The 102,195-nt window shown below is 76.3% G+C and carries 88 protein-coding genes, 1 tRNA gene and 1 pseudogene; 23 read left to right on the forward strand and 67 right to left on the reverse strand.

Going from position 1 to position 102,195, the window contains the following annotated elements:
- Window positions 1-165: 165 nt before the first annotated feature.
- On the reverse strand, window positions 166-1,515 hold the full coding sequence (locus tag ACI781_RS11600) for an ABC transporter substrate-binding protein (protein WP_456566253.1): 1,350 nt from the start codon (window positions 1,513-1,515) through the stop codon (window positions 166-168).
- Window positions 1,516-1,699: 184 nt separating this feature from the next.
- Window positions 1,700-2,296 carry an ANTAR domain-containing response regulator gene (locus ACI781_RS11605; RefSeq protein WP_456566254.1) on the reverse strand — a complete coding sequence of 199 codons (597 nt, stop codon included), beginning with the start codon at window positions 2,294-2,296 and terminating at the stop codon, window positions 1,700-1,702.
- A gap of 84 nt (window positions 2,297-2,380) precedes the next feature.
- Here ACI781_RS11605 and ACI781_RS11610 point away from each other — a divergent pair.
- Both ACI781_RS11610 and ACI781_RS11615 read left to right on the forward strand, forming a co-directional pair.
- Window positions 2,381-2,454 (forward strand) — tRNA-Leu (locus ACI781_RS11610).
- A 109-nt stretch (window positions 2,455-2,563) separates the two neighbouring features.
- Complete coding sequence (locus ACI781_RS11615; RefSeq protein WP_456566255.1) at window positions 2,564-4,300, forward strand: pyridoxal phosphate-dependent decarboxylase family protein; 1,737 nt, start codon at window positions 2,564-2,566, stop codon at window positions 4,298-4,300.
- Window positions 4,301-4,346: 46 nt separating this feature from the next.
- Here ACI781_RS11615 and ACI781_RS11620 read toward each other — a convergent pair whose 3' ends face one another.
- The 17 genes from ACI781_RS11620 to ACI781_RS11700 all read right to left on the reverse strand — a co-directional run bounded on the left by ACI781_RS11620 (window position 4,347) and on the right by ACI781_RS11700 (window position 27,118).
- Entirely contained in the window at window positions 4,347-5,228 is an 882-nt protein-coding gene (locus tag ACI781_RS11620) for an acyl-CoA thioesterase (RefSeq protein ID WP_456566256.1), read from the reverse strand.
- On the reverse strand, window positions 5,225-6,640 hold the full coding sequence (gene pyk, locus ACI781_RS11625; RefSeq protein ID WP_456566257.1) for a pyruvate kinase: 1,416 nt from the start codon (window positions 6,638-6,640) through the stop codon (window positions 5,225-5,227). The genes ACI781_RS11620 and pyk overlap by 4 nt, the downstream gene beginning before the upstream one ends.
- A 107-nt stretch (window positions 6,641-6,747) precedes the next feature.
- On the reverse strand, window positions 6,748-8,238 hold the full coding sequence (locus tag ACI781_RS11630; protein WP_456566258.1) for a glutamate synthase subunit beta: 1,491 nt from the start codon (window positions 8,236-8,238) through the stop codon (window positions 6,748-6,750).
- A 110-nt stretch (window positions 8,239-8,348) separates the two neighbouring features.
- Complete coding sequence (gene gltB, locus ACI781_RS11635) at window positions 8,349-12,998, reverse strand: glutamate synthase large subunit (protein ID WP_456566259.1); 4,650 nt, start codon at window positions 12,996-12,998, stop codon at window positions 8,349-8,351.
- Between the two features lie 314 nt (window positions 12,999-13,312).
- Window positions 13,313-14,290, reverse strand: a complete 978-nt coding sequence (gene lgt / locus ACI781_RS11640) for a prolipoprotein diacylglyceryl transferase (RefSeq protein WP_456566260.1) — start codon at window positions 14,288-14,290, stop codon at window positions 13,313-13,315.
- Window positions 14,287-15,102 (reverse strand): tryptophan synthase subunit alpha, encoded by an 816-nt coding sequence (gene trpA, locus ACI781_RS11645; RefSeq protein ID WP_456566261.1) that lies wholly within the window; start codon window positions 15,100-15,102, stop codon window positions 14,287-14,289. Before trpA ends, lgt begins: the two co-directional genes overlap by 4 nt.
- Entirely contained in the window at window positions 15,099-16,448 is a 1,350-nt protein-coding gene (trpB, locus tag ACI781_RS11650) for a tryptophan synthase subunit beta (RefSeq protein WP_456566262.1), read from the reverse strand. Before trpB ends, trpA begins: the two co-directional genes overlap by 4 nt.
- A gap of 65 nt (window positions 16,449-16,513) precedes the next feature.
- A complete protein-coding gene (trpC, locus tag ACI781_RS11655) occupies window positions 16,514-17,323 on the reverse strand; it encodes an indole-3-glycerol phosphate synthase TrpC (protein WP_456566263.1) in 810 nt (269 codons plus the stop codon).
- Window positions 17,324-17,436: 113 nt separating this feature from the next.
- Window positions 17,437-18,120: a Trp biosynthesis-associated membrane protein gene (locus ACI781_RS11660; RefSeq protein ID WP_456566264.1), complete on the reverse strand. Its 684-nt coding sequence runs from the start codon at window positions 18,118-18,120 to the stop codon at window positions 17,437-17,439.
- On the reverse strand, window positions 18,117-19,622 hold the full coding sequence (locus ACI781_RS11665) for an anthranilate synthase component I (RefSeq protein WP_456566265.1): 1,506 nt from the start codon (window positions 19,620-19,622) through the stop codon (window positions 18,117-18,119). Before ACI781_RS11665 ends, ACI781_RS11660 begins: the two co-directional genes overlap by 4 nt.
- Complete coding sequence (gene hisI, locus ACI781_RS11670; protein WP_456566266.1) at window positions 19,619-19,993, reverse strand: phosphoribosyl-AMP cyclohydrolase; 375 nt, start codon at window positions 19,991-19,993, stop codon at window positions 19,619-19,621. The genes ACI781_RS11665 and hisI overlap by 4 nt, the downstream gene beginning before the upstream one ends.
- A gap of 44 nt (window positions 19,994-20,037) precedes the next feature.
- Window positions 20,038-20,742: a hypothetical protein gene (locus ACI781_RS11675; RefSeq protein WP_456566267.1), complete on the reverse strand. Its 705-nt coding sequence runs from the start codon at window positions 20,740-20,742 to the stop codon at window positions 20,038-20,040.
- The gene (locus ACI781_RS11680) at window positions 20,739-22,391 is read right to left on the reverse strand and encodes an FAD-binding dehydrogenase (protein WP_456566268.1); all 1,653 of its coding nucleotides are present in this window, start codon (window positions 22,389-22,391) and stop codon (window positions 20,739-20,741) included. Before ACI781_RS11680 ends, ACI781_RS11675 begins: the two co-directional genes overlap by 4 nt.
- Window positions 22,392-22,401: 10 nt before the next feature.
- Window positions 22,402-22,917: a hypothetical protein gene (locus ACI781_RS11685; protein ID WP_456566269.1), complete on the reverse strand. Its 516-nt coding sequence runs from the start codon at window positions 22,915-22,917 to the stop codon at window positions 22,402-22,404.
- Window positions 22,918-22,990: 73 nt separating this feature from the next.
- Window positions 22,991-23,452 (reverse strand): hypothetical protein, encoded by a 462-nt coding sequence (locus ACI781_RS11690; protein WP_456566270.1) that lies wholly within the window; start codon window positions 23,450-23,452, stop codon window positions 22,991-22,993.
- 70 nt (window positions 23,453-23,522) lie between these two features.
- Complete coding sequence (locus ACI781_RS11695; RefSeq protein WP_456566271.1) at window positions 23,523-25,346, reverse strand: ABC transporter ATP-binding protein; 1,824 nt, start codon at window positions 25,344-25,346, stop codon at window positions 23,523-23,525.
- Window positions 25,343-27,118: an ABC transporter ATP-binding protein gene (locus tag ACI781_RS11700; RefSeq protein WP_456566272.1), complete on the reverse strand. Its 1,776-nt coding sequence runs from the start codon at window positions 27,116-27,118 to the stop codon at window positions 25,343-25,345. The genes ACI781_RS11695 and ACI781_RS11700 overlap by 4 nt, the downstream gene beginning before the upstream one ends.
- Window positions 27,119-27,228: 110 nt before the next feature.
- On the opposite strand from ACI781_RS11700, the gene ACI781_RS11705 reads away from it, so the two are divergent.
- Window positions 27,229-27,831: a TIGR03085 family metal-binding protein gene (locus ACI781_RS11705; RefSeq protein WP_456566273.1), complete on the forward strand. Its 603-nt coding sequence runs from the start codon at window positions 27,229-27,231 to the stop codon at window positions 27,829-27,831.
- 29 nt (window positions 27,832-27,860) lie between these two features.
- On the opposite strand, the gene hisF is transcribed toward ACI781_RS11705, so the two are convergent.
- Genes hisF through priA form a run of 3 tightly spaced genes read right to left on the reverse strand, consistent with a single transcriptional unit; the run spans window position 27,861 to window position 29,766 of the window.
- Complete coding sequence (gene hisF / locus ACI781_RS11710) at window positions 27,861-28,655, reverse strand: imidazole glycerol phosphate synthase subunit HisF (protein WP_456566274.1); 795 nt, start codon at window positions 28,653-28,655, stop codon at window positions 27,861-27,863.
- Window positions 28,652-29,038, reverse strand: a complete 387-nt coding sequence (locus ACI781_RS11715) for a RidA family protein (protein WP_456566275.1) — start codon at window positions 29,036-29,038, stop codon at window positions 28,652-28,654. The genes hisF and ACI781_RS11715 overlap by 4 nt, the downstream gene beginning before the upstream one ends.
- Window positions 29,035-29,766, reverse strand: a complete 732-nt coding sequence (priA, locus tag ACI781_RS11720) for a bifunctional 1-(5-phosphoribosyl)-5-((5-phosphoribosylamino)methylideneamino)imidazole-4-carboxamide isomerase/phosphoribosylanthranilate isomerase PriA (protein WP_456566276.1) — start codon at window positions 29,764-29,766, stop codon at window positions 29,035-29,037. Before priA ends, ACI781_RS11715 begins: the two co-directional genes overlap by 4 nt.
- A 64-nt stretch (window positions 29,767-29,830) precedes the next feature.
- On the opposite strand from priA, the gene ACI781_RS11725 reads away from it, so the two are divergent.
- Complete coding sequence (locus ACI781_RS11725; RefSeq protein WP_456566277.1) at window positions 29,831-30,430, forward strand: nitroreductase family protein; 600 nt, start codon at window positions 29,831-29,833, stop codon at window positions 30,428-30,430.
- A gap of 15 nt (window positions 30,431-30,445) precedes the next feature.
- Here ACI781_RS11725 and hisH read toward each other — a convergent pair whose 3' ends face one another.
- The 5 genes from hisH to hisD all read right to left on the reverse strand — a co-directional run bounded on the left by hisH (window position 30,446) and on the right by hisD (window position 34,713).
- Window positions 30,446-31,081, reverse strand: coding sequence for an imidazole glycerol phosphate synthase subunit HisH (gene hisH / locus ACI781_RS11730; protein ID WP_456566278.1), 636 nt, complete (start codon window positions 31,079-31,081; stop codon window positions 30,446-30,448).
- Window positions 31,082-31,471: 390 nt separating this feature from the next.
- Window positions 31,472-31,648: a hypothetical protein gene (locus tag ACI781_RS11735; RefSeq protein WP_456566279.1), complete on the reverse strand. Its 177-nt coding sequence runs from the start codon at window positions 31,646-31,648 to the stop codon at window positions 31,472-31,474.
- A gap of 22 nt (window positions 31,649-31,670) precedes the next feature.
- Window positions 31,671-32,267 carry an imidazoleglycerol-phosphate dehydratase HisB gene (gene hisB, locus ACI781_RS11740; RefSeq protein ID WP_456566280.1) on the reverse strand — a complete coding sequence of 199 codons (597 nt, stop codon included), beginning with the start codon at window positions 32,265-32,267 and terminating at the stop codon, window positions 31,671-31,673.
- A gap of 5 nt (window positions 32,268-32,272) precedes the next feature.
- A complete protein-coding gene (locus ACI781_RS11745; protein WP_456566281.1) occupies window positions 32,273-33,412 on the reverse strand; it encodes a histidinol-phosphate transaminase in 1,140 nt (379 codons plus the stop codon).
- The gene (hisD, locus tag ACI781_RS11750; RefSeq protein ID WP_456566282.1) at window positions 33,409-34,713 is read right to left on the reverse strand and encodes a histidinol dehydrogenase; all 1,305 of its coding nucleotides are present in this window, start codon (window positions 34,711-34,713) and stop codon (window positions 33,409-33,411) included. Before hisD ends, ACI781_RS11745 begins: the two co-directional genes overlap by 4 nt.
- 113 nt (window positions 34,714-34,826) lie before the next feature.
- Between hisD and ACI781_RS11755 the strand changes: the two genes are divergently transcribed.
- On the forward strand, window positions 34,827-35,684 hold the full coding sequence (locus ACI781_RS11755; RefSeq protein ID WP_456566283.1) for an LON peptidase substrate-binding domain-containing protein: 858 nt from the start codon (window positions 34,827-34,829) through the stop codon (window positions 35,682-35,684).
- Here the strand turns inward: ACI781_RS11755 and ACI781_RS11760 are convergent.
- The 6 genes from ACI781_RS11760 to lspA all read right to left on the reverse strand — a co-directional run bounded on the left by ACI781_RS11760 (window position 35,677) and on the right by lspA (window position 43,014).
- Window positions 35,677-36,402 carry an LPXTG cell wall anchor domain-containing protein gene (locus tag ACI781_RS11760; protein WP_456566284.1) on the reverse strand — a complete coding sequence of 242 codons (726 nt, stop codon included), beginning with the start codon at window positions 36,400-36,402 and terminating at the stop codon, window positions 35,677-35,679. The genes ACI781_RS11755 and ACI781_RS11760 overlap by 8 nt on opposite strands.
- Window positions 36,403-36,469: 67 nt before the next feature.
- The gene (dnaE, locus tag ACI781_RS11765) at window positions 36,470-40,030 is read right to left on the reverse strand and encodes a DNA polymerase III subunit alpha (RefSeq protein WP_456566285.1); all 3,561 of its coding nucleotides are present in this window, start codon (window positions 40,028-40,030) and stop codon (window positions 36,470-36,472) included.
- Between the two features lie 192 nt (window positions 40,031-40,222).
- Window positions 40,223-40,702: a GNAT family N-acetyltransferase gene (locus ACI781_RS11770; RefSeq protein ID WP_456566286.1), complete on the reverse strand. Its 480-nt coding sequence runs from the start codon at window positions 40,700-40,702 to the stop codon at window positions 40,223-40,225.
- Complete coding sequence (locus ACI781_RS11775; RefSeq protein ID WP_456566287.1) at window positions 40,699-41,475, reverse strand: CPBP family intramembrane glutamic endopeptidase; 777 nt, start codon at window positions 41,473-41,475, stop codon at window positions 40,699-40,701. The genes ACI781_RS11770 and ACI781_RS11775 overlap by 4 nt, the downstream gene beginning before the upstream one ends.
- Window positions 41,476-41,481: 6 nt before the next feature.
- A complete protein-coding gene (locus tag ACI781_RS11780; protein WP_456566288.1) occupies window positions 41,482-42,414 on the reverse strand; it encodes an RluA family pseudouridine synthase in 933 nt (310 codons plus the stop codon).
- 51 nt (window positions 42,415-42,465) lie between these two features.
- Window positions 42,466-43,014 (reverse strand): signal peptidase II, encoded by a 549-nt coding sequence (gene lspA / locus ACI781_RS11785; RefSeq protein ID WP_456566289.1) that lies wholly within the window; start codon window positions 43,012-43,014, stop codon window positions 42,466-42,468.
- Between the two features lie 387 nt (window positions 43,015-43,401).
- On the opposite strand from lspA, the gene mqo reads away from it, so the two are divergent.
- Window positions 43,402-44,895 (forward strand): malate dehydrogenase (quinone), encoded by a 1,494-nt coding sequence (mqo, locus tag ACI781_RS11790; protein WP_456566290.1) that lies wholly within the window; start codon window positions 43,402-43,404, stop codon window positions 44,893-44,895.
- Window positions 44,896-44,902: 7 nt separating this feature from the next.
- On the opposite strand, the gene ACI781_RS11795 is transcribed toward mqo, so the two are convergent.
- Window positions 44,903-46,414, reverse strand: coding sequence for a potassium/proton antiporter (locus ACI781_RS11795; protein ID WP_456566291.1), 1,512 nt, complete (start codon window positions 46,412-46,414; stop codon window positions 44,903-44,905).
- Window positions 46,415-46,533: 119 nt separating this feature from the next.
- Between ACI781_RS11795 and ileS the strand changes: the two genes are divergently transcribed.
- A complete protein-coding gene (gene ileS / locus ACI781_RS11800; RefSeq protein WP_456566292.1) occupies window positions 46,534-49,728 on the forward strand; it encodes an isoleucine--tRNA ligase in 3,195 nt (1,064 codons plus the stop codon).
- Window positions 49,729-49,794: 66 nt separating this feature from the next.
- Here the strand turns inward: ileS and ACI781_RS11805 are convergent, their stop codons facing one another.
- The 18 genes from ACI781_RS11805 to mraZ all read right to left on the reverse strand — a co-directional run bounded on the left by ACI781_RS11805 (window position 49,795) and on the right by mraZ (window position 69,298).
- Window positions 49,795-50,451: a hypothetical protein gene (locus tag ACI781_RS11805; RefSeq protein WP_456566293.1), complete on the reverse strand. Its 657-nt coding sequence runs from the start codon at window positions 50,449-50,451 to the stop codon at window positions 49,795-49,797.
- 118 nt (window positions 50,452-50,569) lie between these two features.
- Entirely contained in the window at window positions 50,570-51,295 is a 726-nt protein-coding gene (locus ACI781_RS11810; RefSeq protein WP_456566294.1) for a DivIVA domain-containing protein, read from the reverse strand.
- A gap of 104 nt (window positions 51,296-51,399) precedes the next feature.
- Window positions 51,400-51,696 carry a YggT family protein gene (locus ACI781_RS11815; RefSeq protein WP_456566295.1) on the reverse strand — a complete coding sequence of 99 codons (297 nt, stop codon included), beginning with the start codon at window positions 51,694-51,696 and terminating at the stop codon, window positions 51,400-51,402.
- 66 nt (window positions 51,697-51,762) lie between these two features.
- Window positions 51,763-52,545, reverse strand: a complete 783-nt coding sequence (locus tag ACI781_RS11820; protein WP_456566296.1) for a cell division protein SepF — start codon at window positions 52,543-52,545, stop codon at window positions 51,763-51,765.
- Between the two features lie 13 nt (window positions 52,546-52,558).
- Window positions 52,559-53,317: a YggS family pyridoxal phosphate-dependent enzyme gene (locus ACI781_RS11825; RefSeq protein WP_456566297.1), complete on the reverse strand. Its 759-nt coding sequence runs from the start codon at window positions 53,315-53,317 to the stop codon at window positions 52,559-52,561.
- Window positions 53,318-53,399: 82 nt separating this feature from the next.
- Entirely contained in the window at window positions 53,400-54,131 is a 732-nt protein-coding gene (gene pgeF, locus ACI781_RS11830; protein ID WP_456566298.1) for a peptidoglycan editing factor PgeF, read from the reverse strand.
- A 23-nt stretch (window positions 54,132-54,154) separates the two neighbouring features.
- Entirely contained in the window at window positions 54,155-55,444 is a 1,290-nt protein-coding gene (gene ftsZ / locus ACI781_RS11835) for a cell division protein FtsZ (protein WP_456566299.1), read from the reverse strand.
- A gap of 420 nt (window positions 55,445-55,864) precedes the next feature.
- A complete protein-coding gene (locus ACI781_RS11840; RefSeq protein ID WP_456566300.1) occupies window positions 55,865-56,644 on the reverse strand; it encodes a cell division protein FtsQ/DivIB in 780 nt (259 codons plus the stop codon).
- Complete coding sequence (gene murC / locus ACI781_RS11845) at window positions 56,641-58,101, reverse strand: UDP-N-acetylmuramate--L-alanine ligase (protein ID WP_456566301.1); 1,461 nt, start codon at window positions 58,099-58,101, stop codon at window positions 56,641-56,643. The genes ACI781_RS11840 and murC overlap by 4 nt, the downstream gene beginning before the upstream one ends.
- Window positions 58,098-59,216 carry an undecaprenyldiphospho-muramoylpentapeptide beta-N-acetylglucosaminyltransferase gene (gene murG, locus ACI781_RS11850; protein ID WP_456566302.1) on the reverse strand — a complete coding sequence of 373 codons (1,119 nt, stop codon included), beginning with the start codon at window positions 59,214-59,216 and terminating at the stop codon, window positions 58,098-58,100. The genes murC and murG overlap by 4 nt, the downstream gene beginning before the upstream one ends.
- Window positions 59,213-60,700: a putative lipid II flippase FtsW gene (ftsW, locus tag ACI781_RS11855; protein ID WP_456566303.1), complete on the reverse strand. Its 1,488-nt coding sequence runs from the start codon at window positions 60,698-60,700 to the stop codon at window positions 59,213-59,215. The genes murG and ftsW overlap by 4 nt, the downstream gene beginning before the upstream one ends.
- Before the next feature lie 104 nt (window positions 60,701-60,804).
- Window positions 60,805-61,881, reverse strand: a complete 1,077-nt coding sequence (gene mraY, locus ACI781_RS11860; RefSeq protein ID WP_456566304.1) for a phospho-N-acetylmuramoyl-pentapeptide-transferase — start codon at window positions 61,879-61,881, stop codon at window positions 60,805-60,807.
- Window positions 61,878-63,272, reverse strand: a complete 1,395-nt coding sequence (locus tag ACI781_RS11865) for a UDP-N-acetylmuramoyl-tripeptide--D-alanyl-D-alanine ligase (RefSeq protein ID WP_456566305.1) — start codon at window positions 63,270-63,272, stop codon at window positions 61,878-61,880. The genes mraY and ACI781_RS11865 overlap by 4 nt, the downstream gene beginning before the upstream one ends.
- Complete coding sequence (locus ACI781_RS11870) at window positions 63,269-64,834, reverse strand: UDP-N-acetylmuramoyl-L-alanyl-D-glutamate--2,6-diaminopimelate ligase (RefSeq protein ID WP_456566306.1); 1,566 nt, start codon at window positions 64,832-64,834, stop codon at window positions 63,269-63,271. Before ACI781_RS11870 ends, ACI781_RS11865 begins: the two co-directional genes overlap by 4 nt.
- A gap of 83 nt (window positions 64,835-64,917) precedes the next feature.
- Window positions 64,918-66,810: a peptidoglycan D,D-transpeptidase FtsI family protein gene (locus ACI781_RS11875; protein WP_456566307.1), complete on the reverse strand. Its 1,893-nt coding sequence runs from the start codon at window positions 66,808-66,810 to the stop codon at window positions 64,918-64,920.
- 3 nt (window positions 66,811-66,813) lie between these two features.
- A complete protein-coding gene (locus ACI781_RS11880; protein ID WP_456566308.1) occupies window positions 66,814-67,539 on the reverse strand; it encodes a hypothetical protein in 726 nt (241 codons plus the stop codon).
- A complete protein-coding gene (gene rsmH, locus ACI781_RS11885) occupies window positions 67,536-68,540 on the reverse strand; it encodes a 16S rRNA (cytosine(1402)-N(4))-methyltransferase RsmH (RefSeq protein WP_456566309.1) in 1,005 nt (334 codons plus the stop codon). Before rsmH ends, ACI781_RS11880 begins: the two co-directional genes overlap by 4 nt.
- Window positions 68,541-68,863: 323 nt before the next feature.
- The gene (gene mraZ, locus ACI781_RS11890) at window positions 68,864-69,298 is read right to left on the reverse strand and encodes a division/cell wall cluster transcriptional repressor MraZ (RefSeq protein WP_456566310.1); all 435 of its coding nucleotides are present in this window, start codon (window positions 69,296-69,298) and stop codon (window positions 68,864-68,866) included.
- A 1,120-nt stretch (window positions 69,299-70,418) separates the two neighbouring features.
- Between mraZ and ACI781_RS11895 the strand changes: the two genes are divergently transcribed.
- The 3 genes from ACI781_RS11895 to ACI781_RS11905 are packed head-to-tail and all read left to right on the forward strand — an operon-like array spanning window position 70,419 to window position 75,114.
- Window positions 70,419-71,387 (forward strand): AAA family ATPase, encoded by a 969-nt coding sequence (locus ACI781_RS11895; RefSeq protein WP_456566311.1) that lies wholly within the window; start codon window positions 70,419-70,421, stop codon window positions 71,385-71,387.
- 2 nt (window positions 71,388-71,389) lie between these two features.
- Complete coding sequence (locus tag ACI781_RS11900; protein WP_456566312.1) at window positions 71,390-72,721, forward strand: DUF58 domain-containing protein; 1,332 nt, start codon at window positions 71,390-71,392, stop codon at window positions 72,719-72,721.
- A complete protein-coding gene (locus ACI781_RS11905) occupies window positions 72,718-75,114 on the forward strand; it encodes a transglutaminase family protein (protein WP_456566313.1) in 2,397 nt (798 codons plus the stop codon). Before ACI781_RS11900 ends, ACI781_RS11905 begins: the two co-directional genes overlap by 4 nt.
- A gap of 159 nt (window positions 75,115-75,273) precedes the next feature.
- On the opposite strand, the gene ACI781_RS11910 is transcribed toward ACI781_RS11905, so the two are convergent.
- Entirely contained in the window at window positions 75,274-75,672 is a 399-nt protein-coding gene (locus ACI781_RS11910; protein WP_456566314.1) for a DUF3040 domain-containing protein, read from the reverse strand.
- 218 nt (window positions 75,673-75,890) lie between these two features.
- Entirely contained in the window at window positions 75,891-77,153 is a 1,263-nt protein-coding gene (gene dinB / locus ACI781_RS11915) for a DNA polymerase IV (RefSeq protein ID WP_456566315.1), read from the reverse strand.
- A 233-nt stretch (window positions 77,154-77,386) separates the two neighbouring features.
- Between dinB and ACI781_RS11920 the strand changes: the two genes are divergently transcribed.
- From ACI781_RS11920 to ACI781_RS11930, 3 genes are read left to right on the forward strand one after another with little or no spacing between them, the layout of a single operon-like run.
- Window positions 77,387-77,689 carry a BatC protein gene (locus ACI781_RS11920; protein ID WP_456566316.1) on the forward strand — a complete coding sequence of 101 codons (303 nt, stop codon included), beginning with the start codon at window positions 77,387-77,389 and terminating at the stop codon, window positions 77,687-77,689.
- Window positions 77,690-77,706: 17 nt separating this feature from the next.
- Window positions 77,707-79,044, forward strand: a complete 1,338-nt coding sequence (locus tag ACI781_RS11925; protein WP_456566317.1) for a cupin domain-containing protein — start codon at window positions 77,707-77,709, stop codon at window positions 79,042-79,044.
- Entirely contained in the window at window positions 79,007-80,056 is a 1,050-nt protein-coding gene (locus ACI781_RS11930) for a sucrase ferredoxin (protein ID WP_456566318.1), read from the forward strand. Before ACI781_RS11925 ends, ACI781_RS11930 begins: the two co-directional genes overlap by 38 nt.
- On the opposite strand, the gene ACI781_RS11935 is transcribed toward ACI781_RS11930, so the two are convergent.
- From ACI781_RS11935 to ACI781_RS11970, 8 genes are all read right to left on the reverse strand, one after another.
- Window positions 80,053-80,517: a YdeI/OmpD-associated family protein gene (locus ACI781_RS11935; RefSeq protein WP_456566319.1), complete on the reverse strand. Its 465-nt coding sequence runs from the start codon at window positions 80,515-80,517 to the stop codon at window positions 80,053-80,055. The two genes, ACI781_RS11930 and ACI781_RS11935, sit on opposite strands and share 4 nt — an antisense overlap.
- Before the next feature lie 40 nt (window positions 80,518-80,557).
- On the reverse strand, window positions 80,558-81,733 hold the full coding sequence (locus tag ACI781_RS11940) for an alkaline phosphatase family protein (protein ID WP_456566320.1): 1,176 nt from the start codon (window positions 81,731-81,733) through the stop codon (window positions 80,558-80,560).
- Window positions 81,734-81,746: 13 nt separating this feature from the next.
- Complete coding sequence (locus ACI781_RS11945; protein ID WP_456566321.1) at window positions 81,747-82,520, reverse strand: class I SAM-dependent methyltransferase; 774 nt, start codon at window positions 82,518-82,520, stop codon at window positions 81,747-81,749.
- A gap of 40 nt (window positions 82,521-82,560) precedes the next feature.
- Window positions 82,561-83,043: a VOC family protein gene (locus tag ACI781_RS11950; RefSeq protein ID WP_456566322.1), complete on the reverse strand. Its 483-nt coding sequence runs from the start codon at window positions 83,041-83,043 to the stop codon at window positions 82,561-82,563.
- Between the two features lie 108 nt (window positions 83,044-83,151).
- The gene (locus ACI781_RS11955; RefSeq protein WP_456566323.1) at window positions 83,152-83,760 is read right to left on the reverse strand and encodes a GDSL-type esterase/lipase family protein; all 609 of its coding nucleotides are present in this window, start codon (window positions 83,758-83,760) and stop codon (window positions 83,152-83,154) included.
- A gap of 23 nt (window positions 83,761-83,783) precedes the next feature.
- Window positions 83,784-87,638, reverse strand: coding sequence for a DNA polymerase III subunit alpha (locus ACI781_RS11960; RefSeq protein ID WP_456566324.1), 3,855 nt, complete (start codon window positions 87,636-87,638; stop codon window positions 83,784-83,786).
- Window positions 87,635-88,162 carry an SAV_6107 family HEPN domain-containing protein gene (locus tag ACI781_RS11965; protein WP_456566325.1) on the reverse strand — a complete coding sequence of 176 codons (528 nt, stop codon included), beginning with the start codon at window positions 88,160-88,162 and terminating at the stop codon, window positions 87,635-87,637. The genes ACI781_RS11960 and ACI781_RS11965 overlap by 4 nt, the downstream gene beginning before the upstream one ends.
- Entirely contained in the window at window positions 88,162-88,482 is a 321-nt protein-coding gene (locus ACI781_RS11970) for a DUF6504 family protein (protein WP_456566326.1), read from the reverse strand. Before ACI781_RS11970 ends, ACI781_RS11965 begins: the two co-directional genes overlap by 1 nt.
- Before the next feature lie 275 nt (window positions 88,483-88,757).
- Here ACI781_RS11970 and ACI781_RS11975 point away from each other — a divergent pair, with 275 nt between their 5' ends.
- From ACI781_RS11975 to ACI781_RS11995, 5 genes are read left to right on the forward strand one after another with little or no spacing between them, the layout of a single operon-like run.
- On the forward strand, window positions 88,758-89,276 hold the full coding sequence (locus ACI781_RS11975) for a YbaK/EbsC family protein (protein ID WP_456566327.1): 519 nt from the start codon (window positions 88,758-88,760) through the stop codon (window positions 89,274-89,276).
- The gene (locus ACI781_RS11980; RefSeq protein WP_456566328.1) at window positions 89,273-89,890 is read left to right on the forward strand and encodes a GNAT family N-acetyltransferase; all 618 of its coding nucleotides are present in this window, start codon (window positions 89,273-89,275) and stop codon (window positions 89,888-89,890) included. The genes ACI781_RS11975 and ACI781_RS11980 overlap by 4 nt, the downstream gene beginning before the upstream one ends.
- Entirely contained in the window at window positions 89,887-91,563 is a 1,677-nt protein-coding gene (locus ACI781_RS11985) for a phytoene desaturase family protein (RefSeq protein WP_456566329.1), read from the forward strand. Before ACI781_RS11980 ends, ACI781_RS11985 begins: the two co-directional genes overlap by 4 nt.
- The gene (locus ACI781_RS11990; RefSeq protein ID WP_456566330.1) at window positions 91,560-92,372 is read left to right on the forward strand and encodes a carotenoid biosynthesis protein; all 813 of its coding nucleotides are present in this window, start codon (window positions 91,560-91,562) and stop codon (window positions 92,370-92,372) included. The genes ACI781_RS11985 and ACI781_RS11990 overlap by 4 nt, the downstream gene beginning before the upstream one ends.
- A complete protein-coding gene (locus ACI781_RS11995; RefSeq protein ID WP_456566331.1) occupies window positions 92,369-93,508 on the forward strand; it encodes a glycosyltransferase family 2 protein in 1,140 nt (379 codons plus the stop codon). Before ACI781_RS11990 ends, ACI781_RS11995 begins: the two co-directional genes overlap by 4 nt.
- Here ACI781_RS11995 and ACI781_RS12000 read toward each other — a convergent pair.
- A complete protein-coding gene (locus tag ACI781_RS12000) occupies window positions 93,484-93,828 on the reverse strand; it encodes a VOC family protein (protein WP_456566332.1) in 345 nt (114 codons plus the stop codon). The two genes, ACI781_RS11995 and ACI781_RS12000, sit on opposite strands and share 25 nt — an antisense overlap.
- A gap of 119 nt (window positions 93,829-93,947) precedes the next feature.
- Here ACI781_RS12000 and ACI781_RS12005 point away from each other — a divergent pair, with 119 nt between their 5' ends.
- Window positions 93,948-94,604 (forward strand): flavin reductase family protein, encoded by a 657-nt coding sequence (locus ACI781_RS12005; RefSeq protein ID WP_456566333.1) that lies wholly within the window; start codon window positions 93,948-93,950, stop codon window positions 94,602-94,604.
- An 18-nt stretch (window positions 94,605-94,622) separates the two neighbouring features.
- Here ACI781_RS12005 and ACI781_RS12010 read toward each other — a convergent pair whose 3' ends face one another.
- Window positions 94,623-95,600, reverse strand: coding sequence for a carbohydrate kinase family protein (locus ACI781_RS12010; protein ID WP_456566334.1), 978 nt, complete (start codon window positions 95,598-95,600; stop codon window positions 94,623-94,625).
- Window positions 95,601-95,666: 66 nt separating this feature from the next.
- Entirely contained in the window at window positions 95,667-96,329 is a 663-nt protein-coding gene (locus ACI781_RS12015) for a CDP-alcohol phosphatidyltransferase family protein (protein ID WP_456566335.1), read from the reverse strand.
- Between the two features lie 109 nt (window positions 96,330-96,438).
- Between ACI781_RS12015 and ACI781_RS12020 the strand changes: the two genes are divergently transcribed.
- Entirely contained in the window at window positions 96,439-97,077 is a 639-nt protein-coding gene (locus tag ACI781_RS12020) for a hypothetical protein (RefSeq protein WP_456566336.1), read from the forward strand.
- On the opposite strand, the gene metF is transcribed toward ACI781_RS12020, so the two are convergent.
- Window positions 97,070-97,975: a methylenetetrahydrofolate reductase [NAD(P)H] gene (gene metF, locus ACI781_RS12025; RefSeq protein WP_456566337.1), complete on the reverse strand. Its 906-nt coding sequence runs from the start codon at window positions 97,973-97,975 to the stop codon at window positions 97,070-97,072. The genes ACI781_RS12020 and metF overlap by 8 nt on opposite strands.
- Window positions 97,976-98,163: 188 nt before the next feature.
- On the opposite strand from metF, the gene ACI781_RS12030 reads away from it, so the two are divergent.
- Genes ACI781_RS12030 through ACI781_RS12040 form a run of 3 tightly spaced genes read left to right on the forward strand, consistent with a single transcriptional unit; the run spans window position 98,164 to window position 101,769 of the window.
- Window positions 98,164-99,309 carry a polyprenyl synthetase family protein gene (locus tag ACI781_RS12030; RefSeq protein WP_456566338.1) on the forward strand — a complete coding sequence of 382 codons (1,146 nt, stop codon included), beginning with the start codon at window positions 98,164-98,166 and terminating at the stop codon, window positions 99,307-99,309.
- Window position 99,310: 1 nt separating this feature from the next.
- Complete coding sequence (gene crtI, locus ACI781_RS12035) at window positions 99,311-100,819, forward strand: phytoene desaturase family protein (RefSeq protein ID WP_456566339.1); 1,509 nt, start codon at window positions 99,311-99,313, stop codon at window positions 100,817-100,819.
- Entirely contained in the window at window positions 100,816-101,769 is a 954-nt protein-coding gene (locus ACI781_RS12040; protein WP_456566340.1) for a phytoene/squalene synthase family protein, read from the forward strand. The genes crtI and ACI781_RS12040 overlap by 4 nt, the downstream gene beginning before the upstream one ends.
- Here the strand turns inward: ACI781_RS12040 and ACI781_RS12045 are convergent.
- Window positions 101,766-102,011 (reverse strand): annotated as a pseudogene (locus ACI781_RS12045) (hypothetical protein); the annotation flags it as partial. The gene ACI781_RS12040 and the pseudogene ACI781_RS12045 sit on opposite strands and share 4 nt — an antisense overlap.
- Window positions 102,012-102,195: the final 184 nt, after the last annotated feature.

Raw genomic sequence — 102,195 nt, forward strand, 5'->3', positions numbered from 1 at the left:
GCGGCGCGCCGGGGCGGGGGCGGCGGCGCCGCGGGGGCGGGGGGGGGGGGGGGGGGGGGGGGGGGGGGGGGGGGGGGGGGGGGGGGGGGGGGGGGGGGGGGGGGGGGGGGGGGGGGGGGGGGGGCCGCCCCCCCCCCCCCCCCCCCCCCCCCCGCGGCCGGGAGGTCACTCGCCCGCCGGGCCGATGCCCTGGGCGTTGAGCTCCTGGATGATGCGAGCCGACTCCTGGAACCCGATCACGATGATGCCGTCCGGGGCGAACTCCACCATCTGCCCGACCTCGGAGTCGTACGAGGAGGCGTTCGGGTCGTAGGTGATCTGCAGGATGTCGTCCTCGGCCAGCCCGCCCTCGACGAGGTTCTTCGACACGTTCTCGGCCAGGCCGGTGCCGTAGGCGTCGTTCAGGTTGAGGATCCCGACCCGGGAGTTGCCGTCGGCGAGCACGAGCTCCGCCAGCGGGACCGCCTGCAGCAGGTCCGGGGGCGCGGTGCGGAAGTACAGCCCCTGGTCGTTGTAGCCGGTGAACTGGTCGGACGTGTTGGCCGGCGAGATCTGCATGACGCCGGCGTTCACGATCTTGTCGATCACGTTCAGGCTCACCTGGGAGGACGCGGCGCCGACGATCGCGCTCACGTTCGCCGCCAGCATCCGGTCGACGCTGGTGTTCGCGGTGTCGGTGGACGCGTCGCCCGAGTCGGTCTGGATGAGCTGCACGGGCTGGCCGAAGACGCCCCCCGCCTCGTTGATGTCGCTGATGGCCAGGTTCGCCGCGGCGATCTCGGGCGGGCCGAGGTAGGCGAGGGAACCGGTCTGCGGCAGCAGCGTGCCGATGATCAGCGGGGCACCCCCGGTGACGGGGGCGACCGGGGCGGGGCCCGGGTCGCTGTCGGCGTTCGCCTCGTCCCCGGCGATCTGGAACTCGGTCAGCGAGTCGTCGATCTTGTTGTCCTCGCCGAAGGTCTGGATGCCGAAGCTCGCCACCGCCGGCTCACCGGGCGGGGCGAACTCCAGCGGCCCGGACGCTCCGTCGTAGTCGACGTCGCCGCCGTTGTTGAGGATCTCCAGGCACGCGGCGAAGTCGGTGCAGGTCTCGCCGCCGGAGGTGAGGGCGTTGACGTACGGCGCGAACGCCGTCGCCTCCGGGCTCCCGGCCGACTGCGCGGCCAGGGCGATGAGGACGACGGCGTCGTAGGTCTCACCGGCGTAGTTGTAGAGGTTCTCGAGGTTCGGGTCGACCTCGTCCAGTCGGGCCTTGAAGTCCCCGCTCAGGTCGGTCAGCGGGAGCGTCCCCTGCATGCCGGCGAGGTCGCCCGGGGTGTTGAACTGGTCGCCGAGCGAGGTGCCGGTGTTGCCGTCGGAGCCGTAGATGTTGACGCCGCCGCTGGAGGCGTTGTCGCCACCGCCGCTGCCGGAGTCGTTGCCGTCGTTGTCGTCGTCGCCACCGCCGCACGCGGCCAGCGCGATCAGGGCGACGCTGGCCACGGCGATGCCGCGGGCGTTCCTGCCGATGCCCATCGATGAACTCCCAGGGTCGTGCGTCGTACGTGAGGCCCGCGTGGACGGCACTCGTCCGCCCGGGGGCCGCTGAGTGGAGCGAACGTAACCGGTGTCACGTTCCAGCCCGAGAGTCGTCGACCGACCGTGATGAGGTCGTGATCTATCGTGTTGCGCCCGAGTGGCCGCCCCCCGGGCCCCCGCGTCAGGCCGGGGAGCCCTCGTCCACGGCCTCGTCGAGGATCCGCTGCGCGAGCGCCTTCATCGACGTCCGCTCGTTCATCGCCGTGCGCTGGATCGAGCGGAACGCCTCGGCCTCCGTGATGCCCTGCCGGGCCATGAGCACGCCCTTGGCCCGCTCCACGAGCTTGCGCGCCTCCAGCCGCTCCTCCAGCGTGCGGACCTCCCCGTCGAGGGCGGCGAGCTCGGCGAACCGGGCGCGGGCCACCTCGACGGCCGGGACCAGGTCGTTCTTCGAGAACGGCTTCACCAGGTAGGCCATGGCCCCCGCGTCCCGGGCCCGTTCCACGAGCTCGCGCTGGCTGAACGCCGTCAGCACGATCACCGGGGCCACGCGGTCGGCGGCGATCTGCTCGGCCGCGGACAGCCCGTCGAGCACCGGCATCTGGATGTCCAGGATGACCAGGTCGGGGGCCAGCTCGCGTGCGCGGTCGACGGCCTGCTGCCCGTCCCCCACCTCGGCCACGACGTGGTACCCCTCCTCCTCGAGCATCTCCTTGAGATCGAGGCGGATGAGGGCCTCGTCCTCGGCGATGAGGACGCGGATCGGCTCGCTGCTCACGGCCGCCGAGCCTAGCGATGCGGGGGCCTGCGGGCCTGCCCGTTAGGCTGCCGCTACCGCCGCCGTCCCTGTGGGCTCCGGCACGCCCCCGTACCCCAATCGGCAGAGGGAGCGGATTCAAAACCCGCGCAGTGTGCGTTCGAGTCGCACCGGGGGCACCCCGTGACCGGTCGGCCTCCGGCCGGCACCGCGGCCTCGTGCCGTCCCCGTGCTCGCGCCCGGTGGTGCCGCGCGGGGCGGGGCGGGCCGCGCGCATACGGTGGGGACGTGAGCGAGCCTGCGCCGGAGCCGACTGCCCCGCACATGACCCCCGAGGAGTTCCGGCGGCACGGCCACGAGGTGGTCGACTGGATCGCCGACTACTGGACCCGGCTCCCCGGCCTGCCGGTGCGCTCCCCCGCCGCCCCGGGTGACGTGCGCGCCGCGCTGCCCGACGCGCCGCCCGAGCGGGGCGGACCGGTGTCGGCCGTCCTCGCCGACCTGGACCGGGTCGTCGTCCCCGGGCTGACCCACTGGCAGCACCCCGGCTTCTTCGGGTACTTCCCGGCCAACACCTCGGGCCCCTCGGTCCTGGGCGACCTCGTGTCCGCCGGCCTGGGCGTGCAGGGCATGTCCTGGGTGACCAGCCCTGCGGCCACCGAGCTCGAGCAGCACGTCCTGGACTGGTTCGCCGAGCTGCTGGACCTGCCGGCGTCGTTCCGCTCGACCGGGACCGGCGGCGGCGTCGTGCAGGACTCCAGCTCCGGGGGCAACCTCGTGGCGCTGCTCGCCGCGCTGCACCGCGCCAGCGGCGGGGCGACCGTCCGGCACGGGGTCGTGCCCGAGGAGTACACCGTCTACGTCTCGGCCGAGACGCACTCCTCCATGGAGAAGGCCGTGCGGATCGCCGGCCTGGGCAGCGACGCCGTCCGGGTCGTCGAGGTCGACGAGGACCTCGCGATGCGCCCCGCGGCGCTGGCCGCCCGCCTCGAGCGCGACGTCGCGCGCGGGCTCACGCCGGTGCTCGTCTGCGCGACCGTGGGGACGACGTCCACCACGGCGATCGACCCGCTGGCCGAGCTCGGCCCGATCTGCCAGCGCTTCGGCGTGTGGCTGCACGTCGACGCCGCCTACGCCGGGGTCAGCGGCCTGGTGCCCGAGCTGCGCCCGCTGCAGGACGGCGTGGAGTGGGCCGACAGCTACACCACCGACGCGCACAAGTGGCTGCTCACCGGCTTCGACGCCACGCTCTTCTGGACCGCCGACCGCAGCGCCCTGACCGGCGCGCTGGCCATCCTCCCCGAGTACCTGCGCAACGCGGCCACCGACGCCGGTGCGGTGGTGGACTACCGCGACTGGCAGGTGCCGCTGGGCCGCCGGTTCCGGGCGCTGAAGCTGTGGTTCGTCCTCCGCTGGTACGGCGCCGAGGGGCTGCGGGCCCACATCCGGTCCGGCGTCGCCCTGGCGCAGGAGCTGGCCGCGCGCGCCGACGCCGACGAGCGGTTCGACGTCCTCACGCCGCACCCGCTGTCGCTGGTGTGCCTGCGGCCGCGGTGGGCCGACGACGTCGACGCCGACGTCGCCACGATAACCCTGCTCGAGCGGCTCAACGACGGCGGCGAGGTGTTCCTGACCCACACCACCGTGCGCGGGCGGGTGGTCCTGCGCGTCGCCGTGGGCGCACCGGCGACCACCCGCGCCCACGTCGAGCGGGCCTGGCAGCTGCTCGGCGAGAACCACGACTGGCTGGCGCGCGACTTCGCCGAACAGGCCGCCGAGCGGGCCCGCGTGGCCGCCGTGCAGCGCGCCGAGGCCGAGCGGCAGGCCGCCGAGCGCGCTGCCGAGCGGGAGCGGGCCGCCGAGCGGGAGCGCGCCGCCGAGCGGGAGCGCGCCGGCGACGACGCGGCCTCCGCCGCCGAGACCCCCGCCGCCGAGACCCCCGCCGCCGAGATCCCCGCCCCCGTCGAGACCCCCGCCGCCCAGGACGAGTCGGCCACCCAGGCCGCCGCGCAGGCCGCCGAGTGACCGCGGGGGTCCGCCGGTCACCGCCCGGCGGACCCCTCGGGACCGGCTACCGGCCCGTCGACCGGATGAGGCCCTCCTGGGCCACCGACGCCACGTGGGTGCCGTCGGCGGACCAGATGTGGCCGAAGTTCAGCCCCCGCGCTCCCGCGGCGACCGGGCTGTCGGTCTCGTAGAGGAACCACTCGTCCGCGCGGACCGGCGCGTGGAACCACACCGCGTGGTCCAGGCTCGCCCCGTGGAAACGGCGGTCGTCCCAGCCGCCCACGCGCGCCAGGGAGGCGCCCAGCAGCGGCAGGTCGGTCACGAACGTGAGCGCCGCGGCGTGCACCGCCGGGTCGTCGGGCAGCCGGCCCGCCACGCGGAACCACGAGAAGGAGCGGGTGTCCTCCCCCGTCTTGGGCACCCGGGCGAACGGGTCGTCCAGGGCGCGCTCGTCGATCGCCTGTCCGAGCAGCTCGACGTGGTCGGCGTCCAGCTTGTCGTTCCGGCGGGCGTACTCGGCCACCGTGGGGATCGCGTCCGGCGGCGGTACCTGGGGCATCGGCAGCGAGTGGGTGACCGCCGCCGGCTCCGGGACGTGGAAGTCCGCGGTCAGCGCGAAGATCGCGACGTCCTCCCCGCGGCGGCGCTGGTGCGCCAGCACCCGGCGGGTGGAGAACGAGCGCCCGTCGCGCAGCCGCTCGACGACGTAGCGGATCTCCTCGTTCGGGTCGCCGGGGCGCAGGAAGTAGGAGTGCAGCGAGTGGACCAGCCGCTCCCCCGAGGTGGTCTGCTCCGCGGCGAGCAGCGCCTGGCCGGCCACCTGGCCACCGAAGATCCGCTGGCGGGTGGTGCGCGGCGTCAGGCCCACGTACACGTCCGGCTCGCGCTCCTCCAGCGCCAGGACCTGCAGGAGCGCGGCGACGTCGTCCCGTTCCGGTGCGCTCACGAGTCCGTACCGACCTCGTGCACGCGGATCAGGTTCGTCGACCCCACCGTGTTCGGCGGGCTGCCCGCCACGACCACCACCCGGTCACCCTCCTTGAGTCTCCCGATCGCCAGCAGCGAGAAGTCGACCTGCCGGACCATGTCGTCGGTGTGCTGCACCGCGGGCACCAGGAAGGTCTCCACGCCCCACGACAGGGCCAGCTGGCTGCGCACCCGCGCGTCGACGGTGAAGGCCAGCAGCGGCTGGCGCGGGTGCAGCGCCGCGAGCCGCCGGGCGGTCTCGCCGGTCTGGGTGAACGTGGCCAGCGCCTTGACGCCGAGGGTCTCGCTGATGTCGCGGGCGGCGCGCACGATCGCCCCGGCCCGCGACCGGGAGACCCGCACGAGCTCCGGCGCGCGCACCGAGTCGCTCTCGACGGCGTCGATGATGCGGTCCATCGTGCGCACGGCGGCGATCGGGTGCCGGCCGACCGAGGTCTCACCCGACAGCATGACGGCGTCGGCGCCGTCGAGGACGGCGTTGGCCACGTCGGAGGCCTCGGCCCGGGTGGGCCGCGAGTTGGCGATCATCGACTCGAGCATCTGCGTGGCGACGATGACCGGCTTGTTGCGCTCCCGCGCCGCCTGCACCGCCCGCTTCTGCACCAGCGGGACCTGCTCAAGCGGCAGCTCCACGCCGAGGTCCCCGCGGGCGACCATGATCCCGTCGAAGGCCTCGACGATCGCCTCGAGGTCGGCGACCGCCTCGGGCTTCTCCAGCTTCGCGATGACGGGGACGTAGACGTCCTCCTGGCGCATGATGTCGCGCACCAGCTCGACGTCGGACGGCGAGCGGACGAACGACAGAGCGATGAAGTCGACCGACAGGTGCAGGGCGAAGCGCAGGTCCTCGGCGTCCTTCTCCGACAGCGCGGGCACGCTCACCGCGACGCCGGGCAGCGACAGCCCCTTGTTGTTGGAGACCTCGCCGCCCTCGACCACCAGGCACCAGACGTCGGGACCGTCGACCTCGACCACCGACAGGGCCAGCTTGCCGTCGTCGACCAGCAGCCGGTCCCCGACGCGGACGTCGGCGGCCAGGCCCTTGTAGGTGGTGGACACCCGCTCCGCGGTGCCCTCGACGTCCTCGACGGTGATGCAGATGCGGGCGCCGGTCGCCCACTGCGCCGTCCGGTCGGCGAAGGTGCCCAGCCGGATCTTCGGGCCCTGCAGGTCGGCCAGCACCGCCACGGCGTGACCGGTGCGGTCCGACGCCTCGCGCACGACCCGGTAGGCGGCCTCGTGGTCGGCGTGGGACCCGTGGCTGAAGTTGAGCCGGGCGACGTCCATCCCGGCCTCGACGAGGGCGGTGACCTGTTCGATGCTGCTGGTGGCTGGGCCCAGGGTGCAGACGATCTTGGCGCGGCGGGGCATGGACCGAACGCTAGTGCGCGCGCCCGCCGGTCGTGGGACCGGACCCCCGTGTCCGGGCCGCCGGGGACCCGCGCGCTCGCGGCGCGGGTCCCCGGACAGCGTCCCGCTCAGCGCAGGGCGACCGCCGTGGGCGTCACCGGGCGGGGCAGCTCCGACCCGCCGCCGGTGAGCCACGCGTCGACCGCGCCGGCCGCCGAGCGGCCCTCGGCGATGGCCCACACGATCAGCGACTGGCCGCGGCCCATGTCCCCGGCCACGAAGACGCCGGGGACCGAGGACATGAAGTCGCCGTCGCGGGCGACGTCCCCGCGGCCGGTGACCTCGACGCCGAGGCCGTCGACGAGACCCTCGCGCTGGGCCCCGGTGAAGCCCATGGCGAGGAACACCAGGTCGGCGGGCAGCTCGCGCTCGGTGCCCTCGACCTTCTGGAACCGGCCGTCGACCCGCTCCACGTCGTGCAGGACCAGCGCGCGGACGTTGCCGTCCTCGTCGCCCACGAAGCGCTCGGTGTTCACGCTGTACAGCCGGTCACCGCCCTCCTCGTGGGCGCTGGAGACCCGCATGACCATGGGGTAGGTCGGCCAGGGGTTGTCCTGGGCGCGGCTGCCGGGGGGCGCCGGCATGATCTCCAGCTGCGTCACCGAAGCCGCGCCCTGGCGGTGCGCCGTCCCCAGGCAGTCGGCGCCGGTGTCGCCGCCGCCGATGATCACGACGTGCTTGCCGTGCGCGTCGATCGGCGGGGAGTCCAGCTCGCCGAGCGCCTGCCGGTTGCCGAACGGCAGGTACTCCATGGCCAGGTGGATGCCGGCCAGCTCGCGGCCCGGCGCGGGCAGGTCGCGGCCGACGGTCGCGCCGCCGGCGAGGACGACGGCGTCGAAGTCCCCGCGCAGCTGCTCGACGGTCAGGTCGTCCGGTCCGCTGCCGCCGACGTCGACGCCGGTGACGAAGCGGGTGCCCTCGGCGCGCATCTGGTCCAGCCGCCGGTCCAGGACGGCCTTCTCCATCTTGAACTCGGGGATGCCGTAGCGGAGCAGCCCGCCGATGCGGTCGGCCCGCTCGAACACGGTCACCTCGTGCCCGGCGCGGGTCAGCTGCTGGGCGGCGGCCAGGCCCGCCGGCCCGGAGCCGACCACGGCGACCCGCTTGCCGGTGCGCTCCTGGGCCGGCTGCGGGACGACCAGGTCGCGCTGGAACGCCTGGTCGATGATCTCCCACTCGATCTGCTTGATCGTGACCGGCGACTCCTGCAGGTTCAGCACGCAGGAGCCCTCGCACGGCGCCGGGCACAGCTTCCCGGTGAACTCCGGGAAGTTGTTCGTGGCGTGCAGCCGCTCGATCGCCTCGCCCCAGTCGTCGCGGCGGGCCAGGTCGTTCCACTCGGGGATGAGGTTCCCCAGCGGGCAGCCGTGGTGGCAGAACGGGATGCCGCAGTCCATGCAGCGGGCCGCCTGCTGACGCAGCGCGGCGACCGGGAAGACCTCGTCCTCGCCCGACGCGCGGGAGAGGTAGACGTCCTTCCAGTCGAGGATGCGCACGTCGACGGGCCGGCGCGGCGGCAGGCTGCGGTCGTACTTGAGGAATCCCGTGGAGTCAGCCATGGGTGCTCTCCGTCCAGTCCGCGACGAGATCGGGGATCCGGTCGCCATGAGGAGCTGATGCCGCCGAGATCGCCGATCTCGGCGGGATGGGGAGGGAGGGACGGCGGGGGTCAGCCACGAGCCGCCTCCATGACCGCGCGGTCGACGTCGGTCCCGGCGGCCTCGGCGAGCCGGCGGGCGTCCAGGGCGCGCCGGTAGTCCCGCGGCATGATCACGCTGAACTGGCCCGACCAGCGACCCCAGTCGGCCAGCAGCGCGGCGGCCACCGGCGAGTGGGTGTGCGCCTGGTACCGGACCAGCACCTCGCGCAGCCACGCCGCCGACGCACCGTCCAGCGGGTCGACGTCGACCATGTCCGGGTTGACCCGGTGCCGGGCCAGGTCGAGCACGTAGGCGACGCCGCCGGACATGCCCGCGGCGACGTTGCGCCCGGTCGGGCCGAGGATGACCGCGGACCCGCCGGTCATGTACTCCAGCGCGTGGTCGCCGACCCCCTCGACCACGGCCAGCGCGCCTGAGTTGCGCACGCAGAACCGCTCGCCGACCCGGCCGCGCAGGAAGATCTCCCCCGCGGTCGCGCCGTAGCCGATGACGTTGCCGGCGATGACGTTGTCCTCGGCGGCGAAGGTCGCCTCCCGCGCGGGGCGGACGACGATGCGGCCACCGGACAGGCCCTTGCCGACGTAGTCGTTGGCGTCGCCCAGCAGCCGCATGGTGATGCCGCGGGGCACGAACGCGCCGAAGGACTGGCCGGCCGACCCGGTGAAGGTCAGGTCGATCGTGCCGTCGGGGAGCCCCTCGCCACCGAAGCGGCGGGTGACCATCGAGCCCAGCATCGTGCCGACGGTGCGGTTGACGTTGCGCACCGGCAGCTCCAGGCGCACCGGCCGCGCGTCGAGCAGCGCCCCCTCGCACAGCTGGACCAGCGTCTGGTCCAGCGCGACGTCCAGCCCGTGGTCCTGACCGCGGACCCGGCGCCGCGCCGCGCCCTCGGGCAGCTCCGGGACGGCGAGCAGCTTGGACAGGTCCAGGCCCTGCGCCTTCCAGTGGCCGACGGCCCTGCGGGTGTCGAGGACCTCGGCGTGCCCGATCGCCTCGTCGAGGCTGCGGAAGCCCAGCTCGGCCAGGTAGCGGCGCACCTCCTCGGCGATGAACTCGAAGAAGGTGACGACGAACTCCGGCCGCCCGGTGAACCGCTTGCGCAGCTCCGGGTTCTGGGTGGCGACGCCGACCGGGCAGGTGTCCAGGTGGCAGACGCGCATCATCACGCAGCCGGAGACGACCAGCGGCGCCGTCGCGAAGCCGAACTCCTCGGCCCCCAGCAGCGCGCCGATGACGACGTCGCGGCCGGTCTTCAGCTGGCCGTCGACCTGCACGGTGATCCGGTCGCGCAGCCCGTTGGCCAGCAGCGTCTGCTGGGTCTCGGCCAGCCCGAGCTCCCACGGGGAGCCGGCGTGCTTGAGCGAGGTCAGCGGCGCGGCGCCGGTGCCGCCGTCGTGCCCGGAGATGAGGACGACGTCCGAGTGCGCCTTGCTGACCCCGGCCGCGACCGTGCCGACCCCGACCTCGGCGACCAGCTTGACGTGGATCCGCGCCTGGTCGTTGGCGTTCTTGAGGTCGTGGATGAGCTGCTTGAGGTCCTCGATCGAGTAGATGTCGTGGTGCGGCGGCGGGCTGATCAGCCCGACGCCGGGCGTGGAGTGCCGGGTCCGCGCCACCCACGGGTACACCTTCTGGCCGGGCAGCTGCCCGCCCTCACCGGGCTTGGCGCCCTGGGCCATCTTGATCTGGATGTCGTCGGCGTTGACCAGGTACTCGCTGGTCACCCCGAAGCGGCCGCTGGCCACCTGCTTGATGGCCGAGCGGCGCAGGTCGCCGTTCGGGTCCGGGGTGAACCGGTCGGGGTCCTCGCCGCCCTCCCCGGTGTTGGACTTGCCGCCCAGCCGGTTCATGGCGATGGCGAGGGTCTCGTGCGCCTCCTGGGAGATGGAGCCGTAGCTCATCGCCCCGGTCTGGAAGCGCTTCACGATCTCGCTGACCGGCTCGACCTCCTCCAGCGGCACCGGCGGCCGGACGCCGGTGCGCAGCTCGAACAGCCCGCGCAGGGTCGCCGCGTCCCGGGAGAGCCGGTCGACCTGCTCGGTGTAGCGCTGGAAGACCTCGTACTGCCGCGAGCGGGTGGCGTGCTGGAGCAGGAACACCGTCTCGGGGTTGAACAGGTGCACCTCGCCCTCGCGGCGCCACTGGTACTCGCCGCCGGTCTCCAGCCGGCGGTGGGCCCGCTCGGCCGGGTTGCTCGGGTAGGCCCGCCGGTGCCGCATGGCGACCTCCTCGGCGAGCACGTCGAGGCCCACGCCGCCCAGCGGGCAGGAGGTGCCGGTGAAGTACTCGTCGACGAGGTCCTCGGCGAGGCCGACGGCCTCGAAGATCTGCGCCATCGTGTAGGAGCCGACGGTGCTGATGCCCATCTTGCTCATGACCTTGAGGACGCCCTTGCCGAGCGCCTTGACCATGTTGCGGTTGGCCTGGGCGGGCTCGATGCCGGTGAGCGAGCCGTCGCGGATCAGGTCCTCGATCGACTCGAACGCCAGGTAGGGGTTGACCGCGGCGGCGCCGTAGCCCAGCAGCAGCGCGACGTGGTGCACCTCGCGGCAGTCGCCGGACTCGACGACGAGACCGACCTCCATGCGGGTCCGCTCGCGCACCAGGTGGTGGTGCACGGCCGCGGTCATGAGCAGCGACGGGATGGGCGCACGCTTCTCGTCGCAGTCCCGGTCCGACAGCACGATGATCCGGGCACCGGCCGCGATCGCCTTGCTGGCCTTGGTGCGCAGCTCCTCGACCGCCTGCGCCAGCGCCGCCCCGCCGCCGTCGACGTCGAAGTGCCCGGTGATCCGCACGGCCGCGTAGCCGGGCAGGTCGCCGTCGTCGTCGATGTGCAGGATCTTGGCGAGCTCGTCGTTGTCGATCACCGGGAACGGCAGGAACACCTGCCGGCAGGACGCCGGGGTGGCCCGCAGCAGGTTCTGCTCCGGGCCGAAGGTGCGGCCCAGGCTGGTGACCAGCTCCTCGCGGATGGCGTCCAGCGGCGGGTTGGTCACCTGCGCGAACAGCTGGCCGAAGTAGTCGTAGAGCAGCCGGGAGCGGTCCGACAGCGCCGCCACCGGGGTGTCGGTGCCCATCGAGCCGATCGGCTCCGCGCCCGAGGACGCCATCGGGGTGAGCAGGACCCGCAGGTCCTCCTCGGTGTACCCGAACAGCTGCTGGCGGCGGACGACGGACTCGTGGCTGGGCCGCGCGCGCCGCCGCTCGGGCAGCTGCGGGAGGTGCACGAGGCCGGCGTGCAGCCAGTCGTCGTAGGGGTGCTCGGCGGCCAGGGCGCTCTTGACCTCCTCGTCGGAGACGATCCGCCCGGCGGCGGTGTCGACGAGGAACATGCGTCCCGGCTGCAGCCGGCCCTTGGCGACGACGTCGGCGTCGGGGATCTCCAGGACGCCGACCTCGCTGGCCAGGACCACCCAGTCGTCCTTGGTGTGCCACCAGCGGCCCGGGCGCAGGCCGTTGCGGTCGAGGACCGCCCCGATCAGCGTGCCGTCGGTGAAGGCGACCGCGGCCGGCCCGTCCCACGGCTCCATGATCGAGGAGTGGAACCGGTAGAAGGCCCGGCGGGCCGGGTCCATCTCGTCGTGCTTCTCCCACGCCTCCGGGATCATCATCAGCACCGCGTGCGGCAGGGACCGCCCCGACAGGTGCAGCAGCTCCAGCACCTCGTCGAAGGTGGCCGAGTCGCTGAAGTCGCTGCCGGTGAGCGGGAAGACCCGGTCCAGCCCGAGCTCGGCGGCCGGGCCGGCCGGGCCGTCGAAGACCTCGGTCTCGATCTTGGCCTCGCGGGCCCGCATCCGGTTGCGGTTGCCCTTGATCGTGTTGATCTCGCCGTTGTGGGCGATGAGCCGGAACGGGTGGGCCAGCGGCCAGCTCGGGAAGGTGTTGGTGGAGAACCGGCTGTGCACCAGCGCGATCGCCGACTCGTAGCGCTCGTCGCGCAGGTCGGGGAAGAACGCCGGCAGCTGGTCGGTGGTGAGCATGCCCTTGTAGGTGATGGTGCGCGCCGACAGCGACACCACGTACAGGCTGCTGCCGGCCTCCCGGGCCTCCCGCTCGGCGCGCTTGCGCAGCACGAACGCGCGCCGCTCCAGCCGGGTGACGCCGTGGTGGACGGCGTTGCCCCCGAAGGCGGTCGCGTCGGCCCGGGCCCCCATGGTCTCGGCGACGAACACCTGGGCGAAGTGCGGCATGACCGCGCGGGCCGTGGGGCCGAGGTCGGCCCCCTCGGGGTCGACCGGCACGTCGCGCCAGCCGAGGACGGTCAGGCCCTCCTCGGCGGCGATGCGGGCCACGTCCTCGACGCGGGCGGCGCGCTCGGCCGGGTCGACGGGCAGGAACGCGATGCCGACGGCGTACTCCCCGACCGGCGGCAGGTCGAAGCCGACGTCGGCCCGCAGCAGCCCGTCGGGCACCTGGGTGAGGATCCCGGCGCCGTCGCCGCTGTTGGGCTCGGAGCCGGCGGCCCCGCGGTGGTCGAGGTTGTGCAGCGCGGTGAGGCCCGCCGCGACGATCGCGCGGCTCCGCCGGCCGCGGACGTCGGCGACGAAGGCGACCCCGCAGGAGTCGGTGTCGTTCGCCGGGTCGTACAGCCCGGCGGCCGGCGGGACGGCCGAGAAGGGGACGGCGGTGGGGGTGGGTGGGGTGGACCCGGTCATGTCACTCCCGTCGTCGGCTGCTTCGCGCGCGCTCGCGGGAGGAGGCACGCAGCGGGGCGCGGTGGCCCGGCCGGTCGTGGTCAGGGGGGCGGTCAGCGGGGACTCTGCGGTCGAACGCGGCGCCGGGAGGACGGACCTGGACCGGGCTGCAGCTCGGGACTCCCGCGGATGGTGCCGCGGGACCGTCGTCCGCGGGGCGTCGCTGGCCCGGTCCGACACATGCCGCCCACCGGGATCACCGGTGGGCTCGGGGGAAGGGTACACAGCCGCAACACCCGGTGAAGCCCGGGAAACGGCGGGTGGGACGGGGTCGGTCAGGGGCGGTCGCGGCCGCGCCGGGGACCCTTCCGAGGACCGTCCGCGTGGGTCTCCTCGGCCGGGGTGTCCGTGCTGGTCACGGGCACGGCGGTGTCCTCCCGCGCCGCGCCGGTCTCCCCCCGTCCGCCGTCCGTGCCGCCGCCGCTGTCGCCGTCCCCGCCCCGGTCGATGACCTCCCGCGGGCGGCCGCGCAGCGCGACGATGTACGCCACGGCGGCCAGGCCCACCACCAGGCAGGTGAACACGTTGAGGCGGACGCCGAAGAAGTGGTTGGCCGGGTCGCTGCGCAGCAGCTCGACCCACAGCCGGCCGGCGCAGTAGAGCGCGACGTAGAGGGCGAACGCGCGGCCGTGGCCGAGCCGGAAGCGCCGGTCGGCCCAGACCACGACGGCCGCGGCGGCCAGGTTCCACAGCAGCTCGTAGAGGAACGTCGGGTGGAACGTGGCGACGTCCAGGTACTGCTCGGGCCGGTGCGCGAGGTCGATCTCCAGCCCCCACGGCAGGTCGGTCGGGCCGCCGAACAGCTCCTGGTTGAACCAGTTGCCCAGCCGGCCCACGGCCTGGGCCACGAGCAGGGCCGGTGCGATCGCGTCGCCGAACGCCGGCAGCGGGATGCCCATCCGCCGGCAGGCGATCCACGCGCCGACCCCGCCGAGGGCGATGGCACCCCAGATGCCCAGGCCGCCCTCCCAGATGGCGAACGCCCGCAGCGGGTCCCCGCCCTCGCCGAAGTAGGGCTGCGGCGTGGTGATCACGTGGTAGAGGCGGCCGCCGACGATGCCGAAGGGCACGGCGTACACGGCGATGTCGAGCACGTCGCCGGGGCGCCCGCCGCGGGCGACCCACCGGCGCTCGGCGATCCAGCAGGCCAGGGCGATGCCGGCGATGATGCACAGGGCGTACGCCCGCAGCGGCACCGGCCCGAGGTGCCAGACGCCCTGGGCGGGGCTGGGGATGCTGGCCAGCACGGTCACGCCGGCGCCCCCGCCCGCTGCCGCACGCCGCGCGCGAGGTCGGCCGACAGCCGCCGGACGCCGTCGGGTCCCTCGCCGTCCAGCAGGGTGCGGACGTACGCCGAGCCGACGATGACGCCGTCGGCGAAGGCGGCCACCTCGGCAGCCTGGTCGCCGTTGGACACCCCCAGGCCCACGCACACCGGCAGGCCGTCGGCGACCTCGGCGATCGCCTCGCGGGTGCGGGCGACCAGCCGCTCGGCCGCGTCCCCGACGGTGGCCCGGGTGCCGGTCACGCCCATGGTGGAGGCGGCGTAGACGAAGCCGCGGCAGGCGGCCACCGTGGCGCGCAGCCGCGCGTCGGTGGACGACGGCGCGACGAGGAACACCCGGTCCAGGCCCGCCGCGTCGGAGGCGGCCAGCCAGGCGCCGGCCTCGTCCGGGATCAGGTCGGGGGTGATCGCGCCCGCCCCGCCGGCGGCGGCCAGGTCGGTGGCGAACCGCTCGACGCCGTAGCGCTCGACCGGGTTCCAGTAGCTCATCACCACCGGGACGGCGCCCGCGGCCGCGACGGCCTCGACGGCGCGCAGCACGTCGCGCATGCCGACCCCGGCGCGGACGGCCACGTCGACCGCCTGCTGGATCACCGGCCCGTCCATGCCCGGGTCGCTGTAGGGGACGCCGATCTCGACGACGTCGGCCCCGCCCTCGACGGCGGCCACCATCGCGGCGATCGAGGCGTCGACGTCGGGGTGGCCGACGGGCAGGTAGGCGATGAGCGCGGCGCGGCCCTCGGCGCGCGCGGCGGCGATCCGCTGCTGCAGCGCGCTCATGCCTGCGACCCCGCCGCCCGGCCGGGCACCGCGGTGCCGTTGCTGACCGCGCCCTCGGTGGGCCGCTGGCCGGTGTCCAGCCCGGGCCCCGGGTCGACCTCCTCGGCGTCGCCCAGCCCGAACCAGCGCGACGCGGTCTCCACGTCCTTGTCCCCCCGGCCGGACAGGTTGACCAGCAGCAGCGCGCCCTCGCCCAGCTCGCGGCCCAGCCGCATGGCCCCGGCCAGGGCGTGCGCCGACTCGATCGCCGGGATGATGCCCTCGGTGCGGCACAGGAGCCCGAAGGCCTCCATCGCCTCGGCGTCGGTGACCGGCCGGTACTCGGCGCGGCCGATGTCGTGCAGGTGGGAGTGCTCCGGGCCGACGCCGGGGTAGTCCAGGCCGGCGCTGATCGAGTGGGACTCGATCGTCTGGCCGTTCTCGTCCTGCAGCAGGTAGGACCGGGCGCCGTGCAGCACGCCCGGCGTCCCGCCGGTGATGGTGGCGGCGTGCCGGCCGGTCTCCACGCCGTCGCCCGCGGCCTCGAGGCCGACGAGACGGACCTCCTCGTCGGGCACGAAGGCGGTGAAGATGCCGATGGCGTTGGAGCCGCCGCCGACGCAGGCGAGGACGGCGTCGGGCAGCCGGCCCTCCCGCTCCAGCAGCTGGGCACGCGCCTCGTCGCCGATGACCCGCTGGAAGTCGCGGACCATCGCCGGGAACGGGTGCGGCCCGGCGACGGTGCCGAACACGTAGTTGGTGGTCTCCACGTTGGTGACCCAGTCGCGGAAGGCCTCGTTGATCGCGTCCTTGAGGGTGCGCGAACCGGTGGTCACCGGGATGACCTCGGCGCCCAGCAGCCGCATGCGGGCCACGTTGAGCGCCTGCCGCCGGGTGTCCTCCTCGCCCATGTAGACGGTGCAGGACAGGCCCATCAGCGCCGCCGCGGTCGCCGTGGCGACGCCGTGCTGGCCGGCGCCGGTCTCGGCGATGACCCGGCTCTTGCCGATCCGCTTCGTGAGCAGCGCCTGACCGAGGACATTGTTGATCTTGTGCGAGCCGGTGTGGTTGAGGTCCTCGCGCTTGAGCAGCACGCGCGCGCCGCCGCAGTGCTCGGCGAACTTCGGCACCTCGGTGACCGGGCTGGGCCGGCCGGTGTAGTCGCGCTGCAGGGTGGCGAACTGCTCGATGAACACCGGGTCGACCCGCATCGCCTCGTAGGCCTCGGTGAGGTCGTCCAGGGCGGCGACCAGCGCCTCGGGGACGAAGCGGCCACCGAAGACCCCGAAGTGGCCCGTCGCGTCCGGCCAGGCCGGTGCCGCCGGCGCGAGTCGGGGCTCGGGCGGGGCGTCGGCGCGGGAGGTCATGCCACCAGTGTCGCGCGCCGGGGACCCCGGCCGGTGGAGGGGGTGCGCCGGAGCGGCGGGCGACCCTACCGGCTGGGGCGCGGGGTCGCCGGGTGGGAGCCGGCGGTGACCAGGTCCGCGACCGCCTGGCGGGCGTCGCCGGCGGTCACCAGGCCCTCGCCGACGAGGACGGCGTCCGCGCCGGCGCCTGCGTAGGAGATGAGGTCGTGCGGGCCGCGGACGCCGGACTCGGCGACCTTGACCACCGTGGAGGGCAGCCCGGGGGCGATCCGCTCGAACGTGGAGCGGTCCACCTGCAGCGTCGTGAGGTCGCGGGCGTTGACCCCGATGACGGAGGCCCCGGCGGCCAGCGCGCGGTCGGCCTCGGCCTCGGTGTGCACCTCCACCAGCGCGGTCATGCCCAGGGACTCGACCCGCTCGAGCAGCCCGATCAGCGCGTTCTGCTCCAGCGCGGCGACGATCAGCAGCACGACGTCGGCGCCGTGGGCACGGGCCTCGTGCACCTGGTAGCTGCTGACGACGAAGTCCTTGCACAGCACCGGGACGTCGACGGCCGCGCGCACGGCGGCGAGGTCGGCCTGGCTGCCGCCGAAGCGACGCCGCTCGGTGAGCACGCTGATCACCCGGGCGCCACCGGCGGCGTACTGGCCGGCGAGCACCGCGGGGTCGGGGATGTCGGCCAGCGCGCCCTTGGACGGGCTGGAGCGCTTGACCTCGGCGATGACGCCGACGCCGGGGGCGCGCAGCGCGGCCTGGGCGTCGAGGGCCGGGTGGGCATCGCGGGCGGCCGCCATCACCTCGGCGAGCGGGGTCGCCGCCTCGCGTGCGGCCAGGTCCTCCCGGACGCCGGCGACGATCTCGTCGAGGACGTTCACGACCCCTCCTCCGTGCTGATCGTCGCGGTGGCGACCCGTGCGTGAGACCGAGATCACGCGTGTCCGCCCTGGTCCGGGGTACAGCCGGCCGCTGCTCCCGTCCGCGGCCCACTCTAGAGGCGGGCTCCCTGGGCCCCGGCCGGGGGTGGGCCGGGATCGGCGTCCGGGCCGTCGGCGGGCGCCGGGGCGGGGCCCTCGCCGGCGGGGTCGGCCGTCGGGTCCTCGCCGCGGTCCAGCGCGCGCCAGGCGTCGAGCGCGCGGTCCTCGCGGGTGCCGGCGGCGGGGAGGGAGCCGGCCGGTGTCCGCTCGTACCGGCGGCCCATCGCGCTCCACCCGGGCCCGCGCAGGACGGCGAGGGCCCCCGCGGCGACGCCGAGGACGCCGGCGACGACGCACAGCACCGGCCAGGCCGCGGCCCGGCTCACCTCCAGCGCGGTCGCCCCGGCCGCGGTGGCGTCGGACAGGTCGGCCAGCCCCGGCTCGTCGACCAGCGCGCGCAGCCCCGACCACAGCAGCGTCCCGCCGCCGACGCAGGCGAGCAGGCCGACGAGCTGGCGGCCGCGGCCGCGCGCGGCGACGACGGCCACGGCGGCGGCCAGCAGGAGCAGCCCGCAGGCCGGCACCAGCGCCGCCAGCTGGCTGCCGGCCAGCTCCTCGGTGACCGGGGGCAGCGGCGGGCGGCGGGACACCGTGGCGGTGGCCCACGTCTGCCCGCCGGCGGTGAGCGCCAGGCCGCCGGCGACGGCGAGCCCGGCGATCGCGGCGGTCAGCTCGCGGCGCCCGGCGGACGCGGTCATGCCAGCTCCCGCATCCCCTCGGCCGCCGCGATCGCCGACAGCACCGCCCGGGCCTTGTGCCGGGTCTCGGCCTCCTCGGTCGCCGGGTCGCTGTCGGCCACGATCCCGGCGCCGGCCTGCACGTACGCCCGGCCCTGGTGGAGCACGGCGGTGCGGATGGCGATGGCCATGTCCAGGTCGCCGCTGGCGTCGACGTACCCGACCGTGCCCGCGTACAGCGCCCGCCGGGTCGGCTCCAGCGACTCGATGATCTCCATGGCGCTCGGCTTGGGCGCCCCGGACACGGTGCCGGCCGGGAAGGTGGCGTCGAACACGTCGAGGGCGTCCCACTCGGGCGCGACCTCGCCGGCCACGGTCGACACCAGGTGCATGACGTGGCTGTAGTGCTCGACCCGCATGAAGTCGGGCACCTCGACGGTGCCCGGCACGCACACCCGGCCCAGGTCGTTGCGGGCCAGGTCGACCAGCATCACGTGCTCGGCGCGCTCCTTGGGGTCGGCCAGCAGCCCCTCGGCCAGCCGGGCGTCCTCCTCCGGGGTCGCCCCGCGGGGGCGGGTGCCGGCCGGCGGGTGCACCACCGCGGAGCGGCCGGTCACCGTCACCAACGCCTCCGGCGAGGAGCCGACGACGTCGAACGGCGTCTCCCGGCCGGCGAAGCGCAGCAGGTACATGTACGGCGAGGGGTTCGTCGCCCGCAGCACCCGGTACAGGTCGAGGGCGTCGACGTCCGTGGCCACCTCGAACCGCTGGGCCAGCACGACCTGGAAGGCGTCGCCGGCGCGGATGTGCTCGCGCACCCGCTCCACGCCCTCCTCGTACACGCCGGGGGCCATGTTGCTGGTCACCGGCGGCGGGTCGGCGGGGGTGAACGCGGCGAGCCCGGCGGGCGTGGCCTTCGCCAGCGCCGCGGCCATGGCGTCGATGCGGGCGACGGCGTCGTCCCAGGCCGCGCCCGGGTCGGCCGAGCGGAAGGCGTTCGCGATGAGCAGCACGCTGCCGTCGGTGTGGTCGAGGACGGCCAGGTCGGTGACCAGCAGCATCGCCAGCTCGGGCATGCCCAGGTCGTCGGTGGCCAGCCGGGGCAGCCGCTCCAGCCGCCGCACGACGTCGTAGCCCAGGTAGCCCACCAGTCCGCCGGTCAGCGGCGGCAGGCCGGGCGTGCGCGGGGTGCGCAGCCGCCGCGCCAGGGTGCGGACGGCGGCCAGCGGGTCGGCCGGGAGGTCGTCGGTGAGCCCCGGGAGCGGGTCGCCGAGCCACTCGGTGGCGCCGTCCCGCTCGGTGAGCACCCCGGCGCTGCGCACGCCGACGAAGCTGTAGCGCGCCCACTGCCGGCCCTGCTCGGCGGACTCGAGCAGCACGGTGCCGGGCCGGTCGCCGGCCAGCGTGCGGTGGACGCCGACGGCGGTGAGCCCGTCGGCCAGCAGCCGGCGCACGACCGGGACCACCGGCCGGTCCAGCCCGGCGAACTCCTCCCGGCTCGGGGAGGTCTCCCCCAGCCTCATGCCGGCGCCCCGGCGGTGGTGGGCAGCGCGCGGTGGAAGCAGCTGCGCTCGCCGGTGTGGCAGGCCGGGCCCTCCTGGTCGACGAGCACCAGCAGGGCGTCGCCGTCGCAGTCCAGGCGCACGTCGCGCACCCACTGGCGGTGGCCGGAGGTCTCGCCCTTCACCCAGTACTCGCGCCGGCTGCGGGACCAGTAGGTGGCGCGGCCGGTGGTCAGGGTGCGGCGCAGGGCCTCGTCGTCCATCCACGCCACCATCAGCACCTCGCCGCTGTCGTGCTGCTGCACGACGGCGGCCACCAGCCCGGCGGGGTCGCGGCGCAGGAGCGCGGCGACGTCCGGGTCGAGGGCGGGAGCGGGCGGGACGGCGGTCATGCCCCCGATCCTCCCCCGTGGCCGCGCGGGCGCCGACACCGGCGTCAGCGGGCGGCGCCGGCCCACTCCCGCGAGGCGCGGGTCAGCAACAGCCCGACGCCGACGGCGGGGCCGGCGGCGAAGACGAGGGCGCCGAAGACGAGCACCCCGGCGGCGTCGTCGGGCCCCGGGACGTCGTCGAGCACGCCGACGATCCGCACCGCCCAGTACAGGGCCAGCAGGACCTGGACGGCGAGCGCGGCCAGCAGCGCCAGCCAGGTGCCGCGGTCGCGCCGGTTGAGGGCCAGCACGCCGGTGGCCACCAGCGCGACCACGGACGCGAACTGGACCCAGGCGAGCACCCGCGCCTCCTGGGCCAGCGACGCCGCGCGGGGGTCGACCGACCCGTCGACGTCGAGGTCGATGCCGAGCACGGAGGCGAACAGCAGCAGGTAGGCCGAGGCGAACGCGACCAGGGCGGCCTGGACGAGGGCGAGCACGGCGGCGGTGACGACCTGCCCGGGGCGGCGGGGCCCGGACGGCTGCGGCCACCCGCCGGGGCCGTACCCGGGCCAGCCGTAGGGGGCCGTCCCGTACGCGGGGGCGCCGTAGCCGGGGGCGCCGTAGCCGGGCGGCCCGTAGGCGGGCGGCCCGTAGGCCCCGTACGGACCCGGGGGGCCGCCGGCCGGGTAGGCGGGCGGCCCGGCGTAGGGCGCGCCCTGCTCGGTGGGGGTGTCGGGGTCGGACCAGGGGTCGCGGGGCTGGGTCACAGCGCGGCCGCCAGGGCACGGCCCGCCGTCCGGCCGGAGAACAGGCAGCCGCCGAGGAAGGTGCCCTCCAGCGACCGGTAGCCGTGCATGCCGCCGCCGCCGAAACCGGCGACCTCGCCGGCGGCGTACAGGCCGGGGAACGGCTCGCCGCCGGGCCGCAGCACCCGGCCGGACAGGTCGGTCTCCAGCCCGCCGAGCGTCTTGCGGGTGAGCAGGTTCAGCCGGACGGCGATCAGCGGACCCGCCTCGGGGTCCAGCAGCCGGTGCGGGGGCGCGACCCGGATGAGCTTGTCGCCCAGGTAGCTGCGGGCGCCACGGACGGCGGTGAGCTGCAGGTCCTTGGTGAACGGGTGGGCGACCTCGCGGTCGCGGGCCACGACCTCCTCCTCGACGCGGGCCAGCGGCACCTCGGGCTCGCCGCCGGTGATCCGGTTCATGCCGGCGACCAGCTCGGGCAGGGTCCGGGCGACGACGAAGTCCTCGCCGCGGTCGAGGAAGGCCTGCACCGGGCCGGAGACCCCCGACCGCACCCGGTTCAGCAGCAGCTTGACGTCCTTGCCGGTGAGGTCGGGGTTCTGCTCGGAGCCCGACAGCGCGAACTCCTTCTCGACGATCTTCTCGGTCGCCACGAACCAGGTGTGCTCGTGCCCGGTCTGCCCGATGTGGGTCAGCGTGCCGAGGGTGTCGAAGCCGGGGAACAGCGGCACCGGCAGCCGCCGGCCGGTCGCGTCGAGCCACAGGGAGGAGGGGCCGGGGAGGATGCGGATGCCGTGCCGCGCCCAGACCGGCGAGTGGTTGGCGATGCCCTCGGTGTAGTGCCACATGCGGTCGCGGTTGACGACGTTCGCGCCGGCGGCCTCGGTGGCCTCGAGCATGTGCCCGTCGACGTGCGCCGGGACGCCGGACAGCAGCCGCCGCGGCGCCGGGCCCAACCGGGCGGGCCAGTTGCGGCGGACCAGGTCGTGGTTGCCGCCGATGCCGCCGGAGGTGACGACGACGGCCTGCGCGCTGATCTCGAACGGCTCGACCTCGGCCCGGGAGCTGGCCTCGCCGCGGGCGGCGTCGCTGGGCTCCAGGACCGCCCCGCGCACGCCGGTCACCGCCCCGCCGCTGACGACCAGCTCGCCCACCCGGTGGCGGAACCGCAGCTGGACCAGCCCGCGGTCCACGGCCTCGCGGACCCGCCGGGCGAACGCCTCGACGATCCCGGGGCCGGTGCCCCAGACGATGTGGAAGCGCGGCACCGAGTTGCCGTGCCCGGTGGCGGTGTAGCCGCCGCGCTCGGCCCAGCCGACGACCGGGAAGAAGCCGACCCCCTGGCTGCGCAGCCACGCCCGCTTCTCCCCCGCGGCGAACTGCAGGTAGGCCTCGGCCCACCGGCGCGGCCAGTGGTCCTCCTCGCGGTCGAACCCGGCGGTGCCGAACCAGTCCTGCCGGGCCAGCTCGAGGGAGTCGTGCACCCGCAGCCGCCGCTGCTCGGGCGAGTCGACCAGGAACAGCCCGCCGAAGGACCACCACGCCTGGCCACCGAAGGAGGCCTCCGGCTCCTGGTCCAGCAGCACGACCCGCCGGCCGGCGTCGGCCAGCTCCGCGGTCGCCACCAGCCCGGCCAGGCCGGCGCCCACCACCACGACGTCTGTGTCGGTCACGGCGACGACGCTAGCGGGCCGCGGGCGTCCTGCCCGGCCGCGACGGGGCCGGGCGCGCGGCGGTCCACTCGCGGACCGGCCGCCCGGTCGCCAGGAGGAGGCAGCCGACGGGCCCGGCGAGCATCAGCAGCGCCCACCACAGGGCCTGCCCGCCGCCCAGCGCCCCGAACAGCACGGCCAGGCCGAGCAGGAGCAGCAGCGGCAGGGTGCTGGCGGCGGCCAGCACCAGCCACGCCCGCGGCCGCCCGCGCCAGACCAGCACCGCGCCCGCGACGCACCACGCCGCCAGGGCGAGCGCGGCCAGGACGTACCAGTGCAGGCCGGGGTCGGGCTCCCAGAGCAGCCAGCCCAGGTACAGCTCCTCGAGGGCCACCAGGCCGGCGAAGACCACGGCGAAGGGCACCGTCTGCGGCCGGCCGGACGGGGCGGCGACGCGGGTGGCCGAACGGGCCAGCGGATGCGGCGCGACGGGCGCCGGCCGGGTGCCGGGGCGGCCGCGCGGGGAGCGGCGGGGGGCGGGCGGCATGGGCCGGGAGCGTAGGGCGGGGAACTGGGAGGGAGCTGGGCGCCGCGCCCGGGGGCGGGCCGGGGCGGTCAGCTCACCGGGCGGTGCGCCCGGGCCGGCCGGCGAGCCAGGCGCGGGTCGGGCGGGCCAGCGCGAACGCCGCGGCCAGCACCGGGAACAGCATGATCAGCAGCGGACCCACCCCGACGCCGTCGCCGTCCTCCCACGCCGCCCGGTAGACCGCCACCGTCAGCCCGACCGGCAGCAGGACGGCGAGCAGCAGCGGCACCCAGCCGCGGCGGGTGAGCAGCCACATGGCCGCGAGCAGCTGCACCACCGGGGCGAGGAAGACCACCCACACCCAGGGCTCGCGCGCGCTGTCGGAGCTCAGGCCCCCGAGGGCGAACAGCAGCAGCGCCATGAGCAGCAGCGGGACGACGGCGACGACGCCGCAGACGCCCGCGGTGAGCGCGGTCCACGGCATGCGGGCAGGCGTCGCGGGCAGGGACGCCGCGCCCCGGTCGGCGGGGACGTCTGCGGCGCTGGTCGACGGCACCGCCGCAGGCTAGCGCCCCGCGCGGCCTGCCGCGGGCCGCGCACTCGCGGCGCGGCCCGCGGCGGACGGGTCAGGCGACCTGCTCGGGCTGCCCACTGGCGGAGCGGCGCCAGGACGCGTGCAGCCGGGCGTAGGGCCCCTCGGCGGTGACCAGCTGCTCGTGGCTGCCGCGCTGGACGACCCGGCCGGCGTCGACGACCAGCACCTCGTCGGCGCGCTCGGCGGTGGACAGCCGGTGGGCGATGGTCAGCGTCGTCCGGCCGCTGGTCAGCCGGTCCAGCGCCGCGGTGAGCCGCCGCTCGGTCGCGGGGTCCACGGCGCTGGTGGCCTCGTCGAGCACCAGCAGGTCCGGGTCGGCCACGTAGGCGCGCGCGACGGCCACCAGCTGCCGCTCCCCCGCCGACAGGGACTCGCCGCGCTGGCCGACGGGCGTGTCCACACCGGCCGGGAGCCCGGCCAGCCAGGGACCGAGCCCGAGGTCGGCGAACGCGGTGACGACGTCGTCGTCGGTCAGGCCGGGCCGGCCGTAGCGGACGTTGGCCGCGATGGTCGCGTCGAACAGGTAGCCGTCCTGCGGGACCATCACCACCCGCCGGCGCAGCGAGGCGAAGGCCACCTCGTCGAGGGGCACCCAGCCGCCCTGCGGCGACCCGAGCAGCAGGCGGCCCTCGGTCGGGTCCATCAGGCGGGTGACGAGCTTGGCGAACGTCGTCTTCCCCGACCCGGTCTCGCCGACGATCGCGACCCGGCGGCGCGGGGCGATCTCCAGGTCGACGCCGGTGAGGGCGGGCCGGGCGCCGGGGGCGTAGCGGAAGCCGACGCGGTCGAAGCGCACGCCCAGCGGCCCGTCGGGCAGCTCGTGGGCCGTCCCGTCGCGCGCGGGGTCGCGCACGTCGGGCTCGGTGTCGAGCACGTCCAGGACGCGGCGGAAGCCGGCGACGGCGTTCTGCGCCTCGTTGAGCACCTCGCTGGCGGTCTGCACGGGCGCGACGAACAGCGTGACGAGGAAGAGGAAGGCGATCAGGGTGCCGGCGGTGATGTCACCGGCGAGCCCGAGCAGCACCCCGACCACGACGACGGCGGCGTTGGCGACCGCGGCGACGAACTCGCCGGCGACGTACACGGCCGCCGTCGTCTTCTGCGCCTCCACCTGGGCCCGGTAGTGCCGGTCGATCGCGGCGTCGATGCGGGCGGCGGTGCGCTCGCGCACGCCGTAGGCCCGCACGGTCGACGCGCCGACGACGGACTCGGAGACGGCGGCCAGCACGTCACCGACCCGCTCGCGGACGACGCCGTAGACGGCCGCCAGGCGCCGGGCGAAGAAGCGCACCGCGTAGGCCAGCGGCACGAAGCAGACCAGCACCAGCAGGGTGAGCTGCCACGAGTAGACGAACATGACGACGGTGGCGACCAGCAGCTGGCCGAGGCTCACCACGCCCAGCACGCCGCCCCACTGCATGAAGGTGGACAGCTGGTCGACGTCGCTCGTGACCCGGGAGACCAGCGACCCGCGCCGCTGCCCCTGCTGGTGCAGCACCGACAGGTCGTGCACGTGGCGGAACGCGCGGGTGCGCAGCCCGGCCAGCGCCGTCTCGGTGGTGCGGAACAGCCGCACGTTCATCAGGTAGACCGCGATCCCGGTCACCAGCACGACGGCGGCGCAGATCGCGACCATCCCGCGCACGAGCGGGAGGTCGGGGCCGTCCGGCCCGGCCAGCCCGCGGTCGACGACCTGCTGGACGGCGATCGGGACCACCACGCGCCCGGCGGTGGCGACGAGCGCGAGGGCGAAGGTGACGGGCAGCCCGCGGCGGAACTCGGGCATCATCCGCAGCCCGCGGCGCAGCGTGGCGACCGCACCCTCGGAGCGGTCGGTGATCTCGGCGGTGGTCACGCGGCGACCTCGTCGTGCTGGTAGGCCCGCACCAGGGCGGCGTAGCCGGGGACCTCGGCGAGCAGCTGCTCGTGGGTGCCGCGGGCGCCGACGCGGCCGTCGGCCAGCCACACCACCTCGTCGGCGAGGGCGATGGTGGCCTGGCGGTAGGCGACCACGACGACGGTCGCCGGCGGGTCCGTCTCGCGCAGGGCGTCCAGGATCCGCGCCTCCACGGCCGGGTCCACGGCGCTCGTGGCGTCGTCCAGGACGAGCAGCCGGGGGCGGCGGACGACGGCGCGGGCCAGGGCGATCCGCTGCCGCTGCCCGCCCGACAGGCTGGCGCCGCGCTCCCCCACCCGCGTGTCCAGGCCCTCGGGGAGCCGGTCGACGAACTCGTCGGCCGCGGCGGTGCGCAGCGCGGCCCGCACCCGCTCGTCGGGCACGTCGGCGCCGAGGGTGACGTTGCCGCGCACGGTGTCGTCGAACAGGAAGGTGCCCTGCGCGACGAACGCCGCCTCGCCGCTGACCTCCCCCTCGCGCAGGTGCCGCAGGTCGACGCCGTCGAGCAGGACGCTGCCGTCGACGGGGTCGACCAGCCGGACGAGCAGGCCGGCCAGCGTCGACTTCCCCGAGCCGGTGGGGCCGACGACCGCGACGGTGGTGCCGGCGGCGACGTCGAAGGTGACGTCCGACAGCGTCGGGCGGCCGGCGCCGTCGAAGGTGTAGCCGACGCCGTCCAGGGCGAGGGCCGCGCCGCCGGACCCGCCGGCGCCCGACCGCTCGCCGAACGGGGTCTCGGCCGTGGCCGCCAGCACCGGGGTGACCCGGTCGAAGCCCGCCAGCGCCCGGGGCAGGTCGGCCAGCACCCAGCCGATGGCGCGGATGGGCAGCGCCAGCAGCGTGAACAGGTAGGCGATGGAGACCAGCTCGCCGGCGTCGGTGGCGCCGTCGGCCACCCGCCCGGCGCCGACCAGCAGGACTGCGAGGGTCCCCAGGTTGGGCAGCGCCTCCATCATCGGGTCGAACAGGCCCCGGACCCGGCCCACGGCCACCAGCCCGTCGCGCAGCTCGGTGGTGCGCGCGGCGAAGCGCTCGGTCTCGACGTCCTCGCGGCCGAGGGTCTTCACCACCAGCGCGGCGTCGAAGCTCTCGTGGGCGATCTCGCTGACCTCGGCGCGCAGCTGCTGCGCCCGCTGCATCCGCGGGCTCATGACCTGCGAGTACACGACGTTGATGACGAACACGGCCGGGAAGACCACCAGCCCGATCAGCGCGAGCAGCGGGTCGGTCAGCACGAGCGCGACCGCCGTGATCGCGATCATCACCAGGGCGCCGACGGCGAACGGCAGGGGCGAGACGAAGAACCAGGCGGCCTCGACGTCGGAGTTGGCGTTGGAGAGCAGCTGCCCGGTCGGGTGCCGCTGGTGCCACGACAGCGGCAGCCGCAGGTACTGCCCGGTGACCCGGCGGCGGTAGTCGGCCTGCAGCCGGTAGCCCATGATCCCGGCGAACAGGCGCCGGCCGAGGATGCCGATGATCTTGAGCAGCGCGACGCCGAGGACGGCGACGGCGGCCAGCGTCAGCGCCGCCCCGGTGGTGGCTCCCTCGTCGAAGGCGGGCAGCACGACCCGCTCGGTCACCTCGCCGATGACGTAGGCGCTGCCCACGGTCATCGCCGCGTAGAGGCTGCTGGCGGCGACGGCGAGGGCGAACATGCCCGGCTGCTCGCGGATCCCGAGGCCGATGTGACGGAGTCCGCGCCGGACCACGGCGTCTCGGCTGCGGGGCACGGTTGTCCTCCAGGTGGGGGCGGTGCGGGTGCGTCTCGTTAGGCACGCTAACCGCTGCAGGGGACACCGCGCGCAGGCGCGGCCGCGTCGGGCCTGGTAGACCTCCGGCGGTGACGTCCTCCGCACCGCTGGCCGCCCGCGAGCGGGCCGCCCTGGCCGACCTCCTCGACGCCCTCGGACCGGACGCGCCGACCTGCTGCGACGGGTGGACGACGGCGCACCTGGCCGCCCACCTCGTGGTCCGCGACCGCCGTCCCGACGCGGGGCCGGGCTACGCGCTGGAGGCGCTGCCGGCCGGGCGCCGGCTGCGCGCGCACGCGGCCCGGCTGGAGGAGCGCGCGCGGACCTCGGTGCCGTACCCGGAGCTGGTCGCGCGGGTCCGCGCGGGCGCCCCGGCGTGGGCGCCGATGGGCTGGCCCGTCGTCGGCGACCTGGTCAACGCCGGCGAGTTCGCCATCCACCACGAGGACGTCCGCCGCGCGCAGCCCGGGTGGCGGCCCCGCGAACTCCCCCGTGCCGACCGCGACCGGCTGTGGCAGACCGCGGCGCTGTTCGCGCGGCGGGTCCGCGGCGGCGTCACGCTGCGCCGCACCGACGTGCCGGGCGTGACGAAGCGCCTCGGGACGGGCGGCCCCACGGTCGCCGGCGACCCGATGGATCTGCTGCTGTGGGCCAGCGGCCGCCGCGACGTCGCCCGCGTCGAGGTGACCTGACCGGCGGACCCCTCGGAGGTGCCGCTCGTTCAGCGCAGCGGCGAGTCGGCCTCTCGGCGGACGGGGACGCCGGAGCCGGCCAGGGCGGCCTTCACCTCGCCGATCCGCATCTTGCCGAAGTGGAAGACGCTGGCCGCCAGCACCGCGTCGGCGCCGGCCGCCACGGCCGGGGCGAAGTGGTCCACCTCGCCGGCGCCGCCGCTGGCGATCACCGGCACGGTCACCTCGCGCCGCACCGCGCGGATCAGCTCGAGGTCGAAGCCGGCCAGCGTGCCGTCGGCGTCCATCGAGTTGAGCAGCACCTCGCCCACGCCCAGCTCCGCGGCCCGCACGACCCACTCGACGGCGTCCCGGCCGGTGCCGTGCCGCCCGCCGTGGGTGGTGATCTCGAACCCGGAGTCGGTGACGGCACCGTCCCGGCAGCGGCGGGCGTCCAGCGAGAGGACCAGCACCTGGTTGCCGAACCGGTCGGCGATCTCGCTGATCAGCTCCGGGCGGGCGACGGCCGCGGTGTTGACGGCGACCTTGTCCGCGCCGGCGCGGAGCAGCCGGTCGACGTCGTCGGGGCTGCGCACCCCGCCGCCGACGGTGAGCGGGATGAACACGCTCTCCGCGGTGCGGCGGACGACGTCGTAAGTGGTCTCCCGGTCCCCGGAGCTGGCCGTGATGTCGAGGAAGGTCAGCTCGTCGGCGCCCTCGGCGTCGTACACCCGGGCCATCTCGACCGGGTCGCCGGCGTCGCGCAGGTCGACGAAGTTCACGCCCTTGACCACCCGGCCGGCGTCGACGTCCAGGCAGGGGATCACCCGCACGGCGAGGCTCACCGCGCCGCCCCCCGCACCGCGTCGGCCTCGATCTCCACCAGCATGGCCGGGTCGATCAGGCCCGCGACCTCCACCATCGTGGCGGCGGGGCGGATCTCGCCGAACACCTCGCCGTGGGCGCGGCCGACGTCCTCCCAGCGGCCGATGTCGGTCACGTACACCCGCGTCCGCACGACGTCGGCCAGGCCGAAGCCCTCCCGCCGCAGGGCGTCGCCGATCGTCGCCAGCACGTGCCGGGTCTGCGCGGCGGCGTCCCCGGGGTGCACGACGACGCCGTCGACGACCGCCGTCGTCCCGCTGACCCAGGCGCTGTCGCCGCGGACGACGACCCGGCGGTAGCCGACCACCGGCTCCCACGGGTTGCCCGACCCCGGCTCCGTCATGCGAGCTCCTCGGTGACCCGCAGCGCCTCGGGCAGGGTGAACGCGCCGGCGTAGAGCGCCTTGCCGACGATGGCCCCCTCGACGCCCACGGCGCTCAGGCCGGCCAGCGCGCGGATGTCGTCCAGCGAGCTGACGCCGCCGGAGGCGATCACCGGGCGCGGGGTGGCCGCGCACACCTCGCGCAGCAGGTCCAGGTTCGGCCCGCGCAGGGTGCCGTCCTTGGTGATGTCGGTGACCACGTAGCGGGCGCAGCCCTCGGCGTCCAGCCGGGCGAGGGTCTCGTACAGCTCGCCGCCCTCGCGGGTCCAGCCGCGGGCGGCCAGCCGGGTGCCGCGGACGTCGAGGCCGACGGCGATCCGGTCGCCGTGCTCGGCGATGGCGCGGGCGCACCACTCGGGGGACTCCAGCGCCGCGGTGCCCAGGTTGACCCGGCGACAGCCGGTGGCCAGGGCGGCGGCCAGCGACTCGTCGTCGCGGATGCCGCCGGACAGCTCGACGTCCACGTCCAGCTCCCCGACCACGCGGGCGAGCAGCTCCCGGTTGCTGCCCCGGCCGAACGCGGCGTCGAGGTCGACCAGGTGGACCCACTCGGCGCCGTCGCGCTGCCAGGTCAGGGCCGCCTCGAGCGGGTCGCCGTAGGACGTCTCGCTGCCGGCCTCGCCCTGCACCAGGCGCACGGCCTGGCCCTCGGCGACGTCGACGGCGGGGAGCAGCTGCAGCTTCGGCACGGCGACCAGCCTAGGAGCGACCCCCGGCGGCTCCTGCGGCAGGCTGTCGGGGTGGGGTGCTGCCGTGGAGTTCGCTGAGGTCGTCCGCCGCCGTCGCATGGTCCGCGACTACGTGCCGGACCGCCCCGTGCCGCCCGAGGTGCGCGACCGGCTGCTGGCGCACGCCGTCCGGGCGCCGTCGGCCGGGTTCACCCAGGGCTGGGACTTCCTGGTGCTGGAAAGCGAGCAGGAGCGGGCGGCCTTCTGGGCGGCCACGACCGACGGCGGCACCCCCGACGGCTGGCTGACCCGGATGCGCCGGGCGCCGCTGCTGGTCGTGCCCTTCTCCTGCAAGGACGCCTACCTCGACCGCTACGCCGAGCCCGACAAGGGCTGGACCGACCGCGACGAGGCCCGCTGGCCGGTGCCCTACTGGGACGTCGACGCCGGGATGGCGTCGCTGCTCATGCTGCTGACCGCGGTCGACGAGGGGCTGGGCGCGTGCTTCTTCGGCGTCCCGGCCGAGCGGGTGGACGCGCTGCGGGAGGCGTTCGGCGTCCCGGCCTCGCACCGGCCGGTCGGTGTCGTCGCCGTCGGCCATCCCGGGGACGGCGACCGGCGGTCCCCCTCGCTGCGGCGGGGCCGGCGGGGCGTCGACGAGGTGGTGCACCGCGGCCGCTGGTGAGCACCCCGCGGGACCTCAGAGGGTGCCGAGCCAGTTGGTGAGCAGCTGCGCGCCGGCGTCGCCGCTCTTCTCCGGGTGGAACTGGGTCGCCGACAGGGCGCCGTTCTCCACCCCGGCGACGAACCGGTCACCGTGCTCGGCCCAGGTCACCAGCGGCGGCGCCAGGGGCGAGGCCGGGTCCTGGCCCAGGGTGAACTCGCGCACGCCGTAGGAGTGCACGAAGTAGAAGCGCTGGTCGGCCAGCCCGTCGAAGAGCACCGACCCCGCCGGCGCCTCGACGGTGTTCCAGCCCATGTGCGGGAGCACCGGGGCCTGCAGCGGCTCGACCACGCCCGGCCACTCCCCGCAGCCCTCCGCGTCGTGGCCGTGCTCCACGCCCTTCTCGAACAGCACCTGCATGCCCACGCACACGCCGAGCACCGGCCGGCCCCCGGCCAGCCGACGACCGATGACCCGCGGCCCGTCGACCGCCCGCAGCCCGTCCATGCAGGCGGCGAAGGCACCCACGCCCGGGACGACGAGGCCGTCGGCGTCCAGCGCGGCGGCGTGGTCGGCGGTCACGGTGACCTCGGCACCCACCCGCGCCAGGGCGCGCTCGGCCGAGCGCAGGTTGCCCGATCCGTAGTCGAGGACGACGACCTTCTTCTTCACGCCTGCCACGGTACTGACCAGCGGCGAGGAGCCCGCCGGGATTCCCGGCCGGCGACGCGCCCGCGGCCCCTCCGACGGTCGCACTGCACTGCGGCGGTGCCGCCGCACGCGGGCGGGCGCCGCACTGCAGCCCGGCGGTCACCCCGACACCGCGGCACTGCCGCCGCACGCGGGCGGGCGCCGCACTGCAGCCCGGCGGTCACCCCGACACCGCGGCACTGCCGCCGCACGCGGGCGGGCGCCGCACTGCAGCCCGGCGGCCGCCCCGACACCGCGGCACTGCCGCCGCACGCGGGCGGGCGCCGCGCTACAGCCCGGCGGTCGCCCCGACACCGCGGCACTGTTGCCGCGCACGGGACCGCGGGCGGGCCGGCCGGGACCCCGGCCGGCTCACACCAGCCGCAGGACCCCCGAGGCCGTCGCCAGGGCGGCGGCCAGCAGCAGGACGGCGGCGACGGCCACCTGCGGCCCACCGCGGCCGCTCCCGCCCGGCTCGGCCCGCCAGACGCTCCAGGCGCCGCCGAGCAGGAAACCGCCCAGGACGAGCAGCAGGATGCCGGTGTTCACGCGCGTGCCTCGTGCACGCGGGTCACAGAGCGCCCTTCGTCGAGGGCACGCCGCTGGTGCGGGCGTCGAGCGCGACGGCGGTGCGCAGGGCGCGGGCGAGCGCCTTGAACTGGCCCTCCACGATGTGGTGGGCGTCCCGGCCGGCGTAGAGCACCCGCACGTGCAGGGTGATCCGGGCGTTGAACGCGAAGCTCTCCAGCACGTGCCGGGTCAGCGACGTCGGGTAGTCCGGCCCGATCATCGGCGTCATGTCCGCGGGCTCGTCGTGCACGAAGTACGGCCGGCCCGACAGGTCCACCGCGGCCTGCACGAGCACCTCGTCCATGGGGATGGTGGCGTCGCCGTAGCGGGTGATGCCCTTCTTGTCGCCCAGCGCCTCGCCGAACGCCTGGCCCAGCGCGATGGCGACGTCCTCCACCGTGTGGTGGGCGTCGATGTGCAGGTCGCCCTCGGCCCGCACCGTGAGGTCGATGCCGCTGTGCTTGCTGAGCGCGGTCAGCATGTGGTCGTAGAAGCCGACGCCGGTGCTGATCGAGCTCGCGCCGGTGCCGTCGAGGTCGACCTCGACCACGAGCTTCGTCTCGCTGGTGGCGCGCTCCACCCGTGCGGTGCGGTTCATGGGGCTCAGTCTCCCAGGCGGTGGGCGGGTGCCACCTCACCCAGGGCGGTGAGGAAGGCCTCGGTCTCGGCGGGCGTGCCGGCGGTGACCCGCAGCCAGCCGGGGATGCCGACGTCGCGGACCAGCACGTCGCGGTCCAGCAGCGCCTGCCACGCGGCGGCCGAGTCGGCGAAGCGGCCGAACAGCACGAAGTTGGCGTCGCTGGGGACGCTGGTCAGCCCGAGCCCGGGCAGCGCGGCGACGATGCGGTCCCGCTCGGCCTTGACGGCGTCGACGGTGGCCAGCAGGGCGTCGGTGTGCGCCAGCGCGGCGCGGGCGGCGGCCTGGGTGAGCGCCGACAGGTGGTATGGCAGCCGCACCAGCTGCAGCGCGTCGACGACGGCGGGGTCGGCGGCCAGGTAGCCCAGCCGCAGCCCGGCCATCCCGAACGCCTTGCTCATGGTCCGGCTCACGATCAGCCGCGGCCGGCCCGGCAGCAGGTCCAGCGCCGACGGGGTCCCGGTGCGGGCGAACTCGGCGTAGGCCTCGTCGACGACGAGCACCCCGGCGCCCTCGTCGCCGTAGGACGTCGCCTCGTACAGCGCCTCCACGGTGGCGAGCCCCACCGCGGTGCCGGTCGGGTTGTTCGGGCTGGTCACGAAGACCACGTCCGGGCGCACCGCACGCACCTGCGCGACGGCGGCCTCGGTGTCGATGGTGAAGTCGGCCCGCCGGTGCCCGTCGACCCAGGCGGTGCCGGTGCCGGCCGAGATGATCGGGTGCATCGAGTAGGACGGCGTGAAGCCCAGCGCCGTCCGCCCGGCGCCGCCGAAGGCCTGCAGGACCTGCTGCAGCACCTCGTTGGAGCCGTTGGCCGCCCACACCTGCTCGGGGCCGATCGGCTCCCCCGCCGTGCGGGACAGGTAGGCGGCGAGGTCGGTGCGCAGCGCGACCGCGTCCCGGTCGGGGTAGCGGTTGAGCTCGACGGCCGCGTGCCCCAGCGCCGTCCCCAGGTCCGCCAGCAGCTCGGCCGGCAGCGGGTAGGGGTTCTCGTTGGTGTTGAGCCGGTGGGTGACCTGCAGCTGCGGCGCGCCGTAGGGGGACCTGCCGCGCAGCTCGGGGCGCAGCGGGAGGTCGTCCAGGCCGGCGCGGGTGGTGGCCGTCATGCGCGCTGCCGCGCCCGCACGGCGGCGGCGTGCGCCGGCAGGTCCTCCGCGCCGGCCAGGGCGTCGATGTGCCCGGCGACCTCGGCGAGGGCCCGCTCGTCGTACTCGACGACGTGGATGCCGCGCAGGAACGACTGCACCGACAGCCCGCTGGAGTGCCGGGCGCAGCCACCGGTGGGCAGCACGTGGTTGGAGCCGGCGCAGTAGTCGCCCAGGCTGACCGGCGAGTACGCGCCGACGAACACCGCGCCGGCGTTGCGCACCCGCAGCGCGACCGCGCGGGCGTCGCGGGTCTGGATCTCCAGGTGCTCGGCGGCGTAGGCGTCGACCACGCGCAGGCCGGCGTCGACGTCGTCCACCAGGACGATGCCGGACTGGCTGCCCTCCAGGGCGGTGGTGATCCGGTCGGAGTGCTTGGTCGCCGCGACCTGCCCGGGTACCAGGGCCAGGACGGCGTCGGCCAGCTCCTCGCTGTCGGTGACCAGCACCGCGCCGGCTAGCGGGTCGTGCTCGGCCTGGCTGATGAGGTCGGCGGCGACGTGCACCGGGTCGGCGGTGTCGTCGGCCAGGATCGCCACCTCGGTCGGACCGGCCTCGGAGTCGATGCCGATGAGCCCGCGCAGCAGCCGCTTGGCCGCGGTGACGTACACGTTGCCGGGGCCGGTGACCATGTCGACCGGCTCGCAGGAGCCGGCGCCGTAGCCGAACACGGCGATCGCCTGGGCGCCGCCGACGGCGTAGACCTCGGTGACGCCGAGCAGCGCGCACGCGGCCAGCACGCCGGGGTCGGGCAGGCCGCCGTTGTCGCGCTGCGGCGGGGAGGCGACGGCGATGGACTCCACGCCGGCGATCTGCGCCGGGACGACGTTCATGACGACGCTGGACAGCAGCGGCGCCAGCCCGCCGGGCACGTAGAGGCCGACGCGGCGGACCGGCACCCACCGCTCGGTGACCGTGCCGCCGGGCGACACCTGGGTGGTGACGTCGGTGCGGGCCTGGTCGGCGTGCACCCGCCGGACCCGGGCGATGGCCTCCTCCAGGGCGGCGCGCACGGTCGGGTCGATCGTGGCCAGGGCGTCGGCGATGGCCTGCGGCGGGACGGCGAAGTCCTCGAGGTCGACGCCGTCCAGGCGTGCGGTGATCTCGCGGACGGCCTGCGCCCCGCGGACGCGGACGTCCTCGCACAGCGGGCGCACCGTCGTCAGCACCGAGTCGATGTCGGTGGCGGCGCGGGGCAGCAGGCCGGAGAGCTCGCGCACCCCGGGCAGCGCGGATCCGCGCAGGTCGATGCGGCTGAGCACGGACGGACCTCCGGGGCGGGGCGGGGGGACGGCGCGGGGCGCCGCGCCGGGGACGGCGACCTCCCAGGGTAGCCGCGCCCGGCGGCGCCGGACCGGGGCCCTACGCTCGCGGCGTGGGTCAGGTCATCCCGCTCTTCCCGCTGGGGACGCCCCTGTTCCCCGGCGTCGTCCTGCCGCTGCGCGTGTTCGAGCCCCGCTACCGGCGGTTGATGCGCGACCTGCTGGTGCAGCGCGCCGAGCACGGGACGCCGGGCTCCTTCGGGGTCGTGGCCATCCGGCAGGGGTGGGAGGTCGAGCAGGTCGCCCCGGCCGAGGCGCTGTACGACATCGGCTGTACCGCGCGGCTGCAGTCGGTGCGGCCGCTATCCGACGGCGGGTTCTCCATCGTGACCGTGGGCGGGGACCGGTTCCGGCTGCTGGACGTGCTGGTCACCGACGACCCGCCGTACCTGCAGGCCGAGGTGGAGTGGCTCGCCGAGGAGGAGGCCGCCGAGGAGGCCGCCGGGGACGCCGAGGGCATCGTCGGCCTGCCCGGGGAGGCGCCGCTCGGGCCGCCGGACGAGGTCGCGGCCGCGGGGCTGGACGAGCTGGTCAGCTCCGTCGCCCGCGGGTCGCTGGACGTGCTGGTCCGCGGGGTGGGTGACCTGTTCGCCCGGTACGTCGCCGCGGTCGGCGCGCTGCGGGGTGGCGACGGCGACGGCGAGGACATCGCCGCGATGGGCGAGAGCGACGAGGAGAGCGCCGCGCTGATGGAGGCCGTGGGCGACGACCCGCGGGCGCTGTCCTACCTGGTGGCCTCGGCCGCGCTGCTGACCACCGAGGACCGGCAGGCGTTGCTCGCCGAGTCCGCGACCCGCCGGCGGCTGGTCACCGAGACGCGGCTGCTGCGCCGGGAGCTGACGCTGCTGGAGACCATCGGCGCGGTGCCCGCGCCCCTGCAGCGCTTCGCCGGCCCGCGCAGCGTCAACTGACGCCCGGCCCGGACGGCCCGTCGACCGACGCCGGGGGCCCGGCCGGCGCGCGCTCGGGGGTGCGGCCCAGGTCCTCGCCGGAGGCCAGCAGGGTCGCGACGACGTAGACGAGGACCGCGACGAACGGGGCGACCGCCAGCGCGGGCAGCGACTGCAGCTCCAGGCGGGTGGTCACCGTCGCCCCGACGTCGGCCAGGTCCTCGCGCGTGGGGCCGGCGCCGAGCAGCTCCCCCAGCTGCCAGGCGAGGACGCCGGCCAGACCGGGCCCGGCGGCGAGGGCGGCCAGCACCGTGACGCCGCGGCGCCGGCGCAGGGCCCACCCGGCGAGACCGGCGAGGAGGCCGAGCCCGGCCATCACCAGCACGAACACGCTGTCGTCGGCGGCGAACAGCTCCGCGGAGGTGGCCCCCAGCGGCTCGACGCCGTCGGCGACGACCCGGTAGTCCTCGCGCGGCGCGAGCAGCCACCACAGCAGGCCGGCCGGGATCCCGGCGAGGACCACGACGGCGGCCAGGCGCAGCGCCGGCACGAGGTCCGCGCGCACCTCCGCGGCCCCGCCCCAGCGGCCGGCGGCCGTCCAGGCGCGGCGGCTCTCCCGGCGGGCGGCGGCCCGGCCGCCGGGGCCGGCGGTGCGGCGTGCACCCACGCCGTCGCTGCCGTCCCACGGTCGCAGGGCTCCGGCCTCGGCAGCCGGCAGCGGACCGGCGGGGTCACTCACCCCTCCAGTGAACCCCTCCGCACCGGGCCGCCCCGGGTGCACCCCTCCCACCGACGCGCGCCGGCGCTCAGAGCAGCGCGACGCTGGTCGGGCCGAGCAGCGCCTTGATGTCGCCCATGAGCGCGGTGCTGGGACGCACGCGCAGGCCCTGGTCGAGCCGCAGCACGGTCTCGCGGGCGCCGTTGACGAGCTTGAGCTGCACCTCGGTGGTGCCCGGGTGGCTGCCGAGCACCTCGCGCAGCCGCTCGACGACCGGCGGCGTGCAGCGGGCGGCGGCCATCGACACCAGGACGGGGCCGCGGGGGCCCTCGGTGAGCTCGGGGATGGTCACCTCGGAGCCGAACAGCGACGGCTGGTCGTCGCGCCGGCTGATGCGGCCCTTGACCACGACGATCTGGTCCCGGACCACCTTCTCCGAGACCTCGGCCCAGGTCTTGGGGAAGAACAGCACCTCGATGCCGGACTCCAGGTCCTCCACCGTGGCGATGGCCCACGGCGCGCCCTGCTTGTTGGTGCGGGGCGAGACCGCGGTGAGGATCCCGGCGATGGTGACGTTCGCGCCGTCCTCCACCCCGCCGGCGTTGATCTCGGCGATCGGGGTGTCGGCGTGCGAGGTGAGCACGTGCTCGACGCCGTGCAGCGGGTGGTCGGAGACGTAGAGGCCGAGCATGTCGCGCTCGAACATGAGCCGCTCGCTCTTGGACCAGTCGGCCGTCGGGATGGTGATCTCCAGCGCCCCGCCGAACGGGTCGTCGCTGCCGGCCTCCTCGCCGAAGCTGCCGAACAGGTCGAACTGCCCCTCGGCCTCCTTGCGCTTGAGGCCCATCGCGGAGTCCACGGCCTGGGCGTGGATGGCGACGATGCCCTGCCGGGAGTGCCCGAGGGAGTCGAAGGCACCGGCCTTGGCCAGGGACTCGATGACCTTCTTGTTGCAGGCCACCGTGTCGATCTTGCGCATGAAGTCGGAGAAGTCCTTGAACGCGCCCTTCTCCTCGCGCGCCCGCACGATCGACTCGACGACGTTGGTGCCGACGTTGCGCACCGAGGCCAGGCCGAAGCGGATGTCGGTGCCGACGGCGGCGAAGTCCCACGAGGACTCGTTGACGTCCGGCGGGAGCACCTTGATGCCCATCCGCCGGCACTCGGCGAGGTAGATCGGGCGGCGGTCCTTGTCGTCGCCGACGCTGGTCAGCAGGCCGGCCATGTACTCGGCCGGGTAGTTCGCCTTGAGGTACGCCGTCCAGTAGGAGACGAGGCCGTAGGCCGCCGAGTGGGCCTTGTTGAAGGCGTAGTCGGCGAACGGGACCAGGATGTCCCACAGCGTCTTGATCGCCGCGGCGGAGTAGCCGCGCTCCTTCATGCCGGCCTCGAAGCCGACGAACTCGGCGTCCAGGACGGACTTCTTCTTCTTGCCCATGGCGCGACGCAGCAGGTCGGCCTTGCCGAGCGAGTACCCGGCGACCTTCTGCGCGATCGCCATGACCTGCTCCTGGTACACGATCAGGCCGTAGGTGCCGCCCAGGATGTCCTCGAGCGGCTCGGCCAGCTCGGGGTGGATCGGCGTGATCTCCTGCTGGCCGTTCTTGCGCAGCGCGTAGTTGGTGTGCGAGTTGGCGCCCATCGGCCCCGGCCGGTAGAGCGCGCCGACCGCGGAGATGTCCTCGAAGTTGTCCGGCCGCATGAGCCGCAGCAGGGACCGCATCGGGCCGCCGTCGAACTGGAAGACCCCGAGCGTGTCGCCGCGGGCCAGCAGGTCGTAGGTGGCCTTGTCGGTGAGGTCCTTGCTGATCTCGTCGAGGTCGATCGCCTCCTTGCCGTTGGCGACGATGTTGCGCAGCGCGTCGTCGATGACCGTGAGGTTGCGCAGGCCCAGGAAGTCCATCTTGAGCAGGCCGAGCGTCTCGCAGGTCGGGTAGTCGAACTGCGTGATGATCGCGCCGTCGGCCTCGCGCCGCATGATCGGGATGCTGTCGATCAGCGGGTACCGGCCGATGATCACGCCGGCGGCGTGCACGCCCCACTGGCGCTTGAGCCCCTCGAGCTTGCGGGCCTGGTCCACGACCTCGGCCGCGCCGGGGTCGGACTCGTAGCGGGCGCGGAACTCCGCGGCCTCCTTGTAGCGCGGGTGGGACGGGTCGAACACCCCCGACAGCGGGATGCCCTTGCCCATCACGTCCGGCGGCATGAGCTTGGTCAGCTCGTCGCCCACCGAGAACGGACGGTCCAGCACCCGGGCGGCGTCCTTGATCGCGGCCTTGGCCTTGATGGTGCCGTAGGTGACGATCTGGCTGACCCGCTCCTCGCCGTACTTCTGCGAGACGTACTGGATGACCTCGCCGCGGCGGCGGTCGTCGAAGTCGATGTCGACGTCGGGCATGGAGACGCGCTCGGGGTTGAGGAAGCGCTCGAAGATCAGGCCGTGGGCGAGCGGGTCCAGGTCGGTGATGCCCATGGCGTACGCGGCCAGCGAGCCGGCGGCCGAGCCACGCCCGGGGCCGACGCGGATGCCGTTGTCCTTGGCCCAGTTGATGAAGTCGGCGACCACGAGGAAGTACCCCGGGAAGCCCATCTGGGTGATGATCCCGACCTCGTAGTCGGCCTGCTTGCGGACGTGGTCGGGGATGCCGGCCGGGTAGCGCTTGTGCAGCCCCCGCTCGACCTCCTTGACGAACCAGGAGGTCTCGTCCTCCCCCGGCGGCAGCGGGAACCGGGGCATGAGGTCGGCGCCCTCGGTGAACGACACCTCGCACTGCTCGGCGACCAGCAGCGTGTTGTCGCAGGCCGAGCGCAGGTCACCGTCGAACAGCGCCCGCATCTCCGCGGCGCTCTTGAGGTAGTAGCCGTCGCCGTTGAACCGGAAGCGGTTGGTCTCGTTCAGCCGCGACCCGGTCTGGATGCACAGGAGCGCGTCGTGGGCCTCGGCGTCCTCCTTGTGCGTGTAGTGCAGGTCGTTGGTGGCCAGCAGCGGGATGCCGAGGTCCTTCGCGATCGCCATCAGCGCCGGACGGGTCTTCTTCTCGATGGCCAGCCCGTGGTCCATCAGCTCGGCGTAGAAGTTCTCCTTGCCGAAGATGTCCTGGAAGTCGGCGGCGGCCTGGCGCGCCCTGTCCTCCTTGCCGGCGCGCAGCCACATGTTGACCTCGCCCGACGGGCAGCCGGTCGTGGCGATGAGGCCCTTTCCGTACTTCTCGAGCAGGTCGCGGTCGAAGCGCGGCTTGCGGTACTGGCCCTCGAGGCTGGCCAGCGAGGAGATGCGGAAGAGGTTGTGCATCCCCTCGGTGGTGCGGGCCAGCAGCGTCATGTGCGTGTACGCGGCCTTGCCGCGGTTGGACCCGCCGTCGCCCTCCTCATCGATGAGGTTGTCGCCGAAGTCGAACGGCGCCCGGTCGAAGCGGGAGCCGGGCGTGTAGTACCCCTCCATGCCGATGATCGGCTTCACGCCGGCGGAGTTGGCCTGCTTGTAGAAGTCGTAGGCGCCGAACACGTTGCCGTGGTCGGTCATCGCCAGCGCCGGCATGCCGTGCTCGGCGGCGGCCTTCGTGACCTCCGGCAGCTTCGCCGCGCCGTCCAGCATCGAGTACTCGGTGTGGACGTGCAGGTGGACGAAGGAGTCGGACGTGCTGGTCACGGGCGGTCGTGCTCCTCGGTGGTCGTGCGTGCCCGACCGTCGGCGGGCCGGCGGGCGACCGGTGGGGAAGACCGGCGGTGCGGGGTCTCGGGCGGCTCCTCGGGAGGTGGCCGCCCCCGATCCTCGCACTGCGGACTGTCTACGCCGAGGGTCTGACGGAACGTGTCCCGCGCGGGCGGGCCGTCCGGTCCGTCACACGTCCGCTCCCCCGCCGGGGCCCGCGCCCGGGCACCCGTCCGGGTCCTCCGGAGTGACCGGCCGGCGCATCGTGACGTGCGCGATCCCGGCCTCCTCGTACTCCTCGCCCACCGGGGCGTACCCCGCCCGCTCGTAGAAGCCGCGGGCGCCCAGTTGGGCGTGCAGCTCCACCTCGGCCAGCCCCCGCCGCCGCGCCTCCCGGTGCAGCACCGCGAGCACCGCCGCACCGTGACCGCGGCCCCGCGCGGCCGCGTCGACCGCCATCCGGCCGATCACCCCGCGCCCGTCGCGCTCGAACAGCCGGCCGGTGGCGACGACGCGCCCGTTGGCGTCCCGGGCGACCGCGTGCACCGCCACCGCGTCGAGCGCGTCCTGCTCGAGCTCCGGCGGGACCCCCTGCTCCTCGACGAACACCCGGGTGCGCAGCGCCACCAGCTCCGCGCGGTCGGCCGGCCCGGCGACGGTGGCGCTCACCGGGCGACCGCCGGCGGCAGCACCCGGGAGGGGACGACGAGGAAGCGCAGGTCGACCAGCGCGTGCAGCACGACCGGCAGCAGCAGCGAGCCGGTGTTCAGGTACACCGCGGCCAGGACCGCGCCGAGCAGGCCGGTGGTCAGCACCCCACCGAGGCCCTGGTAGGCGTGGGCGAGGCCGAAGGCGACCGCGGCGACCGCGACCAGCACCGCGGCCGGCAGCCCGCCGGTGACGGCGGAGACCACGGCCAGGAAGAACGCCCGGTAGAGCCACTCCTCGCAGATGCCGGCGGTCAGCCCCACCACCGTGAACAGCCGCCGCTCGGCGCGGCTGCGCGGCAGGAGCGCGAGGGCGGCGTGCACCGGCAGCTCCGCGTGCCGCCCCTCGCCGGCGGCCGGCTCCGGCTGCGCGACCAGCGCGCCGCCGCGCAGCGCCCGGGTGGTGACGACGACGAGCGCCAGGACCACCAGCGTGAGCCCGCCGCCGACCGGGCCGGGCCACCCGTCGGGCCAGCGCAGCCCGAGCGCGGCGGCGTCGACGCCGGGTGCGGACAGCCAGATGACCAGGGCGAGCAGCGCGAGGCCCCACTCCAGCACCAGCAGCCGGCGGTAGAACGAGCGCCGCGCGCCGGCGTCGGTGCGCAGCCGCCCCTCGAAGCGGCGGTGCAGGACGGCACCGACGACGGGCTCGCCCACGACGAGGTAGACCGCCACGGCGACGGCCGACAGGGCCGCCGGCCCCCAGTCGGCGAGCGACGTCGGCAGGGCGTCCACCGGCGGCTAGGCCTCGGCCCGCAGGATCGCCAGCGCCCCCGCCAGGTCGGCCGGGTAGTCGCTGGTGAACTCCACCCAGCCGCCGTCAGCGGGGTGCTCGAAGCCCAGCCGCACCGCGTGCAGCCACTGCCGGGAGACGCCCAGCCGGGCGGCGAGCGTGGGGTCGGCGCCGTAGAGCGGGTCGCCGACGCACGGGTGGCGCATCGCCGAGAAGTGCACGCGAATCTGGTGGGTGCGACCGGTCTCCAGGTGGACGTCGACCAGGCTCGCGGCCGGGAAGGCCTCGAGGACCTCGTAGTGCGTCACCGAGGGCCGGCCGCCGGTGACGACGGCGAACTTCCAGTCGTGCCGGGGGTGCCGGTCGATCGGCGCGTCGATGGTGCCCCGCGACGGGTCGGGGTGGCCCTGGACGAGCGCGTGGTAGCCCTTGTCGACCGTCCGCTCCTTGAACGCGGCCTTGAGCGCGGTGTAGGCGCGCTCGCTCTTGGCCACCACCATGAGCCCGGTCGTCGCGGCGTCCAGCCGGTGGACGACGCCCTGGCGCTCGGCGGCGCCGGACGTGGAGATGCGGTAGCCCGCCGCGGCCAGGCCCCCGATCACGGTGGGCCCCTCCCACCCGGGGCTGGGGTGCGCGGCGACGCCGACGGGCTTGTCCACCACCACGAGGTCGTCGTCGTCGTGCACGATCGCCATGCCGGTGACCGGCTGCGGGGGCACCGGCTCGCCCGGCGGCGGAGGCAGCTCGACCTCCAGCCAGCTGCCGCCGGTCAGCCGGTCGCCCTTGCCTCGCGCCCGGCCGTCGACGACGACGGCGCCGGCGTCGGCGAGGTCGGCCGCGGCGGCGCGGGTCAGCCCGAACAGCCGCGACAGCGCCTGGTCGACCCGCTGCCCCTCCAGCCCGTCGGGCACCGGCAGGGCGCGGTGCAGGCCTGAGGTCACGCGCCCATTGTGACCGGCCGTGCGGACGGCCCGACGCAGCGCCGCCGCACGTCAGCCGCGATCGTCGCGCCGGCGCCGGGCACGGTCGTCGTCCCCGGCCCGGTCGCCGTCCCCGTCCCGATCGTCGTCCCCGTCCCCGTCCCCGTCCCGGCCGCGGGAGCCGTCGAACTCGATGCCGCGCAGCGCGAGCACCGCGCCGAGCAGGCCACCGCAGGTGATCGCCGAGTCGGCCACGTTGAAGATCGGGAAGAACTCGCCGCCGGGGGCGAACACCGAGATGAAGTCGACGACCCCGCCGCGCAGGAACCCCGGGTCCCGGAAGACGCGGTCGACCAGGTTGCCCAGCGCGCCGCCGAGGACCAGCCCGAGCGCCACCGCCCAGCCCAGGGAGAACAGCCGGCGCGAGGCGCGGACGATGACGACCACCACGGCGACCGCGATCAGGGTGAACACCACGGTGAAGCCCTGGGCGAAGGAGAACGCCGCACCGGTGTTGCGGGCGTGCGTGAGGTACAGCGCACCGCCCAGCAGCCGCACGTCCTCGCCGCGGTCGAGCGTCGCGACGACGAGCAGCTTGCTGCCCAGGTCCAGCAGCAGCACCCCCGCGGCCAGCGCCAGCAGCAGGGCGGTGCGCGGCCGGCGGCCGGCGGGCCCGGCGGTCGCGGGCGACCCGGCCGGCGGGAGGCCCTCGTCGCGGGCGTCCTCGGGCTCAGCGGACAGCGCGTGCTCCAGGGGTCTCGGGTCCCGGGGTGACGGGCAGGTGGCGGGCGGGTGACGGGCGGGTGCCGGCCGCCCGGACGGTCGTAGGACGATAGCCGGGTGCGCGTGCCGCCCCGTCCCGCCGCGGCGGCCCACGCACGGACACCACCGTCCGCGTGACTCATGTCATACCGGGTACGACGCATCTCACACCGGCGAGGGGGCGTGCCCGGGCTCGGGAGAGCCGATGGTCGGTGTCGGACCTCGTACCCGGCCAGAGAGGCAATCGTGTCCACCGAGCCCGCCCCCGCCACCGATCCCGACGTAGTCCTCGTCGGTGGCGGCATCATGAGCGCGACCCTCGCGTCGCTGCTCGGCATCGTCGCGCCCGACTGGAGCATCTCGGTCTTCGAGTCCGGTCCCGCCGTCGCCGGGGAGAGCTCGGACGCGTGGAACAACGCGGGCACCGGGCACGCGGCGCTGTGCGAGCTGAACTACACGCCGGCGGGACCCGACGGGCGGGTCGACCCGACCAAGGCCATCACGATCAACGAGCAGTTCCAGCTGTCGCGGCAGTTCTGGTCGCACCTGGTGCGCCAGGGCATGACCGGGTCCCCGAAGGACTTCATCGCCCCGGTGCCGCACATCAGCTTCGTCACCGGTGAGGACGGGCGCGCCTACATGCGCAACCGCTACGCCGCCCTGACCTCGCACCCCCTCTTCGAGGGCATGGAGTACACCGACGACCCGGCGACCTTCGCCGAGTGGGCGCCGCTGATGATGGCCGGCCGCGACCCGGCCGAGGTGGTTGCCGGGACCCGCGCCGTCGCCGGGACCGACGTCAACTTCGGCGCCCTCACCCGCCTGCAGCTGACCGACGCCGAGGCGCGCGGGGTGTACGTGCACGTGGGTCAGCGGGTCTCGGACGTGGAGCGGATGGACGACGGCCGCTGGCGGGTCACCGTCACCGACGTCGACAGCGGCGAGCGCCGCACGGTGCGCACCCGGTTCGTCTTCGTGGGCGCCGGCGGGGGCGCGCTCCCGCTGCTGCAGAAGGCCGCCATCCCCGAGATCCGCGGCTTCGGCGGCTTCCCGGTCAGCGGCGAGTTCCTGCGCACCCGCTCCGCCGAGCTCGTGTCCCGGCACCAGGCGAAGGTGTACGGCCAGGCCGCCGTCGGCGCGCCGCCGATGTCGGTGCCGCACCTGGACCTGCGCCTGGTCGACGGCGAGTACTCGCTGCTGTTCGGCCCCTACGCCGGCTGGTCGCCGAAGTTCCTCAAGGCCGGCTCGGTGTTCGACCTGCCGCTGTCGGTGAAGCCCAACAACCTGGGCTCGATGCTGGGCGTCGCCCGCACCGAGCTCGCGCTCACCAAGTACCTGATCGGCGAGCTGCTGCAGTCGCGCGCGGCCCGGCACAAGACCCTGCAGGGGTTCGTCCCGCTGGCCGAGCAGGCCGACTGGGACATGATCACCGCCGGCCAGCGGGTGCAGGTCATCAAGCGCGACGCGGCGAGCGGCAAGGGCGTCCTGCAGTTCGGCACCGAGCTGATCACCGGCGCCGACGGTTCGATCGCCGGCCTGCTGGGGGCCTCCCCCGGCGCGTCGACGGCCGTGTCGGCGATGCTCACGCTGCTGGAGCGCTGCTTCCCGCAGCACCTGGACGCGTGGCGGCCCCGGCTGCAGGAGGCGATCCCCTCCTACGGCCGCAGCCTGGCCACCGACCACGCGCTGCTCGCCGAGGTCCGCGAGGAGACGACGAAGACCCTCGAGCTCGTCGCCTGACCGCCCCTCAGTCGGCCTGGCTGGGGTCGCCGGTCTCGCCGCGCCAGCTGGCCAGGCGGCCCGCCCGGGAGACCGCGCGCAGCCGGCGCTCGGCCTCCTCGCGGGACCGGCGGGCGGCGACCAGCAGCGCCTGGTCCCCGCGCATCAGCCGCGTGCCGGCGTCGGGCACGAACGGGCGCCCGTCGCGCACCACGAGGACGACGGCGGCGTCCTCGGGCAGCCGCAGCTCGGGCAGGTAGACGCCGTGCAGCCGCGACCCCACGGGCACCGTCAGCTGCATCAGCTCGGCGTCGAGCTCCTCCAGCGGCGCGGCCTCGACCTGGACCTCCCGCGGGGTGACGGGCGTGGCGATCCCCAGCCCGCGGGCCACCCAGGGCAGCGACCGGCCCTGGACGAGGGTGAACACGACCACGAGCACGAAGACGGTGTCGAACACGGTGGTGGCCTGTGGCACGCCGGCGGCGATCGGGAACGTGGCCAGCACGATCGGCACGGCGCCGCGCAGTCCCGCCCACGACACGAAGACCTGCTGCGGCCAGGGCATCCGGAACGGGGCCAGGCTGACCAGTACCGACACGGGCCGGGCGACCAGCAGCAGCGCCGCGCCGACGACCAGCGCCGGCCCGAGCGCGCCCAGCAGCCGGTCCGGCGAGGCGAGCAGGCCCAGCAGCACGAACAACCCGATCTGGGCCAGGGACGCCATGCCCTCGGCGAAGCCGATGCTCGCCGAGCGGTGCGGCAGCGGCGCGTTGCCCAGCACCAGGCCGCACAGGTAGACCGCGACGAACCCGGAGGCGTGCACGAGGTCGGCCGAGGCGAACGCCAGGACGCACAGGGCGAGGGTGGCCAGCGGGTAGAGGCCCGACAGCGGCAGCGCCACGCGGCGCAGCAGCCACGCCCCCGCCGTCCCGAGCACGACGCCGATCACGGCTCCCGCGGCGAGCTCGGCGACCACCGCGAGCGCGGTGACCCACCACGGGCGCGCCTCCCCGCCGACGAGCCGCTCGGACAGGACGACCACCAGGAGGATGACCGGGGCGTCGTTCAGCCCGGACTCCGCCTCCAGCGCCGCCACCATCCGCCGGGGCAGCGGCAGGCGCCGCAGGGTGGCGAACACGGCCGCGGCGTCGGTGGAGCTGACGACGGCGCCCAGCAGCAGCGCGAACGACCAGCTCATGTCCAGCACCGCGACGGCGAGCGCGGCGGTGACGGCGACGCTGACGACCACGCCCACCGTGGCCAGGGCGACGCCCGGCCCGAGGGCCCGCCGGACGTCGCCCCAGCGGGTCGTCAGCCCGCCCTCGGCGAGGATGACGACCAGCGCGGTGACGCCGAGGGTCTGGGTGAGCTCGACGTCCTCGAAGTCCACGCCCAGGCCGCTCTCCCCCAGGGCCACGCCCAGGGCGAGGTACAGCAGCAGGCTGGGCAGTCCCAGCCGGTCGGCCACGCGCAGCGCGACGGCCGCGACGAGCACCACGACGGAGCCGACGGCGAGCGCGACGGTGACCGTCTCGTTCACCGCCCGCCCCCCAGCACGGGGGCAGTCTCCCGTACCGGCGCGCCCGCGCGATCCGACCGGCCCGGGCCTCCGCCGCACGCCGTGCCGAACCCGGTCGACGGCTCGGGGACAATGGGGGCGTGAGCTCTCCCGGTCCCGACTCGGCTCCCTCCCCGGCGACGCCCCCCGGGCGCTTCCGCGCCATGCCCCCGCAGGTCGACCTGCCCGCGCTGGAGCACGACGTGCTGCGTCGCTGGGAGGAGGCGGAGGTCTTCGCCCGGAGCCTGGCCGACAGCCAGGGCAAGCCGCAGTGGAACTTCTACGAGGGCCCGCCGACGGCCAACGGCCGCCCGGGCACCCACCACATCGAGGCCCGGGCGTTCAAGGACGTCTTCCCCCGCTTCAAGACGATGCAGGGCTGGCACGTGCCCCGCCGCGCCGGCTGGGACTGCCACGGCCTGCCGGTGGAGATCGCCGTCGAGCAGGAGCTGGGCTTCGCCGGGAAGCCCGACATCGAGCGCTACGGCATCGCCGAGTTCAACGCGCGGTGCCGGGAGTCGGTGCTGCGGCACGTCGACTCGTTCTCCGAGCTGACCCGCCGGATGGGCTACTGGGTCGACATGTCCACCGCCTACTGGACGATGGACCCGCACTACGTCGAGAGCGTCTGGTGGTCGCTCAAGCAGGTCTTCGACAAGGGCCTGCTGGTCGAGGACCACCGCGTCGCGCCGTACTGCCCGCGCTGCGGCACCGGCCTGTCCGACCACGAGGTCGCCCAGGGGTACGAGTCGATCACCGACCCCTCGGTGTACGTCAGCCTGCCGGTCACCAGCGGCGAGTGGGCCGGCCGCGCCGACCTGCTGATCTGGACGACGACGCCGTGGACGTTGCCGTCCAACACCGCCGTCGCGGTCAACCCCGAGGTCACCTACCTGGTGGTCCGGGCCGAGCACCAGGGCCGGGAGCGCACCGTCGTCGTCGCCGAGCCGCTGGTGGACGCCGTCCTGGGCGCCGACACCCCCCGCGAGGTGCTGGCCACCACGACCGGGCGCGACTGGGAGCGGGTGCACTACCAGCGGCCGTTCGAGCTGGTGGAGTTCCCCGAGGGGGACGCGCACTACGTCGTCCTCGCCGACTACGTCACCACCGACGACGGCACCGGGCTGGTGCACCAGTCCCCCGCCTTCGGCGCCGACGACCTCGCCGTCTGCCGCGGCTACGGGCTGCCCGTGGTCAACCCGATCGACTCGACCGGCCACTTCCTGCCCGAGGTCGGCCTGGTGGGCGGCCGGTTCTTCAAGGTGGCCGACGAGTCGCTGGTCGAGGACCTGCAGGCGCGCGGCGTGCTGTGGCGCGAGCAGCGCTACGAGCACAGCTACCCGCACTGCTGGCGCTGCCACACGCCGCTCATGTACTACGCGCAGCCGTCCTGGTACATCCGCACCAGCACGATCAAGGACCGGCTGTTGGCGGAGAACGAGAAGACCCGCTGGTACCCCGAGACCATCCAGTGGGGCCGCTACGGCGACTGGCTGCACAACAACGTCGACTGGGCGCTGTCGCGCGACCGCTACTGGGGCACGCCGCTGCCGATCTGGCGCAACGACGCCGACCCGTCGCACGTGGTCGCCGTCGGCTCGCTCGCCGAACTGTCGGAGCTGACCGGCCGCGACCTGTCCGACCTGGACCCGCACCGGCCCTTCATCGACGACGTCACGTTCACGCTGCCCGGCACCGAGGGGACCTTCCGCCGGGTGCCGCAGGTCATCGACGCCTGGTACGACTCCGGGTCGATGCCGTTCGCGCAGTGGGGCGCGCCGTACCGGAACCAGGAGCAGTTCGAGGCCGCCTACCCGGCGCAGTTCATCTGCGAGGCGATCGACCAGACCCGCGGCTGGTTCTACTCGCTCATGGCGGTCGGCACGCTGGTGTTCGACCAGAGCTCCTACGAGAACGTGCTGTGCCTGGGCCACATCCTCGCCGAGGACGGCCGGAAGATGAGCAAGCACCTGGGCAACATCCTCGAGCCGATCCCGCTGATGGACCGGCACGGCGCCGACGCCGTGCGCTGGTTCATGCTGGCCGGCGGCTCGCCGTGGTCGGCCCGCCGGGTGGGGCACGAGACGCTGTCCGAGGTGGTCCGCAAGGTCCTGCTGACCTACTGGAACACGGCGAGCTTCTTCACCCTCTACGCCGAGACCAACGGCTGGGACCCATCCAGCACCCCCGCTCCCCCGCGCGCGGAGCGCCCGCTGCTGGACCGCTGGGCGCTGGCCACCCTCGCCGAGGTCACCGAGGGCGTCACCGCGGCGCTGGAGGACTTCGACACCCAGGGCGCCGGCCGGCTGCTCGCGCAGTTCGTCGACGACCTGTCCAACTGGTACGTGCGGCGCTCCCGCCGCCGGTTCTGGGACGGCGACCCGGCCGCGCTGGGCACGCTGCACGAGGTGCTCGACGGCCTGACCCGCCTCATGGCGCCGTTCACGCCGTTCGTCACCGAGGAGGTGTGGGCCCGCGCGGTCCGTCCCGGCCGGGACGACGCCGCGGACTCGGTGCACCTGTCCTCGTGGCCCCAGGCCGACGCCGGTGCCCGCGACCCGCAGCTGGTCGAGCAGGTCTCGCTGGTGCGCCGGCTGGTGGAGCTGGGCCGCTCGGCGCGGACGTCCTCGAAGGTCCGCACCCGCCAGCCGCTGGCCCGCGCCCTCGTCGCCGCCCCCGGCTGGGCGCAGCTGCCCCGCGACCTCGTCGCCGAGGTGGCCGACGAGCTGAACGTGCAGGAGCTGACCGAGCTCTCGGCCGTCGAGGGCGAGCTCGTCGACGTCAGCGTGAAGATCGACTTCCGCGCCGTCGGCCGCCGCCTGGGCAAGCAGGTGCAGGCCGTGGCGAAGGCCGTCGCCGCCGCCGACGCCCGCGCGCTGGTCGCGGCGTACCGGTCGGGGGGTGCGTCGGTCGAGGTCGACGGCGTCCCGGTGGCGCTGGAGGACGGCGACCTGGTGGTCACCGAGACCCCGCGCGAGGGCTGGACTGTCGCCAGTGGCGGTGGCCTGACCGTGGCGCTGGACCTGACGCTCACGCCGGAGCTGGAGCGCGCCGGGCTGGTCCGCGAGGCGGTGCGCCTGGTGCAGGAGGCCCGCAAGGCCGCGGGGCTCGCCGTCAGCGACCGGATCGAGCTGCACTGGACGGCCGGGGGCCCGCTCGCCCAGGCGCTCACCGAGCAGGCCGAGGCCGTCGCTGCGGAGGTGCTCGCGGTGCGCGTGCAGGGCGGCTCCGCCGGCGAGGGCCCCGGCGTGGAGGGCCCCGACGGGTCGCGGTTCTGGGTGGTCCGCGCCGGCTGACCCGCCGGCCCCGCCCCGGCCACCGCGCCGGGGCGGGCGATGCGGGACGGCCGGCGACGGGGCGGGTCAGTCCCGGGCGGCCGACCGGCGGGCCCGGGCGACGTCGGCGAGGTGGCCGTCGGGACGGCAGACCGCGCACGGCGTGAAGCCGTCCACGCGGGCCTCCGCGACCGGCAGCGGGACGGTGGCCCGGCCGCGCAGCCAGCGGCAGTCGGCCAGGTGGTAGCGCGGGTGCTCGTCCACGACGAGCACCTCGTCGCGCATGTCCACGACCAGGAGCAGGTCGCTGAACTCGACGTCCTCCTCGGCCGGGTCGTCCCCGCCGCTGCCGGCGACACCGGCCGGCCCCGCTGCGGGTGCCGCGGTCCCGGGCGCGGCGTCACCGGCGGGCGACGCCTCCGGCGCCGAGTGCCGTCCGGTGGGTGCCGCGGTCCCGGCTCCCGCGCCCGCGTCGGTCTCCGCCGGCGCCCCGGCCGCTGCGGCGGGCGCGGCCTCGGCAGAGGTCGCCGCGGCCGGGACGCGGTCCCCGGCGTCGGTGGGGCGGACTGGGGCGGCCGCCGGGGCGTCCCAGGCCCCGGGCCGCAGCCGGACGACGACCAGCAGCACCGCGGCCACGCCGCAGCAGGCCGTGCAGGCCCAGGAGAACGCCGTCGTCCCCGTCGCCAGGCCGGCCACGAACAGCCCGAGCCCGGCGAGCACCAGCAGCCCGGCCGCCAAGATCACCGCCCGACTGTATCCGCGGCCACCGCACGGCCGCCCGACGGCGGCCTCGGCACGCCGAGGGCCCCCGGACCGGTGGTCCGGGGGCCCTCGGGGGGACGGCGCGGGGCGCCGGGCGCCGCTACGCGGAGGCGTGCTGGTTCTGCCGGCCGGCCGGAGCCGGCTCGGCGGACCCGCGGCCGTCGAGGTCGCGCAGGTGCGACTCGAGGTAGGACCTCAGGCGGGTGCGGTACTCGCGCTCGTAGGTGCGCAGCTCCTCGATCTTGCGCTCGAGGCTGCTGCGCTTCTGCTCGAGACCGCTGACGACCTCGGAGTGGCGACGCTCGGCGTCCTGCTCCAGGGCCGCGGCCTTGGCGCGGGCCTCCCGCTCCATCGTGTCCACGCGGGTGCGCGCGTCACCGATCATCGTGTCGGCGCGCATCTTGGCCTCGCTGACCATCTGCTCGCTCTTGGCGCGGGCCTCGGACAGCATGCGGTCGCTGTTGGTCTTGGCACCGGAGACCATCTCGTCGGCCTGGGCCTTGGCCTCGTTGACGTAGCGGTCGGCCGTCTCGGTGGCCAGGGCCAGCATCCGGGAGGCGCGGGCGCTGTCGTCCTCGCGCGGCGCGGCGGGCGGCGGCGGGGGCGCCTGCACCGCGGCCGGCGCCGGGGCGGGCTGCTGGTCGACGACGGTCGCGGGCGTGCGGCCGGTGTTGGCCCGCAGCTCGTTGTTCTCCTCGATCAGCCGGGCGAGCTCCGCCTCGACGACGTCGAGGAAGGCGTCCACCTCGTCCTCGTCGTAGCCCCGCTTGCCGATCGGCGGCTTCTTGAAGACGACGTTGTGGACGTCGGCGGGCGTGAGTGGCAACTAGCTCACCTCGGGTCGGACGGCGGGAACAGGGACGTTCTCGGACGAGCGGCGGTGAGTGCCACCCGACGCGCGGCGACGACGTGACCGGCGCGGATCGGGACTCACGCGGTGATGGCCAGCCGAGTCGTGATGTCGCGCAGGATGAACACGGCGATCAGGAGCACCATAAACCCGAGGTCCAGCCGGACGGCCCCCAGGTTCAGCGGTGGGATGACCTTGCGGATGGCCTTCAGCGGCGGGTCGGTGGTCGCGTACACGACCTCCAGTCCCGCAGCGACCAGGCCGGAGGGCCGCCAGCTGCGGGCCAGGACCATCACCCAGTCGACGACGAACCGCGCGAAGAGCAGCACGAGGAAGACGAGCAGGACCGACGACACGATGTACCAGAAGAGAGCCACGGTCCTCGCTCGTCCAGGGGCACCGGCGTGCCTCGCCCACCACCGGCCACGGGCGGCCGGTGGCGCCTAGGACCGGTCGAAGAACCCGCCCTCGCGGATCTTCGCCTTGTCCTCGGCGGTCACGTCGACGTCCCGCGGGCTGAGCAGGAACACCTTCGCCGTGACGCGCTCGATACTACCGCGCAGCCCGAACGACAGACCGGCAGCGAAGTCCACCAGGCGCTTCGCGTCGGCGTCGTCCATCTCCGACAGGTTCATGATCACGGGCCGGCCGTCGCGGAAGCTCTCGCCGATCTGGCGCGCCTCGTTGTAGGTGCGCGGGTGCAGCGTCGTGATGCGGTAGGGCTGCGGCGCGGGGACGGGCGCCGCCTCGGCCTCGGCCGCGGGCTCCGGCGCGGGGGCGGGCTCGCGGACCGGGGCGGCGGCGGCACCGGCCGACGCCGACGTCAGCCGGCTCGCCGGGGTCGCGCCGGCCGTGGGCGCGAGCCCGAGGTTGCGGGCCGACCCGGACCGGCGCAGCGTCACCGGCTCGGGCTGCGGCGCCGGAGCCTCGACCTCGTCGTCGTAGTAGTCGTAGCGCGCGTCCCCGAGCCGGTCGCCGACGCGCCGGTCGTCCAGCCGCCGGTCGTCCAGCCGCCGGTCGTCCAGCCGCCGGTCGTCCAGCCGCCGGTCGTCGAGGTGCCGGTCGTCGAGGGCGTCGTCGTACCCGTCCTCGGGCAGGTAGCGGCCGTAGCGCCGGTCGTCGTAGCGGTCGTCGGACTGGCGGGCGTCGTACCGGCCGTAGGCGCGGGCGTCGTCGTCCTCGACGAGCCCGAGGTAGATGCCCATCTTCCGCATGGCTCCGGCCATCGGACCTCCCCCTCTACTCGGACCCCCGGGGCCCGTGTGACTGGTGTGACTCGCGTGGCTGGTGAGCCGCATCTGACGGGGAGGGTAGGGGCCGGTCGCCGAAGATCGCGGTTCCGACACGCACGATCGTGCTGCCGGCCGCCACGGCGGCCTCCAGGTCCCCGCTCATCCCGGCGGAGATGCCGGCGGCGTCCGGGTGGTCGGCGCGCAGCCGGGCGGAGACGTCGGCCAGGCGCGCGAAGGCCGCCGCCGGGTCCTCCCCGCGCGGGGCGACGGCCATGACCCCGCGCAGCCGCAGCCCGGGCTGCCCGGCCACCGCCTCGGCCAGCCCCGGGACGTCGTCCGGCACCGCCCCGCCGCGGGCGGCGAGCTCGCCCTCCGGACCGCCGAGGTCCACCTGCAGGTAGACCTCCACGGGCCGGCCGGTCTCCTCTCCCACGCGGGCGAGGGGGCCCAGCAGCGCCGGCCTGTCCACCGAGTGCACGACGGCCCCGGTGCGCGCGACGGCGGCGGCCTTGTTGCGCTGCAGCTGACCGATGAAGTGCCAGCGCAGCTCGACGTCCTCCAGCGCGGCGGCCTTGCCGGTCAGCTCCTGGGCCCGGTTCTCCCCGAAGTCGTGCTGGCCGAGTCCGGCGAGCGCGCGCACGTCCTCGGCGGGCCACGTCTTGCTGACGGCGAGCAGGGCGACCGACGACGGGTCCCGACCGGCCGCGCGGGCCGCGGCGTCGATCCGCGCGCGCACGCGGCGCAGGTTGTCCGCGAGCGTGCTCATGCCCCGATCCTCCCGCGCGCCGCCGGCGTCCTCGCAGGGCCCCGCCGCGAGCTCGCGACCGGTGGGCGCCGGAGGGCCCGCCTCAGGCCAGCCAGACGACGCCGGCCTGGCGACCGGTGACCCCGTCGCGCCGGTGGGAGAACAGGGTGCGGTCCTCGACCGTGCAGCGCGGGTCGTGCACGACCTCGGGGATGCCGGCCCGGCGCAGGACCTCCTCCACGCCGGCGCGCAGGTCCAGGCCGGCGGTGCCCGCCCGGGTGCGGACGGCGGCGGCGGGGGCGACGCGGGCGACCTCGGCCTGCATCTGCTCCGGGACCTCGTAGCAGGCCCCGCAGACGGCGGGCCCGAGCAGCGCGGACACGTGCCGGGCGCGCGCCCCGAGGCTCGCCATCGCCGACAGCGCCGCGGGGACGACGCCCTGCCGGAGTCCCTCCCGGCCGGCGTGCACCGCCGCCACGATCCCGCGGTCGGAGTCGGCCAGCAGGATCGGGACGCAGTCGGCGGCCAGCACGCAGAGCACGAGCCCGCGGGTCGCCGTCACCACCGCGTCGGTCGCCGGCAGCGCCCCCTCGACCGGGCCGTCGACGACGGCGACGCCGGCCCCGTGCACCTGGTCCATCCACACCAGCCGGCCGGGCTCGGTCCCGAGCTCGCGCGCCAGCCGCGCGCGGTTGGCGTCGACGGCGGCGGGGTCGTCGCCGACGTGCCCGCCGAGGTTGAACGTGTCGTAGGGCGACACGGACCGGCCGCCCCGTCGATCGGTGACGACCCGGCGGGGTCGCACCGCCGACGGGGCGGCCGGTCCGGAACTCATGGCCTCGACGCTACCGGGCGCTCCTACTGGCGCAGGAACTCCGGGATGTCCAGCTCCTCCTCGAAGTCCTCGCTGGACAGCGGGCGGCGACCGGGGGCGGCCGCGCTCGTGGCCGCGGGGCCGGCGATCGGCGGGAGCGGGGGCACCGCGATGCCGCCGGCGGCGGGACGCCCCGGCACCGGGGCCGCGGGGGCGGCGGGGGGCACGGCGGCACCGGGGGCGCCGACGAGCCGCTCCCCCGTGGCCGCCGGGGCCACCGGGCGCACCTGGGCGGGGGCGGGCGCGACCGGTCGGGCCTGCGCGGGCGGGGCGACCGGCGCCGCCGGCGTCACCGTCCCCATCCCGACGTCCTTGCGGGCGCTGGGACGGCCGCTGTCGAAGCCGGCCGCGATGACCGTCACCCGGACCTCGTCCCCGAGGGCGTCGTCGATGACCGCACCGAAGATGATGTTCGCGTCGGCGTGCGCCGCGTCGGACACCAGCGAGGCGGCCTCGTTGATCTCGAAGAGGCCGAGGTCCGAGCCGCCGGAGATGGACAGCAGGACGCCGTGGGCGCCCTCCATCGAGGCCTCCAGCAGCGGGCTGGCGATGGCCTGCTCGGCCGCGAGCAGCGCGCGGTTGTCCCCGCGGGCGCTGCCGATGCCCATGAGGGCGGAGCCGGCGCCGGACATGACCGACTTGACGTCGGCGAAGTCGAGGTTGATCAGACCCGGCGTCGTGATCAGGTCGGTGATGCCCTGGACACCGGACAGCAGCACCTGGTCGGCGGTGCGGAAGGCGTCCATCACGCTGACGTTGCGGTCGCCCAGCTGCAGCAGCCGGTCGTTGGGGATGACGATCAGCGTGTCGCACTCGTTGCGCAGCTCGTCGATGCCCGACTCGGCCTGCACGGCGCGGCGCTTGCCCTCGAAGGAGAACGGGCGGGTGACGACACCGATGGTCAGCGCACCGAGCTTGCGGGCGATCGACGCCACGACGGGCGCGCCACCGGTGCCGGTGCCACCGCCCTCGCCGGCGGTGACGAAGACCATGTCGGCGCCCTTGAGCACCTCCTCGATCTCCTCGCGGTGGTCCTCGGCGGCCTGCCGGCCGACGTCCGGCTGCGCGCCGGCGCCCAGCCCGCGGGTGAGCTCGCGACCGACGTCGAGCTTGACGTCGGCGTCGCTCATCAACAGCGCCTGGGCGTCCGTGTTGATGGCGATGAACTCGACCCCCTTCAGGCCGACCTCGATCATCCGGTTGACCGCGTTCACCCCGCCGCCGCCGATGCCGACGACCTTGATGACCGCGAGGTAGTTGTGCGGAGGTGTCATGTGGGGCTCCCGACCTCGACCCTCATCCTCAAGTAAAGCCTTATAGTTATGTCAACTGGGTCGACGGGCACGAAGTTAGGTGTGGCCAGAGGGGCCTACAAGCACCGCCACGGGCCCGGCGTGTCGCATCGGCGGAACCTCACCGACCTCCCGCAACCCGGTGGTCACAAGAACACCACTGATCGTGACGACTCGCGGCCGTTTCGTCTCATGTGCCGCTCCACCTGCCGGAACACGCCCGGCCCGGGCACTTTCCGGCGATCGGGCGCGCCGGGCGTGTCGCCGCCGGTGGGCGTGTCGCCCCGTCCGCGCCGGCCGCCTGGTCCGCGGCTCGGCCGTGATCATCGGCAGGTGGTCACCGACACGCCGGCCAGGGGCAGCCACCGGCCGATGATCACGGCGGGGTCCGGGGGCAGGCCCTCAGCGGAGGACGACGGCGGACGGCGCGCTGACGTCGATGGTCGTGGCGGGGTCGAGCGCGCCCGAGGCCAGCTGCTCCAGCAGCGCCACCAGGACGTCGGCCTTCTCGGCGGACTCCTCGGCGGTCCCCCAGAGCACCGTGGTCCCGTCGTCGAGGACGAGGACCACGTCGTTGGCGGAGGCGACGGCCACCGTGGCCACGCGGGTGCGCACGTCGCGCGGCAGCTCCACGAGCGCGGCGAGCCCGGCGCGGGTGGCCGGGTCCTCGGGACCGGGGTCGGGCACCTCCAGCGGCACCACCCCGGCCGGCGGCTCCCCGGTCACCGTGTCGAAGAGCACCCCGTCGGCGTCGACCAGCACCCGCGTGCCGTCCCGCTCGACGACGGCGACCGGCACCCGCTCGACGACGGTGACGACGACGGTCTGCGGCCAGCCGCGGGTCACCTGCACCGAGGCCACCTGGGGCAACCGCGCCACCCGTGCCGCCGCGGCGTCGGTGTCGACCCGCAGCAGCGGCGTCCCCTCCTCGATCCCGGCGGCGGCGCGCACCTGCTCGGCGGTGAGCGAGCCGGCCCCGTCCACCCGCACGGTGGAGACCGCCAGCAGCGGGCTCCCCCACACCACCCACGCCGCGACGGCCAGCGCCGTCAGGACCAGCCCGACGCGGATCGCCAGCCGGCGCCGCGGGTCCAGCGGGCGCCGCGGCGGGCGGGCCGGGCGGCGGGCCGCGTCGGCCGGCCCGCCGCGCTGGCGGTCGCGGGTGGTGGCGGCCCGGCTCACCGCTGCGCCGGACCGCCGGTCGGCCCAGCCGGCCCGTCGCCCCGCGCGGTGAGCGCCGCGAGCACCTCGGGGCCGACCATCGACACGTTCCCGGCGCCCATCGTGATGACCAGGTCGCCCGGGCGGGCGCGCTCGGCCAGCGCGGGCGCCGTCGCCGACCAGGAGGGCTCGAAGTGCACGCGCCCGGCCGGCAGCGGGACGACGTCGGCGACCATCGCGCCGGTCACGCCGGGCACCGGGTCCTCGCGGGCGCCGTACACGTCCATGACCACGACCTCGTCGGCCAGCCCCAGCGCCTCGCCGAAGCCGGCGGCGAACTCCCGGGTGCGGCTGTACAGGTGCGGCTGGAAGGCGACGACGACGCGCCCCTCCCCCGCCACGGCGCGGGCCGCGCGCAGCTGCGCCCGCACCTCGGTCGGGTGGTGGGCGTAGTCGTCGTAGACCCGCACGCCACCGGCGACGCCCTTGAGCTCGAACCGGCGGTGCACGCCGCCGAAGCGCCCGAGCCCGGCGATCAGCGCGTCGGCGGGCAGGCCGAGCTCGAGGCCGGCCAGCAGCGCGGCGGCGCTGTTGCGGGCCATGTGCTCGCCCGGCACGCGGATGGCGACGCGGCCGAGGACCTCGCCGTCCAGCACCGCGGTCCAGGCCGTCGTCTCGGCGCCGACCTCGACGTCGACCAGCCGCAGGTCGGCGTCCTCGGCGGTGCCGTAGGTGCGCACCCGCGCCGGGGTGGGGACGGCGCGCAGCCGGGCCGCGCCGGGGTCGTCGGCGCACAGCACGACGAACCCCCCGGGCGCGACCGTGCCGAGGAAGCGGTCGAACGCCTCCTCGACGGCGGCCAGGTCGCCGTAGTTGTCCAGGTGGTCGGCCTCGACGTTGGTCACGATCGCCCCGTGCGGGGCCAGCAGCAGGAACGACCGGTCGCTCTCGTCCGCCTCGGCGACGAAGACGTCGCCCTCGCCGGAGTGGGCGTTGCTGCCCGACTCGTTGAGGTCGCCGCCGATCGCGAACGACGGGTCGACCCCGCAGGCCTGCACCGCCACGGTGAGCATCGAGGTCGTCGACGTCTTGCCGTGCGTGCCGGCGACGGCCACGCTGCGCCGCCCGGCCATGACGGCCGCCAGCGCCACCGCCCGCGGCAGCACCCGCAGCCCCCGCTCGCGGGCGGCGGCGAGCTCCGGGTTGTCCTCGCGGATGGCCGTGGAGACGACGACCGTGTCGGCGTCCCCCAGGTTCCCCGGCGCGTGACCGAGCTCGACGCGGGCGCCCAGCGCGCGCAGCGCCAGCAGCGTGGGGGTGTCGCGCCGGTCGCTGCCGCTCACCCGCACCCCGCGCGCCAGCATGATCCGGGCGATGCCGCTCATGCCGGCCCCGCCGATCCCGACGAAGTGCACCCCACCCAGGTCCGCCAGCCCCGGGATGGGTTCCCGCCAGGCGGCCACCGCAGCCGCGCTCATGCCCCAGCCACCTCCAGCACGATGTCGGCCAGCCGCTCGTCGGCGTCGGGCACCCCGGCCGCGGCCGCGTGGGCCGCGTAGCCGGCCAGCGCCGACGGGTCGGTCAGCAGCGGCACCAGGTGCTCCCCGATCCACGCCGGGGACAGGTCCGCGTCCTCCACCAGCAGCCCTCCCCCGGCCTCGACGACCGGCAGCGCGTTGCGCCGCTGCTCGCCGTTGCCGATGGGCAGCGGCACGAACACCCCGGGCAGCCCGACGGCCGACAGCTCCGCGACGGTCACCGCGCCCGACCGGCACAGGGCCAGGTCGGCGGCGGCGTAGGCGAGGTCCATGCGCTCCAGGTAGTCGACGACGACGTAGGGCGGCTGCCCGGCCGGACGCGCCGGGACCGTGACGTCGGTGTTCTTCGGCCCGCGGGCGTGCAGGACCTGCACCCCGGCGGCGGTCAGCGCGTCGGCCGCTCCGACGGCGGCGCGGTTGAGCGAGGCCGCCCCCTGCGAGCCACCGAACACCAGCAGGGTGGGGCGGTCGGGGTCGAGCCCGAAGGCGGCGCGGGCCTCGGCGCGGCGGGCCGGCCGGTCCAGCGAGCTGATCGCCGTCCGCAGCGGCATGCCGACGTGCTCGCCGCGGTGCAGCGGGGTGCCCGGCGCGGTGACGGCCACCCGCGCGGCGATCCGGGCGCCGATCCGGTTGGCCAGGCCCGGCAACGCGTTCTGCTCGTGGACCACCACCGGCACGCGGCCGCGCGCCGCGAGGTAGGCCGGCAGCGCGACGTAGCCGCCGAAGCCGACGACGACGTCGGCGGACAGCTGGTCGAGCAGGGCCCGGGTCTCGGTCACCGCCCGGCGCACCCGGCCGGGCACCTTGAGCAGGTCGAGCGTCGGCTTGCGCGGCAGCGGGACCGGCGGGATCAGCCGCAGGTCGTAGCCGCGGGCGGGGACCAGCCGGGTCTCCATGCCGCGGGCGGTGCCCAGGCAGGTCACCCGCACCCCGCCGTGGACCGCGCCGGCGCGCCGCAGCAGCGCGTCGGCCAGGGCGAGCATCGGCTCGATGTGCCCGCCCGTGCCGCCGCCGGCCAGCACGACGCTCACCGGGCGCCCGGGGTCGCGGGTCACCGGGGCCGCCGGGGCGCGTCGGGCGCGGCGGCGCGGGCGCGCGCCGGCGGCTGACGCCGGGCCTCGGCGCCGCGGGACCGGTCCGCCGCCCGCCGCTCCCGCGGGGCCGCCGCGCGCTCGCGCGGGGCGCGGGCGGACGGCGGGGGGACGCGGACGACGGTGCGGGCGCCCGAGCCGGAGGTGGTGCGCACCCGCCGGGGCGACTCCTCGGAGCGGCGGCGCGCCCGCAGCGGCCGGACCGGGTCGACGGCGTGCGCGGGGACGGGCAGCAGCAGGCGGGTCAGCCGGCCGGCGGGCCGCTGCCGCTGGTGCTCGATCGCCGCGGGCTCGGACCGGGCGAAGCGGATGAGCAGCCCGACGATGAACAGCGTGAGCACCAGCGAGGTGCCGCCGGCCGAGACCAGCGGCAGCGTGACGCCGGTGACCGGACCCAGACCCACCACGTACCCCATGTTCATGGCCGCCTGCCCGACCAGCCACACGGTGATGGCGATCGTGGCCAGTTGCACGAAGCGGTCGGCCGACCGGCGGGCGATGCGGAAGCCGGCGTAGGCCAGCACGCCGTAGAGCGCGACGACCACCAGGCAGCCGAGGAAGCCCAGCTCCTCGCCGATGATCGCGAAGATGTAGTCCGACTCCGCCTCGGGCAGCAGGTTCCACTTCATCGCGCTGTTGCCCAGCCCCACACCCCAGAAGCCGCCGGTGGCCAGGGCGTAGAAGCCACGGATGGCCTGGAAGCCGGAGTCGGTGGGGTCGGCGAACGGGTCGAGGAACGCCGTCCAGCGCTCCATCCGGTACGGGGCGATGACGACGAGCCCCACGGCGGCGGTGACCGCGGAGCCGATCATGGTCGCCCACACCTTCCACGGGGCCCCGGCGGCCAGCAGCAGGCCGCACAGCACGAGGCCGAGGGTGACCGAGGCGCCGAAGTCGGGCTCGAGCATCAGCAGCCCGCAGATGATCAGGAACATCGGCACCAGCGGCACGAGCAGGCTGTTGATCGTGAGGTAGCCGGCCCGCAGCGCCAGCACGTGCGCCCCCCAGACGGCCAGCACCAGCTTGGCGAGCTCGGAGGGCTGGAAGTTGGTGAAGCCCAGGTCGAACCAGGCCCGCGAGCCGTTCAGCTCGGTGCCGATGCCGGGGATGGCGACGAGCAGCAGGAGGACCAGCACCGCCCCCATCGCCGGGCGCGCCCAGCGCCGCAGGACGGCGGTGGGCAGCCGCACGGCGACCAGCAGCGCGACCAGGCCGATCGCGGCGAACACCAGCTGGTCGACGCCCGGCCGCCAGGCCGGCTGGTCAGCCAGCGCGGCCTTGATCGCCGAGGCGGAGAAGACCATGACCAGGCCGATGGCCAGCAGCATCCCGGCCGCGCCGATCACCAGGTGGCAGCTGGTCATGGGGCCGTCGAGCCAGCCGGGCAGCGGGAGCGCGGGCCGCCGCGAGGGCGTGCGGCGGGCGGCCCGGCCTGCGGTGGACTCCATCCCGCCATCGTCGCTGCTCGTCCCCGCCCGGCCCGGCAGCTCCCGGGCGTGTCGCGTGGGAACGGTGTGACGCACGGGGTCGGCGGTCGCGGTCGGCCGGCGGCTCACAGGCCGGTGAAGGACAGCCAGTCGGCGTAGAACAGCCCCAGCCCGAACGCGACCGCCATCGCGGTCACCAGCCAGAACCGCACGATGACGGTGTTCTCCGCCCAGCCGGCCAGCTCGAAGTGGTGGTGCAGCGGCGCCATGCGGAACACCCGGCGGCGGGTGGCCCGGAAGAACGCGACCTGGATCACCACCGACAGCGTGACGGCGACGAACAGGCCGCCGAGCACCACCAGCAGGAGCTCGGTGCGGGTGACGATCGCCAGCCCCGACATGAGCCCGCCGAGGGCCAGCGAGCCGGTGTCGCCCATGAAGATCTTCGCCGGGCTGGTGTTCCACCACAGGAAGCCCAGGCACGCGCCCATGGCCGCGACGGCCACCAGCGTGACGTCGAGCGGGTCGCGCACCTGGTAGCAGCCCTCGACCGCCCCGGCCGCGCAGTCGTGCGTGAACTGCCAGAACGAGATGACGACGTAGGAGCCGAAGACCATGGCCGAGGCGCCGGCGGCCAGCCCGTCCAGGCCGTCGGTGAGGTTCACCGCGTTGGAGAACCCGGCGATGAACAGGTAGGCCAGCACGACGAACAGCACCGGGCCGAGGGCCAGCGGGGCGATGTCGCGGACGTAGGACACCCACGTGGAGGCCGGGGTGACGCCGTCGGCGGGGAAGTTGATCGCCAGGATCGCGAAGGTGACGCCGACGACGAGCTGGCCGACGAGCTTGGCGGTCTTGTTCAGACCGAGGCTGCGGCGGTACCGGATCTTGAGGTAGTCGTCGAGGAAGCCGACGGTGCCCAGCCCGACCATGAGGAACAGCAGCAGCAGGCCGGTCGCGGTCACCCCGCGGCCGGGCTGGCCGAGCAGGAACAGGTGCGCGACCAGGTAGCCGCCGACGGTCGCGCTGACGATGACGGTGCCGCCCATGGTGGGCGTGCCCTTCTTCGCCAGGTGCGTCTCGGGGCCGTCGTCGCGGATCTCCTGGCCGAAGCCGAGCCGGCGGAACCGGTGCACCGCGACCGGGGTGGCGAGGATCGAGATGATCAGCCCGAAGGCCCCGGCGATCAGGACGGACTTCACGCGGGGGTCCCGCCCAGCAGGTCGTCGGCGAGCAGCTCCAGCCCGTAGGACCGGCTGGCCTTGACCAGCACGACGTCGCCGGGCACGAGCACCTCCGTCAGCAGCGCGCGGGCAGCGGCCCGGTCCGGCACGTGCACCGACCCCTCTCCGTCCCGGGCGCCCGCGGCGCGGGCCCCGGTCGCTATCCCTACCGCATCGGGGCCGACGGCCACGACGATCTCGACCCCGGCGGCGACCGCGTCGCGCCCCAGCCGCTCGTGCTCCGCCTGCGCGCCGGGGCCGAGCTCGCCCATCGCGCCGAGGACGGCGACCCGCCGGGTGGCGGCCATCCCGGTCAGCGCCGCCAGGGCGGCCCGCATCGACTCGGGGTTGGCGTTGTAGGCGTCGTTGACCACCGTGACGCCGTCGGCCCGGTGGGTGACCTCCATGCGCCAGCGGCTGCGCACCCCGGCCGCCGACAGTCCGGCGGCGACCGCGGCCGGGGTCAGGCCGGCCGCCAGCGCCGCCCCGGCGGCCGACAGCGCGTTGGCGACCTGGTGCTCGCCGACGACCTGCAGGGCCACCGGGTGCTCCTCGCCGCCGGCGGCGAGCGTGAACGAGGCCCGGCCGGCGCCGTCCAGGGCCACACCGGTCGCGCGGACGTCGGCCCCCGCCGACCGCCCGGTGGTGACGACGCGGGCGCGGGTGCGCGGCGCCATGCCGAGCACGCGCGGGTCGTCGGCGTTGAGCACGGCGGTGCCCTTCCCGGCGAGGGCCTCGACGAGCTCGCCCTTGGCCTGCGCGATGCCCTCCGGGGAGCCGAACTCCCCGAGGTGGGCGGACCCGACGTTGAGGACGACGCCGATGCGCGGCCGCGCCACCCGGCAGAGCCGGGCGATGTGCCCCTGCCCGCGGGCGCCCATCTCCAGCACCAGGAAGCGGGTCCCGGCGTCGGCCGACAGCACGGTCAGCGGCATGCCGATGTCGTTGTTGAACGACCCCGGCGGGCTGACGGTCGGGCCGGCGGTCCCGAGCACCTGGCCGAGCAGGTCCTTGGTGGACGTCTTGCCGGAGGAGCCGGTGATCCCCAGGGTCACCAGCCCGCCGGCGACCAGCCGCTCGTGCACGGCGGCGGCCAGGGCGCCCAGCGCCGCGACGGGGTCGTCGACGACCACGCAGGGCAGCGCGGCGTCGTCCCGGGTGGTCAGCGCGGCGGTGGCACCGGCGGCGGCCGCGGCCGGCACGAAGTCCGCGCCGTCCACCCGCTCACCGGGCAGGGCGACGAACAGGTCACCGGCGGCCACGGTGCGCGAGTCGATGGTGACCGCGCCGGTCACCGCGGTCGCGGGGTCGCCCGAGGTCAGCCGGCCGCCGACGACGTCGGCCACCTCGCCCAGCGTCAGCGCGATCACCGGGCGCCCCCGTCCCTGCCGGCGGCGTCGAGCGCCTGCAGCGCCTCGCGCAGCACCGTGCGGTCGTCGAACGGCGTCACCACCCCGGCGGCCTCCTGTCCGGTCTCGTGTCCCTTGCCCGCGACCAGCACGGTGTCGCCGGGGCGGGCGCGCGCGACGGCCTCGGCGATGGCGGCCCGGCGGTCGCCGACCTCCAGCACCGCCGCGCGGCGGTCGGCGGGTACGCCCGCGAGGACGGCGGCGCGGATCGCGGCCGGGTCCTCCGAGCGCGGGTTGTCGTCGGTGACCACGAGCAGGTCGCTGCCCCGGGCGGCCGCCGCGCCCATGGCCGGTCGCTTGCCGGGGTCGCGGTCCCCGCCGCAGCCGAGCACGGTGATCACCCGGCCGCGGGTGGCGCCGCGCAGGGCGGCCAGGGCGGTGGTCACCGCGTCCGGGGTGTGCGCGTAGTCGACGACGGCGACGAACGGCTGGCCGGCGTCGACCGGCTCCATGCGGCCGGGGACGACGGTGGCGGCGATGCCCTCCAGGGCGGTCTCCACCGGCACGCCGACCGCGTCCAGCAGCGCCACGGCCAGCAGCGCGTTGGCCACGTTGAACCGGCCGGGCAGCCGCACGTGCGCCGGCCAGGAACGGCCACCGGGCCCGTGCAGGGTGAACGTGGAGCCGCCGTCCGGCGCGGTCGCGACCGCCGACGCCGTCCAGTCCGCCGGCCGATCCCCCGACGCGGCCACGGTCACGGCCCGGCGACCGCCGAGCATGCCGGTGAGCCGGCGGCCGTGCGCGTCGTCGACGTCGACCACCTCGACGGCGGCGCGCCCGTCGAACAGCAGCGCCTTGGCGCGGAAGTAGTCCTCGAGGTCGGCGTGGAAGTCCAGGTGGTCCTGGCTGAGGTTGGTGAAGCCCGCGGCCGCGAACGGCACGCCGCCGACCCGGCCGAGCACCAGCGCGTGGCTGGACACCTCCATGACCACCGCCTCCACGCCCGCCTCGGCCATCCCGGCCAGCAGCGCGTGCAGGACCGGCGCCTCCGGGGTGGTCCGGGCGCTGGGCACCGCGGTCGGCGCGGCCCCGGGCAGGCGGGTGCGCGTCTGCACGGTGCCGATGAGGCCCGTCGCCCGGCCGGCGGCGACCAGGCCGGCCTCGACCAGGTACGCCGTCGTCGTCTTGCCGTTGGTGCCGGTGATGCCGATGACCGGCAGCCGCCGGGCCGGCTCGCCGTAGACGCGCGCGGCGACGGCTCCCAGCACCGCGCGGGGGTCGTCGACGACGCACACGGGCAGCGCCGGGTCGGTCACGGCCGCCCGGCCGGCCGGGTCGGTGAGCACCGCGACCGCGCCGGCGGCCAGCGCGTCGGCGAGGTAGGCCGCCCCGTGGGTGCGCGCACCGGGCAGCGCGGCGTAGAGGTCACCGGGGCGGACGTCGGTGGAGGCGAGGGTGACGCCGGTGACGGCGGTGCCGGGGTCCCCCTGCACCGGGTCGCCGACGAGGTCGGCCAGCTCGGCGAGGGGCAGCGGCGCGGTGCCCGCGGGCCGGGGCGCCGCCCCGGGCGCGGTCGGGGTCACGGGTCTCCAATCTACCGGCGCGGGGACCGGCACCCGCGCAGCGCACGCCCGGCGGGGACGGCTCCCGCGCGGCGCGGGCCCGCTCAGCTGCCGGGGGCGAGGACGAAGTCGGGGCGGGGCGTGCCCGAGGGGACCACCCCGCCGGCGGTGAGGGCGTAGCGCATGACGTCGGCGAAGACGGGGGCGGCGACCTGGCCGCCCTCGGCGGAGCTGGTCGGCCGCTCCAGGTCGACGGCGACGACGTACTGCGGGTCGTCGGCCGGGGCGAAGCCGACGAAGGTGGTCACGTAGCCGCCGCCGTCGTAGCAGCCGCACTCGGGGTTGGCCCGCTGCGCGGTGCCGGTCTTGCCCGCCACGCGGAAGCCGTCGACCTGGCCCAGGGGGGCCGTCCCGCCGGGGCCGACGACGGCCTCGAGCATGTAGGCCATGTCGTCCGCGGTCGCCTCGCTGATGACGCGGGTGGGCTGCGGCCGCTCGGTTCGGGTGACGGTGCCGTCGGCGGCGGTGACCGAGGAGACGAGGCGGGGGGCGATGCGGACGCCGTCGTTGGCGATCGCCTGGTAGACCGACGCCATCTGCAGAGTGGTGACCGACACGCCCTGCCCGATCGGCACGTTCGCCGCCCGGCTGGCCGTCCAGTCCTCGGCGGGCTCGAGGATGCCGGCGCTCTCGCCGGGCAGCTCGATGCCGGTGGTGCTGCCGATGCCGAACGCCTGCAGGTACTGCTCCAGCCGCTCGTCGCCCAGCTCGCGGGCGAGCATGATCGTCCCGACGTTGCTGGACTTGGCGAGGATGCCGGTGACCGTCCAGTCGATCGGCGCGTGGTCGTGGGCGTCGGTGACGACGGCGTCGCCGGCCTGGATGTGGCCGGGGACGTTGAGCACCGTGTCGGGGGTGGTGAGCCCCTCCTCGATGGCCCCGGCCAGGGTCACGGCCTTCATGACCGAGCCGGGCTCGAAGACCTGGGAGACGGCGGGGTTGCCGAGCAGGTCGGGGTCGGTGCTGCGGGCCGCGCCGGGGTCGTAGCCGGGGCAGCTGCCCATCGCGACGACCTCACCGGTGTGCACGTCGAGCACGACCGCCGAGGCCCGCGTCGTGGCGCCGTCCCGGCAGGCCTCGCCCAGCCGCTGCTCCATCACGTACTGCACGTCCTCGTCGAGGGTGAGCTGCACGGAGCTGCCGTCGACGGCCGGGGTGGACTCGTCGATGCCCGAGGGGATGGGGTTGCCGCCGCTGCCCACCTCGACCCGGCGCTCGCCGTCGGTGCCGGCCAGCTGCTCGTCGAAGCGCTGCTCGATGCCGGCCAGGCCCTCGCCGTCGCGGCCGATGAAGCCCACGACCTGTCCGCCGACGAAGCCGGCCGGGTACAGCCGCACGGGCTCGTCCTGGAACTGGATGCCGGCCAGGCCGAGGTCCTGGATGGCGGTGACCGTCTCGGGGCTGACCTGGTGGGCGAGCTCGACGTAGCGGCCGTCGTGCCGGAGCAGGTCGGTGAGCTCGGACGCCGGGACGTCGAGCAGGGTGGTGAGCGCCAGCGCCGTCCGCTGGGGGTCGGCCACCAGCGTCGGGTCGGCGGTGACGAGGGACGCGTCGACGGTGTAGGCGAGCAGGTTGCCGTCGCGGTCGAGCACCTGGCCGCGCAGCGCCGCGATGTCGACCGTGCGCAGCCGTGCCTGGGACGCGGCCTCGGCGTACTCGCCGCCGTCCACCCCCTGCAGCAGCACCAGCTTGCCGGTGACCGCCAGGAGGGCGACCGCGATCACCGCCAGCCCGATGCGCAGGCCGCGTCGGGGCAGCACGGGGAGGGTGGCGCGCCGGCGGCGGCCGGGGTCGCGGCGCGGGACGAACGCGCCGGTGGTGTGCGGTGCCCGGTCACGGGCGGTGTCCGCGCGGGACGACGTGGGGCGGGGCGTGCGGCCGGGGACGGGGCGCTGCCCGGCGCGGCGGTCGCCGCCGGGGCGGTGCGGGGTCGACACGGATCAGCCTCCGGTCCCGGCCGCGGGCGGGGTGGCGGGCGCGGGCGGGGTGCCGGCCGCCGGTGGGGCGGGGGGCGCCGGGGTCTCGCCGGGCGGCGGCGCCTCGGCGGGGACGGGCGTGCCGCGCAGGACGAGGGCGCCGTCCGGGCCGATGACGAGGTGACCCGCCGTCCCGGCGGGGACCAGGCCGGCCGCGGCCGCGGCCGCGGCCAGGGCGGCGGGGGTGCCGGCCGAGACGACCTGCTGCTCCAGCCGCTCGAGGCGCTGGGTGCGCTGCACGTTCTCCGCACGCTGCTCGGTCTCGCGCAGCGAGTTCACCGCGATCGCCGTGTTGAGGAACAGCAGGGCCAGCGTGGTGCCCACCAGCAGGCCGACGACGAGGAGGACGAACGGCGCCCGGCGGCCGGTCAGGGGCAGCGACCGGCGGCGGGGCTCGGCGGTCGCGGCGGCCGGGACCTCGCGCGGGACGGGACGGGACGGCCGCGTGCGCAGCGAGCCCGTACGGACGGGGGCGGAGTGCGCCCGGCCGCGGACGGGCTCGGCGGGGGCGTCGGCGGTGGGCGTCGCCCGCGGGGTGGTCGGGCGCGGGCCGGCCGCACCGGTCGTCGTCGCGCGTGGGGTGGCGGGCCGCGGGGTCGAGGTGCGGACGGGGCGGGGCGCGCGCGGTGCCCAGGTGGCTCCGCGCGGGGCGTCGTCGTCGGGCCGGGGTGCCCTGGCGGTCGCGCTCATGCGGCCCTCCGGATGCGCTCGGCGGCGCGGACGCGGGCCGACGCGGCCCGGGGGTTGGCCGCGACCTCGGCCTCCGACGGCGCTTCGCCGCCGCGGGTGACCAGGCGCAGCACGGGGCTGAGCTCGGGCACCGGGACCGGCAGCTCGGGGGGCGTGCGGTCGGTGGCGCCCGCGGCGAGGACCTGCTTGACGATGCGGTCCTCCAGCGAGTGGAAGGTGATGACGACGACGCGGCCGCCGACGGCCAGCGCGTCGAGCGCGGCGGGCAGCGCGCGCTCCAGGACGCCGAGCTCGTCGTTCACCTCGATCCGCAGCGCCTGGAAGGTGCGCTTGGCGGGGTGGCCGCCGGTGCGCCGGGTCGCGGCCGGGATCGCGTCGCGGACGAGGTCGGCCAGCCGGCCGGTCCGGGTGAACGGCTCGCGCCGGCGTTCCCGCTCGATCGCGGCGGCGATGCGGGCGGCGAAGCGCTCCTCGCCGTACACGCGCAGCACGCGGGTGAGCTCGCCGGCGCTGTAGGTGTTGACGACGTCGGCGGCGGTGCGCCCGGTGCCGGGGTCCATCCGCATGTCGAGGGGGGCGTCGGCGGAGTAGCTGAACCCGCGCTCGGGCCGGTCCAGCTGCAGCGAGGAGACGCCCAGGTCGAACAGGACGCCCTGGACCTCGTCGATGCCGAGGGACGACAGGACGTCGGGCATCTCGTCGAAGACGGCGGGCACGAGGGTCGCGCGGTCGGCGTGGCCGGCGGCGGCGATGCGGCGGGCGGCCTCGGCGCGGGCGTCGGGGTCGCGGTCGAGGCCCACCAGCCGCAGGCCGGGGTGGGCGTCGAGCATGGCGAGCGAGTGGCCGGCCAGGCCGAGCGTGGCGTCGACCAGGACGGAGCCCGGGGCGCTGCAGGCGGGGCCGAGGAGCGTGGTGACGCGGTCGAGGAGCACCGGCACGTGCACGGCGCTGCTGCTCATCGTCGGCTGCTCCTCGAACGGGTCGTGTGCGGGCTCGTCCATGGTGGCGTGGAGCGCGGCGTCGGCGGGGTCAGCGCACCGGGCGGGTCGCCGGTCGGCTGGGGCCGGTGGGGCAGGAGGGTGCGGATGCGGCCCCGGGCGCCCCGCGGAGTGCTCGCCTGGCGCCGGGGAAGTGCGTCAGGAGGGGCTCCGCGGGGGCGCCGGGATCCGCCGGTCCGGCCGGTGGCCGGGGGCGACCGCCGAGGGGAGTCGGCGCTCCGCGCAGGAGGACCGAGCTGCGGGGAAGGCGGCTCGGGCCGGGCCGGTCGAGCCGCGGGGAAGACGGCTCGGTCGGGGGGCGCGGAGGTGTCGCGGGGCGGTGCGGCTCAGGACAGGGTCGGCATCCCCTCGCTCTCCATCGCGGCGTAGGCGGCTTCCTGCTCGGCCACGTAGGCGTCCCACGTGGCGGCGTCCCAGATCTCGAAGCGGGTGTCGACACCGACCACGACGACGTCGCGGTCCAGGCCCGCGTACTCGCGCAGGCCGGCGGGGATGGTGATGCGGCCGGTCTTGTCCGGCTCCACCTCGACCATCGACCCGAAGCTCATGCGGGCCCGCATGCGGGCCTCGGCGGTGTCCGACGGCGCCATGGCGGCGGCGGTGGCGCTCTGCTCGGCGACCCGACCCATGGTGAGGCCGTAGATGCAGCGCTCCTGGCCCTTCTTGATCACCATGCCGTCCCCCACCTGGTCGCGGAAGCGGACGGGGAGCGCGAGCCGGCCCTTCTCGTCGAGGCGCAACGGGTAGCTGCCGACGAACACCGGACCACCTCCCCCATGCGTCCTCCCTGACCTCTGCGGGGACCCCGGGACGGGCCCTGCCTCCCCACCGGGCCACACAGTAACCCACTGGGCCCCACTGGACACCACTCGACACCATGTCGTGACGCCTCTCCCCCACCGCCGCCCCCGGCCGGCGTCCCCGCAGGTCACCGGCCCGCCGCCGGGCGCGACCGCGGCGCCCGCAGCGCCCCTCCGGCGGCCCGCCGCGGCCCACCGGCGGTCCCCACCCGGCCCCACGGGGCCCCGGTGGGGAGCGGGGGGGAACGGGGTGGCGGCGTGGGGGCGGCCGGTGGGAGCGCCGGGGGCGCGGCGTGGGGCCGGGTGGGGCGGTTCGTGGGGCGTGGTGGGGACCGCCCGTGGGGCGTGGTGGGGACCGCCGGTGGGGCGCGATGGGGGCCGCCGGTGGGGCGCGGTAGGGGGCCCTCAACGGGGCCGGGTGGGCACCGGGCTTCGGCCCGCCCCCCGCTGCGGGTGTTCCTCGCGCCTCACGGGTCCTGCAGGACGGGCAACCCACGAGGAACACCGCCTGTGCGCCGCCCGGCACCGCTCCCGCCCGCCGCCTCCTGCGGTGTTCCTCGTGCTCCCGCGGCGCTGCAGGACCGCAGGAGCACGGAGGACACCGCAAGAGAGAGGACGGCGGGGCGGTGCTCCGACGTGAGGCGGGCCTGACGGCACCGCGGGTGGTGCCGGCCACGGCCGAGGCGGTCGGGCCCTCGGCGGGGCGGGATGGGCACCGGGCTTCGGCCCGCCCCCGGTTGCGGGTGTTCCTCGCGCCTCACGGGTCCTGCAGGACCGGCGACGCACGAGGAGCACCGCCCGTGCGCCGCCCGGCACCGCTCCCGCCCGCCGCCTCTTGCGGTGTTCCCCGTGCTCCCGCGGCGCTGCAGGACCGCAGGAGCACGGAGGACACCGCACGAGGGCGGACGGCGGTCGGGCGGGACAGCGGGGTGCCCGGGGAGCGCGGTCGGGCGCGGCGGGGGCCCGGGGGACGACGGCGGCGACCGGTCCCGCAGCGGACGGGCCCGGGGAGCGTGGAGGGGGCGCGACCGTCGCGTCCCGGAACCGGCCGGGGGTGGCGCGCGACACGTACCGTGGGCCGGTGACCGACCTCTACCGGCCCGTCCCCGCGGTCGACGTCGCGGCCACCGGCGCCCGGGTGATGGCCGCGATGGACGGCGTCGTCCGCGGCAAGGCCCACGTCGTGCGCCTCGCCCTGGTCGTGCTGCTGGCCGAGGGACACCTGCTGGTCGAGGACGTCCCGGGCGTCGGCAAGACCACCCTGGCCAAGGCGCTGGCCGGCTCGGTCGACGCCAGCGTCCGCCGCATCCAGTTCACCCCGGACCTGCTGCCCAGCGACGTCACCGGCGTCGCCGTGTACGACCAGGAGTCGCGGGCCTTCGAGTTCAAGCCGGGCGCGATCTTCGCCAACGTCGTCGTGGCCGACGAGATCAACCGCGCCTCCCCCAAGACGCAGTCGGCGCTGCTGGAGTGCATGGAGGAGCGGCAGGTCACCGTGGACGGCGTCAGCTACGAGCTGGCCCGGCCGTTCATGGTGGTGGCGACGCAGAACCCGGTGGAGATGGAGGGCACCTACCCGCTGCCGGAGGCGCAGCGCGACCGGTTCACCGCGCGGGTGTCGATGGGCTACCCCGACCGGGACGCCGAGCTGGCGATGCTCGACGACCAGACCGGCGTCGACCCGCTGACCACGCTGCGCCCGGTCGCCGACGCCGCGACCATCCGCGACCTGGTGGACACGGTGGGCCGGCTGCACGTCTCCGAGGCGGTGCGCCGCTACGTCGTGGCGCTGGTGGAGGGCACCCGCCGGTCGCCGGAGCTGCGGCTGGGCGCCTCGCCGCGGGCCGGCCTGCAGCTGCTGCGCACCGCGCGGGCGGCCGCCGCGCTGTCCGGGCGCGACCACGTGCTGCCCGACGACGTGCAGGCCCTGGCGGTGCCGGTGCTGGCCCACCGGCTGCTGCTCTCCCCCGACGCGGCCGCCGCCCGGCGCACCGGCGAGCAGGTGGTCGCGGGCCTGCTGCGGTCCGTCCCCGTACCGCGCGGGCGCTGACCGTGGCGCGGGGACCGCTCGGCGGGGTGCTGTCCGCGCTGACCGTGCGGGGCCGGTGCATGGTCGCCGCCGGCCTGACCCTGCTGGCGCTGGGGGCGCTGCTCGGCGAGCTGCCGCTGGTGCAGGTCGCCGTCTTCGTGCTCGCACTGCCGGTGCTGTCGGCGCTGTCGGTCGCGCGGCGGCAGTTCCGGCTGTCGACGCGGCGCACGGTCGCCCCGGCGCGGGTGCCGCGCGGCGCCGTCGCCGACGTCCTGCTCGAGGTCACCAACGCCGACCGGCGGGCCGGTGGGCTGTGGCTGCTCACCGAGCCGCTGCCGGCGGAGCTGGGTCCCGCCCCGACGTACGTGCTGGAGCGGCTGCCGGCCGGCGCGACGGTCCCGCTGCACTACCGGGTCACCGGCTCCCGCCGCGGCCGCTACGCCCTCGGGCCGCTGCGGCTGCGGCTGGTCGACCCGTTCGGCCTGGTCACCCGGTCGGTGTCGGGCACCGACGCCGGCGCGCTGCTGGTGGTGCCCCGGGTCCGGCCGCTGCCGGCGGGCGGGCTCAGCGGCGGTTCGGGCAGCAGCGGCTCCGGGGCGCGGCGGTCGATCGCCGTCCACGGCGAGGACGACGTGAGCACCCGCGCCTACCGGCACGGCGACGACCTGCGGAAGGTGCACTGGCGGGCGACCGCGCGCACCGGCGAGCTCATGGTCCGGCTGGAGGAGCGCCCCTGGCGGTCCTCGGCGACCCTGCTGCTGGACACCCGCACGCGCGCCCACCTGCTCGCCCGCGCGGGGACGACGGTGCACGCGGCCGGACCGCCCGCCGACAGCCTCGAGTGGCTGGTGGAGGCCGCGGCCAGCATCGGCAGCGCCCTCGTCGACCGGGGCGCGGCCCTGCGGGTGGTGACCGACGCCGGGGAGCTCACGCCCGCCGACGCCCGGCGCGGGCTGGACGCCGGGGAGCTGCTGGACCGCCTCGCGGTGCTGCAGGCCTCCCGCTGCGCCGACCTCTCCGTCGGCGTGGAGCACCTGCTGCGCACCGGGGTCGACGGGCCGCTGGTGGCGCTGCTCGGCGCCGTCGGCACCGACGACGTGGCGCGGCTGGTCCGCACCCGCTCGAGTCCGGGGACCGACCTGGCCGTCCTGGTCGACGTCGCCGGGTACGCCCTGGGCGTCGCCGCGCCCGGCCGGCGTGCCGCCACCGAGTCCGCGCGCGGGCTGCTGGCCCGTCAGCAGGAGGAGGCCGCGGCGATGCTGCGCGAGGCCGGCTGGCGGGTGGCCGTCGCGGGGGCGGGGCAGCCGGTCGAGGACGTGTGGGCGCTCCTCACGCGGTCCGACGTGGCGGCATGAGCGGGCCGGCGTCCTCGGTCGCGCGGCAGGACGCCGCGGCGACGCTGGCCGCCGCGCTGGCCACGGTCCTGGGTTCCGCGGCGCTCGGTCCGGTGTTCAGCGACCGGCGGTGGCTGCCCGGCGTGCTCGCGGCGGTGACCGCCGTGGCGGCCAGCGGCCTGGCGCTGCGGGTGGCCGGGCCGGCGGTGTGGGCCTGGGCGTCGGGAGGCCGGCCGCCGTCGCCCCGGTGGTCGGCGCTGGGGGTGCCACTGGTCCCGGTGGGCCAGCTGGTCGCGCTCGCCTGCGTGCTGACCGCGGTCTTCGCGCCGGACCGGGCGCTGGGCGGCGTCGTCCCCACCGCCCGCAGCCTGGCCGACCTCGGCGACGTCCTGGTCCGCGGCAGCACCCAGATCCGCGAGCAGTTCACCCCCGCCGAGCCGCTGACCGGGCTGTGCGCGCTCACCGCGCTGATGGTCGGCGTGCTGGCCGTCGTCATCGACCTCGTGGCGGTGGGCGGCCGGCAGCCGGCGCTGGCGTCGCTGGCACTGCTGGTCGTCTTCTGCGTGCCGGTGAGCACCCTCTCGGGGGGCATCGGGCTGAGCGCGGTGGCCCTGCCGGCGACCGGGCTGGCGCTGCTGCTGTGGTCCGACCAGCACCGGCGCCTGGGCGGCGGGCCCCGCGGTGGGCACGGGGCGCGCCCGTCGACCGGGGCGGCGACCGCCGCCCGCACCGGGCTGCTGGCGCTGGCCGTGGCGTTCGTGCTCGGGGCGATGGTGCCCACCCTCGGCGAGGGCGAGCTGGCCGCGCGGTTCCGCGCCGGTGGCGGGGGCGCCGGGGGCTCCACGGGCTCGTCCCTGGACCCGACCGCGGCGCTGCGGGGCGAGCTGACCCGCGAGGACCCGATCGACCTGCTGTCGGTGCAGACCGACGTCGACGACCCGGGGTACCTGCGCGCGGTCGGCCTGGACGTGTACGACCCGGCGGTCGGCTGGACCGTCGGCGAGCTGGACGACGCCCGGCAGCTGGACGGGGCCGCCGAGCTGGCCCGACCGCCCGGGGGGACCGGACAGCGGCAGGTCGAGGCGAGGGTGACGGTGGTGGACCACGACGACCGGTTCCTGCCGGTCCTCTCCTCCCCCGTGGGCGTGCAGATCCCCGACGCCGGCTCCTGGGCGTTCGACCCGGCCTCGGCGACGGTGTTCAGCGCGGACCGCACGACCAGCGGCGGGCTCACCTACGTCACCACCGGGATCGAGCCCCGCCCCACCGGGGAGGAGCTGGCCACGTCCCGGCGGGTGCCCGGCGGCCTGCCGGAGGCGGCACTCGCCGAGCCGCCGCGGCTGTCCCCGTCGGTCACGCGCCTGGTCGCCGAGGTGACGGCGGGCGCGGCGTCCCCCGCCGAGGTGGTGCAGGCGATCTACGGCTTCATGACCGACCCGGCCCAGGGCTGGGTGTACAGCCTGGCGACCGATCCCGGGACCACCGGGGACGACCTGGCCGACTTCCTGCAGAACCGGCGCGGCTACTGCGAGCAGTACGCCGGCGCGATGGCGGCGATGGTCCGCGCCGCCGGCGTGCCCGCCCGCGTGGCCCTGGGGTACACGCCGGGCGTCGTGCAGCCCGACGGCAGCCGGCTGGTGACCAGCAACGACGCGCACGCCTGGGTGGAGGTGTTCTTCACCGGCCTGGGCTGGGTCCCCTACGACCCGACCCCGATCGACGACGACCGTGCCGTGGCCCTGCCGTGGGCGCCGCGGCCGCCGGACCAGGAGGTCGACCCGCGCACCGACCTGCCGTCGGCGCCGCTGCCCGCCCCCGCCTCGGTGCCTCCCCGGGTGCTGCCGCCGGCGGACGCCGCGGCGGCCGGCGCGGGCACCGGCCGCTCGGTCGACTGGACCGGCACCGTCCTCCCGGTGGCCGCCGGGGTCCTCGGCGTGGCGGCGCTGCTGGCGGCGCCGGCCGGGGTGCGCGCGCTGCAGCGCCGCCGCCGGCTGGCCGCCGGTGGCGCGTCCGCGGCCTGGGACGAGCTCGCCGCCACCGCCCGGGACCTCGCGCTGCCCTGGGACCCCTGGCAGACCCCTCGCCAGGTCGCCGAGGCGCTGGTCACGGCCCTGCCCGGGACGCCGCCGCCCGGACGGGGCGCCCACCGCTCCGGGGGCGGCGACGCGCGGGCGGCCGTGACCTGGCTGGCGCGGGCGGAGGAGACGGCCAGCTACGCGCGGCCCGGCAGCGGTCCCGCGCCGGCGGAGCTGGCGACGGCGGTGCGCACCGCCCGCCGGGGACTGCTGGCCGCGGCCGAGCCACGGACCCGGCTGCGGGCGTGGCTGTGGCCGGCGTCGGTGCCGGCCGGCCTGCGGGCGGGACGGGTCGGCCGGGTCCTGCGCCGGCCGACCGCCGGGCGGTCCCCGGCCTGACCCGGCTCTCCGGCCCGACCCGGTGCTCCCCGGCCTGACCCGGCTCTCCCCGGCCCGGCCCGGTGCTCCCCGGCCCGACCCGGCGCTCCCCGGCCACGGGGCGCAGACGACGGCAGCCGCCGTCCCCGGGGGGACGGCGGCTGCCGGGAGACTGTCGCGCTACTGGTCGTAGCGGCGGCGGAAGCGCTCCTCGAGCCGGTTCTTCAGCGGCGCGCGGCGGGCCTTGCCGGTCCGGCCGCGGCCCGCGGGGCCACGCCCGCCCGCCGCGGGGGCGCCCTGCTCGGGCGCCCCGGTGGCCGACCGGTAGTTGAGGACGACGAGCGCGGCGCCGGCGAACATCACCACGAAGCCCAGGAAGCCGAGGACGACCCACTGGGCCACCCCGCCGATGAGCAACCCCAGGCCGAGCAGGACCAGGAGCGCACCCAGCTGCAGTTTGCGTCGTGCCTTGAGGCGCCGGTCGCCGGTCCGTACGGAGGAGGCGAACTTGGGATCGTCGTCGACGAGGGCGCGCTCGATCTGCTCCAGCAGTCGCTGCTCGTGCTCGGAGAGCGGCACCGAGACCTCCATGTGGGCGGAGCCAAGGCCGTCGGAGGCTCCCGCCGACGGTGTCACCGAGGATACGAGCCGTTTGCGGGGCGCGAAAGGCGAGTCGGTGCCGACCCGCCGTCCAATCCGCTCACATCACTCCCGGGGGGTGCCCAGGAGCCCCGCCGGGCAACCCCCTCGACGGGCGCGGGGGCGTGGCGGAGGGCCTCCGGGAGTGCTCGTGGACCTCAGGTGGTCCGACGAGCGGGGGGCGTGCGGGGTTCCCGCCCCCCCGGCGTGGCGCGCTCCCCGGCGCGTCCCCCGCCCGACCGGTGCAGCAGCGTCGCCGGGCGCACCGCGCCGGCGCCGAAGCGGCGGGCCGCCCGGTCGGCGGCGAGCTCGGCGTCGCGGCGGCCGTGCTCGCGCGCACCGAGCTCCAGCTGCCGGGGCGCGGACCCGGCCTCGACCAGCCGCTCGGCGCGGACCCCGACCAGCCGGATGCGCGCCCGGTCCAGCCCGAGCGCGTCGAACAGCGTCCGCGCGGTCTCGTAGAGCTCCTGCCCGACGTCGGTCGGCACGCCGAGGGTGCGGCTGCGGGTGATCGTGGTGAAGTCGGCGAAGCGGACCTTGATGGTCACCGTGCGGGCCAGCCAGCCGCCGTCCCGCAGCCGGCCGGCGGTGCGCTCGGACAGCCGCAGCAGCTCCCGGTGGATCACGACGGGGTCGTCGACGTCGGTGCCGAAGGTCTCCTCGTGCCCGGTCGACCTCTCCGGCTCGTCGGGCACCACCCGGCGGGGGTCGCGGCCCCAGGCCAGCTCGTGCAGGTGGGCGCCGGCGGCCTGGCCGACCGCCCGCTGCAGCGTGCGGGCGGGGACGTGCGCGAGGTCACCGACGGTGCGCAGGCCCAGCCGCAGCAGCACCTCCTCGGTCTTGGCCCCCACGCCCCACAGCGCGCCCACCGGCAGCGGGTGCAGGAAGTCCATGACCTCGGCCGGGCGCACCACCAGCAGCCCGTCGGGCTTGGCCCGGGTGGAGGCCAGCTTGGCGACGAACTTGGTGCCGGCCACGCCCACCGAGCAGGTGATGCCCTGCTCGTCGAAGACCCGGGCGCGCAGGTACTCGCCGATCTCCGCGGCGTCGCCCAGCCGGCGGCCGGCCCCGGAGACGTCGAGGAAGGCCTCGTCGAGCGAGAGCGGCTCGACCAGCGGCGTGACCGACCGGAACAGCGCCATGACCGAGCGGGAGACCTCGGCGTAGAGCGCCAGGTCCCCCGGCAGCACCGTGGCCGTCGGGCACAGCCGCAGCGCGCGGGCCGTGGGCATGGCGGCGTGCACCCCGTAGCGGCGCGCCTCGTAGGTGGCCGAGGTGACCACGCCGCGGTTGCCCTGCCCGCCGACGATGACCGGCGTCCCGGCGAGCTCCGGGTGCCGGCGCACCTCCACGCTGGCGAAGAAGGCGTCCATGTCCACGTGCAGCACCGAGCACCCCTCGGCCCGGCTCGCCCCCGCCACCCCGCCACCTCCCCTCGTCGAACGCGTGTTCGACCCGATGGGAGGACGGTACGGCTCCGGGCGCCGTCCGCGCGCGCCGGGAGCGTGTCGTGACCGAGCCGTTGCCGGGCCGCCGACGGGCCGGCCGGCGCGCGCGTCCCCGCTGGTCGCGGGCGGGGTGTGAGAGCACGATGATCGAGGTAAGGCACGACCGGCGGGCCACCGTCCGGTGGTCCACGACCGATGGGAGCAGCATGGCGCTCGACGACGACGACATGACCACCGTGGGCGACGGCGGGGCCGACGGGGGCGCCGACGGCGGCGCCGGTCACGGCCCGGCCGACGGGGGCGCGGACGGCGGTGCCGACGGGGGTGCCGACGGCGGCGCGGACGGCACCGCGGGTCACGGCCCGGCCGACGGGGGTGCCGCCGGTGGCGGCGGCGACGGGGGTGCGGACGGCGGCGCCGACGGCGGCGCGGGTCACGGCCCGGCCGACGGGGGCGCGGACGGCGGCGCCGACGGTGGTGCCGACGGCGGTGCGGACGGTTCGGCCTGAGCCCCGACCCCGCCGGGGTGGGCCGGCCGGTCCCCGACCGGCCGGCCCTGCGCCGGTGCACCTCGCTCGACCCCGAGGTCTTCGCCGAGGAGCACTGGGCGCGCCGGCCGCTGCTGACCCGCGCCGCCGACACCGGCGCGGACTTCGCCGACCTGCTGGACCTCGCCGCCGTCGACGAGCTGCTGTCCCGGCGCGGGCTGCGCACCCCGTTCCTGCGGATCGCCAGGGACGGCGCGGTCGTGGACAGCTCGCGCTTCACGACCTCCGGCGGCGCGGGCGCGGAGGTGGCCGACCAGGTCTCCTCCGACTCGGTGCTGCGGCTGTTCGCCGAGGGCAGCACCGTCGTCCTGCAGGGCCTGCACCGGTTGTGGCCACCGCTGATCGAGTTCGCCGACCAGCTGGCCGCCGACCTGGGGCACCCGACGCAGGTCAACGCCTACGTGACCCCGCCGTCCTCGCGCGGGTTCGCCGCCCACTACGACGTGCACGACGTGTTCGTGCTGCAGGTGGCCGGCCAGAAGCACTGGCGGATCCACGCCCCCGTGCACCCGGACCCGCTGCGCTCGCAGCCGTGGGAGGGCCACCGCGACGCGGTCGCCACGGCCGCGGAGGGCGAGCCGGTCATCGACGCGGTGCTGGAGCCCGGCGACGTCCTCTACCTGCCCCGTGGCTACCTGCACTCGGCGACCGCGCTGGGTGAGATCAGCGCCCACCTGACCGTCGGCGTGCACTCGGTGACCCGCTTCGCCGCCGCCGAGGCCGCGCTGGACCTGCTCCGGGAGCTGGCCGCCGGCGACCCGCAGCTGCGCCGGTCCCTGCCGATGGGCCTCGACCTGGGCACCGCGCCCGCTACCGACCCGGCCGCCCCCGGCGCGCCGGCCGACGACGTGGCGGCCGTCCTCGCCGGGCTGCGCGCCTGGCTGGACCGCGTCGACCCCGCCGAGGTCACCGAGCGCCTGCGCAGCCGCACGTGGGCGCAGGTCCGCCCCGAGCCGGTGGCGCCGCTGGCCCAGGCCACCGCGGCGGCGTCGCTCACCCCCGACACGGTGCTCTCCCTGCGCCGCCGGCTGCGCTGCCAGCTGCGCGAGCCCGCCGACGGCCGAGTGGTCCTGGTCGCCGGGCGCCGCCGGCACGAGTTCCCCGCGCCGACCCGCCCGGCGCTGGCCGCGCTGCTGGCGACCGGCGAGCTGAAGGTCGCCGACCTCCCCGGCCTGGACGCGGCCGACCGGCTGACGCTCGCGCGCCGGCTGGTGACCGAGTCGGTCGTCGTGGTCCCCGACGCCCCGCTCCCCGGGGCGGCCCCGGCGGCGGGGGACGATGGACGGCGTGACGGCGCTCGGGGGACGGATCGGTGACCCGGGCGTCGACCCCGGCGTGACCGCGCTCCCGTCCGCGCAGGCCCCCCCGGTGCCGCCCGCGACCCGGCCGGTGGGGCGGCTGGACGCCGACCGCTGCTCCGTCCGCGCCCAGGCGCGCGGCGACTCCCCGGCCGCGACCGCGGCCCCCGCGCAGCGCTGGGTGCTGCTGGAGCAGCCGGGCCCGTGGGGCCGGGAGGCGCTGCGGCAGTCGCGCCTGGACCCCCGGGCGGCCGCCCGGCTGGCGCAGCGCGCGCGGGCCGAGGGCGTGCGGGTGCTGCTGATCCGACGCCCGGACGCGCGCGCGGGCGCGACGGGGAACCGCTGGGCCTACGTCGACAGCCGGCCGGGCCGGCGCGGGGCCTGGTGGTCGGTCCGCGGGGACGACGCCGAGGTGGCCGAGGCCCCGTGGGACGGCAGCGTCGGCGAGCGCCGCGACGAGCCCACCTACCTGGTCTGCAGCCACGGCGGGCACGACGCCTGCTGCGCGCTGCGCGGCCGGCCGGTGGCCCGCGGCCTGCTCGCCGCCGGCGCGGACGTGTGGGAGTGCAGCCACCTGGGCGGGGACCGGTTCGCCGCCAACCTCGTCGTCCTGCCGCTGGGCGTCTACTACGGGCGGGTGCCCGGCGACGGCACCGAGCTGCTGGCCGCCCACGCGCGGGACCAGGTCGCGCTGCCGTGGCTGCGCGGGCAGGCGGGCCTGCCCCCGGCGGTGCAGGCGGCGCAGCACCACGCGCGCGCGGAGCTCGGGCTGCTCGGGGTCGAGGACCTGCCGGCCCGGCGGGCCACCCGGCTCACCCCGGCCGGCCAGGCGGTCGAGCGGTGGGAGGTGGCGCTGGCCGGGGTGGACGGCGACGTCGTCGTCACCCTGGAGGGCCGGCCCAGCGCGGAGGCCCACCGGCTGACGTGCTCGGCCACGCACGAGGCGCACGCGCGGGTGTGGGAGGTGCTCTCCACCGCGGTCACCTCCGGCGGCCGGACGACGACGAGCACGCGGCGGCGGCTGCTCTAGCGCTGCCTGCCCTCCCGGAACAGCGCGATCGCCTTCTCGACGCGCCGCTGCCGCGTCTCGGGGGTCTTCGCGCCCGCGACGTTGTCGCAGTGGTAGCGCTGCAGGCTGTTGGAGAGGCCGGCGAAGAAGGTGCCGGCGGTGGGGTCGGCGGCCAGGGCGGCGGCGAGGTCCTCGGGGACGACGACCTCGCGCGGGGTGTCGGCGACGGTGAGCGTCACCCGGACCGGGGCGCCGCCGGTGAGCCCGGTGGCCTTCCGCACGGCCGCGCTGACGCTGACCATCGCGGTGCCGCCCATGACGCCGACGGTGGTGCGGTACCGGTGACCGTCGAGGTCGACCAGGACCGGGGGCCGCCGGCCCGCGCCCAGCTCGGTGACGAGCTCGTCGGGCACGGCGATGCCGGTGTTGGTGCCGACCGCCGTGACGGTGGTCTCGAAGGTGACGCTGCGGGGCTCGCTCATCGGGTTCCTCCTCGGGGGTGGCCGGCGCGCCGGTGGCGGGTCACCGCAGGGCCCGCCCGGAGGCGAGCAGCAGCGGGATGGCGAGCTCGGTCCCCGTCAGCGACCCGTGGTAGGCCGCGAGCCGGCTCGGGCCCGGCTCCTGCCGGCCGGCGGTCAGCGCCCAGGAACCGCGGGCGAGGGCGACGACGTCGCCGACCCGGCCGGCCAGGGCGTCGTCGACGGGGCCGAACACCCCGCTGGCGAGCGCCTCCTCCCGGGAGGCGACCCACGCGCGGGCGCCGAGCGCCTCCCGCCAGCGCTGCACCAGGTCGTCGGCCGCCCCGGGCACGGCGTGCACGTAGCGGGCGCGCGGCTCGCCGGCCAGCAGCCGGACGCCGTCGAGCAGCTCGGGCTCCTCGTCGAGGTCGAGCCGGGTGTGCGCGGGGACGTCGAGCATGCCGTGGTCGGCAGTGACCAGCAGCGCGGCGTCGTCGGGCAGGCCGGCGACGACCTGCTCGACCAGGCGGTCGACGAGGGCCAGCTGCGCCCGCCAGGCCGGGGAGTCGACCCCGCGGACGTGGCCGGTGAGGTCCAGTTCGGGGGTGTAGCCGTAGACGAGGGCGCGGGGGCCGGCGGCCAGCGCCTGCAGCACGCCGGCGGCGAGGTCGCCGGCGCTGACGGTGCCGGAGTAGTCCGCGCCGCGGTAGGCCGCCTCGGACAGGCCGGACCCGCGGTAGGCGTAGGGCGCGACGGTGGTGACGGCGACGCCGGCCTCGGCGGCCTGCTCGAAGACGGTGCGCCGGGACTGCCACGCGCGCGGGTCGGGGTCGTCGGCCCACTGGGTGTGGTTGAGCACCCGCTCCTCCCCCGGCACGGCGGTCACGAAGCCGAGGACGCCGTGGCTGCCCGGGGGCAGGCCGGTGCCCAGCGTGGTCAGGCTGACCGGGGTGGTGCTGGGACAGGGCGCGGAGAGGTCACCGGTGGGGGTGGCGAGCGCGGCCAGCGTGGGCGCCACGGCGGCGTGCCGCCGGACGAGGTCGGCGCCCAGCCCGTCGACGAGGAGGACGGCGACGCGGCGCGCGCCGGCCAGCGCGGCGGTGAGCCCCAGCGGGTCGGCGGGCAGGTCACCGCGGACCACGGGCACGCCCAGGGCGGTCGCGGCCCCGGGGAGGACGTCGGCGAGGGTGGCCCGGCCGTAGTCGGGGACGGCGAGATCGGCCGGGAGCGGGGCGGTCACGCGCGCTCGCCGGTCACGGGCGGTTGGCGAGGACGTGCAGCCGCGCGGCGGCGTCCCGGTAGGGCGACAGGCCCGCCAGGCGCAGCTCGAGCCGGCGCACCGCGTCGGGGTCGGCGCCGGAGTCGGCGTCCAGCAGGTCGGCGACGACGGCGACCCCGCGCCACTCCCCCGGTTCCAGGCCGGCGTCGCGGACGAGCGCCAGCAGGTCGGCGGGGGCGAAGCGGCGGGCGGCGGGCCGGGTGCGCCCGGGCGCCGGGTCCCGGTCCTCCAGCAGCGCCAGCGCCTCCTTCGGGTGGCCGCCCAGGGCGCGGGCGAGGACGGCGCCGGCCCGGTTTGCGGTGACCACGCTGACCGTGCCGCCGGTCCGGACCGCGCGGGCGACCTCGCGGAGGGTCACCGCGGGGTCGTCGACGACCTCCAGGACGGCGTGGCACAGGACCAGGTCGTAACCGGTGTCGGTGCCTCCGCCGTCGGTGCTCCCGCCGTCGGGCAGGGACAGCTCGTGCAGCCGGTCGCCGTCGCCCTGCACGGCGTGCACCGAGCCGCCGACGCCGGCGGTGTCGGCGCGCCGCCGCAGCGTGGCGAGGGCGTCGGCGCTGGGGTCGACGACCGTCACCGAGTGGCCGAGCAGCGCCAGCGGGACGGCGAGGGTGCCGCTGCCACCGCCGACGTCGAGCACCCGCAGCGGCGCGCCGGCCGCGACGAGCGGGTCGAGGGCGGCCCAGACGGCGGCGGCGCGGGCGGGCACCTGCTCCGCGGCGGACGGAGCGGAGGCGGAGGGCGGCACCCGTCGGAGCCTAGTGCGGACCCGCGGTCGCCGCGGCCGCTCAGGAGGGGACGGCGTCCGCGGCCCGCTCCAGCGCGGCGATGTCCAGCTTGCGCATCGTGAACATGGCCTGGACGGCGCGCTGCCGGCGGTCGAGGTCGGGGTCGGCCTGCAGCTCCATCAGGCGGGTGGGCGTGACCTGCCAGGAGACCCCGTAGCGGTCCTTGAGCCAGCCGCACTCGCTCTCCTGGCCGCCGTCGGTGAGCCGGTCCCAGTAGTGGTCGACCTCGGCCTGGTCGGCGCACATGATCATGAAGGAGACGGACTCGGTGAACGTCCAGTCCGCCTTGCCGCCGTTGAGGGCCAGGTACTCGGTGTCCCCGAGGCGGAAGCTCACGGTCAGGACCTGCCCCTCCCGCTGCGGGTCCTCGGCGCCGTACCGGAGGGTCCCCAGCATCTCGGAGTCCGGCCAGATCGAGGTGTAGAAGCGGGCGGCCTCCTCGGCCTCGGTGTCGAACCACAGGCTGATCACGGTCCTGGGCATGGCGGTCGGTCCTCTCTCCGTGGGGTCCGGTCTCCGTGGGGTCCGGTCGGTCCGTCGGAGGTAGGACGCCCGGGCGGCCCCGGACTCATCGCCCGTGCGGCCGGCCGGTCACCGCCGTGCGGCCAGCCAGTCCTGCCAGTGGGGGTGTACCAGGTCGGCCAGCAGCGCGTAGCCGGCGGCACCGGGGTGGGCGCCGTCCCCGGCCGCGACCTCGGCCCGGTACGTCGGGTCGGCGGCGAGCGCCCCCAGGACGGGGACGTGGGGCACGCCGTGCTCGGCGCATACGGCGGCGAGGCGCGCGTCGAGGGCGGCGGTGCGAGCGTTGTGGGCGTCGTCGGCCACCGCCGCGGGGCCGACGACGAGGACCGGCCAGCCGACCGCCGCCGCGCCGGCCAGCACCTCGCCGAGAGCGGCGGCCGACCGCGCGGGCTCCAGCCGCGGGACGCCGTCCTCGACGGTCGTGTCGTTCACGCCGACGGAGAGCACGAGCCGCGACTCCCAGTCGCCGCCGCCGAGCCGGGGCCGGCACTCGGCCATCCAGCGGGCGGCGACCTCGGCGCTGGTCTCGCGGCGGACGCCGAGCACGTACCGGGTCAGCGGGCGCCCCTCCCGCTCGCTGCGGGCGGCCAGCCGGCCGGTCCAGCCCAGGTGCTCGGGGTCGCCGACGCCCGCGGTGAAGGAGTCGCCGACGAAGCACACGCGCAGGTCCCGGGTCACACCGCCATCCTGTCGCGCCGGCCTCAGTGACCGGAGCTGCCGGGGCTGGAGTGCCAGAGCTTGCGCGGCGGCGCGCTCCCCCGGCCGGCCGCGACCCGCCGCGCGGCCGTCGCCGCGTCGTCCCCGGCGGGCTTGATGTCGGCGTAGGGCGACATGCGGAAGCCGGTCGGGTGCACCAGCACGGGCCTGACCACCACCGGCCGGGAGCCGTGGGAGGCCGCGGCACCGGCGATCGCCTGCTCGGTGTAGGCGCCGGGCGCGGCCATCTGCTCGGCGACCGCGGCCGGGCCGCCGGTCTCCCAGGACTCGTACAGCGCCGGCAGCTCCCAGGCTCCGGTGGCCCGGATGGACACCCCGCGCGGGCCGGTGCGCCGCAGCACCCCGCGGACCACCAGCAGCCACGAGTGGAACACCGTCGCCGCGTACGGCCCCTGCACGTCCTCGAAGAATGTGGAGTCCGTGCAGCCGGTGCCGTCGTCGAGGGTCACGAACACGACCCGTCGCCCGGAGCGGATGGGCGGGGTCTGGGTGGCCACCTTCACCCCGGCGACGAGCACCTCGGCGCCGCTGCGGCAGCCCAGCAGCTCCCCCGCCGGCACCGCGCCGACCGCTGACAGGAAGCGGCGGTAGAAGTCCACGACGTGCCGGCTGGCGTCCAGGCCGAGCACCTCCAGCTCGGCGCGGACCAGCTCGGCGTCGGTGAACTCGGGCAGCCCACTGCCGGCCGCCCAGCCCAGGGCGGTCTCCGCGTCCTCCTCCCGCCCGCCGTCCCCCGCGGTCCCGGCCTCGGCGGTCCCGGCCTCCTCCGGCTCGTCCAGCCCGAGCAGGTCCAGGCTGAGCTGGCCGACGGCGCCGGCCCGGGCTCCGCTGCGGCTCCACCGGTCCAGCTCGCTGATCTGCAGCAGCAGGTCGCGCCGGGTGACCGACGTGCGGCTGCGGGTGGGCCGCCCCGCCTCCCGGTCGCGGACGCCGAAGCCGTAGAGGGAGTCGAACCCGCCGGCCAGCACGAGCCGCTCGACGACCGGCCGGGACACCGCCGCCCGCTGCCAGAAGTCGCCCAGCGAGCGGTAGGGCTGGCCGGCGACGACGCGGGCCACCTCGTCGTCGGAGATGCCCTTGACGTCAGCGAGGGACAGCCGGATGCCGTGGCGCGAGGTGTCGGGCAGCGACGCGGGCATCCACCCCGGCCGCCGCCACCCCCTGCCGGCCGGCTCGTCGTCGTCGACCTCCTCCGGCTCGACGCGCTCCACCCGGTAGGTGGCGCCGGAGGCGTTGACGTCCAGGCCCAGCACCCGGACGCCGAAGTTGCGGGCGTCGTCGAGGATCAGCCGCTTGGGGTACATGCCGGGGTCGTGGGTGAGCACCCCGGCGAGGAAGGCCGCGGTGTGGTGGGTCTTGAGCCAGGCCGACTGGTAGGTGGGCAGCGCGAACGCCGCCGCGTGCGCCTTGCAGAAGCCGAACGAGCCGAAGGCGACCAGCACCTGCCACACCTCCTCGACGACCCCGACGGGGTAGTTCTGCAGCGCCCGCGGCATGAACCAGGTGCGCACCTCGTCGTGCAGGTCGCGGTCGCCCAGCGCGCGGCGGGCCTCGTCGGCCTGGGCGAGGTCGCAGCCGGTCATCCGCGCCACGATCTGCAGCACCTGCTCGTGGAAGACGACCACGCCGGCGGTCTGCTCCAGGTACTCGGCCAGGTCGGGGTGCGGGTAGACCGGCTCGCGCCAGCCGTTCCGGGCCATGAGGAACGGGGTCACCATGTCGCTCTTCACCGGGCCGGGCCGGAACAGCGAGATGTCGGTGACGATGTCCTCGAACGTCTCGGGCCCGAACTTGCCGACCAGCTCGCGCTGGCCGGGGGACTCGATCTGGAACATGCCCAGCGTGCGGGTGCTGCGGATCAGCTCGAAGGTGGCCGGGTCGTCGCGCGGGATCGCGTCGATGTCGACGGTCTCCCCGTCCACCCGGGCCACCTCGTCGAGGGCGTGCGCGATCGCCGACTGCATCCGGATGCCGAGCAGGTCCAGCTTGAGCAGCCCCAGCTCCTCGACGTCGTCCTTGTCGAACTGGCTCATCGGGTAGCCGAGGTAGCTGTTCTCCACGGGGGTGCGGTCGAGCAGGGTCGCGTCGGACAGCAGCACCCCGCACGGGTGCAGCGCGATGTGCCGGGGCAGCCCGTCGAGCCGGGCGACGAGGTCGAACAGCAGGTCGAGGTCGCCGCTGCCGCCGGACCGCCTGGACCCCAGCCGGCTGGCGCGCAGCTCCGGGAGGTCCTTGAGCGCGGCGTGCACCTGGTTGGCCCGGATGTGCGGGAAGGCCTTCGCGACGGCGTCCACCTCGGCCGGGGGCAGGCCCAGCGCCGCGCCGACGTCGCGGATGGCGTGGCGCACCCGGTAGGTGTCCATCATCGAGATGCAGCTGACCCGCTCGGCGCCGAACCGGTCGATCACCGCGTCGTACACCTCCATGCGCCGGGCGGACTCCACGTCGATGTCGATGTCGGGCAGCTGGTGGCGCAGCGGGGAGAGGAAGCGCTCCATCAGCAGCCCGTAGCGCAGCGGGTCGACGTCGGAGATGCCCAGCAGGTAGGTGACCAGGCTGCCCGCGCCCGACCCGCGGGCCGCGGCGCGGACCCTCAGGCTCTTGATGAGGTCGACCACGTCGGCGACGGTGAGGAAGTAGGACGGGTAGCCCAGCTGCCCGATGACCGCGAGCTCCTCGGCCAGCCGCCGCTCCACCTGCTGCGAGCGCGGCATGCCGCGCCGGCCCAGCCCCGCCTCGCAGCGGGCGCGCAGCACCTGCCCCGGGTCCAGGCCGGCCTCGGCGGGCGTGGTGACGACGTCGAGCTCCGGGTAGCGGACGGTGCCGACACCGAGGTCCTCCCGGACGTCGACGACGCACTGCTCGGCCAGCCGGGCGGTGCGCTCGAGCAGCCGGGCCGCCGCGTCGCGGTCGGGGCCGGCCAGGTCCTCGGCGACGTCGGCCATCTCCTTGCCCGACTTCAGGTAGCCCTCGGCGGTGCGCCGGTCGACGTGCCGCTGGTCGAGGGCGACGAGCCGGCGGGAGGCGTCGAGCACGTCGGCGGTGGGGGCGTCGAGGGCGTCGACGTAGCGGACGGCGTTGGTGAGCACCACCGGCATGCCGCTGTCGGCGGCGAACCGCAGCATCGCCTGCGCCCGCGACCGGTCCCCGCGGCCGCGGTGGTGCACCACCTCCAGGGCCAGCTGCCCCGGGCCGAACACCGCGCGCCAGGCGGCCAGCCGGGCGGCGGCGACGTCGGCCCGGCCGGCCGTCAGCGCCCGGCCGACCGGGGAGTCCGGGCCGAGCAACGCGACCAGCCCGAGCGGGTGCTCGGCGGCCAGGGCCAGCGAGGCGACCGGCTCGCCCCGGGTGCCGCGCAGGTGGGTGGCGCTGGTCAGCCGGCACAGCGACCGCCAGCCGGCACCGTTGCGGGCCAGGAAGGTGACGCGGGGCAGCCGGGGGTCGACGCTGGCCCCGCCGCGCGCCGGGGACCGGCGACCGCTGCGGCCACCCTCACCCTCGACCTCAGCGTGAGGCCCCGGCGGGAGCGGGCGGCGGGAACGGGCCCGCCCACCCGCGAGGCCGGACGGGCCGGACCCGAGGGCGTGGGCCAGCGGCGGCGGGACGGCACCGTCGACGGCCGGGGTGACCGCCAGGTCGACCCCGAAGATGGGCCGCACGTCGGCCGACCGGCACGCCAGGGCGAACTTGACCGCGCCGTACAGGCCGTCGCGGTCGGTCAGCGCCAGGGCCCGCATGCCGTGCTCGGCGGCGCGGGCGACCAGGTCGGCGGGGTGGTTGGCCCCGTGACGCATGGAGTACCCGGAGGCGACGTGCAGGTGGACGAAGGGGTCGCTCACCTCCGGCTGCGGGTGCCGCGGTGCGCGGTGCCGCCGACCACGCGTGGGCGGGGGGCCGGCTCGGGGAACTGCGCGAGGCAGGTCTCCAGCACGCCGAGGAAGGCCTCGACGTCGCGGACCAGGTCATCGGCCTCGCGTCCGGTGACCGCGTGGGAGAGGCCGGCCTCGGCCGCGGCCCGCTTGGCGGCGCCGGCGGCGAAGAAGGTGGCCCACTCCCCCAGCTCCGGGGCGACCTCGCCGAGCAGCACCCAGGCGCTGCGCGGGCGGCGGCGACTCCCCTCCGGACGGGTGCGGGCGGCCAGCACCGCCGCGGCCCCCCGCAGCGCCGCCAGGTGCGCGGTCGCGTAGCGCTCACGCGGGTCACCGGCGGTCGCGGCCTCGGCCAGCCCGCGCCGGGCCTGGTCGAGCAGCCCGGCCGCGGCGGCGGGCACCGCCGGGGGCAGGGGCAGCTGGTCGGCGAACCGGTCGGAGGACCCACCGCCATAGGACCCGCGCTCGTAGGACATGGCTCGCAGCGCACCCATCAGTCGTGCACCCGCACCAGCGACCAGCGGTTGTCCGCCGCGTCCCAGGACAGGTCGTAGACGCCGGCGAAGCTCATCCGCGACCGGCCGGCACGGACCGCCTCCAGCCGCCACACCTCCCGGGGGGCGACGAGGTCACCCGAGGCACCACCGGCGGCGGCGCGCTGCCACCAGGCCGGGGTCTCCACCCACGAGTCGAGCAGCTCCCCGACGACGTAGCGGGACCCACCGCGCCAGAACTGCACCGGACCGAGCGGGCCACGCTCGACCTGCACCTCCTCGCCGACCCGGTCGGCGACCCCGTTCAGCACGCGGCTCATGTCAGACTCCCCACCCCTGGCGACCCGTCGCGCCGGCCCGCACCGTGCCGCGGGTGGGGAAGACCCGGCCGACTCGGGGAGCGACGCCGTTCGAACGCGTGTTCGAACACGTCGAGTACACCCGACCCCCGGGCCGCCGTCAAGCCGGACCCGCATCGGCGTGGCGGCGCCGGTGCAGCGGCACCCCCGCGCCCGGCCGCGCGGCACCGGCCGGCTCCTCCCGGCCCACCCGCCCGACCGGACGCGGCACGCCGCCGGGTGGGAGGATCGCCGGCATGCCGCCCGCCGACTCCCCCCGGGTCGCCGAGGTCGTCCGCAGCCTCCGCGAGGCCGGGGCGACCGGCGAGGTGCGCGTGCTCGCCGACAGCGCCCGCACGGCGGCAGCGGCCGCCGCGCAGCTCGGCGTCCCGGTCGGCGCGATCGCCAACAGCCTCGTCCTCGACGCCGGCGGGAACCCGCTCCTGGTGCTCACCAGCGGCGCGCACCGGGTGGACACCCGGCTGGTCGCCGAGCTCCTCGGCGTCCCGGAGGTGCGGATCGCCCGGCCGGAGTTCGTCCGCGAGCACACCGGTCAGGCCATCGGTGGCGTCGCCCCGGTCGGCCACCCGGCCCCGATCGGCACGCTCGTCGACGTCGAGCTCGCCCGGTACGAGCAGGTGTGGGCGGCCGCGGGGCACCCGCACACCGTCTTCCCGACCACCTACGACGAGCTCCTCCGGATCACCGAGGGCACCCCCGCCGAGGTGGGCCCCGGACCGGCGGGCACGGCCCCCACCGAGGCGGTACGCGCATGACCGGCACGACCCCCGCGACGCGGGTGACCCAGCTGCCGGTGGAGTGGATCCGCGACCACATGCACGAGGCCCTGGCCATCTACGGCGCGGCGATGGGCTACTCCTCGTCCGTGGTCGCCGGCCGGTACGGCTACGCCATCCAGCACACCGAGCGGCCGGGCTTCCGCGCCGTCGGCGCGTTCACGGCCGCTCCCCACGGCGAGGCGGACGGCGACGGGGCCGCCGAGCGCCTGGTCGGCTTCGGCTACGGCTACGAGGTCGCGCCCGGGCAGTGGTGGCACGACCAGGTCCGCGCCGCGCTGGACCGGCGGACGGCGAAGCACTGGCTGCCGGGCGCCTTCGAGGTGTGCGAGCTGCACGTCCACCCCGACGCGCAGAGCCGCGGGCTGGGCCGCCAGCTGCTGCACGCGCTCGTCGAGGGACTGCCCAACCCCGTGGCCCTGCTGTCCACGCCCGACGCCGACACCAAGGCCTTCCGGCTGTACCACGCCGACGGCTTCGTCGACCTCGCCCGCGGCCACCACTTCCCGGGCGACGGGCGGCCCTTCGCGATCCTCGGCGCCCGGCTGCCGCTGCATCCGCGCACCCCCGCGCCGGCGAACGACCAGGCGTGACCGGAGCCGACGCCCCTGCCCCCGCCGGCCTGCCGGACCCTCCCCTCGACGCCGTCGTCGTCGGCTCGGGCCACAACGGCCTGGTCGCCGCCTGCTACCTGGCCCGCGCGGGCCTGTCGGTGGAGGTGGTCGAGCGCGACGAGGTCCTCGGCGGCGCCGTCTCCACGGTGGAGCGCTGGCCCGGGGTGCGGGTGGACCGGGGGTCCAGCGCGCACGTGATCATCCGGCACAGCGGCATCGTCGAGGAGCTGGAGCTGGCCGCGCACGGCCTGCGCTACGTCGACTGCGACCCGTGGGGCTTCGCCCCTGCTCCCGCGCCGGGCCGACCCGGGCCCGACGGGCGGCCGCTGGTGTTCTCCGTCGACCTCGACGCCACCTGTGCGTCCATCGCCGCCGCCTGCGGCCCGGCCGACGCCGACGCCTACCGCCGCTTCGTCGCCGAGTGGGGGCCGCGCAGCCGCGCCGTCGTCTCCTCCTTCGGCGGGCCGCCCACCCCCGGCCGGCTCGTCCGGGCCTTCTGGCCGCTGGGCGCGCCGCGCGACGGGCGCCCCCGCGCGGCCGGCGGTGACCTGGCCGCCGACTTCCTCGGGTCCGGGAACGCCCTGCTGGACCGCTGGTTCACCAGCGAGCGGCTCAAGGCGGCGCTGGCCTGGTTCGGCGCCCAGTCGGGGCCGCCGATGAGCGAGCCCGGCACGGCCTCGATGGTCGGCTGGGTGGCCCTGCTGCACGAGGTCCCGCCCGGCCACCCGGTCGGCGGCTCGGGCGGCCTCACCGCGGCCCTGCGCCGCCGGCTGGAGGCCGACGGCGGCCGGGTCACGCTGGGCGACGCCGCCGCGCGGCTGCTGGTGGCCGACGGCCGGGTCGCCGGCGTCGAGACGGCGTCGGGGCGGCGGCTGCACGCCCCCGTGGTCGTCGCCGCCTGCCACGTGCTGGCCACCCGCGACCTGGCCGGCGCCGCCGCTCCCCCCGCGCTGGCGGACGCCGCCCCACCGCTGGGCAACGGCTTCGGCCTGGTGCTGCGGGCGCTGACCGACGCGCCGCCGTCCTATCCCGGCGTGCCCGACGCGGTCGCCTCCGGCGGCCTGCAGCTGCTGTGCACCGACCGCACGCAGCTGGCCGCCGCGCACGGCGACTTCGCGGCCGGCCGGCTGCCGCGCGAGCCCGTGCCGCTGGCCATGTGCTTCTCGCCGACCGACGACACCCTGGCCCCGCCCGGGCAGCACGTCGTGACCGTGTGGGGGCAGTGGTACCCGTACGAGCTGGCCAGCGGCGCCGACTGGTCGACCCTCGCCGCGCCGGCCGCGCGGCAGCTGCTGGCCGCCGTCGACCGGTACGCGCCGGGCTTCTCCGCGTCGGTGCGCGAGCTGTACGTGCAGACGCCGGTGCTGCTGGAGAGCGAGCTGTCGCTGCTGCGTGGCAACGTCATGCACGTGGAGATGGGCCTGGCCAGCATGTTCGCCCTCCGCCCCACCCCGGCCCTGGCCGGGCAGCGCGTGCCCGGCCTGCCCGGCCTGTACCTGGCCGGCGCGTCGACGCACCCCGGCGGCGGGGTGTCGGGCAACTCGGGGCGGACGGCGGCGCGGCTGGTGCTCGCCGACCGCGGCCCGGCGGCCCGGGGGCGGCGGGCGCTGGGCGGGCTCGTCGCCGGCCTCCGGGCCCGGGCCCGCCGGTGACCGCCCTCCTCGCCGAGCGGGCCCGCCGCACCGGGCCGCGGGCGGCCGTGTCGTGGGCGCTGACCGGCGCCCTGGTGCTGACGGCGATCGCCTACCCGCTGACCCACGGCGACGCGCGCCGGGCGGTGAGCTGGGCGGTCGTGCTGCTCGGCGCGGGCCTCTCGGTGACCCACTCGTCGCTGAGCCGCGGCGCCCGCACCGGCCTCGGCGTGTTCGCGCTGGTCGCCGGTGCCGCCGTCGGGATCGAGGCGCTGGGGCTGGCCACCGGCTTCCCCTACGGCGAGTACACCTACAGCGACGACCTCGGGCCCACCCTGCTGGGCGTGCCCTTCCTGGTGCCGCTGGCCTGGCTGATGATGGCCTGGCCCTCGTGGCTGCTGGCCCGGCGGCTGACCCGCGACGTGCGGACGGCGTGGCGGCGGCCCGCCCGGGTGGTCACCGCCGCCGCGGTCTTCGCCGGCTGGGACGTCGTGCTGGACCCGCAGATGGTGCAGGCCGGCTACTGGACCTGGGCGCACCCCTCCCCCGGCCTGCCCGGGATCGACACCGTGCCGCTGACCAACCTCGGTGGCTGGCTGCTCGCCGGGCTGGTGCTCATGCCCCTGCTCGACGCGCTGGTCGCGCGCACCGCCACCGCGCCCAGGACCGGGGACGGCCCCGCCTTCGCCGCGCTGGCCTGGATGACCCTCGGCGGGGCGCTGGCCCACGTGGGCTGGCTGGGCCTGCCCGGCTCGGCGGCGTGGGGGGCGATCCTCTCCCTGCCGGTGCTGGCCGCGCTCGGGGTGCAGGCCGCGCGGGCCCGCCGGTGAGGCGCCGCCGCAGCGGCCCCCTGGTCCGCACCGCGACGACCGTGGCCGTGGCGCTGGCCGCGCACGCGGCGGTCAACGTCCGGTTGCTGCGCCGCCCGCCGGTCCGCCACCCCCCGGTGACGCGCCCGGTCACGGTCGTGCTGCCGGTCCGCGACGAGGAGGGGCACGTCGGTGGGTGCCTGGCCGCGGTCCTGGCCCAGCGCGGGGTACCCGACCTCACCGTGGTGGTGGTCGACGACGGCTCCACCGACGGCACCGCCGACGCCGTCCGCGCGGTGACCGACCCCCGGGTGCGCCTCATGCCCGCCGGGCCGCTGCCGCCCGGCTGGCTGGGCAAGCCGCACGCGTGCGCCGCCGGCGTCGCCGGGGTGCCCGCCGACCCGGACGGGGTGCTCGTCTTCCTCGACGCCGACGTCCGGCTGTTCCCTGACGCGATCGCCCGCGCGGTCGCCGTCCTCGACGCCCACGCGCTCGACCTCGTCTCCCCGTGGCCGCGGCCGCTGGCCGCGACGGTGGCCGAGCGCCTGGTGCAGCCGCTGTCGCCGTGGCTGTGGGCGAGCACCCTGCCGCTGCGGCTGGCCGAGCGCTCCCCGCGACCGTCGCTGACGGCCGCCAACGGCCAGTTCCTCGTCCTGACCGTGCCGGCCTACCTCGCCGCCGGCGGGCACGCCGCCGTCCGCGGCGAGGTGCTCGAGGACCTCGCCCTGGCGCGGGCGGTCAAGCGGGCGGGTGGCCGCGCGGTCCCGGTCGCCGGCGCCGAGCTGGCCGCCTGCCGCATGTACGACGGGTGGACGGCGCTGTCGGCCGGCTACGCGAAGTCGCTGTGGGCCGCCGTCGGCGGGTCCCCGGCGGCCGCGGTCGCGGCGGCGGCGGTGCTGAGCGCGGCCGGCGTCGTCCCGGCGGTCGCCGCGCTGCGCGGGTCGCGGGCGGGGCTGGCCGGGTACGCCGCGGGCGTGGCCGGGCGCGCGGTCAGCGCCGCCGCGACCGGCAGCCGGGTGTGGCCGGACGCGCTGGCGCACCCGCTGTCGCTGCTGGCGTTCGACGTGCTGCTGGCGCGCTCGCTGGCCGGCCGCCGCCGCGGCACGCTCACCTGGCGCGGCCGCCCCCTCGGTCAGCCGCCGGTCTCCTCCAGGTAGACCAGGCCGTTCCCGTCCGGGTCGGTGAACGCGAACATCGGCGGGACGCCCTCCATCCGCAGGACGCCCGGGCCGCCGAGCTCCACCCCGGACTCCCGGACGCGGGCGTACGCGGCCTCGGCGTCGGGGGTGCCCAGCCGGACGGCGATCGGGATCTCGCTGTCCGGGGGCAGCAGCACGATGCCGACCGTCGAGCCGGGCGGCACCACCTCGACCATCCGGGCGCCGGGCCACGCCTCGAAGTCCGCCCGGACCTCGCAGCCGAGCACGCCGGTGTAGAAGGCCAGCGCCTCGTCCTGGTCGCGCACCGGCACGGACACGCTCAACACCCTCGTCGTCAGGCTCATGTCGGGCAGACCCCCGCGGGGGCCCGGATTCATCGCCGGACGCCGGGCCGCCCGACCGCGCCGGGCCCTCGCCGGTGACCGAGGATGACCCGGTGAGCGCGCACCCCGCCCCCGACCGGACCGCCTTCGACCCGACGGCGATGGAGACCCGGGCCTTCTACCGGGTGCTCAACTCGGTCGTGGTGCCGCGGCCGATCGCCTGGGTGTGCAGCCGCTCGGCCGAGGGCGTGCACAACCTCGCGCCGCACTCCTTCTACACGGTCGCCTGCGTGGACCCGCCCGTCGTCCAGTTCACGTCGGTGGGCCGCAAGGACTCGCTGAACAACGTCGAGGCGACCGGTGACTTCACCGTCAACCTGACGCCCGAGCCGCTGTTCGAGCAGGTCAACGCCACCGGCACGGACTTCCCGCCGGACCAGAGCGAGGCCGAGCACGCCGGCGTCCGCCTCGAGCCCAGCGAGCGGGTGGCGGCGATGCGCGTCGCGCAGTCGCCGGTGTCGATCGAGTGCACGCTGCACTCGACGGTGCGCCTGGGCGACAGCACCGTGGTGTTCGGCCGGGTGCGGTTCGTCAGCGTCTGGAGCAGCGCCGTCCGGGACGGCCGGCCGCGCATCGACCAGCTGCGGCCGCTGGCCCGGCTCGGCGGCAACGAGTGGTCGACGATCGGCGAGGTGCTGGAGATCCCGCGCATCCCCTACCGGCACTGGGCCGAGGACCCGACGATCGGCGAGCGCGTCCGCGGCGGCTGACGGACCCGGCCGCGGGGCTCAGGCGGGCAGGTGCTGGGCGATCTCCGCCGCGGCGTCGGCGCCGAATGCCTCGGCGAAGCGCGCCAGGAACGGCTCGCGCCGCAGCTCGTACTCCTGCGTGCCGATCACCTCGACGGCCTCGGTGGCCACCGCCGAGCCCAGCTGGGTGCACCGCTCCACCGACAGGCCCCAGGTGCGGCCGGCGATGAAGCCCGCGCGCAGCGCGTCACCGCCGCCGGTGGGCTCCACCGGCTTGGTCTCCGGCACGGCCGCGACCTCGATCGGGTCGCCGTCGGCGGAGCGGACCAGCACCCCGTCGGCCGCCCGGGTGGTCACCCACAGGCCGACCCGGTCGAGGACCTCGGCGTCGCTCCAGCCGGTCTTCTGCAGCAGCAGGTGGGACTCGTACTCGTTGGTGAACAGCAGGTCCGCACCGTCGACGAGCTCGCGGATCATCGACCCGCCGGCCCAGGCCAGTTGCTGGCTGGGGTCGGCGGCGAAGGCGTAGCCGCGCTGCCGGCACTCGCGGGTGTGGCGGACCATCGCGGTCGGGTCGTTGGGGCCGACCACGACGAGGTCCAGCTCGCCGACCCGCCGGGCCACCGGCGCCAGCTCGATCTCGCACGCCTCGGCCATGGCGCCCGAGTAGAACGACGCGATCTGGTTGTTGACCTGGTCGGTGGTGCACACGAACCGGGCGGTGTGCTTGAGCTCGGACCAGCGGACGCTGCCGGTGTCGACGCCGTTGCGGTTGAGCCACGCCTCGTAGTCGGCGAAGTCGCTGCCGACCGAGCCCACCAGCACCGGCCCGACCCCCAGCAGACCCAGGCCGTAGGCCATGTTCGCGCCGGCCCCGCCGCGGTGCTGGACCAGGTCGTCGACGAGGAAGGACAGCGACACGTTCTCCATCTGGCCCTCGACGAACTGCTCGGTGAACTTCCCGGGGAAGGTCATGAGGTGGTCGGTGGCGATGGAGCCGGTGACGACGACGGGCACGAGCGCTCCTCGGCTGGGGGACCAGCGCCGGCGGCGCGGGATCGGGCCCGCCCAGCGTAGGAGCAGTCAGTCCGGCAGCGCCCGGCGGATGGCGCGGCCCAGCTGCACCACCGCCACCGCGCCCAGCGCCGCGCCGACCGCGGTCCCGGCGGTGACGACGACGTGCACCGTCCCCGGTCCGGCGCCCGCGAGGAGACCGGCCCCGCCGAGCGTCATCCCGGCCATGGCCACCCGGGTGGGCCGCTCCCACACGGTGATGTCCCCGGTCTCGTCGACGCCGGCCTGCCCCGCGCGGGCGCGCAGGTAGTCGGGCAGCCAGCACAGCGCACCGAAGACGGCGGCGAGCCAGCCCGGGGCGCCGGCGACCCACAGCGCCGCGGCGTAGGCCGCCTCGGTGAGCCGGTCGACCGCGGAGTCCAGGACGTAGCCGCGGCGCGACGCGCGCCCGGTGGCGATGGCCAGGGCGCCGTCGAGGGAGTCCAGCAGACCCGACAGCCCCACCAGCAGCCCCGCGGCGACCAGCCAGGACCCGCCGGCCAGCGCCGGGCCCACCGCGCCGGCGGCCACGAGCAGCCCCCCCGCGGTGGCCACCACCGGCGGCAGGCCGGCCACCGGACGGGCCAGCGTGTAGGCCGCCGTCAGCCAGCCGCGCACGAGCCGGCTGGCCGCGGGGTCGGTGCCGCCGTGCCAGCGCGACCACGCGGCGAGGTACTCGTCCCTGCTCAGCACGGCACCCGGTCCACCGGGGCAGTCCACCAGCCCGCCCGGCCGCCGGCGAGCACCGGGTGACCGGTGTCGCAGGCATGACCCGGGTGCACCGCCGGGTAGGGCAGCCCGCATGGCCCCGCCGAACAGTGACGCCGCCGTCGTCGACGTGCTCCGCCGGGTGGACCGGCTGACCGGCCCCCTGGTGCACCGGCTCGAGCGCCCACCCACGATGCCGCAGGCCGAACGGGACCACTGGTGGGCCGACCGGGTCTCCCGCCTGGGCGCCGGGTTCTCCGCGTTGCCCCGGTTCGCCGGCAAGCTGGCCGACCTGCTGCCGCTGCAGAACACCGTCGGCGCGGCCGCTCAGGCGGTCGTGGTCCTGGGGGTCGCCGGCGAGCACGGCGTCGAGGACCCGGCCGAGCGGGTGTCCCTGCTGGCCCGGGTGCTGCTGGACCGGGACCTGCCGCCCGACCGCGTCCGGCCGCTGCTGGAGCGCACCCGCGGCACCTACACCGAGGCCGCGCTCGGCGCCCGCGACGAGCGGGCGGGCCTGCGCGGTACCGCCCGCACCCTGTGGCGGGCCGCGCGCCTGCTCGGCCGCATCGACGAGGCCCTCGACGCGCGGCCGAAGGGCCGGCTCGGCGCCCGGGCGCTGGCCAACCTGCCGTTCGTCGGCGTCCTCGGGGGCTACGCCGCCGAGCGCGAGGGCCTGCGCCGGGCCGCGGCGCGGGCTGCCACGCTGGCGGCCGGGCGTGCCGCCGTCAGCTGACCGGGCTGTCGGCGGGGCGCAGGTTGGCGAACACCTCGCGGGTCGCCGTCGACCGGTTCATGGTGATGAAGTGGATGCCCGGGACGCCCTCGTCCAGCAGCGTCCGGCACATGTCCGTGGCGACCTCGACGCCCAGGGCCCGCACCGCGGCCCGGTCCTCGGGCCGGTCGCCGTCCAGCTCGGCGAAGCGCGCCGCGAGCTCCTCGGGGAACGCCTGACCGGACAGCTGCACGATCCGCGCGATCTGGCGGGCGTTGGTCACCGGCATGACCCCGGCGATGATCGGCACGTCGCACCCGGCGGCGGAGACCCGGTCCCGCATCCGCAGGTAGTCCTCGGTGCGGAAGAACATCTGGGTGATGGCGTAGTCGGCCCCGGCGCGGCACTTGGCCACGAACATCTCGACGTCGGTGTCGAAGTCCGGCGACCGCGGGTGCCGCTCGGGGAAGGCCGCGACGCCGACGCTGAAGTCACCCATCGACCGGATCAGCTCGACCAGCTCGGCCGCGTAGCTCAGGCCCTCGGGGTGGGCGACCCAGTCGGCCTGCGGGTCCGCGCCGGGCGGGTCCCCGCGCAGCGCGAGCAGGTTGCGCACGCCGGCGCCGGCCAGCCGGCTGACCACGTGTCGCAGCTCGGCGACGCTGTGGTCGACGGCGGTCAGGTGGGCCAGCGGCGTCATCGTGGTCTCGGTCGCGATCCGCTCGGTGACCGACACCGTGCCCTCGCGGGTGCTGCCGCCGGCGCCGTAGGTGACCGACACGAACGAGGGCCGCAGCCGCTCCAGCTCGCGCAGCGCCGTCCACAGCTGCTGCTCGCCCTCGGGCGTCTTGGGCGGGAAGAACTCGAACGACCACGTGGGCGCGCCCTCGGCCAGCAGCTCTGCGACGGTGCGCGTCATGGCTGTGCAGGATACGGCGGTCACCCGGCCGGTCCGGACCGCCGCCGGCGCACGCCCCGGTGCATCCACCGGGCGCCGTCCGCGGGAAGAGGGCAGAGCACCGGCACGAGGAGGCCCCCGGCATGACCCCGCACCCGCTCCCCCGCCCGGACCGGCGGCGTCCCACCCGGTGGGGCGATACTGATCAGGTGATCACCGGGGCGGAGCGCCGCCAGCCCGTGACCCCACCGCCGGTGGCGCTGAGCAGCACCCCCCTGGAGAGCGCCGACCTGCCGCGGATCCGCAGCGCGGTCGCCGCCGCCCTCACCGGCTTCCTCGAGGAGCAGCGCACCGTCCTCACCGGGATGGACCCGGCGCTGGGGCCCGTGGTCGACGAGGTGACCGCGGTCGCCGACGGCGGCAAGCGGCTGCGCCCGGCCTTCGCCTACTGGGGCTGGCGCGGCGCGGTCGAGGCCGTCACCGGCCCCGCCGAGGACGACGCCGCGGTCCTGCGCGCGGTGGCCGCGCTGGAGTTCGTGCACGCCAGCGCCCTGGTGCACGACGACGTCATGGACGGTGCGCTCACCCGCCGGGGCCGCCCCGCCACCCACGTCGGCTTCGCGTCGAGGCACGCCGGCGACGGCCTGTCCGGCGACGGGGACACCTTCGGCGTCGGCGCGGCGATCCTCGTGGGCGACCTGGCCCTGGTGTGGTCCGACGAGCTGCTGCGCCGCTCCGGCATCTCCGCCGCCGCGCTCGCCCGGGCCCGCTCGGTCTGGGACACCATGCGCACCGAGGTGACCGCCGGCCAGTACCTGGACCTGCTCCGCGCCGCCGGCGGCCTGCCCGGCGCCCAGGGCGCGCTCACCGTCGCCCGCTACAAGAGCGCCGGCTACACCGTGCAGCGGCCGCTGCAGCTGGGCGCGGCGCTCGCCGGCGCCGGCCCGCGCGCCGCCGAGGTCTACACCGCGATCGGACTGCCGCTGGGCGAGGCGTTCCAGCTGCGCGACGACGTGCTGGGCGTGTTCGGTGACCCCGCGGTCACCGGCAAGTCCGCCGACGACGACCTGCGCGAGGGCAAGCGCACCCTGCTGGTGGCCCTGGCCGAGGAGCAGGCCGACGACGCCGGCCGCCGGCTGCTCACCGACTGCCTGGGCAACCCCGGCTGCGACGCCGCCGACCTCGACGCGCTGCGCGCCCTGATCGAGACCACCGGCGCACGCGCCCGGGTCGAGCAGCGGATCGCCGAGCAGACCGCCCGCGCCCGCGCCGCCATCGCCGAGGCACCGATCGCCGAGGAGGCCCGCGCCGCGCTCGACGCGCTCGCGGTCGCCGCGACCTCCCGCACCGCCTGAGGTGCGCACCGTCCCCGGACGCACCGACCGCGTCGTCGTCGTCGGCGCGGGCCTGGCCGGGCTGTCGGCCGCGCTGCGGCTGCGCGGCGCCGGCCGCGAGGTCACCGTCGTCGAGCGCGGCCCCGGCCCCGGCGGGCGCGCCGGCGTCGTGACCGGTCGCGGCTACACCCTCGACACCGGCCCGTCGGTGTTCACCGCCCCCGAGCTGGTCGCCGACGCCCTGGCCGCGGTCGGTGACCGGCTGGCGGACCGGCTCGAGCTGGTCCCGCTGACCACCTCCTACCGCGCGCAGTACGCCGACGGCTCGCACCTGGACGTGCACGCCGACCCGGACGCCTTCGCCGCGGAGGTCGAGGCGCTGTGCGGACCGGCGGAGGCGGTCGCCCTGCGGCGCTACCTCGCCGACCTGGCGGAGCTGTACCGGCTGCAGCTGCGCACCTTCATCGACCGCAACCTGGACAGCCCGCTGGACCTGCTCGGCCCCGAGCTGGTCCAGCTGGCCCGCCGCGGCGGCTTCGGGCGGCTGTCGGCACACGTCGAGCGGCACTTCACCGACGACCGGCTGCGCCGGCTGTTCAGCTTCCAGGCCCTCTACGCCGGGGTCTCCCCGTACCGCGCGATCGCCGCCTACGCCGTGATCGCCCAGCTCGACATCGGCGCCGGCGTGTGGCACCCGGTGGGCGGCATCGGCGCCGTCCCCCGGGCGATGGCCGCCGCGGCCGCCGACGCCGGGGTCGCGTTCCGGTACGGGACGGCGGTCACCCGGCTGGACCTGGCCGGGCGGCGGGTCACCGGCGTCGTGCTGGCCGACGGCGAGCGGCTGCCCGCCGACGCCGTCGTCGTCACCGCCGACGCCCCGCACACCCTCGTGCCGGGGCTGCGCGGCCCGCGACGGCCGGTCTACTCGCCCAGCTGCGTGGCCCTCCACCTCGGCGTCCGCACCGGGCTGCCCGGCGCCGCGCACCACACGATCAGCTTCGGGGAGTCGTGGCGGCAGGTGTTCGACGAGCTGACCCGCGACGGCCGGCCGATGAGCGACCCGAGCCTGCTGATCAGCGCGCCGTCGGTGACCGACCGCTCCCTGGCCCCCGACTCCGCGGACGGGCGACAGGGCCAGGTGCTCAGCGTCGTCGCCCCCACGCCCAACCTCGACCCGCGCAGCGGCGGCAACCCCACGATCGACTGGACGGCGCTGGCGCCGCGCTACCGCGAGGAGCTGCTGGCCACCCTGGAGGCCCGCGGCTTCCCCGGGGTCGCCGACGCGATCGAGGTGGAGCACCTGGACACGCCGCTGACCTGGGCGCGGCAGGGCATGGCCGCCGGCACCCCGTTCGCGCTGGCGCACACCTTCGGCCAGACCGGCCCGTTCCGCCCCGCCACGCTGCCCCGGCGCGGCCCGGAGAACGTCGTCCTCGCCGGGTCGTCGGTGCAGCCCGGGGTCGGCGTCCCGATGGTCGTCATCAGCGGCCGGCTGGCCGCCGAGCGGATCACCGGGAGGATCCCCGCATGACGCTCGTCGAGCCGCCGCCCACCCGCGAGCAGCAGCAGGCGCAGCTGGCCGCCGCCTACCGGCACTGCGCGGGCATCGCCGCCGAGCACGGCAGGAGCTACCACCTGGCGACCCGGCTGCTGACCGCCGACCGGCGGTCGGCCGTGCACGCCCTCTACGCCGCCGCCCGCACCGCCGACGACCTGGTCGACCACCCGGGCCCCGACCCCGAGGCCGACCTCGGCGACTGGTCCCGGGCGGTGCTCGCCGAGCTGGAGGCGGGCTGGTCGGCCGACCCGGTGCGCCTGGCGCTGGTGCACACCTACCGCCGGTACGCCATCCCCGTCGAGCACCTGGTCGACTTCCTCGCCGCGATGACCAGCGATCTGACGATCGCGGGCTATGACACCCTCGACGCCCTCGACCGGTACATGTGGGGCTCGGCGTCGGTGATCGGCCTGCAGGTGCTGCCGGTGCTGGGCACCGCGCCCGGCGTGCTGCGCGAGGAGGCGGCGCCGCACGCCATCGCGCTGGGCGAGGCCTTCCAGCTCACCAACTTCTGCCGCGACGTCGCCGAGGACGTCGACCGCGGCCGGGTGTACCTGCCCGCCGACCTCATGGCCGCCCACGGGGTCACCCGCGAGCAGCTGGCCGAGAGGCGGCACGACGCCCGGTTCGCCGCGCTGATGCGGGAGATGGTGGCGATCGTGCGCCGCCGCTACGACGACGCCGCGCCCGGCACCCCGCTGCTCGCGCCGGAGTCCCGCGACTGCGTGCGCGCGGCCACCGACCTGTACGGCAGCATCCTCACCGAGATCGAACGCGCGGACTACCGGGTGCTCGACCGGCGGGTGTCGGTGTCCCGGCCGCGTCGCCTGGCGGTGTTCGCCCGCCGGTTGACCGCCGCCCAGCTGGCCAGGGTGAGGGTCACCATCGCGAACCCGAAGAGCAGGTCCTCCACCGGCGCGTAGGCGATCCGCGGGCCCCAGATGGTGTCCGGGTCGTAGGTGACGACGCCCAGCCCGGTGAGGACGCCGTTCATCAGGAGCTGGAACGTGATGATGATCGCGTAGGCGACCCAGAAGACCCGCCGCGTGACCATCCGGGTGCGGTACACCCCCAGGTCGACGACGAGGACGGCGACCACGGCCACCACCGCCAGGGTCGAGTAGCTCACCGGTCCACCCCGCTCGCCCGCGGGTCGGTGGCGCACGCTCGGCCGACCCGTTGCGGGTGTTCCTCGTGCGTTGGGGGGGGGGGCCGGGGGGGGCCCCCCCCCGCCCCCCCCCCCGGGCCCGCGCGGCGTACGGTGCGGCGGTGCAGGAAGGCCGCCTCGGGGTGCTCTGCGGGCTCGCCGCCTACCTGCTGTGGGGCGTCTTCCCGCTGTACTTCCGGCT

It is taken from the genome of Blastococcus sp. SYSU D00695 (assembly GCF_054050555.1).

Bases quoted from the DNA above. Each gene is read 5' to 3' on its own strand.
- ACI781_RS11600 (WP_456566253.1), bottom strand. From the start codon at position 1,515: ATGGGCATCGGCAGGAACGCCCGCGGCATCGCCGTGGCCAGCGTCGCC.
- pyk (WP_456566257.1), bottom strand. From the start codon at position 6,640: ATGCCCCGCCGCGCCAAGATCGTCTGCACCCTGGGCCCAGCCACCAGC.
- ACI781_RS11630 (WP_456566258.1), bottom strand. From the start codon at position 8,238: ATGGCTGACTCCACGGGATTCCTCAAGTACGACCGCAGCCTGCCGCCG.
- gltB (WP_456566259.1), bottom strand. From the start codon at position 12,998: ATGACCGGGTCCACCCCACCCACCCCCACCGCCGTCCCCTTCTCGGCC.
- trpA (WP_456566261.1), bottom strand. From the start codon at position 15,102: ATGAGCGCGCTGCAGCAGCGGATCGCCGCCGCGCGCGCCGAGGGCCGC.
- trpB (WP_456566262.1), bottom strand. From the start codon at position 16,448: ATGACCTCCCGCGCCGACGCCCCGCCCGAGCCCCGACTCGCGCCGGCG.
- ACI781_RS11660 (WP_456566264.1), bottom strand. From the start codon at position 18,120: ATGACCGCGTCCGCCGGGCGCCGCGAGCTGACCGCCGCGATCGCCGGG.
- ACI781_RS11665 (WP_456566265.1), bottom strand. From the start codon at position 19,622: ATGAGGCTGGGGGAGACCTCCCCGAGCCGGGAGGAGTTCGCCGGGCTG.
- hisI (WP_456566266.1), bottom strand. From the start codon at position 19,993: ATGACCGCCGTCCCGCCCGCTCCCGCCCTCGACCCGGACGTCGCCGCG.
- ACI781_RS11685 (WP_456566269.1), bottom strand. From the start codon at position 22,917: ATGCCGCCCGCCCCCCGCCGCTCCCCGCGCGGCCGCCCCGGCACCCGG.
- ACI781_RS11715 (WP_456566275.1), bottom strand. From the start codon at position 29,038: ATGACGGAGCCGGGGTCGGGCAACCCGTGGGAGCCGGTGGTCGGCTAC.
- hisB (WP_456566280.1), bottom strand. From the start codon at position 32,267: ATGAACCGCACCGCACGGGTGGAGCGCGCCACCAGCGAGACGAAGCTC.
- ACI781_RS11745 (WP_456566281.1), bottom strand. From the start codon at position 33,412: ATGACGGCCACCACCCGCGCCGGCCTGGACGACCTCCCGCTGCGCCCC.
- ACI781_RS11820 (WP_456566296.1), bottom strand. From the start codon at position 52,545: ATGGCCGGAGCCATGCGGAAGATGGGCATCTACCTCGGGCTCGTCGAG.
- ACI781_RS11825 (WP_456566297.1), bottom strand. From the start codon at position 53,317: ATGAGCACGCTCGCGGACAACCTGCGCCGCGTGCGCGCGCGGATCGAC.
- pgeF (WP_456566298.1), bottom strand. From the start codon at position 54,131: ATGAGTTCCGGACCGGCCGCCCCGTCGGCGGTGCGACCCCGCCGGGTC.
- ftsZ (WP_456566299.1), bottom strand. From the start codon at position 55,444: ATGACACCTCCGCACAACTACCTCGCGGTCATCAAGGTCGTCGGCATC.
- murC (WP_456566301.1), bottom strand. From the start codon at position 58,101: ATGAGCGCGGCTGCGGTGGCCGCCTGGCGGGAACCCATCCCGGGGCTG.
- ftsW (WP_456566303.1), bottom strand. From the start codon at position 60,700: ATGGAGTCCACCGCAGGCCGGGCCGCCCGCCGCACGCCCTCGCGGCGG.
- ACI781_RS11880 (WP_456566308.1), bottom strand. From the start codon at position 67,539: ATGAGCGCGACCGCCAGGGCACCCCGGCCCGACGACGACGCCCCGCGC.
- rsmH (WP_456566309.1), bottom strand. From the start codon at position 68,540: ATGGACGAGCCCGCACACGACCCGTTCGAGGAGCAGCCGACGATGAGC.
- ACI781_RS11905 (WP_456566313.1), top strand. From the start codon at position 72,718: ATGAGCGGGCCGGCGTCCTCGGTCGCGCGGCAGGACGCCGCGGCGACG.
- ACI781_RS11920 (WP_456566316.1), top strand. From the start codon at position 77,387: ATGGCGCTCGACGACGACGACATGACCACCGTGGGCGACGGCGGGGCC.
- ACI781_RS11930 (WP_456566318.1), top strand. From the start codon at position 79,007: ATGGACGGCGTGACGGCGCTCGGGGGACGGATCGGTGACCCGGGCGTC.
- ACI781_RS11935 (WP_456566319.1), bottom strand. From the start codon at position 80,517: ATGAGCGAGCCCCGCAGCGTCACCTTCGAGACCACCGTCACGGCGGTC.
- ACI781_RS11950 (WP_456566322.1), bottom strand. From the start codon at position 83,043: ATGCCCAGGACCGTGATCAGCCTGTGGTTCGACACCGAGGCCGAGGAG.
- ACI781_RS11965 (WP_456566325.1), bottom strand. From the start codon at position 88,162: ATGGGTGCGCTGCGAGCCATGTCCTACGAGCGCGGGTCCTATGGCGGT.
- ACI781_RS11970 (WP_456566326.1), bottom strand. From the start codon at position 88,482: ATGAGCCGCGTGCTGAACGGGGTCGCCGACCGGGTCGGCGAGGAGGTG.
- ACI781_RS11975 (WP_456566327.1), top strand. From the start codon at position 88,758: ATGCCGCCCGCCGACTCCCCCCGGGTCGCCGAGGTCGTCCGCAGCCTC.
- ACI781_RS11980 (WP_456566328.1), top strand. From the start codon at position 89,273: ATGACCGGCACGACCCCCGCGACGCGGGTGACCCAGCTGCCGGTGGAG.
- ACI781_RS12020 (WP_456566336.1), top strand. From the start codon at position 96,439: ATGGCCCCGCCGAACAGTGACGCCGCCGTCGTCGACGTGCTCCGCCGG.
- metF (WP_456566337.1), bottom strand. From the start codon at position 97,975: ATGACGCGCACCGTCGCAGAGCTGCTGGCCGAGGGCGCGCCCACGTGG.
- ACI781_RS12040 (WP_456566340.1), top strand. From the start codon at position 100,816: ATGACGCTCGTCGAGCCGCCGCCCACCCGCGAGCAGCAGCAGGCGCAG.